90 protein-coding genes and 1 other annotated feature (1 of these 91 running past the window's edge) are annotated in these 100,960 nt (G+C 63.3%); of the genes, 21 read left to right on the top strand and 69 right to left on the bottom strand.

Features of this window, described 5'->3' with window-relative positions:
* The 3 genes from ACMLHZ_RS06985 to ACMLHZ_RS06975 all read left to right on the top strand — a co-directional run.
* Window positions 1-1,215: NADH-ubiquinone oxidoreductase-F iron-sulfur binding region domain-containing protein (locus ACMLHZ_RS06985; protein ID WP_418667047.1), on the top strand; the 1,215-nt coding region annotated here is incomplete at its 5' end.
* A gap of 17 nt (window positions 1,216-1,232) precedes the next feature.
* Window positions 1,233-2,987, top strand: coding sequence for an NADH-dependent [FeFe] hydrogenase, group A6 (locus ACMLHZ_RS06980; RefSeq protein ID WP_418667046.1), 1,755 nt, complete (start codon window positions 1,233-1,235; stop codon window positions 2,985-2,987).
* A gap of 116 nt (window positions 2,988-3,103) precedes the next feature.
* Window positions 3,104-3,685: a sugar O-acetyltransferase gene (locus tag ACMLHZ_RS06975; RefSeq protein WP_418667045.1), complete on the top strand. Its 582-nt coding sequence runs from the start codon at window positions 3,104-3,106 to the stop codon at window positions 3,683-3,685.
* An 85-nt stretch (window positions 3,686-3,770) separates the two neighbouring features.
* Here the strand turns inward: ACMLHZ_RS06975 and ACMLHZ_RS06970 are convergent, their stop codons facing one another.
* From ACMLHZ_RS06970 to ACMLHZ_RS06960, 3 genes are all read right to left on the bottom strand, one after another.
* On the bottom strand, window positions 3,771-5,372 hold the full coding sequence (locus tag ACMLHZ_RS06970) for an amidohydrolase (RefSeq protein WP_418667044.1): 1,602 nt from the start codon (window positions 5,370-5,372) through the stop codon (window positions 3,771-3,773).
* Window positions 5,369-6,511, bottom strand: coding sequence for an aromatic amino acid transport family protein (locus ACMLHZ_RS06965; RefSeq protein WP_177563049.1), 1,143 nt, complete (start codon window positions 6,509-6,511; stop codon window positions 5,369-5,371). The genes ACMLHZ_RS06970 and ACMLHZ_RS06965 overlap by 4 nt, the downstream gene beginning before the upstream one ends.
* Window positions 6,512-6,693: 182 nt before the next feature.
* Window positions 6,694-7,806 (bottom strand): ABC transporter ATP-binding protein, encoded by a 1,113-nt coding sequence (locus ACMLHZ_RS06960; protein WP_418667043.1) that lies wholly within the window; start codon window positions 7,804-7,806, stop codon window positions 6,694-6,696.
* 131 nt (window positions 7,807-7,937) lie between these two features.
* Between ACMLHZ_RS06960 and ACMLHZ_RS06955 the strand changes: the two genes are divergently transcribed.
* The 5 genes from ACMLHZ_RS06955 to ACMLHZ_RS06935 all read left to right on the top strand — a co-directional run bounded on the left by ACMLHZ_RS06955 (window position 7,938) and on the right by ACMLHZ_RS06935 (window position 11,868).
* Window positions 7,938-8,726 carry a helix-turn-helix transcriptional regulator gene (locus ACMLHZ_RS06955; protein ID WP_418667042.1) on the top strand — a complete coding sequence of 263 codons (789 nt, stop codon included), beginning with the start codon at window positions 7,938-7,940 and terminating at the stop codon, window positions 8,724-8,726.
* 162 nt (window positions 8,727-8,888) lie between these two features.
* Window positions 8,889-9,626 carry a glucosamine-6-phosphate deaminase gene (nagB, locus tag ACMLHZ_RS06950; RefSeq protein WP_418667041.1) on the top strand — a complete coding sequence of 246 codons (738 nt, stop codon included), beginning with the start codon at window positions 8,889-8,891 and terminating at the stop codon, window positions 9,624-9,626.
* Between the two features lie 143 nt (window positions 9,627-9,769).
* Window positions 9,770-10,789: a DUF2804 domain-containing protein gene (locus ACMLHZ_RS06945; RefSeq protein ID WP_418667040.1), complete on the top strand. Its 1,020-nt coding sequence runs from the start codon at window positions 9,770-9,772 to the stop codon at window positions 10,787-10,789.
* 178 nt (window positions 10,790-10,967) lie between these two features.
* The gene (locus tag ACMLHZ_RS06940; protein WP_418667039.1) at window positions 10,968-11,408 is read left to right on the top strand and encodes a LytTR family DNA-binding domain-containing protein; all 441 of its coding nucleotides are present in this window, start codon (window positions 10,968-10,970) and stop codon (window positions 11,406-11,408) included.
* A 13-nt stretch (window positions 11,409-11,421) separates the two neighbouring features.
* Window positions 11,422-11,868, top strand: coding sequence for a hypothetical protein (locus ACMLHZ_RS06935; RefSeq protein WP_418667038.1), 447 nt, complete (start codon window positions 11,422-11,424; stop codon window positions 11,866-11,868).
* Window positions 11,869-11,957: 89 nt separating this feature from the next.
* Here the strand turns inward: ACMLHZ_RS06935 and ACMLHZ_RS06930 are convergent, their stop codons facing one another.
* Together ACMLHZ_RS06930 and ACMLHZ_RS06925 are read right to left on the bottom strand one after the other, a co-directional pair.
* Window positions 11,958-12,341, bottom strand: a complete 384-nt coding sequence (locus ACMLHZ_RS06930) for a desulfoferrodoxin family protein (RefSeq protein ID WP_418667037.1) — start codon at window positions 12,339-12,341, stop codon at window positions 11,958-11,960.
* A gap of 170 nt (window positions 12,342-12,511) precedes the next feature.
* On the bottom strand, window positions 12,512-13,414 hold the full coding sequence (locus ACMLHZ_RS06925) for an AraC family transcriptional regulator (RefSeq protein WP_418667036.1): 903 nt from the start codon (window positions 13,412-13,414) through the stop codon (window positions 12,512-12,514).
* Window positions 13,415-13,583: 169 nt separating this feature from the next.
* On the opposite strand from ACMLHZ_RS06925, the gene ACMLHZ_RS06920 reads away from it, so the two are divergent.
* Both ACMLHZ_RS06920 and ACMLHZ_RS06915 read left to right on the top strand, forming a co-directional pair.
* Window positions 13,584-14,984 (top strand): MATE family efflux transporter, encoded by a 1,401-nt coding sequence (locus tag ACMLHZ_RS06920; protein WP_418667035.1) that lies wholly within the window; start codon window positions 13,584-13,586, stop codon window positions 14,982-14,984.
* A gap of 75 nt (window positions 14,985-15,059) precedes the next feature.
* The gene (locus ACMLHZ_RS06915; protein WP_418667034.1) at window positions 15,060-15,932 is read left to right on the top strand and encodes an NAD(P)-dependent oxidoreductase; all 873 of its coding nucleotides are present in this window, start codon (window positions 15,060-15,062) and stop codon (window positions 15,930-15,932) included.
* A gap of 136 nt (window positions 15,933-16,068) precedes the next feature.
* Here the strand turns inward: ACMLHZ_RS06915 and ACMLHZ_RS06910 are convergent, their stop codons facing one another.
* The 7 genes from ACMLHZ_RS06910 to ACMLHZ_RS06880 form a co-directional block, all read right to left on the bottom strand.
* On the bottom strand, window positions 16,069-16,728 hold the full coding sequence (locus tag ACMLHZ_RS06910; RefSeq protein ID WP_418667033.1) for a hypothetical protein: 660 nt from the start codon (window positions 16,726-16,728) through the stop codon (window positions 16,069-16,071).
* A 167-nt stretch (window positions 16,729-16,895) separates the two neighbouring features.
* Window positions 16,896-18,629 (bottom strand): glycoside hydrolase family 2 protein, encoded by a 1,734-nt coding sequence (locus tag ACMLHZ_RS06905; protein ID WP_418667032.1) that lies wholly within the window; start codon window positions 18,627-18,629, stop codon window positions 16,896-16,898.
* A gap of 15 nt (window positions 18,630-18,644) precedes the next feature.
* Window positions 18,645-20,648: an AbfB domain-containing protein gene (locus ACMLHZ_RS06900; RefSeq protein ID WP_418667031.1), complete on the bottom strand. Its 2,004-nt coding sequence runs from the start codon at window positions 20,646-20,648 to the stop codon at window positions 18,645-18,647.
* A 15-nt stretch (window positions 20,649-20,663) separates the two neighbouring features.
* Window positions 20,664-22,847, bottom strand: coding sequence for a family 43 glycosylhydrolase (locus ACMLHZ_RS06895; RefSeq protein ID WP_418667030.1), 2,184 nt, complete (start codon window positions 22,845-22,847; stop codon window positions 20,664-20,666).
* Window positions 22,848-22,859: 12 nt separating this feature from the next.
* Entirely contained in the window at window positions 22,860-23,702 is an 843-nt protein-coding gene (locus ACMLHZ_RS06890; protein ID WP_418667029.1) for a carbohydrate ABC transporter permease, read from the bottom strand.
* Window positions 23,703-23,705: 3 nt separating this feature from the next.
* A complete protein-coding gene (locus tag ACMLHZ_RS06885) occupies window positions 23,706-24,596 on the bottom strand; it encodes a carbohydrate ABC transporter permease (protein WP_418667028.1) in 891 nt (296 codons plus the stop codon).
* A 132-nt stretch (window positions 24,597-24,728) separates the two neighbouring features.
* On the bottom strand, window positions 24,729-26,084 hold the full coding sequence (locus tag ACMLHZ_RS06880; RefSeq protein WP_418667027.1) for an ABC transporter substrate-binding protein: 1,356 nt from the start codon (window positions 26,082-26,084) through the stop codon (window positions 24,729-24,731).
* Window positions 26,085-26,369: 285 nt separating this feature from the next.
* Here ACMLHZ_RS06880 and ACMLHZ_RS06875 point away from each other — a divergent pair, with 285 nt between their 5' ends.
* Window positions 26,370-27,290 carry an ArsR/SmtB family transcription factor gene (locus ACMLHZ_RS06875; protein ID WP_418667026.1) on the top strand — a complete coding sequence of 307 codons (921 nt, stop codon included), beginning with the start codon at window positions 26,370-26,372 and terminating at the stop codon, window positions 27,288-27,290.
* Window positions 27,291-27,402: 112 nt separating this feature from the next.
* Here ACMLHZ_RS06875 and ACMLHZ_RS06870 read toward each other — a convergent pair whose 3' ends face one another.
* Together ACMLHZ_RS06870 and ACMLHZ_RS06865 are read right to left on the bottom strand one after the other, a co-directional pair.
* The gene (locus ACMLHZ_RS06870; protein ID WP_418667025.1) at window positions 27,403-28,806 is read right to left on the bottom strand and encodes an ROK family protein; all 1,404 of its coding nucleotides are present in this window, start codon (window positions 28,804-28,806) and stop codon (window positions 27,403-27,405) included.
* 318 nt (window positions 28,807-29,124) lie between these two features.
* Complete coding sequence (locus ACMLHZ_RS06865) at window positions 29,125-29,691, bottom strand: YdeI/OmpD-associated family protein (RefSeq protein ID WP_418667024.1); 567 nt, start codon at window positions 29,689-29,691, stop codon at window positions 29,125-29,127.
* Window positions 29,692-29,926: 235 nt separating this feature from the next.
* Here ACMLHZ_RS06865 and feoB point away from each other — a divergent pair, with 235 nt between their 5' ends.
* Both feoB and ACMLHZ_RS06855 read left to right on the top strand, forming a co-directional pair.
* A complete protein-coding gene (gene feoB, locus ACMLHZ_RS06860) occupies window positions 29,927-32,299 on the top strand; it encodes a ferrous iron transport protein B (protein WP_418667023.1) in 2,373 nt (790 codons plus the stop codon).
* Window positions 32,300-32,377: 78 nt separating this feature from the next.
* Window positions 32,378-32,557 (top strand): FeoB-associated Cys-rich membrane protein, encoded by a 180-nt coding sequence (locus ACMLHZ_RS06855; RefSeq protein ID WP_418667022.1) that lies wholly within the window; start codon window positions 32,378-32,380, stop codon window positions 32,555-32,557.
* A 271-nt stretch (window positions 32,558-32,828) separates the two neighbouring features.
* Here the strand turns inward: ACMLHZ_RS06855 and ACMLHZ_RS06850 are convergent, their stop codons facing one another.
* The 9 genes from ACMLHZ_RS06850 to ACMLHZ_RS06810 all read right to left on the bottom strand — a co-directional run bounded on the left by ACMLHZ_RS06850 (window position 32,829) and on the right by ACMLHZ_RS06810 (window position 43,632).
* Window positions 32,829-33,992: a phosphoglycerate dehydrogenase gene (locus ACMLHZ_RS06850; protein WP_418667021.1), complete on the bottom strand. Its 1,164-nt coding sequence runs from the start codon at window positions 33,990-33,992 to the stop codon at window positions 32,829-32,831.
* Between the two features lie 24 nt (window positions 33,993-34,016).
* Window positions 34,017-35,099: a 3-phosphoserine/phosphohydroxythreonine transaminase gene (serC, locus tag ACMLHZ_RS06845; protein WP_418667020.1), complete on the bottom strand. Its 1,083-nt coding sequence runs from the start codon at window positions 35,097-35,099 to the stop codon at window positions 34,017-34,019.
* Between the two features lie 244 nt (window positions 35,100-35,343).
* Window positions 35,344-36,402: an SIS domain-containing protein gene (locus ACMLHZ_RS06840; protein ID WP_418667019.1), complete on the bottom strand. Its 1,059-nt coding sequence runs from the start codon at window positions 36,400-36,402 to the stop codon at window positions 35,344-35,346.
* Between the two features lie 134 nt (window positions 36,403-36,536).
* A complete protein-coding gene (locus ACMLHZ_RS06835) occupies window positions 36,537-37,883 on the bottom strand; it encodes an L-fucose/L-arabinose isomerase family protein (RefSeq protein WP_418667018.1) in 1,347 nt (448 codons plus the stop codon).
* 76 nt (window positions 37,884-37,959) lie between these two features.
* The gene (locus tag ACMLHZ_RS06830) at window positions 37,960-38,811 is read right to left on the bottom strand and encodes a class II fructose-bisphosphate aldolase (RefSeq protein WP_418667017.1); all 852 of its coding nucleotides are present in this window, start codon (window positions 38,809-38,811) and stop codon (window positions 37,960-37,962) included.
* A gap of 15 nt (window positions 38,812-38,826) precedes the next feature.
* Window positions 38,827-40,278 (bottom strand): arylsulfatase, encoded by a 1,452-nt coding sequence (locus tag ACMLHZ_RS06825; protein WP_418667016.1) that lies wholly within the window; start codon window positions 40,276-40,278, stop codon window positions 38,827-38,829.
* 4 nt (window positions 40,279-40,282) lie between these two features.
* Entirely contained in the window at window positions 40,283-41,122 is an 840-nt protein-coding gene (locus tag ACMLHZ_RS06820; protein ID WP_177563152.1) for a carbohydrate ABC transporter permease, read from the bottom strand.
* Between the two features lie 19 nt (window positions 41,123-41,141).
* Entirely contained in the window at window positions 41,142-42,095 is a 954-nt protein-coding gene (locus tag ACMLHZ_RS06815; RefSeq protein WP_177563151.1) for a carbohydrate ABC transporter permease, read from the bottom strand.
* A 205-nt stretch (window positions 42,096-42,300) separates the two neighbouring features.
* Window positions 42,301-43,632: an ABC transporter substrate-binding protein gene (locus ACMLHZ_RS06810; RefSeq protein WP_418667015.1), complete on the bottom strand. Its 1,332-nt coding sequence runs from the start codon at window positions 43,630-43,632 to the stop codon at window positions 42,301-42,303.
* Window positions 43,633-44,097: 465 nt separating this feature from the next.
* Between ACMLHZ_RS06810 and ACMLHZ_RS06805 the strand changes: the two genes are divergently transcribed.
* Window positions 44,098-44,520, top strand: a complete 423-nt coding sequence (locus ACMLHZ_RS06805) for a hypothetical protein (RefSeq protein WP_418667014.1) — start codon at window positions 44,098-44,100, stop codon at window positions 44,518-44,520.
* A gap of 17 nt (window positions 44,521-44,537) precedes the next feature.
* On the opposite strand, the gene ACMLHZ_RS06800 is transcribed toward ACMLHZ_RS06805, so the two are convergent.
* Together ACMLHZ_RS06800 and ACMLHZ_RS06795 are read right to left on the bottom strand one after the other, a co-directional pair.
* Window positions 44,538-45,713, bottom strand: coding sequence for a diphosphate--fructose-6-phosphate 1-phosphotransferase (locus ACMLHZ_RS06800; RefSeq protein WP_418667013.1), 1,176 nt, complete (start codon window positions 45,711-45,713; stop codon window positions 44,538-44,540).
* A 47-nt stretch (window positions 45,714-45,760) separates the two neighbouring features.
* A complete protein-coding gene (locus ACMLHZ_RS06795) occupies window positions 45,761-46,783 on the bottom strand; it encodes a LacI family DNA-binding transcriptional regulator (protein ID WP_418667012.1) in 1,023 nt (340 codons plus the stop codon).
* Between the two features lie 263 nt (window positions 46,784-47,046).
* Here ACMLHZ_RS06795 and ACMLHZ_RS06790 point away from each other — a divergent pair, with 263 nt between their 5' ends.
* Together ACMLHZ_RS06790 and ACMLHZ_RS06785 are read left to right on the top strand one after the other, a co-directional pair.
* Complete coding sequence (locus ACMLHZ_RS06790; protein ID WP_418456135.1) at window positions 47,047-47,571, top strand: QueT transporter family protein; 525 nt, start codon at window positions 47,047-47,049, stop codon at window positions 47,569-47,571.
* Between the two features lie 25 nt (window positions 47,572-47,596).
* Complete coding sequence (locus ACMLHZ_RS06785; protein ID WP_418667011.1) at window positions 47,597-48,244, top strand: HAD family hydrolase; 648 nt, start codon at window positions 47,597-47,599, stop codon at window positions 48,242-48,244.
* A 93-nt stretch (window positions 48,245-48,337) separates the two neighbouring features.
* On the opposite strand, the gene ACMLHZ_RS06780 is transcribed toward ACMLHZ_RS06785, so the two are convergent.
* The 5 genes from ACMLHZ_RS06780 to ACMLHZ_RS06760 form a co-directional block, all read right to left on the bottom strand.
* Window positions 48,338-49,366 (bottom strand): hypothetical protein, encoded by a 1,029-nt coding sequence (locus tag ACMLHZ_RS06780; RefSeq protein ID WP_418667010.1) that lies wholly within the window; start codon window positions 49,364-49,366, stop codon window positions 48,338-48,340.
* Window positions 49,363-49,950 carry an RNA polymerase sigma factor gene (locus ACMLHZ_RS06775; RefSeq protein ID WP_418667009.1) on the bottom strand — a complete coding sequence of 196 codons (588 nt, stop codon included), beginning with the start codon at window positions 49,948-49,950 and terminating at the stop codon, window positions 49,363-49,365. The genes ACMLHZ_RS06780 and ACMLHZ_RS06775 overlap by 4 nt, the downstream gene beginning before the upstream one ends.
* A 136-nt stretch (window positions 49,951-50,086) precedes the next feature.
* Window positions 50,087-51,022: a hypothetical protein gene (locus ACMLHZ_RS06770; protein ID WP_418667008.1), complete on the bottom strand. Its 936-nt coding sequence runs from the start codon at window positions 51,020-51,022 to the stop codon at window positions 50,087-50,089.
* 219 nt (window positions 51,023-51,241) lie between these two features.
* Window positions 51,242-51,817, bottom strand: a complete 576-nt coding sequence (locus tag ACMLHZ_RS06765) for a dipicolinate synthase subunit B (protein ID WP_418667007.1) — start codon at window positions 51,815-51,817, stop codon at window positions 51,242-51,244.
* Complete coding sequence (locus ACMLHZ_RS06760) at window positions 51,817-52,617, bottom strand: NAD(P)-dependent oxidoreductase (protein WP_418667006.1); 801 nt, start codon at window positions 52,615-52,617, stop codon at window positions 51,817-51,819. Before ACMLHZ_RS06760 ends, ACMLHZ_RS06765 begins: the two co-directional genes overlap by 1 nt.
* 334 nt (window positions 52,618-52,951) lie before the next feature.
* Between ACMLHZ_RS06760 and murC the strand changes: the two genes are divergently transcribed.
* Window positions 52,952-54,325, top strand: a complete 1,374-nt coding sequence (gene murC / locus ACMLHZ_RS06755; RefSeq protein ID WP_418667050.1) for a UDP-N-acetylmuramate--L-alanine ligase — start codon at window positions 52,952-52,954, stop codon at window positions 54,323-54,325.
* A 133-nt stretch (window positions 54,326-54,458) separates the two neighbouring features.
* Here murC and ACMLHZ_RS06750 read toward each other — a convergent pair whose 3' ends face one another.
* From ACMLHZ_RS06750 to ACMLHZ_RS06735, 4 genes are all read right to left on the bottom strand, one after another.
* Window positions 54,459-56,339, bottom strand: coding sequence for a hypothetical protein (locus tag ACMLHZ_RS06750; protein ID WP_418667005.1), 1,881 nt, complete (start codon window positions 56,337-56,339; stop codon window positions 54,459-54,461).
* 97 nt (window positions 56,340-56,436) lie between these two features.
* Window positions 56,437-57,102: a hypothetical protein gene (locus ACMLHZ_RS06745; protein WP_418667004.1), complete on the bottom strand. Its 666-nt coding sequence runs from the start codon at window positions 57,100-57,102 to the stop codon at window positions 56,437-56,439.
* Between the two features lie 297 nt (window positions 57,103-57,399).
* Window positions 57,400-57,750, bottom strand: a complete 351-nt coding sequence (locus ACMLHZ_RS06740; RefSeq protein ID WP_418667003.1) for a type II toxin-antitoxin system PemK/MazF family toxin — start codon at window positions 57,748-57,750, stop codon at window positions 57,400-57,402.
* A 201-nt stretch (window positions 57,751-57,951) separates the two neighbouring features.
* Window positions 57,952-58,338 carry a 4'-phosphopantetheinyl transferase superfamily protein gene (locus tag ACMLHZ_RS06735; protein ID WP_418667049.1) on the bottom strand — a complete coding sequence of 129 codons (387 nt, stop codon included), beginning with the start codon at window positions 58,336-58,338 and terminating at the stop codon, window positions 57,952-57,954.
* Between the two features lie 98 nt (window positions 58,339-58,436).
* Window positions 58,437-58,665: a binding site (T-box leader), on the top strand.
* Between the two features lie 56 nt (window positions 58,666-58,721).
* Here ACMLHZ_RS06735 and pheS point away from each other — a divergent pair.
* Together pheS and pheT are read left to right on the top strand one after the other, a co-directional pair.
* Window positions 58,722-59,744 carry a phenylalanine--tRNA ligase subunit alpha gene (gene pheS / locus ACMLHZ_RS06730; protein ID WP_418667002.1) on the top strand — a complete coding sequence of 341 codons (1,023 nt, stop codon included), beginning with the start codon at window positions 58,722-58,724 and terminating at the stop codon, window positions 59,742-59,744.
* A gap of 19 nt (window positions 59,745-59,763) precedes the next feature.
* Window positions 59,764-62,220: a phenylalanine--tRNA ligase subunit beta gene (pheT, locus tag ACMLHZ_RS06725; protein ID WP_418667001.1), complete on the top strand. Its 2,457-nt coding sequence runs from the start codon at window positions 59,764-59,766 to the stop codon at window positions 62,218-62,220.
* Between the two features lie 90 nt (window positions 62,221-62,310).
* On the opposite strand, the gene ACMLHZ_RS06720 is transcribed toward pheT, so the two are convergent.
* The 28 genes from ACMLHZ_RS06720 to ACMLHZ_RS06585 all read right to left on the bottom strand — a co-directional run bounded on the left by ACMLHZ_RS06720 (window position 62,311) and on the right by ACMLHZ_RS06585 (window position 90,369).
* Window positions 62,311-63,507 (bottom strand): BTAD domain-containing putative transcriptional regulator, encoded by a 1,197-nt coding sequence (locus ACMLHZ_RS06720; protein WP_418667000.1) that lies wholly within the window; start codon window positions 63,505-63,507, stop codon window positions 62,311-62,313.
* A gap of 45 nt (window positions 63,508-63,552) precedes the next feature.
* A complete protein-coding gene (locus ACMLHZ_RS06715; RefSeq protein WP_418666999.1) occupies window positions 63,553-64,617 on the bottom strand; it encodes a type IV pilus twitching motility protein PilT in 1,065 nt (354 codons plus the stop codon).
* A gap of 13 nt (window positions 64,618-64,630) precedes the next feature.
* Entirely contained in the window at window positions 64,631-65,053 is a 423-nt protein-coding gene (locus ACMLHZ_RS06710; protein ID WP_418666998.1) for a hypothetical protein, read from the bottom strand.
* Between the two features lie 20 nt (window positions 65,054-65,073).
* Window positions 65,074-65,517, bottom strand: coding sequence for a hypothetical protein (locus ACMLHZ_RS06705; protein WP_418666997.1), 444 nt, complete (start codon window positions 65,515-65,517; stop codon window positions 65,074-65,076).
* Window positions 65,514-65,990, bottom strand: coding sequence for a DUF4860 domain-containing protein (locus ACMLHZ_RS06700; RefSeq protein WP_418666996.1), 477 nt, complete (start codon window positions 65,988-65,990; stop codon window positions 65,514-65,516). The genes ACMLHZ_RS06705 and ACMLHZ_RS06700 overlap by 4 nt, the downstream gene beginning before the upstream one ends.
* A 25-nt stretch (window positions 65,991-66,015) precedes the next feature.
* On the bottom strand, window positions 66,016-66,348 hold the full coding sequence (locus ACMLHZ_RS06695; protein WP_418666995.1) for a hypothetical protein: 333 nt from the start codon (window positions 66,346-66,348) through the stop codon (window positions 66,016-66,018).
* Window positions 66,349-66,363: 15 nt separating this feature from the next.
* Window positions 66,364-67,407, bottom strand: coding sequence for a type II secretion system F family protein (locus ACMLHZ_RS06690; protein ID WP_418666994.1), 1,044 nt, complete (start codon window positions 67,405-67,407; stop codon window positions 66,364-66,366).
* A 25-nt stretch (window positions 67,408-67,432) separates the two neighbouring features.
* A complete protein-coding gene (locus ACMLHZ_RS06685; RefSeq protein ID WP_418666993.1) occupies window positions 67,433-68,362 on the bottom strand; it encodes a transglutaminase-like domain-containing protein in 930 nt (309 codons plus the stop codon).
* 193 nt (window positions 68,363-68,555) lie between these two features.
* Complete coding sequence (locus ACMLHZ_RS06680; protein ID WP_418666992.1) at window positions 68,556-71,699, bottom strand: MBG domain-containing protein; 3,144 nt, start codon at window positions 71,697-71,699, stop codon at window positions 68,556-68,558.
* Between the two features lie 186 nt (window positions 71,700-71,885).
* A complete protein-coding gene (locus ACMLHZ_RS06675; RefSeq protein WP_418666991.1) occupies window positions 71,886-73,226 on the bottom strand; it encodes a tRNA nucleotidyltransferase in 1,341 nt (446 codons plus the stop codon).
* A 168-nt stretch (window positions 73,227-73,394) separates the two neighbouring features.
* Window positions 73,395-74,237 (bottom strand): SDR family oxidoreductase, encoded by an 843-nt coding sequence (locus ACMLHZ_RS06670; protein ID WP_418666990.1) that lies wholly within the window; start codon window positions 74,235-74,237, stop codon window positions 73,395-73,397.
* A gap of 25 nt (window positions 74,238-74,262) precedes the next feature.
* Window positions 74,263-74,892 carry an NAD(P)H-hydrate epimerase gene (locus tag ACMLHZ_RS06665; RefSeq protein WP_418666989.1) on the bottom strand — a complete coding sequence of 210 codons (630 nt, stop codon included), beginning with the start codon at window positions 74,890-74,892 and terminating at the stop codon, window positions 74,263-74,265.
* A 198-nt stretch (window positions 74,893-75,090) separates the two neighbouring features.
* Entirely contained in the window at window positions 75,091-75,462 is a 372-nt protein-coding gene (locus tag ACMLHZ_RS06660; RefSeq protein ID WP_418666988.1) for a hypothetical protein, read from the bottom strand.
* 96 nt (window positions 75,463-75,558) lie between these two features.
* Complete coding sequence (locus tag ACMLHZ_RS06655) at window positions 75,559-76,515, bottom strand: ABC transporter permease (protein ID WP_418666987.1); 957 nt, start codon at window positions 76,513-76,515, stop codon at window positions 75,559-75,561.
* The gene (locus tag ACMLHZ_RS06650; protein WP_418666986.1) at window positions 76,516-77,619 is read right to left on the bottom strand and encodes an ABC transporter permease; all 1,104 of its coding nucleotides are present in this window, start codon (window positions 77,617-77,619) and stop codon (window positions 76,516-76,518) included.
* Complete coding sequence (locus ACMLHZ_RS06645) at window positions 77,616-79,154, bottom strand: ABC transporter ATP-binding protein (protein ID WP_418666985.1); 1,539 nt, start codon at window positions 79,152-79,154, stop codon at window positions 77,616-77,618. The genes ACMLHZ_RS06650 and ACMLHZ_RS06645 overlap by 4 nt, the downstream gene beginning before the upstream one ends.
* A 168-nt stretch (window positions 79,155-79,322) precedes the next feature.
* Window positions 79,323-80,498 carry a BMP family ABC transporter substrate-binding protein gene (locus ACMLHZ_RS06640; protein ID WP_418666984.1) on the bottom strand — a complete coding sequence of 392 codons (1,176 nt, stop codon included), beginning with the start codon at window positions 80,496-80,498 and terminating at the stop codon, window positions 79,323-79,325.
* A gap of 375 nt (window positions 80,499-80,873) precedes the next feature.
* The gene (locus ACMLHZ_RS06635) at window positions 80,874-81,707 is read right to left on the bottom strand and encodes a YhfC family glutamic-type intramembrane protease (protein ID WP_418666983.1); all 834 of its coding nucleotides are present in this window, start codon (window positions 81,705-81,707) and stop codon (window positions 80,874-80,876) included.
* Between the two features lie 44 nt (window positions 81,708-81,751).
* A complete protein-coding gene (locus ACMLHZ_RS06630; protein WP_418666982.1) occupies window positions 81,752-82,066 on the bottom strand; it encodes a heavy metal-binding domain-containing protein in 315 nt (104 codons plus the stop codon).
* Entirely contained in the window at window positions 82,047-82,688 is a 642-nt protein-coding gene (locus ACMLHZ_RS06625; protein WP_418666981.1) for a MerR family transcriptional regulator, read from the bottom strand. Before ACMLHZ_RS06625 ends, ACMLHZ_RS06630 begins: the two co-directional genes overlap by 20 nt.
* Window positions 82,689-82,789: 101 nt before the next feature.
* On the bottom strand, window positions 82,790-83,971 hold the full coding sequence (locus ACMLHZ_RS06620; RefSeq protein WP_418666980.1) for a DEAD/DEAH box helicase: 1,182 nt from the start codon (window positions 83,969-83,971) through the stop codon (window positions 82,790-82,792).
* A 194-nt stretch (window positions 83,972-84,165) separates the two neighbouring features.
* Window positions 84,166-84,858 (bottom strand): DUF2461 domain-containing protein, encoded by a 693-nt coding sequence (locus ACMLHZ_RS06615; protein ID WP_418666979.1) that lies wholly within the window; start codon window positions 84,856-84,858, stop codon window positions 84,166-84,168.
* Window positions 84,855-85,718 (bottom strand): RNA polymerase sigma factor, encoded by an 864-nt coding sequence (locus ACMLHZ_RS06610; RefSeq protein WP_418666978.1) that lies wholly within the window; start codon window positions 85,716-85,718, stop codon window positions 84,855-84,857. Before ACMLHZ_RS06610 ends, ACMLHZ_RS06615 begins: the two co-directional genes overlap by 4 nt.
* 227 nt (window positions 85,719-85,945) lie before the next feature.
* Window positions 85,946-86,539 carry an orotate phosphoribosyltransferase gene (pyrE, locus tag ACMLHZ_RS06605; RefSeq protein ID WP_418666977.1) on the bottom strand — a complete coding sequence of 198 codons (594 nt, stop codon included), beginning with the start codon at window positions 86,537-86,539 and terminating at the stop codon, window positions 85,946-85,948.
* Window positions 86,540-86,582: 43 nt separating this feature from the next.
* Window positions 86,583-87,494, bottom strand: a complete 912-nt coding sequence (locus ACMLHZ_RS06600; RefSeq protein WP_418666976.1) for a dihydroorotate dehydrogenase — start codon at window positions 87,492-87,494, stop codon at window positions 86,583-86,585.
* A complete protein-coding gene (locus ACMLHZ_RS06595) occupies window positions 87,491-88,255 on the bottom strand; it encodes a dihydroorotate dehydrogenase electron transfer subunit (protein ID WP_418666975.1) in 765 nt (254 codons plus the stop codon). The genes ACMLHZ_RS06600 and ACMLHZ_RS06595 overlap by 4 nt, the downstream gene beginning before the upstream one ends.
* Window positions 88,236-89,105, bottom strand: a complete 870-nt coding sequence (pyrF, locus tag ACMLHZ_RS06590; RefSeq protein WP_418666974.1) for an orotidine-5'-phosphate decarboxylase — start codon at window positions 89,103-89,105, stop codon at window positions 88,236-88,238. The genes ACMLHZ_RS06595 and pyrF overlap by 20 nt, the downstream gene beginning before the upstream one ends.
* Before the next feature lie 88 nt (window positions 89,106-89,193).
* The gene (locus ACMLHZ_RS06585; protein ID WP_418666973.1) at window positions 89,194-90,369 is read right to left on the bottom strand and encodes a dihydroorotase; all 1,176 of its coding nucleotides are present in this window, start codon (window positions 90,367-90,369) and stop codon (window positions 89,194-89,196) included.
* A 328-nt stretch (window positions 90,370-90,697) separates the two neighbouring features.
* On the opposite strand from ACMLHZ_RS06585, the gene ACMLHZ_RS06580 reads away from it, so the two are divergent.
* Both ACMLHZ_RS06580 and ACMLHZ_RS06575 read left to right on the top strand, forming a co-directional pair.
* Window positions 90,698-91,609, top strand: coding sequence for a L,D-transpeptidase (locus ACMLHZ_RS06580; protein WP_418666972.1), 912 nt, complete (start codon window positions 90,698-90,700; stop codon window positions 91,607-91,609).
* Window positions 91,610-91,762: 153 nt separating this feature from the next.
* Window positions 91,763-93,064 (top strand): RNA-binding domain-containing protein, encoded by a 1,302-nt coding sequence (locus ACMLHZ_RS06575; RefSeq protein WP_418666971.1) that lies wholly within the window; start codon window positions 91,763-91,765, stop codon window positions 93,062-93,064.
* A 316-nt stretch (window positions 93,065-93,380) separates the two neighbouring features.
* Here ACMLHZ_RS06575 and ACMLHZ_RS06570 read toward each other — a convergent pair whose 3' ends face one another.
* The 7 genes from ACMLHZ_RS06570 to ACMLHZ_RS06540 all read right to left on the bottom strand — a co-directional run.
* Window positions 93,381-93,647: a DUF6514 family protein gene (locus ACMLHZ_RS06570; RefSeq protein ID WP_418667048.1), complete on the bottom strand. Its 267-nt coding sequence runs from the start codon at window positions 93,645-93,647 to the stop codon at window positions 93,381-93,383.
* Window positions 93,648-93,649: 2 nt separating this feature from the next.
* The gene (locus ACMLHZ_RS06565; protein WP_418666970.1) at window positions 93,650-94,060 is read right to left on the bottom strand and encodes a hypothetical protein; all 411 of its coding nucleotides are present in this window, start codon (window positions 94,058-94,060) and stop codon (window positions 93,650-93,652) included.
* A gap of 68 nt (window positions 94,061-94,128) precedes the next feature.
* Window positions 94,129-94,827, bottom strand: a complete 699-nt coding sequence (locus ACMLHZ_RS06560) for a DUF4367 domain-containing protein (protein ID WP_418666969.1) — start codon at window positions 94,825-94,827, stop codon at window positions 94,129-94,131.
* On the bottom strand, window positions 94,817-95,377 hold the full coding sequence (locus tag ACMLHZ_RS06555) for an RNA polymerase sigma factor (protein WP_418666968.1): 561 nt from the start codon (window positions 95,375-95,377) through the stop codon (window positions 94,817-94,819). The genes ACMLHZ_RS06560 and ACMLHZ_RS06555 overlap by 11 nt, the downstream gene beginning before the upstream one ends.
* A 278-nt stretch (window positions 95,378-95,655) precedes the next feature.
* Entirely contained in the window at window positions 95,656-97,146 is a 1,491-nt protein-coding gene (locus ACMLHZ_RS06550) for a glycoside hydrolase family 31 protein (RefSeq protein WP_418666967.1), read from the bottom strand.
* An 84-nt stretch (window positions 97,147-97,230) separates the two neighbouring features.
* Complete coding sequence (locus tag ACMLHZ_RS06545) at window positions 97,231-100,491, bottom strand: family 16 glycosylhydrolase (RefSeq protein ID WP_418666966.1); 3,261 nt, start codon at window positions 100,489-100,491, stop codon at window positions 97,231-97,233.
* A gap of 133 nt (window positions 100,492-100,624) precedes the next feature.
* Window positions 100,625-100,960 carry the end of a carbohydrate ABC transporter permease gene (locus tag ACMLHZ_RS06540; RefSeq protein WP_418666965.1) on the bottom strand. Its footprint extends 504 nt past the window's final position, so only the last 336 of its 840 coding nucleotides appear in the window; the start codon falls outside the window, past its right edge; its stop codon occupies window positions 100,625-100,627.

The raw sequence follows: 100,960 nt of genomic DNA, 5'->3' as shown, positions 1-100,960 counted from the left end.
AACGCCGACGAGGGCGACCCGGGCGCTTTCATGGACCGCAGCGTGCTCGAGGGCGATCCCCACTGCGTGATCGAGGCCATGGCCATCGCGGGCTACGCCATCGGGGCCGACAAGGGCTACATCTACGTGCGGGCCGAGTACCCCATCGCGGTCAAGCGGCTCCAGATCGCCATCCACCAGGCCCGCAAATACGGCCTTCTGGGCAAGGATATCTTCGGCACCGGCTTTGATTTCGACATCGAGATCAAGCTGGGCGCGGGCGCCTTCGTCTGCGGCGAGGAGACCGCCCTCATGACCAGCATCGAGGGCTGCCGCGGTGAGCCCCGGCCCCGCCCGCCTTTCCCGGCCAAAAAGGGCCTGTTCGGCCGGCCCACCATCCTGAACAACGTCGAGACCTACGCCAACATCCCCCAGATCATCCTCAAGGGCGCCGACTGGTTCCGCGGCATGGGCACCCCGAACAGCCCCGGCACCAAGGTGTTCGCGCTGGGCGGCAAAATCAAGAACACGGGCCTCGTCGAGGTGCCCATGGGCACCACCCTGCGCGAGATCGTCGAAGAGATCGGCGGCGGCATCCCCGGGGGCAAAAAATTCAAGGCCGCCCAGACCGGCGGCCCCTCGGGCGGCTGCATCCCCGCCGAGCTTATCGACACCCCCATCGACTACGACAACCTTCTGCGCATCGGCAGCATGATGGGCTCCGGCGGCCTCATCGTCATGGACGAGGACACCTGCATGGTCGACATCGCCAAGTTTTTCCTGGAGTTCACGGTGGATGAATCCTGCGGCAAGTGCACCCCCTGCCGGGTGGGCACCAAGCGCCTTCTCGAGCTGCTGGAAAAGATCACCGAGGGAAAGGGCACCATGCGGGATCTGGAGCGCATCGAGGAACTGGCCCAGTTCATCAAGGACAACAGCCTCTGCGGTCTCGGGCAGACCGCCCCGAACCCGGTGCTGTCCACCCTGCACTACTTCCGCGATGAATACCTGGCCCACATCCAGGATAAATACTGCCCGGCCGGCGTGTGTAAGGCCCTGCTCATCTACAAGATCGACGAGACCAAGTGCCGCGGCTGTACCCTCTGCGCCCGCAACTGCCCGGCCGGCGCGATCAACGGCAGCGTGCGCACCCCGCACAACATCGATCCCCTCAAGTGCGTAAAGTGCGGCGCCTGCATCGACTCCTGCCGCTTCGGCGCCATCAGCAAGGGTTAAAGGAGGACGCAAGATAAATGGAAATGGTAAACTTAAAGATCAACAACGTGCCCTGTCAGGCGCCGGCGGGCTCCACCGTGCTGGAGGCCGCCCACCAGATCGGCATCACCATCCCCACCCTTTGCTATCTCAAGGAGATCCAGCGCGTGAACGGCGCATGCCGTGTGTGCGTGGTCGAGGTGAAGGGCGCCAAAAGCCTGCTGCCCGCCTGTGTGTACCCGGTCAGCGAGGGCATGGAGGTATTCACCAACACCCCCAAGGTGCAGGCCGCCCGCAAAACCAATCTCGAGCTCATCCTCTCCACCCACAACCAGGATTGCATGAGCTGCGTTCGCAGCGGCGACTGCGAGCTTCTGCGCCTGTGCAAGCAGTATGGGGTCGATAAATCCAACTGTTTCGAGGGCGTGCTGCCCGAGCGGCAGGACGACTACAGCGCCGCCCATCTCATCAAAGACAACTCCAAGTGCATCATCTGCCGCCGCTGCATCTCCACCTGCGCCGAGAACCAGGGCGTGGGGGTCATCAATGTGGTGGAGCGCGGCTTCAATACCCACATCGCCTGCGCGTTCGAGGGCAAATTGGCCGATTCCACCTGCATCGGCTGCGGCCAGTGCATCAACGTATGCCCCACCGGCGCTCTGGTCGAGCGCGACGACACCGGCAAGGTGTGGGAGGCTTTGGGCGACCCCACCCGCCACGTGATCGTGCAGACCGCCCCCAGCGTGCGCGCCGCCCTGGGCGAAGAGTTTGGCCTGCCCATCGGCACAAACGTGCAGGGCAAGATGGTGGCCGCCCTGCGCCGCCTGGGTTTTGCCGGCGTGTTCGACACCGACTTTGCCGCCGATATGACCATCATGGAAGAAGCCACCGAATTTTTGAGCCGCGTGAAAGAGGGCGGCGCGCTGCCCCTCATCACCAGCTGCAGCCCGGGCTGGGTGCGCTATTGCGAGACCTTCCACCCGGATTTTCTCCCCAACCTCTCCAGCTGCAAATCCCCCCAGCAGATGTTCGGCGCGCTCAGCAAGACCTATTATGCCGAAAAAATGGGCATCGACCCGCGGGATATCTTCTGTGTCAGCGTGATGCCCTGCACCGCCAAAAAGCTCGAGATTGCCCGGGCCGATCAGTGCGCCGCGGGCGAGGGCATCCCGGACGTGGACGTTTCCATCACCACCCGCGAGCTGGCCCGCATGATCCACCGCTCCGGCCTGCGCTTCGAGGACCTGCCGGACGAGGAGTTCGACCCCGCCATGGGCGAGGCCTCGGGCGCCGGGCACATCTTCGGCGCCACCGGCGGCGTGATGGAGGCTGCCCTGCGCACCGCCGTGGAAACCCTCACCGGCCAGCCCGTGGAGCCTGTGGAATTCACCGAGGTGCGCGGCACCAAGGGTGTCAAGGAGGCCTCCTACGAGGTCGCGGGTATGACCCTGCGCATCTGTGTGGTCAGCGGCACCGCCAACGCCGGCAGGGTGCTGGATATGGTCCGCAAGGGCGAAGCGCAGTACGATTTCATCGAGATCATGGCCTGCCCGGGCGGCTGCGTCAATGGGGGCGGCCAGCCCATCCAGCCCGCGCCCGTGCGCAACTTCACCGACATCAAGGCCCTGCGCGCCAAGGCCCTGTACGACCAGGATGCCGCCTGCGGCCTGCGCCGCAGCCATGAAAACCCGCTGGTCAAAAAAGTGTACGCCGAATACCTGGGCGAGCCGGGGGGCGAAAAGGCCCACCACCTCCTGCACACCAGCTACCAAAAGCGCGAAAAGCTGTATTGAGCTTTTTCCGTCACAAAAAAGGGGCACGGCTCGCGCCGTGCCCCTTTTCTTGCCTTTCTGTCCGCGCTCTGTTATAGTGGTCTTATCCGATCTTTCCAATAAAAAGGAGGACCCTCATGACCGAGCGCGAAAAAATGCTGGCCGGCCTGCAATACGACTGCGGCGACCCCGAGCTGCTGGACCGCTGGCATCTTGCAAAAGCCCTCACCCTGCGCTACAACCAGACCGACTCCCGCGACGCTGCCGCCCAGCGCGCCCTGCTGGCGCAGCTGCTGGGCGGCATGGGCGAGAACCTGTGGATCACCGTCCCCTTTTACGTGGACTACGGCAACAACATCTACTTCGCCGAAAACTGCGAGGTAAACATGAACTGCACCTTCCAGGACTGCAATCGCATCACCCTCGGCAAAAACGCCCTGATCGGCCCCAACGTGCAGATCTACACCGCCTTCCATCCCACCAACGCCGCCGACCGCCTGGGCACGCCCAGCGGCAGCCAGTTCGCCTTTGCGGTGGGCTACACCGCCCCGGTCACCGTGGGCGACAATGTGTGGATCGGCGGCGGGGCCATCCTGCTGCCGGGCATCACGGTGGGCGACAATGTGGTCATCGGTGCGGGCAGCGTGGTCACCCGCGATCTCCCCTCCAACACCGTGGCCGCGGGCAATCCCTGCCGCGTGCTGCGGCAGAACGGGTAAGGCTTCCGCCCAGCGCACAAAAAGCCAAAATCGCCGAAGGGGCGCGGGCCGTCGCGGCCCGCGCCCTTTTTTATTTTCAAGCCCTTCAAAGCTTTTTCGGCCTTTTCAGGCACAGCCCCGCCAGCTCCGCCGCCGTGCCCCTTTTGGGGGTCAGGCGGCGGCCGTCTTTCACCGTGTACTCCGCGCAGAACACCCCCGCTTGTGAGCCCTCCGCGGCCAAAAAGTCTTTTTTCAGCACCATGAAATCGGCCCGTTTGTCCTCCTCCAGGGTGCCCCACTCCGTCTCTTCCCCCAACATTTGGGCCGGGTTCACGGTATAGGTGCGCAGCGCCTGGTAGGGGGTCAGCGCCTGGTCGGGCAGGTAAAATTCCGTCATGCCCAGCATCTGGGCAAAGGGGTCGATGGTCTGTACCGGCGAATCGCTGGAGCCGCACAGGCACACCCCCGCCTCATACAGCTCCCGCAGAGGCACCTGCTGGGCGATCTTTTCCGGCGGCAGGTATTGCTCGTAGCTTTTCAGGTAGCGCTTGTCCAGCCAGGAAAACCCGGGCTGCACGGTGATGGCCAGGGGCAGGCGCTTTACCTGTTCCACCGCCTCCCGCCGCGGGAATTCAAAGTGGTCCACCCGCATCATGGGCGCGCCTTGCCGGCGCGCCCCCTCGGGCAGAACCGCCGCCCAGGCCTCCACGATCTGGCGGATGGCGTCCTCGCCAATGGCGTGGCAGGTCAGCTGAACGCCCTGCTGCGCCGCCTCGCGCACCTTTGCGCGCACCGCTTCGTCGCTGTAATAGCAGTGGCCCAGCGCGCCGTTATCCGCGTACGGGGCGCCAAACGCCGCCGTGTGCGCGCCCACCGCCCCGTCCAGCTCCCACTCGCCGCAGCCGCCCATGCGGGGGGCTGCCTGTTTTTTAAAATAGGGTCGAGCGCGCTCAAGGTCCATATATTGGGGGAACAGCCGCACGTCCACGTCCATGCGGGCGGCCAAAAAAGCCAGCAGGCGGGTGGTCACGTCCCGCTCCACGTCCCCGTTCCCATCCAGCGCGCACACCCGAACAATGCCGCAGCGGGCGCACTCATTCGTAAAATTGGCGATCCCCTTTGCCAGCATGGCGGGCGTGACCGAGCGCGCGATCAGCCCGGTCACCCTGCCCTGCATGAACTCGTGCTCCTCACCCCGAAACTGGCCGCTGTGCCCCTCTGCCGCAAGGCCCAGCGCCCGGAGCATGGCGGTGGACATGGCGCTGCTGTGCCCGTCGATGCTGTAGACCACGCAGCTTTTCCCGCCCGTCCACTCGTCCAGCTCCCGGCGGGTGGGCAGCCGCTTTTCCGCAATGGCGCTGGGGATATATCCGTTCGCCACCACAATTTTTTGCCGCGGGTTTTGGCTGCAATAAAGCCGCATCCGCCGCTCCGCCCCGGCCAGATCCCCCGGCTCCACGCCGCCTGGCCCCACCTGGCAGATCATAAAACTGTTCGCCGCAAGCACCAGGGTGTACAGCAGGTGCAGGTGGGAATCGGTCAGGGCGGGGTACACGTGCATGCCCGCAAGGTCCACCCGCTCCTCCCACCGGCCCGCCGCCGTGTGCCCCAGCCACACTACGCGGCCGTTCTCCACCCCCATGGCTTCAAAGCGTTCTTCGGGGGTGCGCAGGGTGTGGATCGCGCCCCCGTAATACAGCGTGCTCATCCCACCGTCACCAGGTTGCCCAGCGCCATCAGCACATAGGCCGCTATCATGGCGGCCTGCATGCCCGTGCCGCCCCACCGGCCCAGCATCAGGCTGCCCCCGTCCCGGCGGGAGCGGCGGTAGGCGGGCACCCCCATCACCGCCACCAAAATGGCGATCAGCCCCCCGGCCAGCCGCATAAATTCCATGAACCCGGCCAGCCCCGCAAAGGTCATCAGCAGCGAGGGCAGGGTCGCGATCAGCCAGCAGACCCGCCGCTCCAGCCGGAGCTGCTCCTCCACAATGTCTGCCAGTGCCAGCGAGATGGACCAGTAGGTGGTGAGCATGGCCAGGATCGTGAATACCGAGCCCACCAGCTGCGCCCAGCTGCCGATGCCCTTGCTCCACCCGATCATGGCCACCTGGGTCACCTCGCCGGACGAGAGCAGCGCGCACACCGTGATCACCAGGATCAGCACAAAGTTATTGAACATGCCCAAAAAGATTGCCTTGCGCACTTTTTTCGCGTCGCCGCCCAGCCCCTGCACCGCCTGCGGCACCGAGAAAAAGGCCAAAAACGCAAACATTGCCATGCCAAAATAGGCCAGCCCCTCAGCCGGCGTGCCCGGCCGCCAGGGCAGCGCATTCTCAATGTGGAACAGCGAGCACACCGCCAGAATGCCCACGATCGCAAAGATCACGGCCACCGCCAGCTTTTCGCTCACCCCCACGGCCTTCAGGCCGAACAGCACCACGCTGGCCGCCGCCGCGTAAAACAGCAGCTCGGCCCACACCAGGCCGATCCCCAGCAGTTCGCTCAGGATCTCGGCCGCGCCGGAAATATAGGCCGCCAGGTTGGTGAACAGCACCAGCGCCATCACAATAAAAAAGGCCAGGGTCAGGCCCTTTTTCCATTTCCCGGTGAATAGGTATTTGGAAAAGGCGCCGGTGATCTGTGCGCCCTCGCCGCTTTTCAGTGTCATCTCGGCGATCATGCTGTGCAGCACAAAGCTGGCCAGCAGCGCCGCCAGCAGGATCAGCAGGCTCACCGCCAGGCCGTTGCGGGCGGTCAGGTAGGGCATGGCCATCACTCCGCCGCCCACGCCATAGCCGGTAATGATGCAGGCAGCCTCCCACACGGTCAACTGTTTGCTTTTCAACGTGTTTCCCCCTCATTCTGCGCGGCCCAAAGCCGCAAATTCTTTTTCAGTATAGCTTTTTGCTCTGCAAAAGGCAAGCGCCCTTCCACTTCCCCCTGCATCAGGCAGCGCACTGTGCGCCGGCGCTTTCTCCAAACAAAAAGCGCCGGGCAGCAGCCCGGCGCTTTTATGCTTCTTAACTCTCAGTTCAGGATGGTCAGTTCGGTCTCGGGGTCGAACAGGTGCACCTTGTGGGGGTCGAACGCCATGATCACCTGGCTGCCGTTCTTCGCCTTGGAGGTGGGCGCCACGCGGGCGGTCATCTTGTTGCCCTTGTACTCCAGGTACAGGTAGATCTCGCTGCCCATCAGCTCGCTCACTTCCACGGTGGTGGTCAGCTTGCAGTCGGCGTGCTTCTCCACAAACTCGGCGTCGTCCTTGATGTCCTCGGGGCGAACACCGGCCTTGACCGGCTTGCCCACGTAGGCGTCCAGGGAGCCGTCGGCGGTCTTTTCCTTGGGCAGAACAACCTTGTCGCCGCTCAGGTCCAGGTAATAGGCGTCGCCGTCCTTATGCAGGGTGGCGTCCAGCAGGTTCATCTGGGGGCTGCCGATAAAGCCGGCAACGAACATGTTGCAGGGGAAATCGTACAGGTTCTGCGGGGTGTCGACCTGCTGCACAATGCCGTCCTTCATGACCACAATGCGGTCGCCCATGGTCATGGCCTCGGTCTGGTCGTGGGTCACGTAGATAAAGGTGGTGGCCAGCTTCTGGTGCAGCTTGATGATCTCGGTGCGCATGCTGGTGCGCAGCTTGGCGTCCAGGTTGGAGAGGGGCTCGTCCAGCAGGAACACGGCCGGGTTGCGCACCATGGCGCGGCCCAGGGCAACGCGCTGGCGCTGGCCGCCGGACAACGCCTTGGGCTTGCGGTCCAGCAGGTGGTCGATGTCCAGAACCTTGGCGGCCTCACGCACGCGCTTGTCGATCTCGTCCTTCGGGGTCTTGCGCAGCTCCAGGCCAAACGCCATGTTCTTGTAAACGGTCATGTGGGGATACAGCGCGTAGTTCTGGAACACCATGGCGATGTCGCGATCCTTCGGGGGAACGTCGTTCACCATGCGGTCGCCGATGTACAGCTCGCCCTTGCTGATCTCTTCCAGGCCGGCGATCATGCGCAGGGTGGTGGATTTGCCGCAGCCGGAGGGGCCGACCAGAATGATGAATTCCTTATCGGCGATCTCCAGGTTGAAGTCCTTTACGGCGGTCACGTCGCCCGGGTAGATCTTGTAAATGTGCTGTAAGCTGATGCTTGCCATCGTTCAAGTTCTCCTTTTTCATAGTTTATTCATTTTATTGACGCGCTTGACCGCGTCCCGGTCATCTAATATAATAATAACAGACATTTTCTCCTTTTAAATAGCATTTTATTGATTTGAGGTGGCGGATATTGATTTTTGATTACACCCGCGTGGCCAGGCTCACGGAACTGGCCGACCAACAGTTTTCCGCTCCCTTTGTGCTGGCGGGCGGCGGGCTGTGGGTGGGGGTGCTCTCCAGCGGGCGCTGCGCTCTTTCGGGCGAGGCGCAAAGGCTCGCGGCGGCGGGCAGCCTTTTGCTGGGGGCCGGCCCTCTGCGCCTGGTGCCCGCCGAGCCCTGCCATCTGGTGGCCGCGTGCATCGGGGGCAGCGCCGCGGCACAGTTTCTGCAGGGTCTCGCCGGGCCCATGTTTGCCAGCGGGGCCTCCGCGCCCGGCGCGGCCCAGCTGCTTGCCCAGCTGGCGGCGGGGCAGCCCCCGGCCCAGGCCGGCAGCCTGTGCTTTCAGCTGCTCTGCGAGGCGGCCGAGGCCGACGCCGCGGCGCCCGCCCTGCCGCCGCTTGTGGCCGCGGCCATCGCCGCCATGCGCGAGCACTACGCGGGCCTGTATGGGGTCGAGGAACTCAGCGCCAGCCTGGGGGTCAGCAAAAGCCATCTGGTGCGGGTGTTCAAAGCGGCGGTGGGCACCCCGCCGGGGCAGTACCTCACCGGGGTGCGCGTCGAGGCGGCAAAGCAGCTGCTGTGCCGCCGGGAATACCCCCTCGGGGTGGTGGCCAGCCTGTGCGGTTTTTCCGGCGCAAATTATCTGTGCCGGGTGTTCAAAAAGGCCACCGGGCAGACCCCCGCCGCCTGGCGGGAGGCGGCCGCGCCCGCCGCGCTGCCCGCAGCGCCCCTGCCCCTGGAACAGGAGCTGTATGTATAAGCCCCCCGTCCGCGCGGGCCAAACCCACAAGTTGTGCAAAAAAAAGGCATGTTTGGGGGTTTTCAATTCGCGCTCCAGCCTGTATGATTAAAGGCAGGAAGAACGCCGGGCCGCAAAAGCCGGGCCAAATCAAGTTTTGATACAAGAACGGAGTGTATGGCAATGAAAGTTGTTGTGACCAAAAGCTACGACGAGAGCTGTGCCTATGTGGCCGATATGATCTGCAAACTGGTGAACGAAAAGCCCGCCTGCAAGCTGGGCCTGGCCACCGGCGGCACCCCCGTGCCCATGTATAAAAAGCTCATCGAGGCCAACAAGGCCGGCAAGGTGGATTTTTCTGCAGTGCGCACCGTCAATCTGGACGAATACTGCGGCATCCCCGGCACCCACGACCAGAGCTACCGCTATTTTATGGACTCGAACCTCTTCGACCACATCAATATCGACAAAGCCAACACCTATGTGGCCAAGGGCATGGGCGACCCCGCGGCCAACGCCGCCGAACTGGAAGCCAAGGTGCGCGAGGGCGGCGCGGCCGACCTGCAGCTGCTGGGCATCGGCAATAACGGCCACATCGCCTTCAACGAGGCGGCGGACGCGCTGCACGCCACCGCCCACATCGAGACCCTCACCGAGAGCACCATCAACGCCAACGCCCGCTTCTTTGAAAAGAAAGAAGACGTTCCCACCACCGCCATCACCATGGGCATGGGCGACATCCTGGCCGCCAAATGCGTGGTGCTCATCGCCACCGGCCTTGCCAAGACCAGCGCCATCAAGGGCCTCGTCATGGACGACGTCATCACCACCCAGAACCCCAGCAGCATGCTGAAAATGCACGAGAACGTGGTGGTGGTCATCGACGAGGAATTGGCCGCCGCCGTGGGCTACAAGGCCTGAACTCCCTCAACGCAGCTTTCACCCCCGCCGAAAAATCGGCGGGGGTTTGTGTTATTTTGTGCTATAATGAAATCAGGAACCGCTGCCGGCGCGGCGGGCAAAAAGCAGAACACATTTTCTGTCAACCAAAAGGAGGGTTTGCCATGTCTGCCGAGATCCGCTACACTTCCCCCTGGCCCGTGTTGGACGCCCGGGGCCGCCCGAACCCCGGCTGGGCCGACGAAGGCCTGTTCCGCTATGACCGCAGGGCCATCAAAACCGCGCCCTGGCGCATCAAGGAATGGGATTTTTACCAGGTCAGCGACGCTGAGTTCTGCCTCCAGTTCACCTTCGGCCATGCAGCCTATGCGGGCAATGTGGGCTGCATGCTGTTCGATTTCAAAAACGGCGTGCGCTGGGCCGTGCCGGACAAACTGCTCGCGCTGCCCTTCGGCAGCCTGCACCTGCCCGCCTCCGCAAACGATGACAGCCGCCTTGCCTACCGGGCCAAGGGCATCGAGATGACGCTGGAAACAAAGGGCGGCGTGCGGGAGCTGTTCGCCGCCGGGCCGGGGTTCGAGGCCCGTGTCACCCTGCTTCCCACCACCGGCAAATGCCTTTCCATTGTGGTGCCCTTTTCCGAAAAGCCCACCGCCTTTTACGCCAACCAAAAAAACAACTGTATGGCGGCCGAGGGCTATGTGGCCTGGCAGGCCGGCGGCAAAGCCCTGCGCCACGAATTCAGGCAGAATGCCTGGGGCATTCTGGATTGGGGGCGGGGCGTGTGGCCTTTCTCCAACGAGTGGTACTGGTCAAACGGGGCGGGCCTTATAAATGGGCATCCTTTCGGCTTCAATCTGGGCTGCGGCTTCGGCGACACCTCCCGCGCCACCGAGAACGTGCTGTTCTACGGCGGGGCACGCCACAAGCTGGGCCCGGTGCAGTTTGTGCTGGACAAATCCAATTACATGGCCCCCTGGCGCCTGCGGGACACCGAGGGCCGCCTGGACCTGACCCTCACCCCCTGGTACGACCGCACCACCCGCACAAAGCTTTTGTGGGTGGACAACGAGTGCCACCAGATGTTCGGCCGTTTCACCGGCACCGCAGTGCTGGACGACGGCACCGCGCTCGCCGTCACCGACCTCATCAGCTTCGCCGAGCACGCCCGAAACAATTGGTAGCTCCCCTTCTGCTTTCCGCCCGGCCCCCAAAGGGGCCGGGCTTTTTTCACCCCGTCTTCCATGCAGCTTGGGGCGCTCAAAACGCAGCTGGCGCCAAAAAGCTTTTCTTCCCGCCGCCGCGCCGCTATACTGTAGTTGTAAGGAGCCTTACCAACAAGCAAATGTGAGGAGGCGCGCCATGCGCATCGAAATCATCGAGGACCCCGCCCTGGCCGAGGTCACCGTTACCCTGCGGTGCCCCGCGCTGGACGGCCCCACCGCCCGGCTGGTGGCAAGCCTGCGGGCGTTCGAGCAAAAGCTCACCGGCCTGCGCGGGGGCCGCACCTTTCTTCTGGACGCGGCCGACATCCTGTATGCCGACACAGCCGACAAAAAGGTGTTCCTCTACACCGAGGGCGGGGTGTACGAAACGCCCCTGCGCCTGTACGAACTGGAAGAACGCCTGTGCGGCGGCAGCTTTCTGCGCGCAGGCAAATCGGCCCTTGTCAATTTCGACCAGGTGCAGTCGCTCCGGCCGGAGTTCGGCGGCCGGCTGGAGCTCACCCTCAAAAACGGCGAGCGCCTTTTGGTGAATCGCCAGTATGTGCCCGGCTTCAAGCAAAAGCTGGGTCTTTTATAAGGAGGCTTTATCCATGAAACGCTTTTTGAAATTCGTCCTTCGGGTTAAGACCGATGCCTGCCTGCTTTTTACCGGTACCATCCTGCTGTACGTGGTCATCTCCTGGCTCACCGGCTGGGCCGACAGCATGCGCTTTTCCACCATTCTGCAATTTTTGGCCATCTCGGTTTTGGGGGTATTCCTGCAATGCCTCGCCTTTACCGACTTTGTGTTTCATCACATGCGCTACAGCCGCCGCGCGCTGCTGTTCGTCTGCCTGTTCCTGCCCCTTCTGGCGGGCTTCGCCGTGGGCTTCCGCTGGTTCCCCGCCGGGAATATGCTCAGCTGGCTCATCTTCCTGGGCATCTTCCTTGCAATCTTCGTGGTCATGACCCTCGGCTTCGAGATTTACTTTCAAATCCAGGGCAAAAAGTACGATGGCCTTCTGGGCCAGTATCGCAAACAGCAGGGCCAGCGCTGACCGTGCGCCCCCTTGATACGGGAAAAGGCCGGGAACTCAAAAAGAGTTCCCGGCCTTTTCCTGCCACGCTCCTGCGCCGCGTTTTCCCCTCACAGCTCGGTCTTCCAGAACCCGTGCAGGTTGCAGTAGGCATACGCCGCCAGGGGCTCGTCGTCCTCCACCAGCAAAAAAGTGGCCCGGGGTGCGTCGGTGGAGTGCAGGTCCGCCCGCTGGCCGCCCTTTTTGGTGCTCAGATAGATCCACTCGATGCTGTGCTCTGCGCTCATGGGATGCTCCACGCTGCCCACCTGCACCGTCACCCTGCTGCCCTCCCGGGTCACGGCGGGCAGATGCTTTTCCGCGGCGCCGTCGCTGGTGCCGGGCTCCAGCTTTTGCAGCTGCGCGTTTTCCAGCTTGGCGCCCTCGCCCCGCAGCACCTCCACTACCAGGCCGCAGCCGCCGCAGGCGTAAAATTCCGGTTCTTTTTCTCTCATATCGCTCCCGCTCCTTTTCAAATCCTTCTGCGCCGGGCGTTTTGCCCGGGCCCTGTTAGCGTTCCCCACGCCTCCTGCGCCCATTCCCGGCGGCAAAAAAAAGCCGCGGCGGCCAAACGGCCCCCTGCGGCTTTTCAACACGTTTTATTCTTCACGTTCCGGCCGGGCGCTCATTCCTCACCCCGGCCCCGGCGGGCCAGCACCTTCACGCTGCTGGCGTATTCCGAGGGGGTCATCCCCGTCACCTTTTTAAAATGGCGGGAAAAATAGTGGATCGAGTTGTACCCCAGCAGGGCCGCGATCTCGGTGAAGTTGTGGCTGCCCTCGCGGATCATCTCCTTGGCCTTCTGGATCTTCAGGTTGCCGAAATACTCCATGGCGCCGCCGCCGGTCTTTTCCCGGAACACCTTTTGCAGGTAGCTGCGGCCCACCAGGTTGTCGCGGCAGATATCGCTCAGGGTCAGCCGGCGCTGGATGTTTGCCTCAAGATAACCCTGCACCCGGGCCAAAAACTCGTTCTGGCTGCGCTCGCGGATCAGGCTGGTGGGGCGGGCGGGGGCGCCGTTTTCGCCCCGGCGGATCAACTCCAGCAGCATGTATTCCAGCGAGATGCCAATGATCTCCTCCGCGCCGAAGGGCGCGTTTTCTTTGCGTTCCAAATGCTGCGCCCAGGGATCGTCCAGCGGGGTGGAAAACGCGGCGCCCGCCATCTCCACAATGCGGGCCATCAGCACCCGCTCGTTGTCGCTGGCGCTCACAATGCGGCCCTCAAAAAAGCGCATCGCATCGCCCCTGCACTCGAACGAAACGATCACGATGTTGGGCGCGTCCTTGCCGGTGGCCCGCACGTTGTGAAACTCGCCGGGCTTGTGAAAGATCATCTGCCCCTTTTTGAGCAGCTTCTCCTCCTCGCCCGCCGTCACGTAGATCTCGCCCTTGTCAGCGTACACCAATTCCCAAAAATCGTGGCTCTCGCCCACGAAGGTATAATCCGGCCCGTACTCAAAATAGTGCACCGAATAAATGCGGTCCACCCGGATGGGGCGGGCCAGTTCCAGGGGAACGTACCCCATGGCGTTCAGCTCCTCTTCCCTGTTTTCTCTCTCGCCCTTAGTATACAGGAAAAGGGCCGATTGTGCAAACATTTTCTTTTCCGCGGCAAATTTTCCGCGCACACTGGTCAAAATCTGCCGCCCGTGATATACTGGATACATTCGATTCTGCAAAAGGGGGGTGCTGCCGGTGCAGCGGCTGAAAGAGCATTTTTATACCGATTGGTCCTTTTACAAGGGCGTTCTGGCCATCACCCTGCCCATCGCCCTGCAAAACATCATCAGCCTGGGCGTCAATATGATGGACATCATCATGCTGGGGCAGCTGGGCGACGTGGCCATCGCGGCCGCGAACCTGGGCGGTCAGCCCTTCATGATCCTCAATGTGATCGGCTTCGGGCTCGCCAGCGGCGCGGCCGTGCTCATCGCCCAGTACTGGGGCAAACGCGATATGCCGCGCATCCGCCAGATCATCGCCCTCAGCCTGCGCTTCGCGCTGGGCGCGTCGGTCCTGTTCACCCTGCTGGGGCGCCTTTTGCCAGTGCAGGTGCTGCGCATCTTCTCCACCGACGCCGCGGTGATCGAGGCGGGCGCGGCGTATCTTGAATGGCTGGCCGTGAGCTTTGTGTTCTACAGCTTCTCCAACTGCTACATCATGTGCCTGCGGGCGGTCGAGCAGGTGCGGGTGAGCATGGTCATCTACTCCTGCAGCTTTTTTGTGAACGTGTTCTTCAATTACTGTTTCATTTTCGGCAAGCTGGGCGCGCCGGCCCTGGGGGTACGGGGCGCGGCGCTGGGCACGATCCTGGCCCGTCTGTTCGAGTGCGCGGCCGCCCTTGTGTACATGTGCTTCATCGAAAAGCGGGTGCGCTTCACTCCCCGCTGGCTCTTCAAACTGCGCAGCGGCCTGTTCCGCGACTACATCCGCAACAGCGTGCCGGTGGTCAGCAACGAGCTGTTGTGGGCGCTGGGCCTGGCGGTGATCAACCTCACCATCGGCCGCATGGGCGCCAGCTTTACCAGCGCTGTGAGCATCGTCAACGTGGTCAACAACCTGGTGAGCGTGTTCATCTTCGGCATGGCCAACGCCACCGCCGTGGTGGTGGGCAAGACCATCGGCGAGGGCCGCCTGCGCGACGCCCACCGGGCCGCCAACAGCACGGTGGTGGTCAGCCTCGCTTTGAGCTTTGTGTGCACCGCCCTGCTGCTGGCCGGGCGCACGCCCATCATGAGCCTGTACCGGGTCAGTGCCGAGGCCTATTCCATCTCGGTCAGCCTGCTCACGATCCTGGCCTTCATCCAGCCCTTTCAGGCCGTGGGCGTGGTCATGGTGGTGGGGGTGCTGCGGGGCGGGGGCGATGTGCGCACCAACCTCCTGCTCGACAGCGGCCTCATGTGGGCCCTGGCCATCCCCCTGGGCCTTTTGGGCGGCTTCGTATTCCATTGGTCCGCGCCGGTGGTATTCTTCTGCATGCGGTGCGACAACATTGTAAAAAGCATCGTGGGCCTTTTTCGCCTGCGCAGCGGCAAGTGGATCCGGGTGGTCACAAGGCCGGATTCCCAGCCCGGCTCCCCCGGGGGCTTTTCTTAACATATGCCCGCCTCCCAGCGGTCCGGGGCGCGGAATTCCAACCAATTAAACAAACGATCAAAGGAGTGTTGCAGCATGGAACAGGTAGCATGGATCGGCACCGGCGTCATGGGTGCCCAGCAGGCGGGCCATCTGGTCAGGGCCGGGTACCCGGTAAAGGCCTATGGCCATCACTACGAAAAGGTCGAGGCCCAGGCCCCGCAGTTTGGTTTCACCGCCTGCCGCACCATCGCCGAGGCGGTGGCCGGCGCCGATTTCATTTTTGTGATGGTGGGCTATCCCAAAGACGTCGAGGAGGTCTTTTGCGCTCCCGGCGGCATTCTGGAAAGCGCAAAGCCCGGCGCAGTGGCGGTGGACATGACCACCTCCAGCCCCACCCTGGCTCAAACGCTGTACGCGCTGGGCGCCGAAAAGGGCATTGCGGTGCTGGACGCCCCGGTCTCCGGCGGCGACAAGGGCGCGCGGGAGGCCACCCTCTCCATCATGGCGGGCGGCGACGGGCCGGCCTTCGAAAAAGTTCTGCCCCTCCTGCAAAAAATGGGCAAAAACATCCTGCTCATGGGCCCGGCGGGCTGCGGCCAGCACACCAAGGCGGCCAACCAGATCGCGGTGGCCGGGGCCACCGCTGCCTACACCGAGGCCATCCTTTACGCCGAAAAGGCGGGCCTGGACCCGCAAAAAATGCTGGATGCCATCGGCGGCGGGGCCGCCGGCAGCTGGCAGATCGCCAACATGGCTCCCCGGGCCCTCGCGGGCGATTTCGCCCCCGGCTTTTTTGTAAAGCACTTCATCAAGGACATGAAGATCATCCACGACGAGACCGCCAGCCGGGGCGTGCAGCTGGAAATGCTGGAAAGCGTCCTGGCCCTGTACGAGCGGTTCGCCGCCGCGGGCGGCGAGAACGACGGCACCCAGGCCCTTATCAGGTTCTACCGCGAGCAATCCTAAAGCCAAAAATTACGCTTTGTTTTTGGAATTTGCGCCGCCCCGCCCGGGGGCGGCGCTTTTTTGTATCCCAAAGGGCCAAAAACGCCGGGCCGGAGCAGCAAAGGCAAAACGCCCCGCAAGCCCGGCCCGGCTTTTGTCACTTTTTTGTATCCCAGCAAAAATGCGCCTGTTCCAGCGCGGCGCGCAGCCCCGCGTACTCCTCCTCAAAGGTCACGTATCGCCCGGCCGCAAGGGCATCCTCCTGCTTTTCGCAGGCCAGGGCCAGCTTTGTCAGGGTGTCCTGCGCGTTTTCCGGGCAGCCCTCGGCCTCGCAGGCCGTCAGGTACTGCATGGCGCTGGGCAGGTACTGCACCGCAAAGTCCGCGGTCTGCCGCGCCTTGCCCGCCTCCGCCGCCGCCAGCACCCGGTTCAGGGCCAGCCGCATCCGCTGGAACTGCCAGCCCAGCATGGGCGGCGCCTCAAACACGGGCGCCAAAGCCCCCAGCGCGTGCACGGCGCCCCGCAGGCTGCCCAGGCACTGCTCCTCCAGCGGCAGGGCGCGGGGCATCGCCGGGGGCGGGGGCGTCTGCCCCGGCGCGCGCGGCCGGTGCGGCGGGGGACGCAGCTCCTCAAAGGCCAGCGTCTGCCGCCCAAAAGCCAGCGCTCGCACCGCCAAGCCCATGGCGCACAGCGCCGCAGCCAGCGCGGCCAGCGCCAGGGCTCCCCTCTTCGCCTGTCCCCAGGCGGGCCAGGCCGCCAGCACCGCCGCCAGAACAAAACACACGCCCGCCCCGGTCCAAAACTGCCAGCGTTTCATGCCCTTTTCCCCTCCCCTTGCCCTGCGCCACAGGCGCCGCTTTTTCATCCCTTTATTGTTTTTATTATAGCACAAAACGCCCGTCCTCAAAAGAGGCGAGCGCTTTGTGCAAACACTTTTCTTTCAGGGCGTCATTGGATGCGCCGTTTCACTCCCTTTTCCACGGCCTATCTTCCTCCGCTCTCCCCGCAGGTGATCCGGCGGATCTTTTCGGGGTCGGCCTTCGGCTGCCGGTCGTAGGTCAGCAGGCCGTTGATCTCCTGCTCCACGTCCGTGAGCTGGGTGTAGCAAAAGCCCTGCACACAGGGGGATTTCAGCATTGGGCAAATCACGGCCTCATACCGCCGCAAAAAGTCCTCTTCGTCCCGTGCGCTGGAATATCCCCAGCCCGTCTCTCCGCACATGGCAAACGAAATACCCCCGAACTCGCTCACAAGGATCGGCTCGCCCCCATACCCGCTGCCTTCCACATAAAGCCCGCGCCCCGCCGGCCGGCTGGCAAGCGCCGCCTGTGCCGAGGCATAGCGCGCCGCAAGCACATCTTCCCGCGCCTCGTAGTCGTGAATGGTCGCCAGATCGCCGCCCACATGCTCCCAGCCGTCGTTGTCGCTCACCGGGCGGGTGGCGTCCAGGGCCTTCGTCATGGCGGTCATGGCCCGGCAAAATTCCTGCTGGCGCGGCGCGTGGGCGATCTCCTGCACCCCCCAGGATTCATTCAGCGGCGTCCACACCACAATGCAGGGGTGATTGTAGTCCCGCTGCACGGCCTGCACCCACTCCTCCATCAACCGGCCGGCAAGCCGGTTCGAGTAGGTGTAGCCGGACCCGATCTCGCCCCACACCAGCAGGCCCATCCGGTCCGCGTGGTATAAAAAGCGCGGGTCCTCCACCTTCTGGTGCTTTCGCACGCCGTTGAAGCCCATGGCCTTTGCCAGCCGGATGTCGGTCACAAAGGCCTCGTCGCTGGGCGCGGTCAGCCCGCCGCCCGGCCAATAGCCCTGATCCAGCAAAAGGCGCTGGTAATAGGGGCGGTTATTCAGCAAAAAACGCCCGTTCTCCACCGATACCTTGCGCATTCCAAAGTACGAGCGGGCCTCGTCCAGCACCTCGCCGCCGCGCTCCAGCCGGAACACAACGTCAAAAAGGCGCGGCGTTTCCGGCGTCCACACAAGCTCTTCGCCCGCATTCCAAACGCCCAGCGCCGTCTCCTCCAGCGAGACGGAAAACGCGCCCTGCGGGCTCTGCGCGCGCACCGCCGCGCCCGCGGCGCGGCGGCCCTCAAACGAGATCTCCGCCCACAGCTCGGCGCCCTGGGCGTCGCCGGCCAGCCGGTACTCAAAGCGCACCGCTTTTTCGTCGTACAGCGGCGTGATGCGCACCTCGCCGATATGCGTGCCGCTCACGGGCTCCAGCCACACGCTCTGCCAGATCCCCGTGGTGGCCGTGTAAAAAATGCTCTCGGATGTTTCTTTCCAGAACTGCTTGCCGCGGGGGATGTCCAGCGCGCTGTGGTCGTCCCTTGCGCAAACGCGCAGGGTGTTCTTTCCCGGGCGCAGCTGCCCGGTGATATCCGCCGAAAAGCCCAGCTGCCCCCCCACGTGATGCGCCGCATGGCCGCCGTTCACCCAAACGTCGCACTCGTAATCCACCGCGCCCAGGTGCAGCAGCACCCGTTTTCCTTCCCAGTCCGCCGGCACCTCAAAGGTCCTGCGGTACCACACCGTGTCATGGAACTCCCTCTCCCCGATCCCGGAAAGCGGCGTTTCATAAGCGAACGGGACCAGGATCTTCCGGTCGTAGCGCTCCTCCTCAAAGGAAAACTCCCACTCGCCGTTCAGGGGCATCCAGTCCGCACGCACGAATTGCGGGCGCGGATACTCCCCTCTTATCACTTCATCCATAAAGGCCTCCCCGATTTACTGTTTGATCTGCCGGAACGTGGCGTCCGCCCGGTCCAGCTCCGAGGCGATCGGGGTGATGTACAGTACCCCGTCCCGGTGCCGGATATAGTTGCCGGAAATGTTGTACGACTCAAGGGATACACAGCCGGCGTCCGCAAGGCCCGGCACGCGTTTCCAGGTCGCGTCGCCATGCATCAAATCGGTGCCGTCGTCCTGCGAGAGCGTCAGCCTGCCGTCCCGGTGGCGCAGGTAGTACCCGGGCCGGTTGACCGATTCAAAACTCACGCACCCGCTGTCGGCAAGGCCGGGAACGGCCCGCCATTCCGAGTCCTTCAGCGGCTGCGCGGTGAACTCGCTGTCAATGCGCACCGTTCCGTCCGCCGCGTGCCGCACAAAGGTCCCCGAAATATTATACGAGCCCAGCCGCACGATCTCATAAATGCGCTCCAGCCGCCATTTCTGTGTGGCGCTGTCGCTTTTGGGCAGCTGCACCAGCGGCGCGTGCAACGGCTCCTGCCCGCTCTCCACGTCGATGTACAGCCCTCCGTGCAGATTTTTGATCCGGAACGCGCCGCCCTCGCAGGCTTCCAGCGCCCAGCGCTGGGCCGGCGCGCCGTTGTCCTCCCACTGGCGCACCACCGCGCCCGGCTGATCAGAGCCCTCCTTGTTGTCCAGCGCAAGGCCGCTGTAATTGCAGCGCAGCTTGTAGGCCCCCGCGTCCTCCTCCAAATGCCAGCTTTGGGTCTTCAGGGAATTGTCGGTCCACAGGATCATCTGGGTGCCCTGCTCCATCGAGCCGGCAGGGTCGTCCATGCAAAGGCCGGACGCGGTGTTCACCAGCTTGTAGTCCGCGCCCGAAACGATCAGCTGGTCGCCGTACAGCCTTCCAGTGCCGAAGCGGATCTCGTTGTACTGGCCGTTATAATAGTTGTTCAGCTCCATCAGCTTGGTTCCGGAGGCGATAAACGTGCCGCTCCAGCTGCTGCCCCGGCTCTCGTTGCGCACCGCGGTGAGCGGGGCGTCGATCAGGCTCCAGGTATATCCGTTGTCCGTGCTGGTAAAGCAAAGGCTGGGCGAGCAGCTGTCATTCATGCCGCGCAAAAACAGCCGGCCATAGGGGCTTCCGTCGTCCACCAGGGCCAGGGTGGGGCACTGGAACGCGGTCTCCGCCCCGGTGCTCACCAGGCTGCCCAGCTCCAGCGCATCGCCCCAGCTAAGCCCGTCCGCAGACCGGCGCAGGGTCACGGCCCCGTTGGGGCTGGCGTTGATGTTTTCGTGCGCCATCAGGTAGCTGCCGTCCCGGAGCTTTTGCACCCGCGGCATGCCCGGCCGCCAGTTGCCCTCGCTCACACCCGGCACCCAGCCCTCCTCGTATTCGCCCGCAACGATCGTGTAGCCGCCCCAGCTCACGCCGCCGTCCGCGCTCACCTCGTAGGCGATGCACTGGTCATACCCGGTCTGCCGCTCATCGGAATAATAGCACACCAGCCGCCCGTCCGCGCTCACGGCAAACTCCGGCTCCCAGGTCGAGCGGCCAGCGCGCGGGGCAAGCTGGCTGTGCAGCTGCCAGGTGGCGCCCTTGTCCGTGCTGCGCCAGATGTGAATGGTGTACTCGTTTTCGGTGTCCCAGTCCGACACGGCGTAAAGGATCGTTCCCGCCGGGTATTCTCCCAGCTGCTGCGGCAGCACAAACAGCCCCGGCATGCCCAGCTTATCCCGCGAGATGCCGTCGTTTTCCGGCGTGATCTCACTGCGCAGGCTCCAGGTCCTGCCCTCGTCCGTGCTGGCAAAAAACTGCGGCGCCTGCATCCCGGCCCAGCCGGAATTCACCGGGAACTCCCGCAGCCAGGTGGCAAGCAGGGTGCCGTCCGGCAGCTGTACCATGCGCTCGTAAAAGCAGTGCGGGGTCCCCGCGTCCCCATAGATCGTGGTCCCCTCTGCGTCGTCCGCAAATGCGGCGCAAAAGGGGACGCACAGCGCAAAAAAGGCCGTCGCGATCAGGGCGAATGTACGTTTCATGCCTTGCTCTCCTTTTCATTCAAATTCTGTAACGCAGATGTTCCGCGCGGCGGCCCGCGCGTTTTCGGCCCAAAGGCCGTATTGCCCGTGCGTGAGCGGGCAGGCGTCCTGTGCGGTGAGCAGCGGCGCGGCGCCGCCCTCTGCAAACACGGCGATGGTGCCGCCCCGCACCTCGGCCCGCAGCGCAAACCAGCGGTCCTCCGCCAGCCCGTACGGGCAGGCCGCAAGGATTCTGCGGTCGTATTGATGGCGCGCGATCAGGCACTCCGTGCCGGTAAACTGCACCGAATATCCCACAAAAAAGTCGATGCCCAGCACCGGGTCGGCCCCCTCGCCGCCCTCCGCGGGCTGTGTGGCGCGCAGCAAAAGCCCCGCCCGCCCGTCCGCAGCCTCCCTTTTAATCTTCAGTTCGGCGCACACCGCGTAATCGCCGGCGGCCTCCTCTCCCCACAGGCTCTTGCCGCAGGGCCCCGCCTTTAGGGCGGGCTGTGCACAGGGCGGCAAAAACCCCTTTGCCATCGGCCGCGTTTCCAGCCGCGCAAGGCGCATCCCGCCCCGCGCGCCGGTCAGCTCCAGCCGGTGCTCGCCCCGCTCCAAAAACACCTTCAAGCGCAAAAGCGTGTCCCGGAACACGGCTGGCTCCAGGGCTTTTCCGTCCAGGGCCGCTTCCAGGCCGCCTGGCGGCTCCTCCCCGCCGCCCGTCACACACAGCTCATATTCGCCCGCCTGGGCGGCCCACAGGGTATAGCCCGCCGTCTCGCCCTCCCGCAGCAGCACGCTGCCGTCCGGCCCGGGCAAGCCGCCCTCGCAGCCGAACACCGGCGCAAAGGCGCATCCCGCCGGGATCCTTGCCGTCCGGCGCGCGGTCTCGCGGGTGGACGCGGTCACGGCGGTGTACCCGCACCCCAGCGCCCCCCCTCGGGAAAAGTATCCCACCCGGAACGCCGCCCCGCTTTCTTCAAGCTCCGCCGCAAGCTGGCGCCGGTCGTCCACCCACAGGGTCAGCCCCTTCGGGGCCAGCTCCACCCGCAGGCAGTGCGGCGCCTCAAAGCAATGATCCGCCGGCAGCGCGGCCTCTTTCAAGACCTCTGTGCCCCCGGCGCCCGTTTTTTGCAGCCGCACACAGTGCTCCCGCCGCAAAAAAGCAAGCTCATACCGGCGGGCTCCTCCCTCTGCTTCCAGGGCAATGCCCCGGCCGCCTTTTTCCGGCCCGGGCAGGGCCAGGTGAAATTCCGCGGTCAGGCAGGGGCCAAAAGCCTCTGTGCTCCTGGCCTCAAACGCGCCGGCGCTGTAAAACAGTTCGTCCTCCCGCCGCCAGGGCTCACCCGAGTATCCCCATTCCAGCGCGGGCACATCTTCCATCGGGGGGAACGCGGCGTCCGGCAGGCCCGGCGCGGGCTGCGGCGTCACGGTGGGCCCCAGCACCTGGGTGGCGCGCCCATACCACAGCTGGCGGTCAAGATCCAATTCGCGGGATGCGTCCGGGTTCAGGTTGTGGTACAGCATGTAATGCGACACCAGGTCCGGCCCCAGCACGGTGCTGCTGTGCCCCAGGCCGGTCACGCCCCCGCCCGTGCACACCACCGCCGGGTTGCAGGCGTCGTCCGTGTAGCCCCGCAGGGGGTCCCGGCTCCAGGCGGTCTGGATCCGGTAACCGCTGCTCAGGTAGTGGTTTCCGGTGTAGGTCATGTAATAAATGTCCCCTTGCCGGCGCACCAGCGGCCCTTCCGTCCAGCCGTGCAAAAACGCTCCCGTGAGCACCGGCTCCCCAAACTCGGTGGGGCTTTTCATCTCGCAGCCCCAGATGCCCTCGTCGCCGGCCCAGTAAAAATACCACCTGCCGTCGTCGTCAATAAACACCGAGCCGTCAATGGCGTGCCCCAGGTTTTCACTGATCCTTCGAAAGGGGCCGGTGGGCTTTTCGCTCTCCAGCACATAGTGCCCAAGCCCCGAGGGCGAGGTGTACAGGTAGAACTTTCCGTTCGAATACACCACCTCCGGTGCAAAGGGCACCAGCCCGGGAAATGTGTCCGGCCCGATCACAGGTCCCTCCGGCCGCCAGTTCACAAGGTCGGCCGAGCTCCAGCACCGCAGGTCCGGGTTTGTGCAGTAAAGGTAATACCGGCCGTTCCAGCGCAGTGCGAACGGGTCGGCAAAGTCGCCCTTTTTGGCAATGGGGTTTTGGTAGGCAGCCAGCATGATTTTCTCTCCTCAGCCCTTGATGCCCGAAAGCGCCATGGACTCCACAAAATATTTTTGGCACACGATAAACAGGATCAGCACCGGCAGCAGCGCGATCAGGGCGGCCGCCATGATCACCGGGATGTCGGTCTGGGTCTCGTGGTAGGAATTCAGCATCGCAATGGCCACCTGCACCGTCTGCTTTTTGGCGTCGTTCACAAAGATCACCGGCCCCAGGTAATCGTTCCAGGTGGCCATAAAGATCATGATGATGTTGCTCACCGCCGCGGGCTTTGCGAGGGGCATAAAGATGCGCCAATAAATTTTAAAGTAGCCGCACCCGTCGATCCGCGCCGCCTCGATCAGCCCTGTGGGCAGCCCCTGCATGTACTGCCGCAAAAAAAAGATCATGGACGCGTTGCCCAGCGCCCCGGGCACGATCAGCGGCAGCAGCGTGTTGATCCAGTGAACGCGGGTGTACAGAATGTACTGCGGCACCAGCAACACCACAAAGGGGATCATCATGGTGGACAGCAGCGCCATGAAGCAGAGCTTTTTGCCCGGGAAATTCAGCTTGGCGAACGAGAACGCCGCCATGGTGGAGGAGATCGTCCCGAAAAACAGCACCCCCGCCGACACGATCACGCTGTTCTTGATGCCCGTGACCAGGTTCGACTTGGTCCACACCTCCACATAGTTGTGCCAGTCCACCGGGTCGGGGATCCAGCGCGGCGGGATCTCGTACACCAGCTTTGCCTCCTTCAGCGAGGTCGCCAGCATCCACACAAACGGGATGACCATGGTGAACGCCCCGAAAACCAGCAGCAGGAACACGATCACACGCCCCGGCGATGTTTCACGCTTTGTTTTCATTGCTCATTCCCCCTCATACACCCATTTGTTCGAGATCCTGAACTGCAGCAGCGTCAGCACCAGGATCATCAGCCCAAACACCACCGCGGCCGCGCAGGCGTAGCCCATCTGGCTGTAATTGAAGGCCTTCTGCCAAATGTAATACACCACCGTCGCCACGCCGTAGCCCCGGCCGCCGTCGCTGGTGAACAGGTTCACCTCAATAAAGGTCTGCAGCGAGCCGATCACGTTCACGGTCAGCAGGTAAAAAATGATCGGGGTCAGCAGCGGCAGGGTGATCCGCTTGAACTGCTGAAAGCCGGTGGCGCCGTCGATCATGGCCGCCTCGTAATACTCGGCCGGCAGGTTCTTGAGCGACGCCAAAAAGTAAATGGCCGTGATGCCGATCATCTTCCAGGCAATCATGATCACAATCATGCGGCGGGTCCACACCGGGTCGCTCATCCAGTTGGGACCCTCGATGCCAAACAGCCCCAAAAACTGGTTCACCAGGCCGAATTCCGAGTTGAAAAGCCACTTCCAGATCAGCACCAGCGCCACCACCGAGGAGATATAGGGCACGTAATAGATCACCCGGAACACCTTTTCGCCCCGGATCTTTTTGTTGCAGGCCATGGCGAACAAAAGGCCCAGGGTCATGTAAATGGGAATGGGGATCATCATATAAAAGGTGTTGCGCAGCGCGATCCAAAATTTCGGGTCCCTGAACAGCTCCGCAAAATTGGCAAGGCCCAAAAACGTTTTGTCGCGCACCAGCACGTTCCAGTCGGTAAACGAGGCGTAGACGCACAGGCCCAGCGGCAGCAAAAAGAAAAACAGGAACTGGAGCATGCACGGCACGACGAACAAAAAACCGGATACCTTTTCCTCGCGCCTCAGGCTTTTTTTAAACATAAAAAACAGTCGTCTCCTTTCGCCGGGCCCCTGGCGGCGGGTCCTTCCCGGTTCGGCTCTCTGCGCGGTCCTTTCCCGCCCGGCACGCCGGGCGCACCGGCAGGGTGTACCCCGCCGGTGCGCCCGCCCCGCTTATTTGCTCAGCGCTTTCTGCTGCTCGATGCTCTTGTCCAGCAGCTGCTGCACCGGCTGTGCCATGGAATCGCAGTATTCCTGGGCGGTCATCTCGCCGTCGTACACCGCGTCAATGCCGGAATTGAATTCGCTCCACCACTCCTGGTTGAAAGTGCGGGACTGGGTCGCCAGCCGGCCATAGTCCGCCAGCACGTTCAAAAAGCCGTTTTTGTTGGCGGGACCCTTGTCCATCGCGCTGTACTCGCCGTAGGCCATGTCCTTCAGGGTGGGCACCGACATACCGGTGGTGTAGCTGGTGCGCTGCGCGTCCTCGTTGAAGGCAAGGAACGCGGCCAGGTCACAGGCGGCCCCGGCGTTCTTGCTGGTGGGCGACACCGCAAGCCCCGCGCTGCCGAACCACACAGCCTTGTCGCCGGTGCTGGGGCTCACGGGCCAGTCCATCACATCCCAGTCAAACTCGCAGTTCCACAGGTCCGCGGTGGACCAGGAGCCCACGCCCAGCATGCCCAGTTTGCCCTGCATAAAGCGGTCGTAGCTGCTCAGCGAGGCCTCCTCGGCCGAGGTGGGGGCCGCGTGGTCCTTGCAGCGCAGGTCGGCCACGTACTGCAGCGCCTCGGTAAATTTGGGGTCGGTAAAGGCCACCTTGGAAAGATCCGCATCCAGCCAGTCGGCGCCGTTCGACCAAACGGCCGATTCCAGCGAGTACATGCCGGTGCCGTACACATCGCCGTTTGTCAGCTTAACGGCCGCGTCGCGGTAATCGTTCCAGTCCCAGGGCTCGCTCTCGGTGGGCGGGGTAATGCCGGCCGCCTTGAACAGGTCCTTGTTGTACACCACGGCAAAAGCGCTCACGTCCTTGGGCAGGGCGTAGATCGGGCCGCTGCCCAGGGCGGTGCCATCGTAGCGGTAAATGTCGATAGCGTTCGCCCAGATGTTGTCCACGTCAAAGATCTCGTTGTCGTTTACATACGAGGTCATATCCAGCAGGTTGCCGGTGGCCGCGTACTTCATGACCCAGTCCACACTGCAATAGAACACATCCGGCTGGTCTCCCGCGGCGATCATGTTCTGCAGCTTGGTGTCAAAGTCGCCGCTGGGAACAACGATGTATTCCACCTCCACATCGGGATATTTCTCCTCGAATTGGTCGATCATCGCCTGGAAGGTCGCCACCTCGGCGTCATTGCCCCAGCCCATGAACTTCAGGTGTGTTTTTTCACCGGCCGCCGGTGCGGACGCACCGGATGCGCCGGGCGCCGCAGAGGCGGGTGCGGAAGCGGGGGTTTGGCCGCAGCCGGTCAGCACGGCCGCCCCCAGGGCCGCAGCAAGAAGGATCGACAGGATCTTTTTCATAGCTATCTCCTCTTTTCGGTTTTTGATGGTTTTTTGCGGTTCGTGCCCAAAGTGCGGCGGCTTCCCCCCTTTTTGCAATTTAAAAACAACATTTATGTTTCTTTCTGCCTCTACCTTACCACCGCGGCTTCGTTTATGTCAATATATTTGTTCTTTTTAAATTCATTTTTGTATTAACCGCCATATTAAGGCCAACTTTATTGTTATAAATGCCATAAAAATTGGTTAGACAGATTTTTAAAATTATGCTATGATTAATTCAAGCAAAAATCGTGGAGGAATCACATGTCTAAAATTCTGGAACTGAATGCCGACCGCGAAGAGCAGCTCTGCGAAGTGGCCAAAGCGCTGTCCATTCCCGCCCGCATCCAAATTTTAAAGCTTTTATACTACAACAGTTATAATATAGGGGAAATCGCGGAGCAGCTGCACATCCCGGCCTCCACCGCCGCGCTCCACATCCGCACGCTGGAGAGCGCGGGCCTCATCAACACCGAGCAGCAGCCCGGCAGCCGCGGTTCCATGAAGCTGTGCAGCCGCAAAAACGATTTTGTCAGCATCCGCCTGGTGGGCACCCCCACCAATGTGAACCAGGTCTCCACCGTCTCCATGCCCGTGGGCGCCTATACCGATTGCGAGATCCTTCCCACCTGCGGCCTGGCGGGCGAGTCCGGTGTCATCGGCTATGAGGACCGCCCCGCCGATTTCTTCCTCCCCGAGCGCATGCACGCGCAGCTGCTCTGGTCCTCCGGCGGCTATGTGGAGTACAAATTCCCCTACTCGCTGGGGGCCGATGCTTCCCCCAAGCAGCTGCTTCTCACCTTCGAGGCCTGCTCCGAGGTGGCAAACTACCGCGAGACCTGGAAGTCCGACCTCACCGTTTGGATCAACGGCAAAGAGTGCGGCACCTGGCGCTCCCCCGGCGATTTCGGCGCCCGCCGCGGCCGGCTCACCCCCACCTGGTGGGAGAGCGGGGCCACCCAGTACGGCCTGCTTGTCACCGTGGCGGTCTCGGCCGACGGATGTCTCATCAACAACCAGCCCGCCTCCGGGCTGCGGCTCGGGGATCTGGGCCTGGGCGAAAGCTGCTCGGTCACGGTCCGCATCGGCAATAAAAAAGGTGCCGAATATGTGGGCGGCTTCAACCTCTTCGGCGAAAAGTTCGGCGATTTCGAGCAGGATATCAAGCTCTCCTTTGTATATTGACCCTCCCGCTTTGCACCGCTTTTGCGGGCCAGCGCAAAAAACGCCCCGGCTCCCTTCACAGGGGCCGGGGCGTTTTGCAGGCTTTGGGTCCGCGGGCAGCGCCCGGCGGGCTTTATTTTACCTCGGGCAGGCTGGCCGCCGCCGAGCTCTGGCCCACACGGCGGGTCATCTCGTCCGGGGCTTCGGGGCGGAACGCCACCTCGGGGTACTCCTCGTCCATCACGCGGGCCGCGGTTTCCAGAATGATGTCGCCGCCCTTGCCGCTCATCACCCGGCCCATCATCTGCACATGACGGATGTCGTAGAACTTGGCATACAGCCCCATGGTGTGGCCCAGATACACGCCGATGCTCTCGTACACCTTCACCGCGCGCTCGTCGCCCTCGGCCATCAGGCCCTGCACCACCTTCAGCTTCTGGGCGGGGGCGTCGGCCTCGTTCAGCTCAATGCCCGCGCGGGGCGCCAGCTTGATCACGCCGTCCTGGCTGAAATACTTCACGCCGCAGCCAATATCGCCGCTCCACTCGTCCTCCATGGCGTCGGGCTGGCCGTCCACCGGGGCGAAGGCCAGCTCGTTCAGCCAGCCGCAGATGTTGCCCTCGGCGTCCACATAGCCCACGGCCTCGCTGGTGCCCATGGCAATGCCCATGATGCCGTTTTCACCCAGGCCCATGGCCCCGGCCAGCGCGCTCACATCCCCGTCGTTGGCCACCACCACCGGGATCTCGTAGCCCAAAATGCGGCTCAGATCCTCGGCCGCGCGGGTGTAGATGTTCTTGACCTTTTTCGCAAAGTCCTCTTTGCTCACCTTCAAAAACAGGCTGGCCACCATGCACTTGTTGTCAATGTAAACGCCGGCGCTCGAAACGCCGATGCCGTCCACCTTGCGGCCCTTTTCCAGGATCTTGGCCGCCGCCGTCTCCATGGCCGCCAGAATGCCCAGGTAGTGGTAGTCCGGGTTCGCGTTGACCTTGGGGTACCACACCACCTCTTCGCTGTAGATGGTCTCACCGTCGATCACCGCGCTCACCTTGCGGTCCGAGCCGCCGGCGTCAAACCCGATGCGGGCGCCGGTCACATGCCGGCCCACGCTCTCGGCCTTCTGGAACGCCTGGGGCTTTTGGTCGTAGGGCAGGGCCTCCACCTCAAAGGCGCGCTCATACACGCCCTCCATGAACTCCTTGTCAAACGCGCGGCTGCCGGTTTCGGTGTAGGCGTTTTTAACGCCCTCGGCCAGCTTGTCGTCGCCGCAGATATACACCTTAAAGCCGCCCCAGCTCCACAAGAGGAACTTTACCAGCCGGTCCACATAGTAGGCGTCGGCCTCGGCCATATCGGGGGTGCCGTGCACCTTGCACTCCCAGGTGCCGATCTGGCCGCCGCTGCGCTCCACCGCAATGCACAGGGGCTTTGCAGCGCCCTTTTCATAGTGCTTGAAGAACAGGCCCAGGGGCACAAAGCCCGGGTCCAGCTCGGGCAGGTTCTTTACCGGGATCTCCACATTCAGGAATTTCATGATGCGTTCCTTCCTTTCAAAGCATGGCATAAACTTGGCCCGCTCGCCTGGGGCCGCTCTTTATGCACATTGTAGCACAATCCGCCCGGGCGTGTCTTGTCCGGCTTGGCTTTTGTGTTTGCACTTTTGTGCTGTTTGCCCCTTTGCACGATAGGCCCCTGCCCTGTTGCGCCCTCCGGCGGCGCTTTTTCCGGGGGCAGCTTCTGCCTTGTGCAAGGCGCGTGACTCCGTTAAGCCAGCTGGACTTTACTTCGCCAAATCAGGCAAATTAAGGCAGCCGCCTCAACCTTGGCGGCTGCCCGATCACCTTCGCTTGCTCTACATCGGCTTTAGATTTTTTTCCAAACGTCCCATCATCCATGCCAGCCGTTTCAGGCGGCCATCTTCTGTTTTTGCATCAAGATAAGCCCTTGTATATGTCTTTTTCACGGATGCCGGCATATTCTGAAAATTAGCATAGGCCGGTTCGTTTTTCTTTAATAATAGGGCGACCATCTCTATTTGCTCCTGTGCTATCTCGGAAGGGGCCGCCGCATGCTCCCATTGACCATTGCGTTTCGCCTCTTCAATTTTCTTTCGCCCATACTCGGTCATCAGCCCTTTTGTTTCCAGTTCTGCCACCAACGCTTTGTTTTTAACAGACCACTTACTGTTTTTCTTTCTCATGGAGAAATATTTTATATACGAGTTATCATCAATCTTTTTCATCACACCATCTATCCAGCCAAAGCAAAGGGCTTCCTCCAATGCTTCGCCGGCTTTTAATGTTTTCACTGCGTCTGTTTTCCCAAATTGCAGCCAAACGCCTTCGCCGGACAGGCAGTTGCTCCACAGCCACTCCCGGAATTCCTCACGGGTTCCAAAGCGCCGCACATCTTTCTGCATGCATTCTCTCCTCCCTCACATTGTAGCTTATTGGTTTTATCGTATCACATTTCTGCTCAGGCAAACAACAATTATGCCCATAATATCTGGCTATTCCCGCCATCCGCATTTACCTTCAAACGGGGCGCAGGCACCCCCTTCTTGACAAGTTCCGCCTCCGGTGCTATAGTGGGACTGCAACGTTAGCCCAGGCTAACCTTGCAGGAAAGACGAACATGGGAAAAGAGGCTGTTTTATGACCCTGGATCAACTGCCCGTCGGCAAAACCGCCATGATCCGGTCGGTGGGCGGCGCGGGTGCGCTGCGCCGCCATTTTCTGGACATGGGGCTGACCCCCCGCACCCGGGTCACCCTGCGCAAGGTGGCCCCCATGGGCGACCCCGTCGAGGTGGAGCTTCGGGGGTACGAGCTCACCCTGCGCCTGGCCGACGCCAAAAGCATCGAGATCGACGGCGTGCACGCCCCCACCGCCGAAGAGCAGGAGTCCGAGCACCGCCGCTTCGAGGCCCAGGACCTTCCGCCCATCCCCCACCCCGGCCACGGCGAGGACCGGCCCGAGGGGGGCCGCAAAAGCCCGGCCTTGGCGCCCGGAAGCCCGCTGGTGTTCGCGCTGGCGGGCAACCAGAACTGCGGCAAAACCACCCTCTTCAACCAGCTCACCGGTGCCAACCAGCATGTGGGCAACTTCCCCGGCGTCACGGTGGACCGCAAGGACGGCCAGATCCGCAAGCATCCGGAAGCCACGGTGGTGGACCTGCCGGGCATTTATTCCCTCTCGCCCTATTCCAGCGAGGAGATCGTCACCCGCGACTTTTTGGTAAACGAAAAGCCGCAGGGCATCATCAACATTGTCGACGCCACCAACATCGAGCGCAACCTCTATCTCACCATGCAGCTCATCGAGCTGGGCATTCCCATGGTGCTGGCCCTCAACATGATGGACGAGATGCGTGCCAACGGCAACACCATCCATGTGAACCATCTGGAGGCGGCGCTGGGCATCCCGGTGGTGCCCATCTCGGCCTCCCGCAACGAGGGCATCAACGAACTGATCGAGCATGCCATGCGGGTAGCGGTGAACGTCGAACGCCCCCGGCGGCTGGATTTCTGTTCCGGCCCCATGCATCGCTGCATCCACGCCATCGCCCACATGGTCGAGGATCACGCCGCCCAGGCAGGGGTTCCCATGCGCTTTGCGGCCACCAAGCTGGTGGAGGGCGATCCCCTCATGCTGGACCGGCTGGCTCTCAACGAAAACGAGCGGGAGCTGATGGAGCACGCCATCACCGAGATGGAATTCGATCTCGGCACCGACCGCGAGGCCGCCCTTGCCGATATGCGCTACGATTTCATCGGCCGGGTGTGCAGCCGCACGGTGGTAAAAAAGGGCGAAAGCCGCGAGCACGCCCGCAGCGTCAGGATCGACAACCTGCTCACCCACAAATATCTTGCGATCCCCATCTTTCTGGGCATTATGGGCTTGGTGTTCTGGCTCACCTTCGGCCTGATCGGCCAGGGCCTCAGCGACCTTTTAAGCCTGGGGCTCGACCGGCTCACCGCTCTGTGCGACGCCGCGCTCACCGCCTACGGCATCAACCCGGTGGTGCACAGCCTGGTGATCGACGGCATTTTTGCCGGGGTGGGCAGCGTTCTGAGCTTCCTGCCCATCATCGTCACCCTGTTCTTCTTCCTCTCCATCCTCGAGGACTCGGGCTACATGGCCCGGGTGGCCTTTGTGATGGACAAGCTCCTGCGCAAGATCGGCCTGTCGGGCCGCAGCTTTGTGCCCATGCTCATCGGCTTCGGGTGCAGCGTGCCGGCCATCATGGCCACCCGCACCCTCTCCAGCGAGCGGGACCGCAAAATGACCATCCTTTTAACCCCTTTCATGAGCTGCTCGGCAAAGCTGCCCATCTACGCCATGTTCACCGCTGCCTTTTTTGCCCGATACCAGGCGCTGGTCATGATCGGGCTGTATCTGTTCGGCATGGCGGTGGGGGTGCTGTTCGGGCTGGCGCTCAAGGGCACAGCCTTTAAAGGCGAGCCGGTGCCCTTTGTGATGGAGCTGCCCAACTACCGGCTGCCCAGCCCCAAAAGCGTCGGCCGCCTCATGTGGGACAAGGCAAAGGACTTTTTGACCCGCGCCTTCACGGTCATCTTTGTGGCCACCATTCTCATCTGGTTTTTGCAGACCTTCGACTCCCGCCTCAATGTGGTGGCCGATTCCTCGCAAAGCCTTCTGGCTGCCCTGGGCGGGTTGCTCTCCCCCCTGTTCGCGCCCCTCGGCTTCGGCGACTGGCGGGTGTCCACCGCGCTCATCACCGGCTTCACCGCCAAGGAGGCGGTGGTCAGCACCCTGGCCGTGCTCACCGGCTCCAGCCTCTCCACCCTGCCCCAGGCGCTGGCGGGGCTGTTCAGCCCCTTCACTGCCTTCGTGTTCCTCATTTTCACCCTGCTGTACACCCCCTGCGTGGCGGCCATTGCGGCGGTCAAGCGCGAGATGGGCGGCGCCAAGGCCGCGGCGGGCGTGGCCCTCACCCAGTGCCTGATCGCCTGGCTGGTGGCCTTTGCCGTGCGCTGCATCGGCCTTGTGTTCGGCTTGGTCTAGTCCGTTTTTCCCGTGGCGGCTCAGCCCGCCGCCCTTGCCCGCCCCTTCGCGGGCGCCTGCTGAAAGGAGCGTTTTCCCATGGGCTTCGGCGATATTTTGATTTTAGGATTGGTGCTGGCGGGCATTGCCGGCGCGGTGGTCTTTATATGCAAAAACGGCGGCTTTTCCGGCAGCTGCGGCGGCGACTGCGCCCACTGCGCCTCCCGCTGCGGCAAAGAGCAGCAGTCCGGCCCCGACCAAACGCCGAAGCAGCGCTGACATTTTTGCGGCAAGCTCCCATCCAGCGTCTGGCCTGCGGGCTCCTGCAAACGGGCGGGCATATGCCCACATGGCCTGCCGCAGCAGCATGCCGGGACCCAAACCGCCTGATAGCCGCACCGTGCCGGAACCAAAACCCGATCTGCCTCCAAAAAGCAGGTTCTTTCCCAACACCCCACAAAAAACCGGCGCCGCGGCTTTTCAAAGCCGGGGCGCCGGTTTTGTATGTTTTGTGTGCTCTCTGCCACTTACTGTCGGGCTTTTGCGCGCCTCACAGCACCCGCACCCGCACCACCGAGGGAATGGCCGCCAGCCTCTCGGCCAGCTGCCCGCCCACCGGGCCGGTCACATCCAGCAGGGTGTAGGCCATATCCTTTTTGCTCTTGTTCATCATGTTCTCGATGTTCAGCGCTGCCTCGGTGGTCACCGCCGTGATGGCGCTGATCAGGCCCGGCTCGTTTTTGTGCAGCACGCACACCCGCTTGCCCGCGGCGCGGGGCAGCACCACCTCGGGCAGGTTCACGCTGTTTTTGATGTTGCCGTTCAACAGGTAGTCGGCCAGCTGTTCGGCGGCCATCACAGCGCAGTTGTCCTCGCTTTCGGGGGTGGAAGCGCCCAGGTGCGGGATGCACACCACACCCGGCACCCCCAGCAGCTCTTCCTTGGGGAAGTCGGTCACATAGGCCGCCGCCTGGCCGCAGGCAAGTGCCGCCAGCAGGGCGGCGTTGTCCACCAGTTCGCCCCGGGCAAAGTTCAAAAGGCGCAGCCCGGGCTTGCAGCCCCGGAACACCCCCTCGTTCATAAAGCCCCGGGTCTGGTCGTTCACCGGCAGGTGCAGGGTGATGTAGTCGCACTGGGCCAGCAGCTCGGTCAGGCTCACGCTGTGGGTCACGCTGCGCGAGAGCATCCAGGCCGCGTCCACCGAGATATAGGGGTCGTAGCCATACACATCCATGCCCAGGTGCGCGGCCGCGTTCGCCACCTTCACGCCGATGGCCCCCAGGCCCACCACGCCCAGCTTTTTGCCCGCAAGCTCGGGCCCCACAAACTGGCTTTTGCCCTTTTCCACCAGCTTTGCCACCGCGTCGCCCTGGCCCGCAAGGCCCTGCACCCACTGCATGGCGGGCCACAGGTTGCGGCTTGCCAGCACCAGCGCGCCAATGGTCAGCTCGGCCACGCCGCCCGCGTTGGCGCCGGGGGTGTTGAACACCACAATGCCCGCCTCGCTGCATTTCTCCACCGGGATGTTGTTCACGCCCGCCCCCGCCCGGCCAATGGCCAAAAGGCTCTCGGGCAGCTCCATCTCGTGCATCTGGGCGCTGCGCACCAGAATGCCCTGGGGCTCGGCGCCCTCCTCGTCGATGCGGAACTGGCTGGGCCCCAGCTTTGCCAGGCCCGCGGGCGAAATATTGTTCAGCGTTTTTATAGTAAACATATCACATGCTCCTTTTTCAAACGGTCAGCCGTTCTTTTTGGCAAAGTCCTCCATGAACTGCACCAGCCTTGCCACCCCCTCGGCGGGCATGGCGTTGTAGATCGAGGCCCGCATGCCGCCCACCAGCCGGTGGCCCTTCAGGTTCACAAAGCCCGCGGCGGCTGCCTCGGCGCAGAACTTTTTGTCGGTGTCCGCGTCCGGGCTGGTAAAGGTCACGTTCATGATGCTGCGGAATTCCTTCTGCACCGGGTTTTTAAAAAAGGTCTGGCCGTCCAGGTAGTCGTACAGCAGCGCGGCCTTGGCGTTGTTTCGCTTTTCCATCTCGGCAAGGCCCCCGATCTCCTGCTCGATGTATCGAAGGGTCAGGCCCATCATGTAAATGCACCAGCAGGGGGGCGTGTTGTACATGCTGTCCGCCTCCAGAATGGTCTGGTAGTTCAGCATGCTGGGCACCGTTTCGGCCGCTTTGCCCACCAGGTCCTCCCGCACCACGGCCACCGCCATGCCCGCCGGCGCCACATTCTTCTGCACGCCAAAGTACAAAAGGCCATACTTTGCAACGTCGGTGGGGCGCGACAAAATGCAGCTGCTCATGTCCGCCACCAGGGGCACGCCGGGCACCTGGGGCAGCTTGGTGTAGCGGGTGCCGAAAATGGTGTTGTTCTCACAGATGTGCACATAGCTTGCGCCGGGGGTGTATGCGATCTTGTCCACGTCCGGGATATAAGTAAAGTTTTGATCCTTCGAGCTCGCCACCAGGTTCACCTTGCCGAACTTGGCCGCCTCCTTGGCCGCCCGGCCCGAAAAGTTGCCGGTTACAATGTAATCGGCCTGGCCGGTGGTCATCAGGTTCAGGGGCACCATGTCGAACTGGGTCGAGGCGCCCCCCTGAAAAAAGCCCACCTTATAATTTCCCGGGATGCCCAGCACCCGCCGCAGCGCGGCCTCGGTCTCGCGGATGATGCCCTCAAAGCTACTGCTGCGGTGACTCATCTCCATCACGGACTGGCCGGATGAACCGTAGTCCATCAGTTCCGATTGGGCGGTGCGCAGCACCTGCTCAAACAGCATGGACGGGCCCGCGCTGAAATTGTACACTCTTGCCATAGCTTTATCCCTCCGAAATCGTTTTGCCGCGCAAACGGTGCGGTAACTTTAGTATAGTATAAAGCAAAAGCAAAAGCCAGAACCAACTTGCCCAAAAAAACGGCCGTTTTTCCACCACAGACGCACAAACGCCACAAATGTCCTCATATAACGTACAATTCATTCCCTGCTCACGGCGCAGAAAGGCCCCGCCTGGTTTAAACCAAGGCAGGGCCTTTCCGCTATGAAGAAAAAGAAGGGGGCTTTACTTGTCGTCCAGCACGATGGCCTGGGTCAGGTGGCGGGGGCTGTCGGCGTCGATGTCCTTTTTCTCAGCCAGGTAGTACCCCAAAAACTGGCCGATAAAGCCGATCAGCGCCGCGTTCTGCTGGGCGTTGTACCCGCAGCCCAGCTCCAGGGTGTAGTCCGCGTCCGGCATGGCCGCGGCCACCCCGTCGCCGATCGCCGCGGTCACCGCGCCGTAGCTCTTCATCTGGCGCAAAAGCTTTGCGTCGTCCTCCAGCGCCGCCGGGTGGGCCAGGGTCAGCACCAGGGTGTTTTCGTCCACCAGGCTCATGGGCCCATGGCGGTATTCCAGGCTGTAATAGGCCTCGGAGTTGGCAATGCCCATCTCCTTCATCTTGTTCATGCACTCGTTCGCCACGCCGTAATAAAGGCCCTGGCCCAGGGTGATGAACAGGTTCAGCCCGTGGTGGCGGCCAATAATGTCCTTTGCCAGGCTGTCCATCTGCACCAGCAGCCGGCGGGCGTTGGCCGGGTAATCGGCCATGGCGTCGATCTCGCCCCGCCTGCCGCCTGCGTACATGCCCATGATCACCGCCAGGTACACCATGCTGGTGAAGCTGCGGGTCATAATCACGCTCTCCTCCGCCGTCTCGGGCGACAGGATGTACGCGTCGTTGTATTTTTCCGAGTCCTTGTCGCAGGTAATGGCAAGGCTCTTCACCCCGGGGTAGGTGTGCGCCTTGTCAATGGCCATGCGCACCTCGGTGGTGTAGCTCTTGCGGGTGATGGGCAGCACCAGCACCTTTTTGCCCTTTAAATACACTTCCGGAAAGAAATATAACTCCGAGCAGCACACCGCCTTGGCGGGGGTCTCGTTGTAGGCGCACCAGGCGTGGGCGGCGGTCTGTGCCAGGTACAGGCTGGTGCCGCAGCCGGTAAAGATCAGCTCGTCGTAACGCTCGGCAAACACCTTGTCCAGGGTGGCAAAGATCTCCGGCAGGGTGGCGTTGATGGCCGCGAACGAGTCCGCCTGGCCGTAGATCTCACGGTAGGTGAGGGAACTGTTTTTCTTTTCCATGATAAAACTCCTTTGTCGGTACAAAATGTGGTCGTTCGGTCCCTCTGCGCGTCATTGGGCCGAGGAGTCAAAAATCCTTCGCTTCATGGCGGTTCCTTTCACATGCTCGTTTTATCTCTCCGGGGCGCGGCCGCTCACAGCTCGACCACCGGAATGCCCAGCAGCTTTGCCAGCTGCGCCAGCTCGTCGGCCACATCCTGCCACACCACGCTGTAGTGGTGGCTCATGCCGTTCTCGGCGATCTTTTGTACCAGCTCCAGCACCGGGGTGTCCACCTTCACGTTCACCATGGCGCCGCGGGTGTTGCGGGCGGTGGGCAGGGCGGTGCCCCGCAGAAGGAACAATTTGTACTGTCCGTCAATGTTGGAAAACCGCGCCGCGGTTACCGGCCCTTCCTTCAGCGAACACCAGAACGCGGTGCCCTGGCCCGCCAGCGGGTGGTTGCACATGCTCACCCCGTCGGCAACATTGTGCACGCTGGGTGCCGCGTTGCCGCAGTGCCAGAAGGTCACGGTGTTTTCCTCTTCGTCCAGGTTGATCAGGTCGGTGATAAAGGGGGGCAGGCCGGTCAGCACCTTCTGTGCCAGGCCCGCAAGGCCCGCGTCCATATCCCCCTCGCAGCTGATGAACAGCCCGTCGTCGTTCAGGCGCCCCAGCACCGCGCAGGGGGTCATGTGCAGGTTGCCCAGCTCCGGCCAGCACTTGATGGCCGCGCAGTCGTACCCCTGGCGGGGCATCAGCTTTTTCAGGGTCAAATACAGCCTGGCATGGTTTTCCAGGTGGCCGTCCGGCAGCGCCGAGGTATCCCAGGCGTCCGCGGTGCGCTTCATCTCGGCCTCCACCTCGCTGAAGGGCAGCGCGGCCATCTCGTCGCACACCACCTTCAGGTCGGTCTCCTCCACATTCACGCCAAAGGTTTTGCGAATGGCCACCTCGTCGAAGGCGCAGTTGTAAAAGGCCGTGGGCCGGTAGCCAAACAGCCCGAAGGTAAGCCCCTGCAAATTTTTGCGGGCGGCGTAGGCGCTCACCAGGTCGTGCAGCTCCTTCTCCACCCTCTGCTCTTCCTTGTTGCCGTACACGATGTGCCAGGGCGCGCCGATGCGCCGCAGCGAAGCGCCGTTCATGGTGGCGCTGCACAAAGCGTTCGCATACAGCCGGTCCTGGCGCACCCACTGCTCCTCGCGGGGGGCCCACAGCACCAGCGGCACCCGCAGCGCGTCGGCCAGCCCGCAGGCGATGTCGTCGCCGGTAAACGCGCCGTACACCAGCAGGATCAGGTCGATCTCGCAGCGCTTAAAGTCCTGGATGCAGGCCTGCATATCCTCCCGGGTGCACACCAGCCTTTCAAAGCGGTGTACCCTGCTGTGGGGCAGGTGCTCTTCGGCCCACTCGCCGTACTCCTTAAAGCGCTTTTCGGGCAGCTCCCGGGGCCACCGGCCCGAAACCGTTACAATAAACCCCACGTTCAGTTGTTTTTTCATGTTGCGCTCTCTCGCTTTCTTTCAAACCTGCCGGCGCCCGCGGCAAAAACCTGCGGCGGGCAGCCGGGATGGGCTTTTACACCGTGCCCGCAGAGCCGGACAGGCGGATGATGCCTTTGATGTCCTCGGCCAGCGCATCGCTGGCCGCCTGGCTCAGCTTCCAGGAATGGCCCTGGTGGTCCATCTGCTCCAGCGCCTCCTGGTAATGCTGCACGTATTTGTAACGGATCTCGGTGCCGAAGTTGATCTTGGCCACCCCCAGCTGAATGGCGTCGCGCACCACGCTCTCCTCCATGCCGGTGCAGCCGTGCAGCACCAGCGGGATGTCGGTGAACCGGCGCACCGCCTCCAGCACGTCCAGGTGGATCTCCGGCTTGCCCCGGTAATAGCCGTGGGCATTGCCGATGCCGATGGCCAGGGTGTCCGGCCGGCACAGCTCCAAAAAGTGCCGCACCTCGTCCGGGTCCACAATGTTCTTGTTTTCCATGGGCACGCCGTTGTCCAGCCGCAGCAGCTCGCCGATCTCGGCCTCTACCGGCACCCCAAAGCACTTCGCCACCCGCAGCACCTCGTTGGTCATGGCGGCATTCTCCTCAATGGGGTGGGTGGAGCCGTCGATCATCAGGCTGGTAAAGCCCAGCTTCAGCATCTCCATGCAGGTCTCAAAGCTGTCGCCGTGATCCAGATGGATCGACACGGGCACATCCACCTTCTCCGCGCACCACCTGGCCACCTGCACAAACCAGTCGTGGCCGGAATAAGCGCCGGTGGCCACATAGTGGGCCAGGATAATCGGGCTGCGCATCTCCTGGGCGGCCTTGCAGCAGGCCCGGATAATGTCGTAGTTGCCGCCCTGGGTGTTGATGGCGGGAATGGCAAAGCCCTCCCGCGAGGCGCGCTGCATCAGTTCCAGATTGTTGGTCAGCATAAAGCATCCTCCATTTTACAGTTTGGGGTGCCGCAGCACCGTCACAGGCGGCCGCCCGGCAATCAGCCGGGTCCCGTCCGAATAACCCTCTTCTCTGCCCTCCAGCTCCCGTGCCAGCAGCCCGCGCAGCCGGGCCAGCGTCTGCGCGCAGGCGGCTTCGCCCGCCAGATCGCGCAGCTCCCTGGGGTCCTGCGCAAGGTCGAACAGCTGCTCACGCCCGGTGTGGGAATACCAGATATACTTGTATTCCCCCTCCAGCAGGTAATGGGCGGAATGGGGCGGTCCGCTCTGGGCGGTGTGTTCGCCGTGCAGGCTCTGCCGCACCGGCACGCCCGCGCGGGCCGCGTCCAGCAGGGGCTTTCCGTCCACGCAGCCCGGAATGGGCGCGCCCGCAATGGCAAGCAGGGTGGGCATCACGTCCCGCAGCTCCGCCAGCGCGGTGCACCGCCCGCCCCGGGGCAGGCCCAGGTGGCCGCCCGGGTCCCACAAAAGCAGGGGCACATGGGCGCTGCCCTCGTAGGGCTGGCTCTTGCGCAGCATGCAATGGTCGCCCAGCATCTCGCCGTGGTCGCTGGTAAACAGTATCACCGTGTCGTTTAAAACGCCCTCGTCCTTCAGCTCGCGCACCAGCCGCCCAACCTGGTGGTCCAGGTGGGTGATCAGCCCGTAGTACCCCGCCTGCATGGCGTGCACCTGCGGCCCGCTCAGCGCGGCGGTAAAACCGTCGGCGGTGTTGGCCGCCGGGTCCGGCCGCAGGGCCCAGTCCCCCATGGCCGGGGGCGCCAGCGCGCGCCGGTCATACAGCTCAAAATAGGGTGCCGGCGGGTCCAGGGGCGGGTGGGGCGCCACAAAGCTGGTCCAAAGGAAAAACGGCTTTGTGGGGTCGCGCCGGCGCAGAAAATCGGCCGACCGCGTCACCGTCCAGTTGGTGGGGTGGGCCCGCTCCGGCCCGGCCCAGGGCCGCGCCGCCCAGGAATTGCAGCCCAGGCCCAGGTCGTTGATGGTGGCGTCCGCCCCCACCGCGCCCTGCAGATAGGGCAGGTAATCGTCGATGCGGCCCATCCACTGCCGCGCCGCCGTGCCGGTATTGCGGTAGGGCAGAAAGCCGTCGTGCAGGTCCACGCTGTGAAAGCCCAAAAGGCTCCGGGGCGGCCACACGTGCATCTTGCCCGCGCAGTGGGTGTGGTAACCCGCCCGGGCCAGCTCCCCCGGCAGGGTCACGGGGTACTCCCAGTCGACCCCGTCCTGGTAGCCCACCCGGCCGTGCCGCTCCTGGCTCTGGCCGGTGAACAGCGCCGCCCGCGCCGGGATGCAGGTGGGGGTGGCGCTGTAGCAGCGGGTAAAGGCCACGCCCTCGTTTGCCAGGGTATCCAGATGGGGGGTCTCCAGGTCCGGGTGGCCCAGCGCGCCAATGCAGTCGAACCGCATTTGGTCGGCGGTGATGAGCACCAGGTTCAGGCGTTTCATCTCATCATCCCTTCACGGCACCGGCCACCAGGCCCTTGATCATGTATTTCTGGAAGAAGAAGAACAGCAGCAGCATGGGCACGGTGCCCACGATGGAGATGGTGTTGATGAGCGACCAGTCGTACGAAAGCTCGCCCAGGTACCGCAGGGCCACGCCCGCGCTCATGGTGCGCAGGCTGTCGGTCTGGATCAGGGTGATGGCGTGCAGGTAGTCGTCCCAGGTCATCAAAAAGGCATAAATGCCCACCGCCAGCATGCCGGGCTTCACCAGCGGCACCACGATCCTCCACAGCACCTTCAGGCGGCCCGCGCCATCCACATAGGCGGCCTCCTCCAGCGCCTTGGGCACCCCGTCAAAAAAGCTTGCCATCAGCATCACCGTAAAGGGCAGCATGGCGGCCGTCAGGGCGAACACCAGGCCGGTGAGGGTGTTGATCAGGTGCATCTTGTTCATCAGGCCGTACAGGCTGATCATCCGGCTCACCACCGGGAACATCTGGCTGGAAAGCAGCGCCGCCATCACCCAGCCGTTCCAGCGGAAGTGGAACCGGCTCAATGCATAGCCCGAAAGGATCGCCAGGCAGGTGGTGATCAGGGCCGTGGCGCCGGACACGATAAAGTTGTTTTTGTAATAGGTAAAGAAGTCGTTGTTCTTGGTGAACAGGTTCACATAGCTCTGGAAGGTGGGGCTTGCCGGGAAAAAGGTCGGCGTTGCCATATACGCTTCCATGTTGGTCTTAAAGCTGGTTACCAGCACCCAGTACAGCGGGAACAGCAAAAAGAACAAAATCAGGATCAGGATGGCGTACTTGAGAACATTTACCGGCAGATCGCGTTTTTTCATGTCGCTCTTTCCCCCTTCCTCAGTCCATCTCTTCCTTGCGGAAGAGGCGGTTGTACACAAAGATCACCACGATCATCAGCAGCATCCACACGGTGGTCACCGCCGCGCCGCTGCCCAGGTTGTTCGACACGAACGCCTCCCGGTAGCTCAGGATCGCCAGAGTGGTGGTGGCCCCGTTCGGCCCGCCGCCGGTCATGGTCCAGAACAGCGGGAACTGCTTGAAGTTCTCAATGATGGCCATGCTCACCACAATGCTGATCACGCTCTTCATATAGGGCACCACAATGGCAAAGAACTTTTTAACCCGGCCCGCCCCGTCAATGGTGGCGGCCTCCAGAATATCGTCCGGCACGTTCTGCAGCCCCGAGAGCAGCAGCAGGGTGGTCAGCGGGATCTGCTTCCACAGCGCCGCAATGGCCACGCCCAGCATGGCGGTGGAGGGGTTGTTCAAAATGGCAAAGTCGGTCACCGCGCCGCCGGTGAACATGCCCACCACGTATTTTAACAGGCCGTACTGCGGCTGGAAAATCCACATCCAGATCAGCGCCGAAATGATGGTGGGCACCACCCAGGGCATCATCATGGCGCTGCGGATGAACCGCGCAAATTTCACGTTGGAGTTCAGGATCAGCGCCAGCGCCATGCCCAGAATAAACTGGGCCAGCACCACGCCGATCACAAACGCGAAGGTGTTCAGCACAGCGGGCAGCATTTTGCCGCCGGTGAACAGCTTGAGGTAGTTGGCAAAATTATTCCACACGCCGGGCTTGCCCGAAATGATATTTTTAATCTTGTAATCCATGAAGCTCTTGATCACCGAGTCCACCACCGGCACCAGGATGAACATGATGGTCACGATCAGGGTGGGCGCGATCAGCGCGGCGGAGAACAGCTGGTCCCCCAGGCGCTTGCGGTTCAGGCGCAGCTGGGCGCGGCCGCCCGCCGTGACCGCTTTATTCTTTGTTCCGGTCATTCTTGACTCCCACTTTCTTTTCTTCATAAAAAGGTGGCGAACGCATGCCCGCGGCGCGGCGCCGCCGGGCAAAAAAGGCTCAACGCGCGGGGCCCGCAGGCCCTTAAAAATCCCGATAAAATGGGCGGGATAGACTTCACTCTCTATCCCGCCCGGGGGCTATTGATCCCTGTGCGGCCCAAAGTAAGCCGCGCAGTACATTTTATCAGCCGATGATGTTGCTGGCTGCGGTGCGGAAGCTCTCAATGGCCTTATCCACGTCGGTGCCGCCCACGGTCACGTCCTGCGCCAGGGTGCACAGCTCCAGGTTCAGATCGCCCAGGGTGGGGATGAACGGGGTGGTGGTCAGGTTCTCAATCGCGCCGGCGGCGCCCTCCAGCACCGGGTTCAGCGCCATGGATTCCATGCTCTTGGTGGCGGGATAGGCCGGGGTGATGTTGGTCATGTAATCCTGCAGCTGGTCGGCGGTCACCAGGTACTCGGTGAACAGCCGGGCCGCGGTCTTCTGGTTCTCGCCGTTGTCCATGTAGGCCAGGATGTGGGCCTGCAGCATCGAGGCGCCGTTGCCGCTGCCGCCCTTCAGGGGCTTGGCGGTGGCGGCGAAATTCTTCGCCTCGGGGTTGATGCTCTGCACGCCGTTGAAGCCCCAGCTCTGGTCATAATACATGGCCAGCTGGCCGGTGGCGAACAGCTGCCGCAGATCCTTCAGCTTCGCGTTCTGGGGGTTGTAGCCTTTCTTGTCCAGCTCCTGCAGCATGGTGATGGCGTCCTTGAAGCCCTGGTTGTCGATGCTCAGGGTGCCGTCCGGCGCCAGCACAGTGCCGCCGAAGTTGTAAACCATCGCGTTGATGGCCGAACCAGACACCGCCACCGAAGCGGTGGTCTGGCCAAAGGGATACACCTTGTTGCCGTCGGCGGTCTTCAGCTTCGCCAGCTTGCCGGCCATCTCCAGCATCTCGTCGTAAGTGGTGGGGGGAGCGTTCGGGTCCAGGCCCGCCTGGGTGAACAGGTCCTTGTTGTAGTACAGCACGTAGGGCGAGGTGTACATGGGCAGGCCGTAAATTTCGCCGCCGATCTTGCAGCCGTCCAGCACGCTGTCATAAAAGTCCGCCAGGTAGTCGGCGGTCAGCACGTCGGTCACAGGCACGGTCAGGCCCGCGTCCTCCAGAGTGGGGATCCAGCCGATCTCGCCAAAGATCATGTCCACCTTGTCGCCGCCGCCGGCCATGTTGATCACCTGGTTCACGATCTCGCCGTAGGGCGCGGTGACCCACTCGATGGTGATGTTGGGGTACTTGGCCTCAAAGCCGGTCTTCACACCCTCCCAGAAGTCGGTGTAGCCTTCTTCCAGCAGGGCGTAGTTTGCGATCTTCAGGGTCACGGTCTCGGTGAACGCCTCGCTGTCCGCCGGGGTCGAGGCGGGTTCGCCGCCGGTCGAGGCCGGGGTGGAAGCGGGGGTGCTGCTGGGCGTGCCGCCGCAGCCTGCCAGGCTGAGTGCCATGCACAGCGCCAGCGCGAGCGCTAACAGTTTTTTCATGTTCGTTTCCTCCTAAATTTATGGATTGCGTTCTATCATCAGCGCCTCGCGGCGCCAGGGGTACCCAATCATGCGGCCAAGCCTGTAAACACGTATGTACACTCTGGAAAAAGAAATACAGACTTCCCGCCTGTGTGCCGCAGCAATGTTGTACACGGTTTTGTAAACTCGTATGTACATCTTCTGGATTTTATTATAAACACGAATGGATATACTGTCAATGCGCCCAGGGCAATTTCAGCGTTTGGCCAGTTTTTAAAGTTTTTCTCTGTGCAAGCTGCCCATTCATTTTTGCACGATCGCCGCGTTTTTTAACCGTTTTGTTGCTTTTTTTGCGGTTCTTCTCCCTTGGGGCCGCCTTTTTTGCCGCCTGCAGGCCCCGCCCGGGCTCCCGCGCCTGCCTTGCGCAGCGGCGCGCCCTGTGGTATCGTATGGAAAACAGATCATAGAAAGAAGGCTTTGCCTGTGCCGCTCCTCATCCTTCTCGCCGTTCCCGCGGTCCTTGTGCTGCAGCGCCGTCTCTCCAGGCGGCCGCAGCGCTGGCCGGGCCTTGTGCTGCCGCTGCTGTGCTTTGTGTTCTCGCTGGGGTTCTGCGCCTGGCTGGGCTTTTTCTCCCACCCGTCCGGCGGATATGTCCTGCGCACGGCTGATGGGCTGTATCACCACTTCGACACCCTCCAGGACGCAAACCGCTTTGCAGAAAAGCAGACCGACGGGCTGCTCCAGTTCTCCCACCCCACCAGCGCCGTGCCCGCGGGCGCTCTTGCGCTCCGCCTTGGCGTGGCCTTTGCGGCGGTAAACGCGGTCACGGCGGTGCTGCTGTTCCTTTATTGGCGCGCCCGGCGCGGCCCCCGGCTCCATGTCGCAAAAAAGAAGCGCCCCGGCTGAACCGGGGCGCTTGTATTTTATACCGTGGGCTTAAAGGTCACGAACTCGCGCAGCGGCCCGCCGATCAGCGGCCGGCACCAGTCCAAAAACTCCGGCGTCACATCGCGGCCGCCGGCGCTGATGTATTCGTCCGGCATCTTGCGCTCGTGCAGCATTACCTGCTCCACCGGGATCAGGAAGGTTTCGGCCCTGTACTCCGGGCCCGGCGCCCGCCGGAAGCCCACCATCACGCCGTTCTCGCCCGCCAGGGCCGCGCGGGCCGCCTCGGCGCCCGCCGCCGCCGCCTCGTCCCGGTCCACCTCGGACTGAAAGGCGATCGAGGACCGATTGCAGATCCCCGGCTTCTCGCTGCGGGCCTTGATGCCCAGCTTTTGGATCACCAGGTTCGCCAGGTGGGCGCTGATGTCGCCGTAATACACCGAGCGGCCCACCTGGAAGATGGGCGGTACAATCGACGAGCCGTCCGGGTTGCACAGCCCCTCGCTGGCAACGATTACCACCCCGCCCTTTTTGCGGTGCAGGTCCCCCACCTTTTCCAGGAACTCCTCCTCGTCAAAGGGGCGCTCGGGCAGGTAGATCAGGTCCGGCCCGTCGCCGTTTCCGCTGCGGGCCAGGGCGCTGGCCGCCGTGACCCAGCCGGCGTTGCGGCCCATGGCCTCGATCACACACACATGGATGGGCAGCGAGCGCACATCCTGGCTGATCTCGCTGGTCACCGCCGCAATGTACCGGGCAGCCGAGCCAAAGCCGGGCGCGTGGTCGGTCACGGCAATGTCGTTGTCCACCGTTTTGGGAATGCCCACCACCCGCACGTCCGCACCGGCGGCCACGCAGGCCTTATACAGCTTGCCGCAGGCGTCCATGCTGCCGTTGCCGCCATTGAACAGCACCCAGCGGATGTCGCGCTTTTTGCAGATGGCCGCCATGTTGGCGTAGTCCTCGGGGTTTAAGGGGTCGCGGCTGGTGCCGATGGCCGAGGCAGGGGTCTGCAGCAGCAGGCGCAGGGTCTGTTCCGGCACGCTTTGCAGCTCACAGAAATCCTCCCGCAGCACCCCGCCCGAACCGCCAATGGCGCCCAGCACCTTGTCCACCTCCGGGTGCTTTTTTGCCTCGGTCACCGCCCCGTACAGCGAGGCGTTGATCACGGCGGTGGGTGCGCCGCCATGCACGATCAGCAGGTTGCCTTTGCTCATAATCTCTCTTCTCCTTTATGCAGCCCGGCTTCCGGGCAAAAATCCAGTCAGTCCGCGGGGGTGCTCTCCCGCTCGATCAGCCGGGTGGAAAAGCCCACCGGCGCGGGCACCCTGCCCTCTCCGATCATCTGCTGCAGCATTTCCACGGCTGCTTTGGCAATCTCCTCCCGGCGGATCTCCATGCTGGTGATTCGCGGGGTCACATACTGCCCCAGGGTGGAATTGTCGAACCCCACCACCGCAATTTCCTGCGGCACCTGGTATCCCAAATCCTTGGCGGCCTGCATCGCAATGCAGGCCAGCTTGTCGTTTCGGCCAAAAATCGCGTCCGCCTTGCCCCCTGCCTGCAGGTATGCCTTCACCTTCTGGGCAACCTCCCGGTCGCTGGCGCAGCCGGTGATCACCCGGCTCTCCGGCTGGGCCGAAAGTCCGCTTTGGCGCATCTGCTCCACAAACCCCCGGTAGCGCAGGTCGTTCAGGTCGCTGAAGTGCCCCCGCGCGCTGAACCGGTCGATATACAAAATGTTTTTTCGCCCCTTGCCCTGCAAAAAACGCACGCACTCCTTCGCGCCCTCGTAAAGCCCGTTGTCGATCACACCCGCGCCGTGCACGGCCGAATAATCGCGGTTTTGCAGCAGCACCACCGGCAGCGCCGCGTCGATGAGCTGCTGAATGAACTCCAGCGGGAAGCTGATGGAACTGATGATCACCCCGTCGTACCTGCGGCTGATGATCTCGCCCACAAACTGCTCGGTGTTGCGGTTTGCGCACAGCGAGATCATGTATCCCAGATCATAGGCGCGCTTGTCCAGTTCGCTCACCAACAGGCTGAAATGTTCGGTGATGATCTGATCCGCAATGAACACGATGTGATTGGAGTTTTTCCCCTTCAGTGCCCGGGCAATCGTATTGGGGCGGTAGTGCAGCTGGCGCACCGCCTCCTCCACCCTGCGGCGTTTTTCCTTGTCCACATAGCGGTTGTTGTTGATCACATACGAAACCACGGTCTCGCTCACGCCCGCCAGCTCCGCCACATCCTTGCGGGTGACCTGTTTAAACCCCTGTCCCATTCTGCACCTGCCCATCAACACGAGTGTATCTTCCGTTTCCTATTATAATGGAACACCCCCCGGAAGTCAAACGCGAAACAGGAGAAGTTTTCCGCCTTTTTTGTTGCAGTTTGCCCACCCGGTTTGGTATAATACCAGCTATGCGGGCAAGCCCCGCACAGAGCAACTTAGGATTTTAGGCTCGCCGCGCTCCCTGCGCGGACCCACCCTTCCGGACCTGGCAGTACCGGCAGGGTAAAATCTCACTGCCGGAGAATTTTGCCATGCAAACAAATAAACCGTTCCTCAGCGCCAGGCAACTGGCGCGCTGCGCCATGATCGCCGCCGTGTACACGGTGCTGTGCCTCTCCTTCGCGCCCCTGGCGTTTGGGCCGGTGCAGCTGCGCTTTGCCGAAGCGCTGGTGTTGCTGCCGGTGTTCGGCCCGGAGTATATCCTGGCCGGCACGCTGGGATGCTTTTTGTCCAATCTTTTGGGCTCCACCCTGCCGGATGTGGTCTTCGGCACCCTGGCCACCCTGCTGGCGTGCCTTGGCACCTACGCTCTGCGCGGCAGGCGGGTGCGGGGCTTGGCCCTGCCCGCGGCCCTGCCCCCCATCCTGGCAAACGCCCTGATCGTGGGGCCGGAGCTGGCCTTTTTCTTTTCCGACAGCCCGGCCACCCTGCCCCTGATCCTGTGGAACGGCCTCACGGTGGCCCTGGGCGAGGCGGTGGCCTGCGGGGTGCTGGGGGTGGCGCTCATCAAGCTCATCGAAACAAGCGCCGGCCTGCGGCGCGTCTTCACCGAGTGATCCCTTTCTGATAAGGAGGAAGCCCATGCGCACCGAATGCCTGATCTGGGACTGGAACGGCACCCTGCTGGACGATGTGGCCCTGTGCAACGACTGCCTGAACCAGCTGCTGGAGGCGCACAGCTACCCCCAGCGCTACGACCGGGCCGGCTACCGGGCGGTGTTCGGCTTTCCCATTATCGACTACTACCGCCGCGCCGGGTTCGATTTCTCCCGCCACCCCTTCCAGGATCTGGCCGCCGAATACATCGCGCTCTACGACCCCGCCAGCCTTGCCTGCCCCCTTGCCCCCGGCGCCCGCGAGGCGCTTGCGGCGGCGGGGGCCTCCGGCCTGCGGCAGGTGATCCTTTCGGCCAGCGAGCAGGGCGCGCTGGAACGGCAGGTGCGGCATTTCGGCCTTTCTGGCTTTTTCGACGAGTTGCTCGGCCAGGGAGACTTTTATGCCCACGGCAAGCTGGAAGCAGGCCGCGCCTGGCTGGCGCGGCGGCGGCTCGACCCCGCCACCGCGGTGCTGGTGGGCGACAGCCTGCACGACGCCGAGGTGGCCGCCGCCCTGGGCGTGCGGTGCGTGCTCTGCTCCGCCGGGCATCAGCCCCCCGAAGCTCTGCGCACGGCGCAGGTTCCGGTGATCGGTACCCTGTGGGAACTTCCGGCCCTGCTGGGCTTTGCCTGAACCGTTTTCAAAGCCGATGCCCTCCGCGATCTTTAAGGTCGCGGAGGGCATCGGCTTTTTTGAAAATTGAAAGGCTGTTCCGGGCGTTCCGGCTCAGTCGTCCTCCTCAGGCTCATCGGGCTCCTGCGGCTCGTCCTGCTCGTCCTGCGGCTCGTCCTGCTCCTCTTCCTCCCGGGGGTCGGGCCGCTCCTCTGGCTCCCCCCCGGCGCTGTGCGAAGGTTCCTCTTCCTTTTCCGGCTCCCGGTCGTCTTCTTCCGGCCGCTCGCCGGGCTCCGGCCCGTCCGGCTCGTCTGCCTGTTCAGGCTCCTCGGTTTCCTCCGGCTCGTCGGGTCCTTCCATTTCCCCGGGGTCGTCCGGCTCTTCTTTTTCGCCGGGCTCTTCGGCCTCTTCCCGGGCCAGGGCTACCAGCTGCTCCAGCTTCATGCCGGCCAGCTGCTCCAGGGTATAGTCGTCGGTCCCGGCAAGGATCTGCCGGGCATACCACAGCTTGCCCGGCGAGATGCCGTAGCCCGCCGCCTGCTCCTCGGCCTGCCGGTCCGGCGCCAGCTGCTGGCGCAGGATCGCGGGGTGGATGCCCTGCGGCGCAAGGTGGCTCTCAATGGCCGCCGCCAGTTCCTCTTCCAGCCGCATCGCCCGCTGTCCGTCGCTGTTTTGCACGCTCAGCAGCACCGCCCCGTTTTCCGCGGTGAGATAGCCGTCTTCTGCCAGGCGTTCAGCCAGCCGGCCCACCGTTTGTTCCAGCGGCTGGCCCTTGTATTCTTTTGCCGTGCCGCCCAAAAGCGCCTGCGCGTCCTCATTCAGCGGCGTTACCCGCAGTACCCGCTGCTGCCGGTCCGCGGCGATCTGCAGGCTGGGGTTCACATCCAGGTAAATCAGGCTGTCCACCCGGTGCAGGGCCGCGAACCACCCAAGCCCCGCGGCCACAAGCAGCGCGCACACCGCCCCCGCGGCCCTGAGCACCCAGCCGCCGGCCTTCCCCCGCCCGCCGGGCAAGACCTGGCGGGTGATGTAATCCGGCTCTTCCATGCGCTGCACGGGGGCGTCGGCAATGGCCTCGAACCCCGGCAGGGGCAGCTGCGCGCCCGCGCGCCGAAGCCTTTGTTCGATCTGTTTTTTCCTCATTGCGCTCCCTCCTGCCCTTCCAGATAGGTCCGCAGCTTTTTCAGCGCCCGGTTATAGCGCGAGAGCACGGTGGAAAGCGGCTGCCCCAGGTCCCGGGCCAGCTCCCGGTGTTTCATGCCGGCCACGCAGTGCAGCAGCAGCACCCGCCGCTCTTCCTCGCTCAAAAGCTCCAGCGCAGCCTGCAGCACCAGCCGGTCCTCCGGGTCGCTCACATACGCCAGCGAGGGGTCTTCCTCCCAGCCGGCGCCGTCCGTGGGCAGGGTGGCGGCCGCCTTAACCTGGCGGGTCCGGGCCAGGTTTCGGGCGATCGTGAACAGCCAGGCCATGGGCTTTCCCATGGCCTGGTACAAATGCGCTGCCGCGCGCACCTTTAAAAAAGTATCCTGCATCAAATCCTGCGCTTCCTCGGGGTCGCGCAGCTGGGCCAGCGCGAACGCGTAGATCGCGCGCGCCGTTTTTTCATACAGCTCCCGCAGCGCTTCCCGGTCGCCCCGGCCGATCCGCTCGATCAGCTCCTCGCTGAAGTGCGGCGTGCCGGCCGCAGGGGCGGTGGGCACGCCCTGCACGGCGCAAAACAAGATCATCCGCTTTTCCCCTTTCCGGCACGCCGGGGCCCTGCACGCCGGGGCGGCAGCCTTCCGCCCCGGCGCTTTTATGCCCCTTTTTTCTTATTGTACCGGATGCCGGCCTCCGGTGCAAGCCGGTTTCCCGCCCCGGCTCTCAATCCTCATCGGGGTCTTCGCCGTCCTCTTGCGCATCGTCCAGATCATCCGCGTCCTCCGGATCGTCCGGGTCCTCGGGATCGTTCACGTCGTCCAGATCGTCTGCATCATCCGGGTCGTTCAGATCGTCCCCATCCTCCGGATCGTCTGCGTCGTCCAGATCATCCATGTCATCAGAATCATCCGTGTCCTCCGGCTCATCCAGATCGTCCTCATCGTCCGCGTCCTCCGGCTCGCTTGCGTCCTCCGCCGCGTCCAGCTCATCCTCCAGTGCTTCCAGGGCCGGGTCGTCGTCGAACACGTCCTCCAGCCGGTCCAGCTTGTCTTCCAAAAGCTCCAGCGGAATGCCCTTTTCCTGGGCATAGGCCAGCAGGTCGCTCACCCGGGTCTCGGCCAGGTCAGCCGGCGTAAGGCTCCCGTCTCCCTGTGCCAGCCGGTCGATCACCGCCATGCGCCCCGCCGATACCCCCAGTTGCCGTGCCGCCGCGTCGTAATCCTTCAGCTCCACCGTTTGGCTGTGCACGGCGGCGTTCAGCTGGCCGCGCTCCAGCGCGCCGGCCACGGCGCGGCTCACCTGGTCCAGCACCTGGGGCGAGGCCGTGCTGTCGTCCACCGTGATCAGCACGTCGTTTGCTTTGTCCCTTCCCAGGTATCCCTGCTCCATCATGCGCTTCACCAGCTCCTCCACCACGTCCTCCAGATCCCGGTCCACGGGGGCATAGCCCTTTAAAAGCGTTTGCGCGTCCGGGTTCATGGCGCGGATGTCCACCACCCTTTCCAGCCGGTTGGTCACCAGCTCAATGCTGGGGTTCACGTCCAGGTCGATGCGCTGGCTTGGGGCCAGCAGCCAGCCGGCACAGCCCGCGCAGGCGGTCAGGGCCGCCCCCACAAGGCAGATTGCCAGGGTTTTGTGCGTTTTTATGTTTTTCAGCATAGTGATCCTTCTCCTTTTTATGTGTGCTTTCCGGGTGCGTTTTGCGGGCCTTTCCTTTGCCCTTTCATCCCTATAACCGGCAGGCAGGGCGTTTTATCGCATCAAAAACAAAAAAATTTCCCGTGCCCAAAAAGATGCGCGGAAAAACCGGGGCCGGCCAGGGGGGTATCCCCCTGGCCGGCCCCGGCCCAACCTGCGGCCCGCCGGCCGTTTTACATCTCACACGTTCAGCAGCGGCTGGATCTGGCGGCCGCGCAGCGCGCATTCCAGCGTATCACCGATCAGCTCAAAATCGCTCTGCAGGCTGCACGGCTTTTTCAGGTAATCGTCCTGCGCAAAGGGCACAAGATAATAGTTTTTGCGGTTCAGCAGAATGGCCAGGTTCTCAAAGCTCGCGGCCAGGCCGTCGTTGGTGCTCACCGCCAGGATCACGGGCTTTCCCGCCCGCAGCATGCTCTTTGCCCCCAGGGTTACCGGCGTGTCGCTGATGCCGTGGGCCAGCTTCGCCAGGGTGGCCCCGGTGCAGGGCGCAACGATCATGGCGCCCGCCATGTTTTGGGGCCCCAGGGGCTCCGCGCCCTGCAGCGTTTCAATGGGCTGGCTGCCCGCAGCGGCGTACAGGCGCATTTTCCAGTCCGCCGCCTTGCCGAAGCGGGTGTCCAGCCCGGCCGCATTGAAGCTCATCAGCGGCAGCACCTTGGTGCCCCCCGCTGCCATGCGGCCCACCAGCGGCAGCACCTTTTCAAAGGTGCAGAAGCTGCCGCACAGCGCCCACACCACCGTTCTCTCTTCCATTAAAACACCTCTCCCCTCTCTTGCAGCATGGCCAGAACAGCCCGCGCCACAAACTCGCCCGCCGTCACCGGCGCGCACCGTGCGGGCAGGCTCAGCGCATGGATGGCGTTGACCCCCAGTTCCCGCGCCGCCTCAAAATCCGTGCCGCCGGGCAGGCTGGCCAGATCCACCACCAGGCTGCCGCCCGGCATGGCCGCCAGCTCCCGTTCTCCCAGCACCGGCGCCGGGATGGTATTCACCACCACGTCGAACCCGGGCAGCACGGCCAGCAGTTCCCCCAGCGGCACGGCCACAAGCCCATGGCTCATGGCCATTGCCTGCTGGCCGTGCTTGCGGGCCGCCACCGTCACCTGGGCGTCCAGCGCCGCCAAGCGCCGCGCCACCGACTGGGCGCACCGGCCGTACCCCAGCACCAGCACCGGGCTGCGCCAGATGGTGCGCCTGCGGTTTTGCAGGATCAGGGCGATACATCCCTCTGCGGTGGGAATGGCGTTCAGCTGGGCCAGCTCCTCCCGCTCCAAATAGTCCTCCAGGCCGATGTGCGCCGCGTCCGCCGCGGCCTTTGCCTGGGCGCTCACTTTGCCGCCAAAGGCCAATGCCCCGGGCTTTGCCGCCCTTAAAAGGCGGGCAAACCCCGCCCTGTCTGCCGACATGGGCATGGGCAGCAGCACATAATCCGCCTTGTAAACGTCCTCGGCGCCCAAGGCCTCAAAGCCCTGCGCGCGCAGATAGTCCGCCGCTGCAAGCTGGCGGGCGTCGTCGCCGATCACGGCGAACACTTTTTTTGTGTTCTCCCCCATTGCGGTCCCCCCTCGTATGCGGTCCCTTGCCATGTGCCTTTTCACCGCTGGGCCGCTGCGCGGTGCTTTGACCCCATGGTATGCGGTCCTTTTATGAAAAGTGAAAGGGGTTTTCCAAAAAAGGGGGGTGCCCGTCCCCTCGGCAAAATGGATAGAAAGGCCCTTGTCTTTTTGCCGGAATGGTACAATTTATAAATCCGGCAGCAATTTTTGCATCATAAGTGTTTATTTCGAGTCAAAAAAAATATATAATGATAACCAGACGAACCGAATAAACGAAGGCTGCCTTTCCAGGCGGAGGGGCGGCCCTGTCGTGATTTTTGAGGTGAAGCGCATGGATTTCTTCGGCGGGTTCAACCCGAAACTGTTAGACGGCGTAAAGCGCCTGCATTTTATCGGCATTGGCGGCAGCGGCATGTATCCCCTGGTGCAGATTCTGCACTCAAAAGGCTACCAGATCACCGGCAGCGATGTAAACGAGGGCACCATCATCGATGCGGAGCGCGCCCTTGGCATCGCCGTGCACATGAGCCACCAGGCTGAAAACGTGCTGGGGGCCGACATGGTCATCTACTCGGCTGCCATTCACAGCGACAACCCTGAGCTGCAGGAGGCCGACGCCCGCGGCATCCCCACACTGGAGCGCAGCGTACTTTTGGGCTACGTCAGCCGGCTGTATCCCCGCAGCGTCTGCGTGGCGGGCACCCACGGCAAAACCACCACCACTTCCATGATTACCAGCATGCTGGAGCTGGCCGGCCGCGATCCCGCGGCGGTGATCGGCGGCAAGCTGCCCCTCATCGGCGGCTACGGCAAGGCGGGCAAGGGGGGCTGCATCGTCATCGAGGCCTGCGAATACGCCGAGACCTTTCTAAAGCTCACGCCGGACATTGCCGTGCTTCTGAACATCGACAACGACCACCTGGACTATTACGGCACCATGGGCCAGCTGAAATTCGCCTTTAAAAAGTTTGCGCTCATGGCCACCCACACCATCGTGGCCAACGCCGACGACGAGGGCGTCATCCAGATCATCAACAGCATCGACCGAAACGTGCGCACCTTCGGCATCCAAAAGGGCGCCGACTACCAGGCGGTGAACATCCGGGAATACAAGCCCGGCTTTTACGAGTTCGACGTGACCGAATGGGAAATGCCCTATGCCCACCTGCGCCTGGGCGCGCCGGGCTACCACAACATTTACAACGCCCTGGCCATGGTCAGCTGTTCCCGCCTTCTGGGCCTCACCCCCGGCGACGCCGAGGCCGCCGCCCAGGATTTCAAGGGCGCAGGCCGCCGGTTCGAGATCCTGGGCGAAACCAGCGGCGTTACCATTGCCGACGATTACGCCCACCACCCCACCGAGGTAGCCGCCACCCTGAGCACCGCCAAAAAGCTCGGCTTCAAGCGGGTCTGGGCGGTGCATCAGCCCTTCACCTACAGCCGCACCAAGGCCCTTTTGGATGAATTTGCCCTGGTCCTGCGCGCGGCCGACAAGGTTGTCCTCACCCCCATCATGGGCAGCCGCGAGGTGGATGACGGCAGCGTAAAGACCGCGGATCTGGCCGCCAAGGTGCCGGGCAGCGTTGAGGTGGCGGGCCTCAGGGAGGCGGCGGAATATATCAAGTCCCACGCCGAACCCGGCGACTTCGTCATCACCCTCGGCTGCGGCGACGTTTACAAGGCCGCCCGCATGATGCTGGAATGACCTTTTCTTCACTTGAACAAAAGCAGCGCCCTTTCACAGTATTTGAAGCTGTGAAAGGGCGCTGCTTTTTCAGGTCGATCGCCTTTAAAAATATCTCTTCACCGTTTCCCGGTCCCGTTCATTTTTCTGCGCTTTATTCCATTTTTTCCGGCCAGACCCTCGTCAGGGCCACGGTGTCGGCCTCCGGTGCCACCCTGTACAGGCAGCGGGGGGTGATGTCGGCGGGGTCCGCGAACAGCGAACCGTATTTTGCGGCGAAGCTGTCGCTCAGCTGGAACAGGTACACGTAGGTGTAATTCTGGGCCAGCTCCGCGCCCCACTCCGCCGCGCTCACCTCGCTGGACCACAGGGCGTAATCCGGGTCTGCGGTGTTGAAATTGTATCCCAGGCTGCACCCCATTTCCTGGGGGTAAAAGCTGTAATTCGAACATATCTGCTCGTACACCGCGGTATCCTCGGCCACAAAATACACCGCGTCCCCCTCGTTCCATGCAAAGGGAAAGGTGGCGGGCGTAAAGTACGCGCTTCGGTAAGCCTGCTCGGCAGCGGCGCCGGCGGCCGGGTAAACCAGCCGGTTCAGCTCCGCGGCCGTGTTCGGCATGGTGAGCAGCGCAAGCCCCAGCACCAGCCCTGGCGCGCACCAGCCGGCCGCGCCCGCCCGCTGCTTTTCCGCCCCAAAGGTTAGCAGCAGGCCCGCCGCCAGCAATACCGCCGCCAGCAGCCAGCTGCCCAGATACCGCTCCAGCGAGGCGCTGTGAGTGGCTTCGTACTCCGAAAACTGAAAGAAATAAAGGTACAGCATTCCCATGCAATAAACCAAAAAGCCCCAGCCCAGCACAGTGCGGGCACGGCGCAGGCTTCCCGCGGCCGCGGGGGCCAGCCGGGCGGCCAGCGCAAGGCCCAGCAGCGCCAGCACCAGCCAGGCCAGCAGGGGCGCGCTCACCGCCCCCTGCGTTTCGCCGGGCAGCAGCAGATGCCTTAAAAAGCCCGCCAGGGTAAGGCTCCTCGCCTCGGGCCAGGGCTGCAGCAGGCTTCTAAGGCGCGCAAACAGGTTTCCGCTGCCGCCTGCCGCCAGGCCCTGCATGGCCACCACGGCCGACCAGCTCACCTTTGCCAGCGCAAAGGCGCCCACCGGCGCTGCCAGCCGCAGCAGGGCGGCCTTTACTCCCCCGGGCGTCTTCCTTGCCTCGGCCAATACGTCCCAGCACACAGCCGCCAGCACCGCCAGCGCCAGCACCGCGCCGCTCTCTTTGGTGAGCGCCAGCACCGCCGTGCCAAGCCCCAGGCGCAGCAGCATAAAGCCATCCAGCCTGCGCTCCGAAAACCAGGCATACAGCAAATACGCCATCAGCAGCGCCAGCGCGCCGTCCACCTTCAGGTCGCTGTAAAACTGGGGGTAAAAGGCCAGCGGCAGCAAAAGCAGGCCCGCCAGGCTCACCGCGGCCGCGCCCGCCCTTTTCCAGGAAAAACGGGCCGTCACCGGCAGCACCAGCGCCGCCGAAAACAGCGCCAGCGCCCGGTACAGGTAACTCTCGGTAAAGGCCGGGGTCAGCCTCACGAACAAATATTCAAACAGCGCCAGCGCGGGCGGATACTCCGCAAAGCCCACCTCCCCGGTGTGCCAGATGCCCAATTGGTCGTACCGGCACATCACCTTCACACACCAGGCCCAATGGCTGAACTCGTCGTTTTCAATGCACATGCGCCCCGCCTGCATCCAGCCTATATAAAGCACCAGCACCACAAGGGCGATCAGCCCCGGCGTGAGCCAGTTGCGCACAAGCAGGCTCTTTTTTTGCACCATGCGCACCGCGGCGTACCCGGCGCCCGCGGCGCCCAGCGCCGCCACCAGCCACAGCCCCGCCTTCAGCGGCCCAAAAAGGCCCGGCAGATACAGCGCCGCCACCGCCAAAAACACCGCCGGGGCAAAGGTCTCCTCGATCTTGCGGTCAAACCCCACCGCCAGCCCCAGCGCCATGGCGCCGAGCACCGCCACCCAAAACAGATAGATCATACCTGTCCCCCCTGCCGTCCTTTTTGCACCAGTGTACCACAATTCTGCAAAAGGCACAAGAAAGCAGTCCCCATCGCAGGCCCGGTTCTTTCAGCATCTATTCAAACAGTTCGGGGTAGTCCCTTACAAGGGCTTCAAACCGCTTTCTGGCTGTTCTGTATTTCCAGTAATAGTCCATAAAATCGTCCCGTTCGTCTTTCCCTCTATTGTATGTGCTTCGGATCTTGTCGCGGGCCGCCAGCCACTTTTTGTGGTAGAAGCGTTCGTATATGTTTCTTGCCTTTTCCCTGGTCATTTTCATTTCGCGGCCGATCTCGGCAAACGTCTCCTCCTCCTTCTCGCGCAGGCGTTTCACCTGCTGCTCCATCAGGCTGGTCACTTCTTGGGTGGGGGGCGGCAGCTCCGCCAAAAATCCAGCGGAATGCCCCGGCTCCCCGCTGCGGTACTCCTTCAGCAGTTCCGTGTATTCCTTCTCCCAATAAGCCGAGACGTATTTGTAGTCCCCATAACCGTCATACAGCTTCTCGTATTGAAAAGCCGAGGGGTCCTGGCCATCATGCGCGATCGCCAGGTGCCGGGCATAAAGCCGCAATTGCTTGCGTTTTACATGATGATAGATCTGGATGGCCCTTGCGGTGGATATTTCAAGCTCCCGGGCGATCTCCGTATAGGGCCTGTCCCACTGATCCCGCAGCAGCAGCACCTTGTAATCGCGCGGGTTTTGCTTCAGTTCGCTGTACGGGATATCGACGAGTTGTTCCATCGTTTAACCTCCAAACATTATTTCTCGTAGGCCCCTTGTGTTGCATAATTCCGCAAAAACATAAAAAGACGCTTTACAATAAAAAAAGCATATCATATAACACAGGTTCCAAAAAGTGCTCATTTTGCTCACCCTTATCAGCTCAAAGAATGGCCGGCCGGTTAATTCATACAAGCACCTGTGTAAAGCATCATTCCCTAGGCTTTAGTCAAGTCCTTCAAAAGCAAAACAGGCGGGATCCGGTCAATTCCCCAGATCCCGCCTGTTCTGTCTTTCTTTATTCTTCCGCTTGCCGCCTCACATGCTGGTCAGCCCGATGCTGATCTCCAGCGCCTGGTCCACCCGGTGCTGGTCCTCGCGTGAAAGCTGCCCTGCCTTTTCCCGCAGGCGGCGCTTGTCCAGCGTGCGGATCTGCTCCAGCAGCACAATGCTGTCCCGCGTCAGCCCGCAGGTCTGGGCCGGCAGCCCGATGTGGGTGGGCAGGTGGGTCTTGTCCTGCTTCGAGGTAATGGCCGCCGCGATCACCGTGGGGCTGTGCCGGTTACCCACGTCGTTCTGCAAAATCAGCACCGGCCGCACCCCGCCCTGCTCCGAGCCCACCACCGGGCTCAAATCCGCGTAAAACACTTCGCCTCTATGAACTTCCATGTAACTCTACCCTCCAGAGCTTGCGCCTCACAAAGGCGCAGGTTTTTGCTTGCAAGGGTAGTATGTGCGAAGTTCAGCCCGCTTAAACGCGGGCGCGGGGATGTGCCGTGTTTCGATGCTTTTTGCTCCCGCTCACAGCCGGCGTCCTTAGGGTGCCGCAAAAAAAGCGCCGGCCCCACCAACCGGCGCGCACAGCGCAGGTTATGTTTGGCTGCCTGCCGAAGTCTCGGCCACCGCAAAGGCCAGGGCAAGGCCCCCCTCGTGGGCAAGCGAAAGCCGCACCTCGGCGCCGCGCTCCGCCGCCCAGGCCGCGGCGCCTCCCGAAAGCAGGTAGTAGGGCGCGCCCCCCTCCCCGCGCAGGACCTGGATCTCGGCCAGGGCAAAGCCCCCCAGGCCCTTGCCCGCCGCCTTTAAAAGGGCCTCCTTCGCGGCAAAATTCGCCGCTGCGCTGGCGGCGCGCCGCGCCTTGGGCCGGGCCTCCAAAAAAGCCCGTTCGGCGGGGCCGAACACCCGCCGCCAAAACGCCGGGCTTTCCAGGCTTTTTTCCATCCGCCTGATCTCCACCAGGTCCGTCCCCACGCCGATCATCAATCCCGCCGCCCCCTTTTAAAATCACGTCTCCTATATGTTACAACATTTTTTCACCGCTTGCAAACCGCAAAAAAGTGTGCTATCATGGCCTTATTCAAAACGCTTTGACGAAGGAAAGTAACCGCGCATCCTCCGGCGCAGAGAGGGGCCCCCCGGCTGCAAGGGCCCCGCGGCAGGCGCGCGTGCGAAGTTCCCTTCCGAGCGGCCCCGCTGAACGCTCCAGTAGGCGGGGACGGCTTTCCCCCGTTAGCGGGAGCTTGAGTGTTTGCTCAAAGAGCAAAAATCCGGGTGGTACCGCGGGGCTTTAACAGCTTCGTCCCTGTGAATGCACGGGGGCGGGGCTTTTTTGTTTGCCCCCGAATAAAAAAGGAGAGGACAACATGAAAGAGGCATTGGAACAGATCCGCCGCACGGCGGACGGGCTCATCGCCGCTGCGGCCGACGAAAAGGCCGTGGACGAATTGCGGGTGCGCTTTCTTGGCAAAAAAGGCGAGCTCACCGGCATTTTAAAGCAGATGGGCAGGCTTTCCGCCGAGGAGCGGCCGGTCATCGGCGCTCTGGCGAACGAGGTGCGCGAGGGCATCGACGCCCACATCCGCGCCCGCATGAAAGATCTGGCCGAGGCCGCCCTCACCGCGCGCCTTGCCGCCGAGACCATCGACGTTACCCTGCCCGGCACCCAGCCGGTGCAGGGCGGCCTGCACCCGTTCCATCTGGTGCTGAGCGAACTCAAGGATATCTTTCTGGGCATGGGCTTCGATGTGGTCGAAGGCCCCGAGGTCGAGCTGGACCACTACAACTTCGAGATGCTCAACATGCCCAAAAGCCACCCCGCCCGCGACACGCAGGATACCTTCTACATCACCGAAAACATCCTGCTTCGCACCCAGACCAGCCCCATGCAGATCCGCACCATGGAGCAGAAAAAGGCCCCCATCCGCATCATCGCGCCCGGCCGGGTCTACCGCTCCGACGCTGTGGACGCCACCCATTCCCCCCTGTTCCACCAGATCGAGGGCCTGGTGGTGGACGAGGGCATCACCTTCACCGATTTGAAAGGCACCCTGGAGGTGTTCATCCAGAAGCTGTACGGGCCCGAAACCCGGGTGCGCTTCCGGCCCCATCACTTCCCCTATACCGAGCCCAGCGCCGAGATGGACATGAGCTGCTTCAAGTGCGGCGGCAAGGGCTGCCCGCTGTGCAAGGGCGAGGGCTGGATCGAGATCCTGGGCTGCGGCATGGTGCACCCCAAGGTGCTGGAAAACTGCGGCATCGACCCCGAGAGATACAGCGGCTACGCCTTCGGCGTGGGGCTCGAGCGCATCACCATGATGCGCTACGGCATCGACGATATGCGCCTTCTGTACGAAAACGATCTGCGCTTTTTGAAGCAGTTCAACTGAACAAGGGAGGGACAAAACAATGAAAATGCCATTGGGGTGGGCGAAGGAATTCGCCGATATTACCTGTACCCCCCAGGAATACGCCGACCGCATGACCATGAGCGGCAGCAAGGTGGAATGCTTTGAAAGCGAGGCCGACGCCATCAGCAACGTGGTGGTGGGCCGGATCCTGGAGATCGTTCCTCACCCGGATTCCGACCACATGGTGGTCTGCCAGGTGGAGGTGGGCGCCGAACGCCCGGTGCAGATCGTCACCGGCGCAGGCAACCTCAAGGTGGGCGACCTTGTGCCCGCCGCCCTGCACAAATCCTGCCTGCCCGGCGGGGTCAAAATCACCAAAGGCAAGCTGCGCGGGGTCGAGAGCTGCGGCATGCTGTGCAGCCTGTCCGAGCTGGGCCTCACCACCCACGATTTCCCCCACGCTGTGGAAGACGGCATCCTGGTGCTGGACGAGGAGTGGGCTCCCGGTACCCCGGCTGTCCACGCCCTGGGCCTCGACGACGTGACCGTCGAGTTCGAGATCACCCCCAACCGCCCGGACTGCCTGGCCGTGCGCGGCCTGGGCCGCGAAACAGCCGCCACCTTCGGCGTGCCGTTCAAGGATCACACCCCCGCGGTGAAGCCCGGTCACGGCGATGTGAACGATCTCTTGAAGGTAGACATCGAAAACACCGGCCTGTGCTACCGCTACTGCGGCGCCGTGGTGGAAAATGTGCGGGTGGGGCCCAGCCCCCGGTGGATGCGCCAGCGCCTGCGCAACTGCGGCGTGCGCCCCATCAACAACCTGGTCGACATCACCAACTACGTCATGCTGGAATACGGCCAGCCCATGCACTGTTTCGACTATAAGTATGTAAACGGCGGCCATGTGCGGGTGCGAAACGCCCTTCCGGGCGAACACATCGTCACCCTCGACGGTGCCGACCGCGCCCTCAGCCCCGAAATGCTCATCATCGCCGACGACGCGGGCCCCATCGGCGTGGCCGGCGTCATGGGCGGCGAGTACAGCGGCACCTACGAACACACCACCTCGGTGGTGTTCGAGAGCGCCATGTTCAACGGCCCCAGCGTGCGCACCACCGCCAAAAAGCTGGGCCTGCGCACCGAGGCCAGCTCCCGCTATGAAAAGGGCCTCGACCCCAACACCTGCAGCAAGGCCCTGGCCCGCGCGCTTGAGCTGGTGCAGCTGCTGGACGCGGGCGACGTGGTGAACGGCATTGTGGACGTGTATCCCTCCCCCCGCGAAAAGCGCCGCATCCCCCTGCGCCCCGAGGCCGTCAACCGCTTGCTGGGCATCCGGCTCAGCCGCAGCGAGATGGTCGGCATCCTGCTGCCTCTGGGCTTTGAACTGGAGGGCGACATGCTCGTCTGCCCCACCGACCGCTGGGACATGGAGCGCGACTGCGACATTGCCGAGGAGATCGCCCGCTATGTGGGTTACAACAAGATCCCCAGCACCGTCATGCGGGGCGTGGCCCAGGCCCGCCCCACCCCCCGGCAGGACTTTGACGAAAAGCTCACCGCCGCCCTGGCGGGCTACGGCCTGTGGGAGTGCGAGACCTTCAGCTTCTGCAGCCCCAAATGCTTCGACGCGATCCATCTGCCGGAAAACGATCCCCTGCGCAGCGCCGTGGTGCTCTCCAACCCCCTGGGCGAGGATACCTCCATCATGCGCACCACTGCCCTGCCCAGCCTTCTGGAAGTGGTAAGCCGCAACTGGGGCGCCCGCGCGGCCGAGTGCGCGGTGTTCGAGCAGGCTGCCGAATACACTCCCAGCCCCCTCGGCCACGAGGTGGCCGACAACGACTTCAACAATTACCCGGCCCTGTGTGAAAAGCTCGCCGCCGAGGGCAAAACCCCCTCGGACCTGCTGCCCACGGAAACACAAAAGCTCATCCTGGCCGCCTACGGCGCCAAGTGGGATTATCTGGCCATCAAGGGCGTTGTGGAAAAGCTGCTTGCCACCGCCGGCGTAACCGGGTATACCGTGCGCCGCAACGCGCAGGGCGCCGCCTATCATCCCGGCCGCGCCGCCGATCTGTACCTGGGCGAAACAAAGCTCGCCACCCTGGGCGAGGTGCACCCGGCGGTGTGCGCCAATTACGGCGTAAAGGCGCGCATCGTGGCCGCCGACGTGAACCTGGACGCGGTGTTTGCCGCCCGCACGGCAGGTGTGCAGTACCAGCCGCTGCCCAAGCACCCCTCCACCAGCCGCGATCTGGCCCTGGTTGCCGAAGACGTCCTTCCCGCGGCCGAGCTGGCCGCCTGCATCCGCAAGGGCGCGGGCAAAATTCTCGAAAGCCTCTCCCTGTTCGATGTGTACACCGGCGACAAGATCGGCCCCGGCAAAAAGAGCCTGGCCTACAACCTGGTGTTCCGCGCGCCGGACCGCACCCTCACCGACGAGGAAGTCGACGCCGCCGTGCAGAAGGTGCTCAAAAACCTGGCTGAGCTGGGCGTGCAGCTTCGCAGCTGAGCCTCCAGCGCCTTTCATCCGCGCAAACAGGCCCCCGTTCCCGGCTTTGGGAACGGGGGCCTGTTCTCTTTTCGGCAAAACCTGCATTTTTTACACAATCGACTCCGGCCGCGCCGCGGTCACATCCATGCGAAGGGTGCGGGGCGGGCGCGCCTTGCGGTACGCCTCCCGCAGCCGGTTCTGCACAACGCCGCTGTCCTCAATGCTGCGCACGGAAAGCATCAGCACATACTGGTTGCGGCTGTAGCGGCTGAACACGTCGCCCTTGCGCAGCACCTTCTGGATCTCCTCTTTCATGGCCAGCATCAGCCGGGTCAGTTCCTCCTTGGGCACGGTCTGGCCGCGCACCGGCAGAAAGGTCATCAGGAACAGGGCCACGCACCCGCCGCTGCGGGCGGCGCTGCGCACCACCATGTGATACATATGCTTAAAAACCTCGTACTGGCAGAAGTACGCGCCCCGGATGGGCCGGGAATCCCGGGTCGCCTCATCCAGGTCCTTCTGAATGTGAAGAATATCGTCCACCGCGGGGTTCGAGCTCTCCGAGGCCCACTGGTAGATTGTGCGCAGGGGTGCCGGCAGCGGTTCGCCCAGCTCGTCAAAAAACAGGTTCGCCACCACCGGGTAGTACTTCAGCACGGCGTTCTTCATTCCCAGCTGCTGCATGGCCGTGAACTGCCTGAGATACAGGCCCTCGTCCAGCGGTTCGGTCAGCACGGCCCGGTTGCACAGCGCCAGCGCTTCCTCCGCCGCCGCTTTGGTGTGCCGCGCCAGCAGCAGGCCGGCGGCGGTGATGGTCAGGTCCAGGTACTGCTGGCGCAGTGCGCTCGCCCGGGGGATCACCCAGTGCCGGTCGGTAAGGCCGGGCAAAAAGTCCCCGGTATAAAGCGCCAGGGCCGTGCGGCACAATTCCAGCCGCTCGTCCTCCTGCCCGTCCTTGGCGGCCTGGTAGTAAAGCTTGGCAAAGCGCTCCACATCCAGCTCCATGGGCGCCTCGGTATTCCAGCAATACTGCCGCTCCCGGGTCACCACGAGGGTGGCTCCGGGGCAGAGCCTCTGCAGGCTTTTGCGCAGCGAATAGGCCGCATTTTTCAGCGCTCCGGCGGGGTTTTCCAGCTCGTCCGGCTCCCACAGCGCTTCCATCAGCTGCTCGTTGCTGATCTTATTGCCCCGGTTCAGCACCAAAAGCACCAATAACTCCAGCGGCTTGCTGATCCGCTGATCTCCCTCGGTCAGGGCTCTTTCCCCACAGCTCACCCGCAGCCCGCCGAACATATCAATTCTCAAAGTATCGTGCTCTATTTCAAACGCCTCCTTTTACCGGGAAACCATTCAGCAAAGGCCCAGTGCCGCCAAACGTTTTTCCAGCGTTTCATAATGGGCCGAATAGGTAAGCGCCGTGTCGGCAGTGATGCGCCCGGCCCGGCACAGCGCCAGCAGGCTGGAATCCATGGTGCACATGCCCTCCGCCGCGCCCGCCTGAATGGCCGAGTCGATCTGGTGGGTCTTGGCCTCCCGGATCAGGTTGCGGATGGCCGGGTTTGCGGTCATCACCTCAAACGCGGCGGCCTGTCCCCCGTCCACCGCGGGCACCAGCTGCTGGCTGATGACCGCCCGCAGCACCATGGAAAGCTGGATTCTCACCTGCTGCTGCTGTGCGGCGGGGAACACGTCCACAATGCGGTCCACCGTGTTCGCCGCTCCCACGGTGTGCAGGGTGCTGAACAAAAGCTGCCCGGTCTCGGCTGCGGTCATGGCCACCTCAATGGTCTCAGCGTCCCGCATCTCCCCCAAAAGGATCACGTCCGGGCTCTCCCGCAGCGCGCTGCGCAGGGCGGCCACATAGCTCCCGCAGTCGGTGCCGATCTCCCGCTGGGTCACGATGCTTTTGTCGTGGCTGTGGATGAATTCGATGGGGTCCTCCATGGTGATGATATGGCCCTCGCGGCTGTGGTTGATGGCGTCGATCAGGCAGGCCAGGGTGGTGGATTTCCCGTTGCCTGCCGCCCCGGTCACCAGCACCAGCCCCTTCAGCAGCCGGGCGGTGGCCAGCACCGGGTCGGGGATCTCCAGCTCCCGCGGGTCCGGCAGCCCAAAACGGATCACCCGCAGCACCGCCGCCAGGGTGCCCCGCTGGTGCAGCACGCTTGCCCGGAACCGCCCAAACCCCGGCATCGCAAAGGAAAAGTCGTCGTCGCCGGCCTCCACACTGTGGGCCCTGCGGCCGCACAGCGCATACAGCGCCGCCACGGCTCCCTGGGTGTCGTCCGGTTTCAGGGCTTCGCCCTCCCGGCGCTGCCGCCCATTCACCTTATATGTCACAGGCAGCCCCGCAATGATAAAAATATCCGAGGCCCCCAGCTCCAGCGCGCGCTTTAAGATCACAGTGATATCCACGTTTTCTTCCTCCTCATTCCCCGGGGCCTTCCCACACATCCAGCCGTTTTTCCGGCTGCCAGGGGCGTTCCAGCTGCCAGCGGGTCACCCGCCAGCCTCCATCCTCCAGCGCCACCGCCGCGTGCAGCACACCCGCCTCACCGCAGTCAAGGTCGGCGCGGACCGTGCTCCCCTCGCGCCGGGCGTCGCCGGGCAGCCCCTGCTCCCGGGCCGGGTCGGCCAGCAGGGCGGCGTCCAGGGCCGCCAGCCACTGTTGGCCCGCATTGTCCGCCGCGGCGGTCCGGGTCAGCTGCGCTGCGCCCCGGCGCGCCAGCACCAGGTCGGCCCGGGCCGTGACCAGCGCAAGCACGGCCAGCACCGCCAGGCACAATGCGGTCACGGTAAGCAGCAGCGTCAGCGCGCCGGTGCGCAGCGGCGCGCGTTCTGTGCGCTCCATCGCCGGCCCCCTTTCATTTTTCATCCCGCCTGGGCGGCGGGCAGATATTTCTGCACGGTCAGTGTGTAAACAGGCTCTTTTCCCTCCTGTGTGCACACCTCGATGGTCAGTTCGGCAAGCCGCCCCGCCTCGGCGGGCGTTTCGCCCCGCCGCAGCGCCAGGGTATAGGCTCCGCCCTGCCGCGCGCCTCCGTTTTCGTCCACCGGCAGCACAGCCTGGTTCTCCTGCCAGCAAAGGCCGTCCCCGCCCGCGATCAGCGCGCCAAATTCCTGCCAGCCCCCGCTGGCCGCAAAGGCTTCCGACACATTGCGGGCGATCTGCGTGGCCTCGGTCAGCCGCTGCGCCGCCAGGCTCTGGCGCCGCGCCCCCGCAAACAGCTGGGCCAACACGGCCAGCACCCCCAGCAAAAACAGCACCAGCAAAAGGGTTTCCAGGTAAAACGCCCGGCTCTTGCTCCGCCTCATGCCGCGCGCCTCCCTTCCCCGCTGCGCAGCGCGATCAGGGCAGCGCCCTGCCCGGTCTCAATGCGCAGCAGCCCCGGGGCCGCAAATTCCGGCTCAAAACGGCTGCTCTGCGCCACCAGCTGCGCCTGCTCCGGTGCAAAAGCACTGCCTGCCGGGGCGTAATCCTCCACAAGCCACCCCTCGTAAAGATAGATGCGCAGCTCGTAGCCCCCCTCTTCCGGGGCCTCTGCCAGCACCAGAACCGGGCCCTGCGGCCCCTCCTCCAGGCGCACGGCGCCCTCCCGGTCGGCCGCCCGCACCCGGGTAGTCAGGTATCCGGTGGCCGTGCGGGCCGCCCCGTTTTCCTGCTGGCTGCGGGCAAGCCTCTCATACAGCCCGCCCCCCAGCACCACCAGCGCCAAAATGCAGCCCAGCAGCAGCGCAAAAAGCGCCAGGGCAAACCCGGCCCCCGGCCCTTCTTTCTGTTTTTTCAAGCGCTTTCCCCCCTGCCGCACAAATTCAGCCGCCCTTTTGCAGTACCGTCACGTCCGGCAAAAGGTTCGGCGCGAACGCCTCGTAGGTAACAATGTAGCGGCTGCGGTCCACCTGCAGCCCATAATTCTCTTCCAGGTAGGCAAGGCTGGGCGGATACGCCCCCTCCAGCGCATAGCACTGCACCGCCCGCTCCAGCACGGTCGCCCGCAGCGCCCCGGCCCCCTTGGCCACCAGGTCCTTTTCCAGCCGCCCGGCCCCCCAGGCGCCCGCCGCGGCCAGCGCCGCCGCCAACAGCAGGCCGGCCGCGGCCAGGGCGAGTTTGCGCCTCAGCGTCCGGGGTGTTTTCCCGTGATACATCTGAAAAGCCGCCCCCTATCCAATGCCTCCCAAAATCCCGATGAGCGGCAGCATGGCCGCCAGCAGGGTCACTCCCACCGCCACGGTCAAAAAGCCGGCCAGCGCCGGTTCAACGCAGTCGATCAGCCGGTCCACCTGTTCGTCCGCATCCCGGGTGAACAGCTCCGCCAGCCGGCCCAGCGTTTTTTCCAGGCTGCCGGCGCGGGCGCCGCCCAGCAGCATGCGGGCGTACAGGGGCTCAAACAGCTTTTCCGCGCCCACTGCGCCCGCCAGGCCCTCGCCCTGCTCCATGCGGGCCGCACAGGCCCGTATTCCGTCCGAGAGGCCCTTGTGGCCGGTCATGCCCGCTGCCCCGGCCAGGGCTGTGTCCGCGTCCAGGCCGCTGGCGGTAAAAATGTACAGGCCGGTGGTAAAGCGCGCCACCGCAAGCTGCCGCGCCGCCCGCGCGGTCAGGGGGCAGCGCTCAAAGGCCGCCGCCAAAATCACCCGCCCGCGCCCGCCGCGCGCCGCAAGGGCCGTCAGCGCCACCAGCACCGCCAGCAAAAGGGTCAGGGCCAGGGCCGCCCAGCCCACCCCATAGGCCAGCCGCAGGTAGGCGTAGGCCGAGGCGCTCACCTCGCCTGCAAAGCTCTGGTAAACCCCGTTGAACACGGGCAGCACCTTTGCCACCAGCACTGCCAGAATCGCCGCCGTCAGCCCCAGCAGGATCACCGGGTACACCACGGCGCTGCGCAGCTTTTGCCGCAGGCGGTACTGGTTGTCATAGTGGCGGGCAAGGCCCTCCAGCACCTGCTCGGTGCGTCCTGCCGCCTCGCCTGCCGCCACCATGCGCGCCGCGTAGGCGGGGAAGGCCCCGCTGGCCTGCACGGCCCCGGCCAGGCCTTCGCCTGCCAAAAGCCGCTGCTGCACTGCCTGGGCCGCAGCCTGCACCGGGCCCGCGGTCTCGCCTTCGCCCAGCAGCCCCACCGCCTCGTCGGCCGGGGTGCCCGCAGCCAGCAGCATGGCAAGGCTCTCGCAGAATGCGCTCACTTCCAGGCTGCCCAGCTCTTTTTTTGCCATCAGGTCATCCCCTCTCGTCTGCAATTCAATAGGTGTACCGGTCGGTGTAGGCGATCCCATCGCCCACCAGCCCGCTGTCTGCGCCGCCCGCTGCAAAGGTGATGTCGATGCGGTCCCACTGGCCGGCCGCCAGCTCAATGGCAACGGTCACCCAGCCGGTGTTCTGCAAATACACCATGTTCCAGGCGTGATACGCGTCCGTGGGCGAAACATAGCCCGTGATCTCCTTTGTAGGGATTCCCTGGCTGCGCAGCATGGCGGCGGCCAGGGCCGCATAGTCAAAACAGATGCCCTTCCCCTCCGCCAGGGTTTCGTCCGGATCGGGCAGGTAGCCGCTCTCCACCGCCGCCGCCTTTTCCTTGTCGTAACGAATGGCGTCCTTCAGGTAGTTGTAAACGCGGCTCACTACCTCCACATCGCTGGCCGCGCCCCCGGCCAGCTCCGCCGCTTTTTTCACACAGGCCGAATCCGGGCCGTAGTTTACCAGCTGGCTGGGGCGCACAAAGGGCTCGAACTCGCTGGCCAGCGCCACGGTTTCGGTGCGGCCGTACAGCCGGGCATATTTGCCGTTGGGGTTCTGCCGCCACACTTCAAAGGTGTATTCCCCGTCGCCCAGCTGCAGCGGGTAGACCGCCGGGGTTCCGTCGGCCGGCAGGTCGTAGTTGTATTTGCTCTCCCCCAGGCTCACCCGGAATTTGAGCCTTGCGTCGCTTGTGGCCGCCGCCGCCACATACCCCTCGGCCGTGTGCGAGGTATCCAGCAGCACGTCGCTCTCGCCAAAGGCCGCCGCCTCGTCAAATTCCGCCAGCGCCAGGGGCGGCGCCTGGTAACTCTCCCCCGCTGTGGGCGCCGCACTGGGCGCCTCTTTGCCGGGGCTGGGCCCAGGGGTTCCGCAGCCCGTCAGCAAAAGCGCCAGCGCCAGCAGCGCGGCGCGGCCGCGCCTTTTGCCCTTCATACCTCCACCCCCCTGCGCATCCCGCCGCGCCGGGCGGCCATCCTTGCAATTCGTGCTCTAATTATACGCGCTCGGGGGCGGATTGTACAGTCCCGCCCCTTCTGCGGAACCCAAAAAAGGCAGAGCCCGCTCCGGTGTATGGCCGGGAAGCGGGCTCGCCTTGCTTATAAGGTCACTGGAAAATAAAGCTCAGTCAGGCGTTCGCCGGGGCCGCGCCCTGGCCGTTATCGTCGCCCTGATCCTCCCGGTTTTTGCGGGCCAGGAACATCACGGCCAGCTGCGCCGCGGCAAGAATCGCCATCAGAATGGTCCACTTGTCGGCAAAAGCCATGGGCAGCCGCATGTTCTCGGTCAGCAGAAACGCGGCCACGGAGGCCACGGCGGGCACCAGGCTCACCAGTCGCATCAGGCCGTGCCTTCTGCGCTGCTGCTGGGTTTCGCTCTCCAGCTCACGGCGCTTTTTGCCTGTTGCCCAGGTCATCAGCAGCAGTGCGCTGCCCAGCACGGTGAGCACGGCCAGAAGCAGGTTCAGCAGGGCCCATGCCCCGCCGGCGCCGGCGGCCAGGGGTACCTCGTCGTCCAAAATTTCTTCCTCAGCGGGCGCGGCGCTGGGCTCCGGCTCAGCTTCCGGCGTTTGGGCCAGCGGCACTTCCTCCTCCGGGATCTCCTCCTCCGGCGGCGCCACGGCTGCCGGGCCTGCGGGAGGTGCCAGGGGCGCCGGGATCACCGCCGCAGGGGGTGCCGGGGTCGCGCCCGGCTCGGTCGGCGTGCCGGGGACCGGGGGCGTGGTGGGCGCGGGGTTGATGGTCAAAACGCCCGGCCTCACCTCAAAGCGATAGTTTCCGGTGCGGTCCATCCCATCCACCGACACCTTGAAGCTCTTCGCAAGCTCCTCAGCATTGCTGGGGTAAATGTCATACCCTCCCACAGCTTCGCCCGCATCGCGGGTCAGGCCGTTCTGCAGCACCTCCAGCGTTTCACCCGGCACCAGGTCGTCCGAGCGGGCGGTAAAGGCCGGATCCGCCTCGCCCACCGTCTTGGACGCATCGCCCACAACGATCAGCGCCGGGCGCGGGTCGATGGTAAAAGCGCCGTTTTTCACAGTGATGCTGTAATTGGAGGTAACGTCCTCATTGTTCTTGTCCAGCACCCGGAACTGGCCCGGGGTGCCGCTGATGGCATAACCGCCGGTCCTTACATCCTCGCCGCTCTCGCGGGTCAGCGCTTCGCCCGGGGCAAGTGTCACGGTATGGCCGGGCACCAGCTTGTCGCGGTCATAGAACTGGCCGTTGTACACGGTCGCAACCTCGGCCGTATAAGCAAATTCTGCCGGGTCGCTTTCTCCATATCTTTTTTGCGCGTCGCTCAGCACGATCTCCAGCTCCCGGGCAACGATCTCCAGCGTGATGGAAACATTTTGATTTTTCGCCATCAGGCTGTAGTCCTGGCTCACCTGGCCGGTGGTCCGGTCGTACACCCGGAAGTCGCTGAGCTTATACTTGTATTCGGTCATCGGGCGCACACTCGTGGACTCCGGCAGTTCCTTGCCGTTCACCAGCGCCAGGCGGTCCTTTTCGGTGATCAGGCCGCGCTCGCTGTTGTTGTTGTTCAGGGTCGAGCTGATGATATAGCGCAGGTCGTCCTCTGTATCCCTGTCCAGGATGCGGGGCATCCCGTCGTAAATGTAATCCCGCACATGGGTGCCCATCAGCTGGATGGGCCGGGCTGTTACGGTCAGGGTGATATCGCCGCTTTGGGCCACCTTTTCGCCGCCCACCATGGCGGTGACCCGGATGGTGCAGCTGTCGCCCACATGGGTCACCTCGGGCTTGCCGGTCAGGGGCTCGTAGTTTCCCTTCACCTTTTTCTCGTACTTCCATTCCACCGCGCCCACCGGCTTGTCGCCGTAGCTCAGTGTGGGGTTAAAGGCGATGGGGTACCCGTTGTATACCTGTTTCAGCTTGCCGTTCCCGGGCAGGCCCTCAATATTGTACTCCGGCTTGCTCTCGCTCCACAGGGCGGTGAGCGTGTAGGTAACGGCGGTATCCCCGGTGCTCACCCACATCTCATCCACACTGGCGCTGGCGCCGGTGAATACCTGGCCGTTGCTGCTGCACTGCCAGCCCATAAAATTAAAGCCGTCCTTTTTGGGCGCCTCGGGGAAGGTGACCACGCTGTCGCCCTGGCCCAGGTTGCTGTGGTGGTGCAGGGTCGTCTGCTTTTCAACCCCGTTCACCATGAATTTCACGGTGATGTCCACCGGCTCGGCGGTGATCTCGAACTCACGGAAACGCCAGTCCGCGCCGTACTCGAACCAGTTGTATTCAAACATCATGCTGGCGCCCTGGGCAGCGGCGGCGGCGCCGGCGGCGCTGCCCGGATCCAGCACGTCATAAACGCCTGGGCCGTATTCGCCCAGCTCTCCCGCATTGGCTCCTCTGCGGTGCTCAAAGCTGCTGGTGCCGGTATAGCCCGCGGGCACGCTCACATAAAAGTGCGCGCCGTTTTTCTTGTAAGCGCGGTCATACGCATGCAGGGCTTCGCCCGGTGTGAGGGCCTGCAGCGCGCTGCTGCCGGTGCCGTTGGCGGCGTAATACACCGTCACATTGGAACTGGAATCCGCGCTCAGGCGGAAATCATAGCTGCTCTCGGTAACGGTGATGGGGTAATAGGTCACATACGTTTTTCCCCTGTTCACACCAAACCCCTCGCCGGTGTGGGTGATCACGGCGCTGCCCGGGTTCACTGCCACAAACGTGGCATACAGGCCGGTCTTCGCGCCGAAGCTCACCACCGTTTCGTCCGAGCTGGACCATTTGCCGGTCCAGTCGGCCACCACAAACCCGTCAAACCGGCCGCGGCCCACCGAATCCTCATAGTGTGTGAGGCCCAGTTCGTCCACCCAGATGTTCAGTTCCGTAAGGTTGGCGGTTTCTTCAATCACAGTCTTCTTCTGTGTCAGCATCTGCGGCTGCGCCAAAAGCAGTTCGTTTTCCGGCGCGGCCTCAGGGGCCGGCGTGCCCTCCGGCTCGGGGCTGGGCTCGGCGGTGGCCTCCGGCTCTTCGGTCGCCTGGGGCGCGGGGGTGCCCTCCGGCTCCTCCGTCGCCTTTGGTTCCTCGGTTGCTTTCGGTTCCTCCGTGGCCTTCGGCTCTTCAAAGCCTTCCGGCATGGCGGTGGCCTCCGGCGCAGCCGTGGTCTCGGGCGCGGCCGCGGCAGCCGGCGGAGTAAGGCCCGGGCCGTCCGTTGCGAAGGCCGCGGCGGGCAGGGTGCCCAGAAGCAGGGCGCAGGCCAGCGCGGCGCTCAGCGCACATTTCCAGGTGCGGTTCCGTTTCTTCATGATACTTTCTCCTTTGGCTTGTCGCTGTAGTCTTCGGCTTCCGTTTTACGTTCCATTGCCTACAGTATAAAAGCCTCCGGTCACAGCCCGGTCACAAACGCCCCAAAAGGAGAAAACTTTTTCACGGCCCCGGTTTGAATCCACAAAGCCGAAAGGCGAGCGGCTCCGCTCACCTTCCGGCTTCGGTCATTTTTTGTGTTCGGCCGCCCAGGCCAGCAGCGCGTTTTTCTCGTTGGGCAGCGCGCCCTCCAGCACCTGCTCCAGCAGCTCCTTTAAAGCGCGCCCCATTTCCGGCCCCGGGCGGTAAAGCCCCGCTTCCAGCAGCTCCTTTCCCTTCACCGCCAAATCGGCCGGCCCCAGGCACGCGCCCGCGGCAAGCTGCTCCTTCACCAGCTCTTCAAACCGCTCCAGCCCCTGCTGCCGGCAGCGTGCCCCCGCTCCCCCCGCAAGCGCCGCAAGCCGGGCCCGCTCTGCTTCCATCCGCCAAAGGGCGGTCGCAAGGCCCCAATGGGCCAAAAAGCGGCGCACGCCTGTTTCGTCTGTGGGCAGCGGCATGCAGCAGCACCGCACCAGCGCCGCCACCTGTGTGCCGAAGCTCCGCTTTACCTTCAGCCGGCGCAGCGCCTGTTCCGCCCCCGCCCCGGCGCGCTCCGCCCTGCTTTCGCCTTCCGGCGCCGGGCCCTGTTCTCCGGCGGCTTCCTCCTTCTTTCTGCCCAGGCCTCCCAGCAGCAGCGCCCAGCGCACCTGGGGCGCCGGGGCTGCCGCCCCTATCGTTTCGGCCACAAACTCCCAGGGGGTTCGGCCGGCAAGCGCGGGGCAGGGCGGGGCGCACAGCACACCTGCGATCTCGGGCAGGGCCACGGCCAGAATATCGCCGCCCCCGGCCAGCACCCGCCCCGCACCCGGCCCGGTGAGCAGCCGGTCCAGCTCGGCGGCCGCCCGTTCAGCGGCCACGAACCGCAGCGCGCCCTTTTGTGCCCGCGCCGCGGCCAGTGTGTCCGGTTCCATGGCAAAATCCAGCTCGGCGGCAAACCGCAGCGCCCGCAAAATGCGCAGCGCGTCTTCGGCAAAGCGGTCCTCGGGGTTTCCCACACAGCGCACCAGCTCCGCGCTCAGATCCCGCCTGCCGCCGAAAAGGTCGATTACCTCCCCTTCCGGGCCCAGGGCCATGGCATTGATGGTAAAGTCCCGCCGGGCAAGATCCTCGGCCAGGCTGGCCCCCAGCCTCACCGAGGCCGGGCGCCGGTGGTCCGTGTAGGGCCCGTCGGCCCGGAAGGTGGTCACCTCCACCGGCAGCCCCTCCGCGGCCAGGGTAAGCGTGCCGTGGGCGGCGCCGGTGTGCGCCGCTGCAAACCGTCCCAAAAACAGCCGCTCCACCTCCCCCGGCAGGGCCGAGGTGCACAGGTCCCAGTCGTGGGGGGCGGCGTTGCGCAGCATATCCCGCACACAGCCGCCCACGGCGTACGCCTGGTACCCGGCAGCCCGCAGGCTCCCCAATATCTCCCCGATCTGCCAGGGCAGCTCCACGCCGCACCCCCCTCTCCGTTTTCCGTTTTTACAGCGGCGCGGTTGTACCCGGCAGAGCACAGACGCCCGGCAAAACCGCCGGGCGTCTGCCCCCTGCTTCCCGCACCCGGCGGTTTCTTGCTCCCCATCCCATTTTTACAGCATGCGCCCGGCGCAGCCGCCGCTTTCTCACAGCCCGTATTCCCGCAGGCAGCGCGCAAAACCGTCCAGCGTATTCCCCAGCTCTATGTCAAAAGCGCGCAGCTTTGCCGTATCCATTGCCAGGTTTCGCGGTCGGGGATCCCGCACCGCGCAGACCGTGTTTTCCGGCAGGCCCAGCCGGGCGGCCATGGCCCGACCCGTTTCCAGGCTGTTCAGGGCATTTTCAGCCCCGGCGTTATACACCCCGCCGGGCAGCTGCAAAACTGCCTCAAACCGCTCTGTCAGGCCGCCCACCCAGCTCACACCCCGCCATTCCAGCGGGTTCAGCGCCAGCGGCCGGCCGCCCAGCGCCGCGCCATACAGCCTGCCCGGCAGCCCGGTGCTGTTTTTCAGCCCCTGCACGGGCAGGTCATACATCCAGCTGGCCCGCAGGCACACCGCCCCGGGGCAGGCGGCCAGCACCCGGCGTTCCGCCTCCAGCTTGTGGCGGCCGTACACGTTCACCGGCGCAAGGGGCGCGGTCTCGGGCAGCGGGCCCGCCAGCTCCGTGCCGTTATACACCTGGTCCGAGCTGAATACCACCAGCTTTGCGCCCACCCCAGCGCAGGCCACGGCCAGCGCCTCAGGCGCGCGCAGGTTCACCGCCTCGCTTTCCTGCGGGTGCGCCTCGCAGTAGCCCGTGTCCGCCAGGGCAGCCGCGTGCACCACAAAGGCGGGCCGCCCCGCCCGGAGATACCGCGCAATTCCCCCTGCGTCAAGCAGATCCAGCTCCGCCCTGCCGGGGGTCAGCAGTTCATACCTCCCGGCCAGCGCGCGGGCCAGCCGCCCGCCCACAAACCCTGTGGCACCGGTGATCAGCAGTTTTTCCATCCTTTTCCTCCCCGCGGCGCCGCGCTCACTCCCCGATCCCGATGTCCGCCACCAGCACCCGGCCGCATTGACCCGGCGCAAGCCGGTGGCAGGGCTTCGGCGCGTGGAACGCCACGGTCAGGTCGGCCTTCACCGCGCCCGCTGCCACGGCGCCGGTATCAGCCTCCACGCCGCTGGGCACATCCAGCGCCAGCTTGAACCCCCGGGCCGCGTTCATCAGCGCCGCCGCCCGCGCGCCCGCCGGGCGCAGCGCACCGTCAAAACCCGTCCCGTACAGCGCGTCCATCACCACATCCGCCGTGCGGATGAACTCCAGCTGTTCCGGGCCAAGCTCCTCCAGCCGCCACACTTCCACTCCCGCGCCCGCGCTCACCTTTTTGTTGGCGGCCGCGTCCGGGGTGGCGGGTTCGCCCTCGGCCAGCACCGCCTTTACCTCCACGCCCGCGTCCACCAGGTACCGGGCGGCCACAAACCCGTCGCCCCCGTTGTTCCCTTTTCCGCAAAACACCACCGCCCGCGCCACCGGGCCGGGCGCCTCGCCCAGCAGCCGCACGGCGGCCGCCGCGCCCGCGTTCTCCATCATTTCCAGGGTCGTCAGGCCGTTTTCCGCCGCCCGCTCCTCTATTTTGCGCATCTGCGCCGCCGTCACTTCCACGCGGTGCGCCTCCTTTTAATTTTATGGCTCCATTGTACCATAGTTCCGCTTTTTTTTACACCTCTCCCCGCCGGCAAACGTCCTCCTTTTTCGGGCCGTTCCCACCTGCGGCGGCAGGGCTTGGGGCTCCCGCCCGCAAAAAAGGCCGGGGCCCCGGCGCTTCGCCGCAGGCCCCGGCCGGGAATGGGCTGCCCCGCCTTATCTTCCAAACCAGCCGCCGAATTTCTCGCCGATGGCGTTAAAGCTCTGGGCCGCCTGCGCCATCTGTTCGGCCGCGCCCCCCACCTGCTGCATGGCCTCGTTCAGGCCCGTCACGTCCAGCTTTTCCACCTGTTCCTTCAGCTCCTGGATTCCCCGGTTCAGCTCCTCCACGTCCAGCTGCGCCGCCACCTGCGCAAACTGTTCGATCCCGCTTTCCAGCCCCCGCACCTGCCCGGCCAGGTAGCCGAACACCGCCACCAGCGCCAGCAGCACCAGGGTGCACACCCGCAGCGCCAGCAGCTGTTTTTTGCGCAGCCGGTTGCCCTGCTCGGTCTTTTCCAGCAGTTCCCTGAGCATCTCTTCCTGCATGAAAACGCCCTCCTTTTGTAAGCTTTTTAATCATTATAGCACAAAGCGCCCCGGCCCTGCACGGTGCAGGGCCGGGGCGCTTTGGTCAAGCCGCTTTTACCGCTCCTCGCGGAAATAGTTCACGCCCAGGTTCGCCGGGATGTGCGCGCCCTTGCTGCCCCGCATGCTGGTCACGATCAGCACCAGTGCGGTGATCAGGAAGGGCAGCATGTCATAAAAGGCGATGGGCAGGCTGATCACGTCCGAGGGCACGTAATATTTCAGCACCCGCAGCGCACCGAACACAAAGCTGCCCAGGATCGCCGCGTGGGGCTTCCATGCCGCAAAGATCACCAGCGCCACCGCGATCCAGCCCAGGCCGTTCACGCTGTTGGAGATCCACACCCCGCTGTTGATGATCATGGCGCAGTAGGCCCCGCCGATGCCGCAGATTCCACCCCCCAAAAGGATGTTGAAATACTTCCACCGGGTCACCGGAATGCTGGCCGCGTCGGCCGCGCCGGGGTTCTCGCCGATGGCCTGCACATTCAGCCCGGTCTTGGTGCGGTACAGGTAAAAACCCGCCAGCGCCGCCGCCAGGATCCCAATGTAAACAAAGGGGTTATAGCTGAACAGCAATTCGCCCACCACCGGCAGGTCGCTCAGCACCGGGATGTGAACGCTGCGCATGTTCGCGGTCACGTTCTCGGGCAGCTTCAGGGTGCCCGTTTCCGACCGGCCGATCATATACACGCCGATCAGGTTTGAAAGGCCGGTGCCGAAAATGGTCAGGGTCAGGCCCGCCACGTTCTGGTTGGCCAAAAAGGTAATGGTCAGCACCGCGTAGATCAGCGCCGCCAGCAGCCCGGCCAAAAACGCCGCCGCCAGGGCCGCGGCAAAGCTGTCGGTCACATAGCCCGCCATAAAGCCCGCGCAGGCGCCAATGGCCATCATGCCCTCCACGCCCAGGTTCAAATGCCCCACCTTTTCGGTCAGGATCTCGCCCACCGTGCCGAACAAAAGCGGCGTGCCCGCGCCTACCGCGGCCACCAGGAACTTGATGAACATATCCATTTACTTCGCGCCCCCCTTCGCCGTTTTGCCCCGGGCCACAAAGCCGTAGCGCACAAAGAACTCGCTGGCCAGGATGAAGAACAGGATGATCCCCTGCAATACGTCCGCGCTGTCGGCCGAAAGGCCGAATTCGCTCTGCACCACGCCCGAGCCCTTTTCCAGCACGCTGAACAAAAACGATACCACCAGGATCATGCCCGGGTTCAGCTGGCACAGCCAGGCCACAATGATGGCCGTAAAGCCCACGCCGCCCGCCACGCCCATGGAAAGGGTCATGTCGCTGCCGGCCACCTGGCATACGCCCGCCAGGCCCGCCACCGCGCCGGAAAGGAACATGGTGCGCAGCACCACCCGCTTCACGTGGATGCCCGCGTAGCGCGCGGTGTCCTGGCTCTCGCCCACCACGCTGATCTCGTAGCCCTGCTTGGTGCGTTTCAGGTAGACCCACACCAGCGCCACCAGCACCAGCATCAGGATCCACCCAAAGTGCACCCCGAACACCTTGTCCAGCGAGGCGTTTTTGTCGAACCGGGCGATCTTGTTAAAGCCGTTTGCCGCCTCGTCCCGCCAGGGCCCCGCCTGCAGATACGACACCAGATACAGCGCGATATAGTTCAGCATCAGGGTGAACAGGGTTTCGTTTGTGTTCCAGCGGCTTTTGAACACCGCCGGCAAAAGCCCCCACAGCCCGCCGCCCACGGCGCCCGCCAGGAACATGGCCGCCAGCAGCGCCCAGTGGTTCCAGCCGGTGCAGAACAGGGCAAAAAAGCTGGCGAACACGCCGCCCATAATCAGCTGCCCCTCGCCGCCGATGTTCCAAAACCGCATCTTGAAGGCCAGGGTCACGCCCAGCGCGCAGATGCACAGCGGCACGGTGTATTTTACGGTGGCCTGAATGGCCATTTTGCTGCGGAACGCGCCCTTTAAAATGGTGGCGTACACCGCCAGCGGGTTCTGCCCCAGCGCCAGAATGAACAGCCCGCCGGCCACCAGGCTCAGCAGCACGGCCACCAGCCGGAAGCCGGCCATCTGCCGGCCGCTGCGCTCGGCGTGCTTCACCGTGCGCAGCAGGGGTTCCCTGTGGGTCTTTGCTTGCTCGCTCACCGGTCCGCCGCCTCCTTTTTCTTTTCCTCTTCGCTCATTTCGCCGGTCATCATCAGGCCCAGCTGCTCCTTGGTCACGGTGCGCGCGTCCACAAGGCCGGTCACCCGGCCGTGGCACAGCACCAGAATGCGGTCGCACAGCTCCAGCAGCACGTCCAGGTCCTCGCCGATGAACATCACCGCCACGCCCTTTTGCTTTTGCCGGTTCAGCAGCTCGTAGATCACGTAGCTGGAATTGATGTCCAGCCCGCGCACCGGGTAGGCGGTGATCAAAAGGTTCGGCTCCGATTCGATCTCCCGCCCCAGCAGCACCTTCTGCACATTGCCGCCGCTCATCATGCGCACCGGCATCTCAATGCTGGGCGTCACGATCGACAGCTTGTCCACCAGCTTTTTGGCCAGCTCCCTGGCGGGGGCCCGGTCCACAAAGGGTCCCTTGCCGTGCCGGTAGCTTTTCAGCAGCATGTTGTCGGTCATGCCCATGCTGGCCACAAGGCCCATGCCCAGCCGGTCCTCGGGCACAAAGCTCATGGAAATCCCCAGGTCGATGATCTCCTCCGGGCTCTTGCCCAGAATGTTTTCTTTTTGATACAGCACCGCGCCCTTTTCGGCGCTCAGCAGGCCCGCAATGGTTTCACACAGCTCTTTTTGGCCGCTGCCGGCCACCCCTGCCACGCCCAGGATCTCGCCCGCGTGGATGTGAAAGCTCACGTCGTCCAGCCCCTTGGAGCCGTCGGGCTTGGCCACGGTCAGATCCACCACCTTCAGGATGGTGTGCACGTTTTCCGGCTCCGGCCGCCCGATTTCCAGGTTCACCGCGTGGCCCACCATCAGCTCGGTCAGCTTGGCCGCGTCCACCCCCCGGGTGGCCACGGTGCCCACGCTTTTGCCTTTGCGCAGGATCGTCACCCGGTCGCTGATGGCCAGCACCTCGTTCAGCTTGTGGGTGATGATAATAATCGCGCAGCCCTTGGCGCGCATGCGGTTCAAAATATTGAACAGCTTGTTGGTCTCCTGCGGGGTGAGCACGGCGGTGGGCTCGTCCAGAATCAGGATTTTTGCGCCCCGGTACAGCACCTTCAATATCTCCACCGTCTGCTTTTCCGAAACGCTCATCCCGTACACCGGCTTTTCCGGATCGATCTCCAGGCCGTAGCTGCCGCACAGCTCCTCCACCTGTTTTTTCAGCGCCCTGCGCGCGGGCATTTTGCCGGGCGTGCCCAGCACGATGTTTTCCATGGCGGTGAACATTTCCACCAGCTTGAAGTGCTGGTGGATCATGCCGATGCCAAGGCTGCCCGCGTCCATGGGGGAATTGATGGACGCCGGCTCCCCGTTCACAAGGATCTCGCCCGCGTCGGGGTGGTAAATGCCGGACAGCATGTTCATCAGCGTGGTCTTGCCGCTGCCGTTCTCGCCCAGCAGTGCCAATACCTCGCCGTACTGTACTTCCAGCTCGATGGCGTCGTTGGCCACCACGCTGCCAAAGCGCTTTGTAATGCCGCTGCAGCGGATGGCGCACTTGCTTTCGGCCATTGGGGTTCCTCCTATTCTGGGGTGGGCGGGGGGCCCCGCCGTTTTCTGCTTGCTTCTATTCTGGCACACCCGCCCATGCCCACGCTGCGGGGCCGGGGCCGGAATGCCCAAAAAAGGGCGGCCGGACCGGCCGCCCTTTCGGGTCATCGCATTTTGAAAGGGCAGTGCTTACAGCACGGAAACGGTCTTGTAGTACCAGTCGCAGCTGCCGTAGTCGGCGCCCTCCAGGGTGTGCATCTCGCCCTTGTTGTCCTCGATCTCGGTCTTGCCGTCGAACACGTCCCACTCGCCGGCAACGATCTTGGCCTTCACCTCGTCAATGGCGGCCACAGTGCCCTCGGCGCACAGCCCCTCGTTGATGGTGCCCAGGGTAATCAGGCCGTCGGCCATGTCGCCAAAGTAGTCCTCCACCTTTTCGCCGGCCTTCCAGGTGCCGTCGATCACGTTCTGCACAGCCTTGGTGTAGTAAACGCTCCAGTCCCACATCACGCTGGTCAGGGTGGCGCCCGGGGCGTCCTTGGTCATGTCGCTGTTGTAGCCCACGCCCCACACGCCGTGCTCCTCGGCGGCGGTCTGGGGGTTCGGGGTGTCGCAGTGCTGGCCGATCACGTCGCAGCCGTTCGCGATCAGGGCCTCGGCGGCCTGCTTTTCGCCCTCCGGGTCAAACCAGCTGTTGGTCACGCTCACGAACACCTTCGCGTCGGGGTTCACGCTGGCAACACCCATGGCGAACGCGTTCACGCCGCTGGTCACCTCGCCGTTCTCCTGGCCCATGGCGGCCACAAAGCCGATCTTGTTCGACTCGGTCTTCATGCCGGCGGCAATGCCCGCCAGGTAACGGGCCTGGTAGATGCGGCCGAAGTAATGGTTCATGTTGGTGCCGTTGGACTTGTAGCCCGTGCCGTGGCTGAAGATCACCTCGGGGTACTCGGCGGCCAGGGCCTCGCAGGTGTCCATGTAGCCCCAGGAGGTGGCAAAGATGATGTTGCAGCCTTCCTCGATGCACTCGGTGATGGCGGTCTCAATGGCGGCCGCGTCGGTGTCGTCCACCTTCACCTTTCGCACGATCTGGCTGTCGGCAAGGCCCAGGTTCGCCTGCATGCCCACAATGCCCTGATCGTGGGTGTAGGTGTAGCCGCTGCCCTCGGCGGGGTCGCTCAGGTGGATCACGCCCACCTTAATCTGGTCGGCCGGAATGCCGCCGGCGGCGGGCTGGCTGTCACCCGCCGGGGTGCTGGCAGGCGTGCTGCCGGTGGAGGCCGGCGTGCTGGAACCCGTGCCGCCGCAGGCCGCAAAGCTCACGGCCATGGCAAAGACCAGCAGGATGCTCAAAAGCTTTTTCATGTTTTAAAATCCCCCTGTGTGTTGTTTCGTCCTGTAAAAAAGAATAGAGGGTAAGCCTTTGAATGCACTTACCCTTTTTCCGAACAACTCTATTGTAGCCCCGCATATTCATAAATTCAACACATTTTGGCAAGTTCGGCACTTGTGCCAAGCGGCCGCGATTTGGCACAAAAGTTTTTGGCGTTCGGCACAAAACAGCGCTGCCCGCAAACCCAGTGAGCGCGCGGGTTTGCGGGCTGTTTCGCGGGTGCAAAAGTCATACTTTTGCACCCCGCTCTGCAACATTTATGCAAACGATCACAGGCGGGCAGCCAAAAGGGAGGGCGCCTTCGCGGCGCCCTCCCTTTTGCTCGTTGGTTCCAATTCCTGCGGGCCTTATCCCGCCTCGCCCGGTGTGGCCGGCGCCTCGGGCAGCGCCTGTGGCGCGTCGAACCAGCGCCGCGCGCCCCTCACATACAGCCCAAAGCACACGCCCGCCGCCAGCAGCACCGCCTCCATGATCCACATGCCCAGCCAGAGGTTCAGCATCACCGCCAGGAAGTTGAACAGGGTGTGCGCCAAAAGCGCCGCAAAGTAGTACAGCGGCTTGCCCCGCTTGACCGCGTGGAACACAAGGCAGGTGGCGAACAGGTGGTACAAAACGGCGCTCACCCGCTCCACAACGGCCAGCCCCACCATCGCCGGCGTTGTGGCCGCAAGCTGCGCGGCCACCGCCTGCAAAACGGCGGGGTCCGCCCCCGAAAGGAACGCCGTTGCCGCCGCGCCCTGCGGGTCGGCCAGGGCGGCGCACAGGATCAGGTTGTTCACCTGCGACATGCCGGCGATCAGGATCACCTCGCACAGGCCGTGCCCCAGCCCGAAGCTCAGCATGGTCTTATAGGTCAGTTTCTTTTTCAAAATGGCCGCGCCCGCCAGGCGCGCCGTCTCCTCAAACAGGCCGGCGGTAAAGCCGCCGATCACCAGCGCGTATACCGCCGTGTGGGTGGCAAAGCTCTGGAACCAGCCCTGGCCGCCCAGCGCCTGCAAAAGCGGCACGCGCAGCACGATCTGGCTCACAAAAAAGCTTGCAAAGCCCAAAAACAGCGGCCCCGCGCTGATCTTTTTCATCACGCCCAGCGCGATCAGCAGGATCACCGGCAGCGCCAGGGTGCAAAAGGCCGCAGCCCAAAAGGCCGCCGTCAGCCCGCCTGAAATTACAATCGGGTCCATATTCGTTCCTCCCTGCCGCCCTCACGGCGGCGCCCGCCGCGGCGTTACCCCACAAATTTTACCGCGGTACCGTAAGCGATGCACTCGGCCGCGCCCTGCATCACGCTGGAAGATGCAAAGCGCAGGCACACGATCGCGTCCGCCCCCAAGGCCTCGGCCTCCTTCACCATGCGCCCCACGGCGATCTGCCGCGCTTCGCTCAGCATTTCGGTGTAAGCCACCACCTCGCCGCCTACCAGGGTCTTCATGGCGCTCATAAAGTCCTTGCCGAAGTTTTTGCTCTGCACCACGTTGCCCTTCACCATGCCCAGCGCCTCGTAAGGGCGGCCGGGCAGGCTTTCAGTAGTTACGATAAGCATCGATCTCTCCCCCTCGGATCTCCTTGATTCTCTGCCACAGCGCCAGCAGCGCGCCGCCCACAAAGACCAGCGGCGCCGCAAGCATGATAATGCTGATGCCCAGCGGCGGCGGCTCGGTGAGCACCGCCCAGCCCAGAATTCCTTCCAGCAGCAGCATCAGGGCCACAAAGGCCGTCGCCGCCAGCCACGCGCCGTGGTATTTCTTTTTCTTGTCCTGGTTTTTGATGTCCGTAAAGCGCACCCCCTTTTCTTCCAGGGCCTGCATTTTTTCCAGCCGCTCGGCGGCGTCCAGGGTTCCCAGCAGGCCCGGCTGTTCGGTGAGCTCCTCGCACAGGGTGCGGGCGGTATCCAGGTTTTTGCGCCGGTGCTCCAGCGTCACCAGGTGCCGCCGCATGCCGTCGGCCAGCGTCAGCTTGCCCTCCAGCATGGTGCGGATCTCGTCCATCGGCACGTCCAGCTTGCGCAGCAGCTTGATGCGCTGCAGCCGCTCCACATCCTCGTCGGAATAGTTGCGGTAGCCGTTGCCCGCCTCCCGCCGGGGGGCCAGCAGGCCCTCCTTTTCATAAAAGCGGATGTTCTTCTGGGTCATGCCCACCAGGGTCTCCACCTGCTTGATCTGCACGGGGTCTCACCTCTTTATGCACTCAATGTAAACCCTCCACCAGGGGGAAGGTCAAGGCCTTTTTGCGCGCTTTTGCAAATTTTCTTTTTGCCCTGCTCTTTTCAGAAATAGCTGCGGATCTGGAACTTATCCACTTCTTCCACCTTTTCCTCGATCAGGTTCTTGTGGGCAAAGTCCCAGTGCACCGGGATGGCCTTGTTGCGGGTCAGCCGCAGCAGCTCCTCCACCCGCTTTTTCTCCTCCGCGCCGTACAAAAGGTAGGCTACGCCCTCCTTTTTGGCCCGGCCGGTGCGGCCGATGCGGTGGGTGTAGTACTCGTTCGAGCCGGGCACCTCGTAGTTTACCACCACGTCCACGTCCTCCACGTCAATGCCGCGGGCCGCCACGTCGGTGGCCACCAGCACCGCGATCTTGCCCTCGCGGAAGCGGCCCATGATCTTGTTGCGCTCCACCTGCGAAAGGTCGCCGTGCAAACAGTCCGCCACAAAGTTCAGCCGCACCAGCTGGTTTGTGAGCGTGGCGGTGGTGAATTTTGTATTGCAGAACACAATGGCCCGCTTGTAGCCCCCGGTGATGAGCAGCTGCGCCAGGTCGGCCAGCTTGTTGCGGCCGGTGGTGCACAGCATGTACTGGGTGATCCGGGGCTGGCTGTCCAGCACCGGCTGCACCGAGATCTCGGCCGCGTTTTTCTGATACAGCCAGCCGATATCCATCACCTCGCGGCTGATGGTGGCGCTGAACATCGAAAGGCTCTTGCGGGCCTTCATCGCGTCAATGATCTTGCGCACGTCCTTGTAAAAGCCCATGTCCAGCATTTCGTCCGCCTCGTCCAGCACGATGTTCTCCACCGCCCGCACGTCGATGGTGCGGTGCTGCATGTGGTCCATCAGGCGGCCCGGGGTGGCCACCACGATCTGGCAGCCCCGCTTGAGCTGGTCGATCTGCTTTTGCATGTTGGCGCCGCCGTACACGCAGGCAATGCGCACCTCGGGCAAAAAGTGGCACAGGTCCTCCAGGTCCTCGGCGATCTGCTGCGCCAATTCCCGGGTGGGTGCCAGGATCACCGCCTGGGGCGTCTTGCGGCTGCGGTCCATCCGCTCAATGATGGGGATGCCGAAGGCGCAGGTCTTGCCGGTGCCGGTGGGTGCCTTGGCAATCACGTCCTGCCCCGCCAGCATCACCGGAATGGCCTTTTCCTGCACCTCGGTCATGTCGGTAAAGCCCATGCGCTCCACCGCCTGCAAAATTTCCGGGCTCACGCCCCTCAGGTCCTGATACAGCATATTTTTTCTCCATTCCCCGCCCGCCCCAGCCTGCCGCCGGGCCGCGGGCACGTTTTTATTCCATAAGTTTTTTTATTATACCACATAGCGGCGGGAAAAGGAACGGTCCACCCCTGTAAATCCATCCAAAAAAGGCGGGGCGTGGGAACAAACTCCCCGCGCTCCGCCTTTTTTCACTTTGTCGCGCTTTGGCTTTACCCTTTCCCCGGCCGCTCGGGCAGCTTGTAGCCCTCCAGCGCCCGGTTCAGGTAATCGTTGAAGGGGCGCATGCGCAAAAACGCGTCCGCCGCCTGCCGCAAAAACGCGTCCCGGTCGGCCACGGCCTCGTCCGGCAGGTGGTATTCCAGCGCCCAGCTCTTGTACTTTAAGTATTCGCTCTGGGGCAGCGCCGGGTCAAACCCCTGGGGCACCTTTTTCAGCTTTTCACCCACCAGCTCAAAGTTCTTTTTAAAAAACGGCTCCTGCACGATCTGCAAAAACTCCGCCCCGTTTTCCGCCAGCTCCTCCCGGATGCGGGCCGTGGCCCCCGGGAACATCGCGGCGTAAAGCCCGCCGCCCAAAAACACGTTTCCCGGTTCCAGGTGCAAGTAATACCCCACCGGGATCGGCATGCGCCCCGCCGGGCCGATGTGCGCCCGGAACGCGGCCTTGTAGGGCGATTTGTCGCTGCTGAAGCGGGTGTCCCGGTTCAGCCGGAAGATCAGGTCCCTGGCCTTCAGGCCCGCCACGCCCGCGTCGTGCAGCGCCAGCTCGCCCGCCAGCGCCTGCACCAGCGCCTCAAACCCGGCCGCCGCGGCCTGCTGCTCCTTTTTGTGTTCGTGCATCCAGTCAAGGCTGTTGTTGGCCTGCAGCTGTGCCAGAAAGCCCATCATCGTATCCTGTTTCATTCCGCTTCCTCCCGTTTCATCGCTGCCACCCGGGCGTAGGGGTCCGAGCGCAGAAACTCCTGCAAAAACGCCCGCGCCGCCGGGGTGGCCCGGTAGGGGGGCAGCGCCGCAAACACCTGCGACGCCTGGTCGATCTCCTCCATGGCGCTCACGCACTCGCGCAGCACCCCGCCGCTCTTTTCCAGCCCCGAAAAGCAAAGCCGCCGCGGGTCCACCCGGTGGGTGGCCACCGCGTAGTCCACCCGGCGCGCGCAGGCGCACCGCCCCCCCGCAAGGCCGCAGTATTCCCCAAGAAATGCCGCCATGCGCTTTCGCAGCCGCGAAAGGCGCTGCCGGTATGCCTCGGGGGTCATCTCCAGCATCTCGGCCGCCACCCGGCTGTCCACCTTGAACATGGTGCCTAAAATAAAAATGCACCGGTCCTGCGGCTCAAAGCATTGCAGCATCACGTTCGAGCACGAGAGCTTCAGCTCCTCTTCCAGCAGCGCCCGGTCCACCCCGCCCGAAAGGTCGGGCATGTCCTGTTCGCGGCCGCTGGCAATGTCCTCGCCGTATTCCTCAAAGCTCAGGGGGTGCTGGGCAAACAGGTGCTTGCGGTAGCCCTGCAGGTGGTTCGCCGCCACCCGGAACACCCAGGTGGTAAAGGCGCTCTGCCCCTTAAAGGTGGCAAGGCGGGTCATCACCTTCACCAGGATCTCCTGGGTGGCGTCCTCCGCGTCGGGCACGGTGCCCAGCATGCGCAGCGCCAGGTTGAACACCAGGTCCTGCACGCTGCCCAGCAGCTCCTCCAGCGCGGCCTTGTCGCCTTTTACGGCCCGCTCCACCAGCGCGGGAACGAGTTCAGTTTTTTCTTGTTCCATTGTGCTTTCACCTCCATAAAATTAGACCGCGCGCCGCGGCGTTTGTGACACGCTTTTTCGCAAAGGGCCGTAAAAATTTTTGGCCGCGCTTTCCGCCCCGCAGGGTGCCCGCTTTGCGGCGCTGGCCGGCCGAAAAGCCAAAAAGGCAGCGGCAAGCGCCCCGCGCTCCCCCGCTGCCTTTTTATACCCCAAACAAAGCCCGGCCCGCAGCGCCCTTCGCCCGGGTTTTATTTGTTCTCGGCCTTTTCCTTCATCTTGCGGCTGCCCAGGTGCACCAGCGGCAGCCTGCCCTCTTTGCAGATCGGGCACTCCTCGGGCAGGTAGTTGGGCAGGTCCAGCCTTGCGGCGCTGGCCACGATCTCAATGGGGCTCGGCGCCTCGGGCTTGGTGCGGTCCACCACGCAGGCAATGCCCACGCACACGCCGCCGTTTTCCTCAATGATCTTTTTGGTCTCCAGGCTGGAAACGCCGGTGGTCACCACGTCCTCCGCAATCACGCACCGCTCGCCCGGCTTGATCTCAAAGCCGCGGCGCAGGGCCATCTCGTTGTCCACCCGCTCGGTAAAAATGGCCCGCTTGCCCAGCTGGCGGCCCAGCTCATAGGCGTACACAATGCCGCCCATGGCCGGGCCCACCACCACGTCCACGCCGAGCCCGCGCAGCTTGTCCGCCACCGGGGCCATCACCAGGGCCGCCTTGTCCGGGTACTGCTGCAATTTCGCCATCTGGCAGTAAGCGCCCGAGTGCCGCCCGCTGGAAAGCAGAAAGTGTCCCTCCAAAAAGGCCCCGCACTCCTTCAAGATCTCGATCGCGTCGCTCATCATTTTTCTCCTTTTTGTAATATATAGTGTAATTTATACTTCATTAGCCCCTGGCGCAGCCCCGGATCTCCTCCAGGCTCTGCACCCCGTGGGCCTCCATCCATCCGGCGATCTCGCGGCTCACCCGCTCGCAGCTGCGGGGGTCCATAAAGTTTGCCGTGCCCACCTGCACCGCCGCCGCGCCCGCCATAATGAATTCCAGCGCGTCCGCGCCGGTGGCAATGCCCCCCAGCCCAATCACCGGCACGTCCACCGCGCCGCAGGCCTGCCACACCATGCGCAGGGCAATGGGCTTTACCGCCGGGCCCGAAAGCCCCGCGAACACATTGTTGAACACCGGCCTGCGCCGCTCCAGGTCAATGGCACAGGCCTGGAAGGTGTTCACCAGGCTCAGCGCGTCCGCGCCCGCCTCCACGCACGCCGCCGCCATTTGGCCAATATCCTCGGCCTGGGGGCTCAGCTTTACCACCAGGGGCTTTTTGCACGCCGCCCGCACCCGGCCCACCACCTCTTTGGCGCTGGCGGCCCTGATGCCGTAGGCGATCCCCCCCTCCTTCACGTTGGGGCAGCTGATGTTCAGCTCGATAAAATCCACCGCTGTGGCGTCCAGCAGGGCCGCGCCCTGCTCGTAGTCCTCCACGCTGCCGCCGCCCAGGTTTGCAAACACCGCGGTGCCCAGGGTCAGCATGCGGGGCAGTTCCTGAGCGATAAAATGCGCAACGCCGGGGTTTTGCAGCCCGATGCTGTTCATCAGGCCCGCGGGCGTTTCCAGCAGCCGCTCGCCCTCGTTGCCGTATTTCGGGGCCAGGGTCAGCCCCTTGCTGCACACCCCGCCCAGCGTTTTCAGGTCCAGGATGTCAGCATATTCCTCGCCGTAGCCGAACGTGCCCGAGGCCGCAATCACCGGCCCCGCCAGCTCCCGGCCCAAAAAGTTCACCTTCAACGAAACGCTCATTCGCAGAACACCTCCTCGGCGTTGAACACCGGCCCGTCCTTGCACACGCTCCTGCCGCCCCCTGTGGTGTGGCAGGTGCAGCCAAGGCAGGCCCCCACGCCGCAGGCCATCTTCTTTTCCAGGCTCACAAGGCAGGCCGTGCCCTTTTCCCGGCACAGGGCCGCCGTGGCCCGCATCATGGGCTCGGGCCCGCAGCACAGCGTCATGTCGTACTCCTCGGGCCGCAGCAGCTCGGTCACCAGGCCGTGAAAGCCCGCGCGCCCGCTGTCGGTGGCCACGAACACCCGGCCGCACAGCGGCAAAAAGCGCTCCATGCCGTAGGGCTCGTCCCGGAAGCCGCAGTAAAGGTCGGCCTTTACGCCCCGGGCGGCCAGCGCCTTGGCCAGCTCGTACAGGGGCGCCGTGCCGATGCCCCCGCCCACCAGGGCCACCCGCCCCCGGATGTGCTCCACCGGGAAGCCGTTGCCCGAGGGGCCGGTCAAACTCAGGCTGTCGCCCGGCCGCAGCGCCGCCAGCATCCGGGTGCCCGGGCCCTTTATCTCATACAGGAATTGCACCGTGCCGGTCAGCGGGTCGTAGCTGTGCAGGCTGATGGGCCGGCTCAAAAGCGGCGCCGCGTCGATGGGCCAGCACCGCAGCATAAAAAACTGTCCCGCCCGGGGGGCCTTGTCCCGCCGGGGCCAGCTGGTGGTCATCAGGCGGATGTGTTCCGCCAGGGCCTCGTGGGCCAGCACCTTTACCTCACAGGCTGTTGCAGGCATTGCGGATGGCCTCCTTCATGTTCACGCACTCGTTGTACGCCGCCTCGGCAAACGGGGTGCCGGGCTGCTTTTTCCAGGCCAGCAGCACGCTGCGGCTGGAGTTCACCACCCCGCCGTTGCCCCCCTTGTCCAGGTAGCGGGCAATGTCGGCCGCGGTGCCGCCCTGCGCGCCGTATCCCGGGATCAAAAAGAAGCTGTCGGCGTAGCGGGCGCGGATCTCGGCCGCCTCCTCAATGTGGGTGCCGCCGATCACCAGCCCCAGGCTGGAATAGCCCCGCTCGCCCGGGCACTCAAGGCCCAGCTCGTGCAGCTTGTCGCCCACCAGGTCGTACACGTGGCGGCCGTCGGCCAGCGCTTCATATTCAAAGTCCTTTGCGCCGGGGTTCGAGGTGCGCACCAAAACGAACAGCCCCTTGCCCTGCTGCTGCACATAGGGCAGGTACGGCCGGATGGAATCCAGCCCCATGTAGGGGGCCAGGGTGATGTAGTCCACCTCAAAATCGCCCGCAAAATGCGCCTTGGCATACATCTCGGCGGTCTTGGCAATGTCGCCCCGCTTCACATCCGCGATCACCGGCATGCCCGCCGCCTTCACATAGTCCAGCGTCTGCTTGTAGGCGCGCAGGCCGTCCAGCCCCAGGCTCTCGTAATAGGCGATCTGCACCTTAAAGCAGCCCGCCGCGGCCTTGGTGGCGTCCACGATGGCCCTGTTGAACCGCACAATGTTTTCGCCCGCGGTCAGCGCCGTGTCCGCAAAGCCCTCCGGCAGGTAGGAAAGGTCGGTGTCCAGGCCCACGCACACCGGGCCGCGGGCCGCCACCGCGTCGTACAGCTTGTCCATGTTGGTCATCTTTCGTTTCTCCTTTTCGTAGCTTATATTCAAAATATTACTTTTTGTATTTAACGGGCTGCCGGGAGTCGCCGCTCTGCGCGGCTTCTCACTTCCGCCGGTAGCTCAGCCTGCCGCCCTTAATCGTGGCGTCCACCCGGCCGTACAGGGTCAGCCCGTGGTACGGGCAGTTGCGGCTTTTCGAGTGCAGGGCCTCCCGGTCCACCGTGAAGGGGGTGTCCAGCTCCACCAGGGTCAGATCCGCGTCCGCGCCCACCTCCACCCGGCCCTTGCCCGCAAGGCCCAGAATGGCCGCGGGGAAGCGGCTCATCAGCGCCGCCAGGTAATAAAGCTCCAGCCCCTCCTGCCGGCACAGCTTTGTGTAGCACACCGCAAAGGCGGTTTCCAGCCCCACCATGCCCGCCGCGCCCTTTGCCTTGTCCTCGTCCGAGTGGGGGGCGTGGTCGGTGGCAATCGCGTCCACCGTGCCGGCGCGGATGGCCTCCACCAAAGCGGCCACGTCCGCCGCCTGCCGGATGGGCGGGTTCACCCGGTACTCCGTGCCCGCAAACCACAAATGGTGGGGCGTCACCTCGCAGGTCACCGGCACGCCCCGCCGCTTTGCCCGGCCGATGGCCTCCACGGCCTCCCTGGTGCTCACATGGCACAGGTGCAGCCGTGCGCCGTAGTATTCGCACAAATGCAGGTTGCGCACCGTTTCCAGGTTCTCGGCCAGCCGGTAGTCCCAGGGCGAGATGTCCATGTCCTCGGCGTGGCTCATAATGGTCAGGCCCCGCTCGGCCGCAATGGCGAAGGCCCTGGCCATCACCGCGCCGCTCTGCACGCCCTTGCCGTCCTCGGTGATGAATTTCAGGTCCTCCGGCAGGGTCTTCAGGTGATCCAGGGTGTGCCCGTCGAACTGTTCGGTAATGGAAACGGTCTGGTTCGCCTCCACAAGGCCCACCCGCGCCGCCTCGGCCATCACCGCGTGGGCCTGCTCTGCGCCCGAGCACACGGGCTTTGTGTTGGGCATCAGGTTCACAAAGGTGTAGCCCCCCGCCGCCGCCGCCGCCGACCCTGTGGCAATGTCCTCCTTATACTCAAAGCCCGGCGTGCGCCAGTGGCAGTGCAGATCAATGAACCCTGGCAGCAGCGTGCGGCCCCCGGCCTCCAGCACCTCCTCGCCCTCTGCGGGCAGTTCCAGCCCAATAGCGGCAATTTTTCCCTGCCGCAAAAGCAGGTCCGCCGTCTGGCCGTTTTCCAGCTTCGCGCCGCGGATCAGCATAACGCGCTCCCCCTTTTTGATGGAATTTTGGGTAAAAAAAAACTTTTCCCGCAAAAGGAAAAGTCAAATGGGAATACTGAAATTGGGAACGCCCGGCAATGCGGCCAGGCCACGGGGCCAAAAACAGCGGTGCGTCATGCCTGCATTCCCCTTTCCCTTACAAATCGTCTGATTTTATCACACTTGCCGCCGCCCTGTCAAGGGTCCGCCCCTTGCGCGTCGGGCCCGGCGCGGGGTATACTGGCCATACCCGGCAAAACGAAATATTTCCCCCTCCTCGGAACGTCTGTAGTTTCAGAATCTGTTTATTTAAAAGGAGTAGCTGCCCATGAAACGCGTTTTCCTGCTTGCCCTCACCCTTTGCCTGCTGCTGGCAGGCTGCGGCGCGGCCCCGGCCCCGTCCTCCGCGCCCGCCCCGGCCCCCGAACCGGCCTCCCAGCCCGCCGAGCCCGCCTGGGCAAAGCCCGAACCCACCCCCGCACCCACCCCCGACCAGGAAGAGGCCTGGGCCCAGGCAGGCGTGGAATTTATGGATTGGCTGGCCGCCCAGCCCGGCTTCGAGGGCTTTAACGCCCAGGTGCAGGAGGGCTTTCCCTACCTTGTGTGCGTCAACCGCGCCTCCAGCTGCACCACCGTCTACACGGCCGACGGGGCGGGCCGCTACACCCGGCCCTACGCCGCCTTTGTGTGCAGCGGCGGGCCCGACACCCCCACCGGCGTGTTCAACACCCCGGTCAGCTATTCCTGGCGGCTGCTCTCCGGCCCCTGCTACGGCCAGTACGCCACCCGCATCAACGGGCCCTACCTGTTCCACTCGGTGCCCTACTACACCCAGCACAAAGACGATTTGGAATACGACGAGTTCAACAAGCTGGGCACCCCGGCCTCGCTGGGCTGCATCCGCCTTGCCATTGCCGACGTTCGCTGGATCTACGAAAACTGCCCCATCGGCACGCCGGTGGTCATTTACGACGACGCGCAGAACCCCGGCCCCCTGGGCCTGCCCGACACCCTGCAGATCGACCCCAAAAACGAAACCCTGCGCGGCTGGGACCCCACCGACCCGGACCCCGCAAACCCCTGGGGCACCGAATACCTGGACGGCACGGCCATCCGCACCGCCGCCGCCAAAGCAGATTGGGAGGCCTTCCGCGCCAGCGACGCCTTTACCCAAAACCTCACCCCCACCGACCTGCGGGGCTCCAGCCACGACAGCGCCATCGAGGGCACCCGCGGCTGATCCTTTCAATATCCAGGCGGCGGCTCTGCTTCTGATTTGATTGTTGACTTAAAGCGCTGTATGTGTTAAAGTTTGGTTAGATGCTGGTTAGATGGTTAGATATTGGTTAGATAGTGGTTAGATGCGTCGGCAAATTGTACGGGGGCGTGGTCAATGTTATTTCAGGAAAGTGAAACGTTGGAACTGAAGCGGCAGGTCGTTGACGAAATTAAAAAGGAAATCCTTGCCTTCGCAAATACAAACGGCGGTGCAATTTATGTGGGCATTGCGGATGACGGTACGGTGCTTGGCTTGGAAAACGTCGATTTTTCAATGCAGCAGATCATGAACATGGTCCGCGATTCCATCAAGCCGGACGTTACAATGTTCCTTCACTGCCAGGCTGAACAGGCGCAGGGGAAAAGCATTTTGCGGGTGGACGTTCAGCGGGGGACCGATCGGCCTTATTATTTGGCCCGCAAAGGAATTCGCCCGGAAGGCATTTTTGTAAGGCAGGGCACTTCTTCCGTTCCCGCCTCAGACGCTGCAATCCGCCGCATGATCAAAGAAACCGATGGCGACAGCTACGAGCAGATGCGTTCTCTGGAACAGGGCCTTTCCTTCAAAACGGCAGCGGCTGTGTTCCAGCAAAACGGCTTGGGTTTTGCCCCGCAGCAAATGCGCACTTTGGGGATCCTGAACAGCGACGGTATTTATTCAAACCTTGGCCTTCTTCTCTCTGACCAGTGCCCCCACACCATCAAACTTGCCACTTTTCAGGGGGTTGGCCAAAGCACCTTTAAAGATCGGCGCGAGGTTGGCGGCTCTTTGCTGAAACAATTGAGCGATGCCTACGATTATATCGACCTGCACAACCAGACCCATGCGCGGTTTGAAAAACTGCTTCGCATTGATGCCCGGGATTATCCGCTTGAAGCGATCCGCGAATGCCTTTTAAATTGCATCGTTCATCGGGATTATTCGTTTGCCGCCAGCACGCTGATCAGCTTATACGACGATCGGCTGGAATTTGTTTCCGTCGGCGGCTTACCCCGGGGGATTACCCTTGCCGACATCGAATTGGGTATTTCCGTGTGCAGGAACTCCAATCTGGCAAATATATTTTATCGCTTGCGGCTCATCGAGGCCTACGGAACCGGCATCAAAAAAACAATGGCCGCCTATGAACATTCGCCGCAAAAGCCTTCCATTCACGTTTCCAACAATGCATTCAAGATCGTGCTTCCAAATCTGAATGACACACCGGAGCTTGAGCCGCTCTCTGGCTTGACTCAAACGGAGGAAAAGATTTTGCGGGCGGCAAAAAGGCCCGATGGTGTAAGCCGTAAAGAACTGCAAGAACTTTTGGGCTTATCCCAAAGCGCGGTGGGAAGATTCCTGCGGGAACTGACTGGAGGCGGGCTGTTGATTCCGCGCGGAAAAGCCGCCAAAACACGATATTTTCTTCCAGAATAAAAAATAGCCACAGCGCAGCGAAGGCTATTTTTTTGCACATGCGCGCCGGTTGCCCCGCAGGGGCGAGGCGCGGGTGCTTTAAGATAAGCTTTTTATTGCGAAGCAATAAAAAATAGCCGCAGCGCAAGCGAAGGCTGTTTTTTTGGCCAGGTGTTTCGGTTGCCCCGCAGGGGCGAGAAATGCGGCCGATTGAAATAAGCTTTTTATTGCGAAGCAATAAAAAATCTTTTATGCTCTTTTGGGTGGCAGGACCTCCGGTTTTGAACAAAAAGCGCCCCCGGCTGTGGAAAACCCACCGCCGGGGGCGCGCCTTGCTTTATTCTCCGCCAAAGAAGTTGTCGATCACCTCGTACAGGTGGCAGGGTTCCAAATTGCCCTCGTTGCACATGTTCGCCATGCGCACCATCATAACCATGTCCATGGTCACGTCGTTCAGCCGGAACAGCTCAAAGCCGTCCGCGATCACCTGCAGGCCGTAGGTGGGGTAGAACTTTTTGCTGCCCCGCGCCCGGGTCACCTGTGCCAGCGGCAGATACTGGAACGTGTGCTTCGCCTTTGGCGCTTCATTCACCGCCGCCGTCATGGTCACACCAAATACTCGCCGCTATATACCGTGTCGCCTTCTAAATAGGCTCCACCTTTTGTGGTATAAACTCTAAATACTATTTTAGCTCTATAACTACCAGCGGAAAGATTAACGGATGTGGATGCACTGGCAAGTTTATAACCTTCATCACTAGTCACTACTGATGTATCTTTCCATCCACTATTGTACTTTTGTAAAGTCACATTAATGGTAACATAGTGGTTCGAGTTATAAAGTACTACTCCCCCACTAAGCTCTTTGGAATCTACACCACCTGTTACTACACTTACGTTGCTCCATCTCGTTTTTGGATATAAAATTTCGCCAAAGTCAGCGTAAGCGCTGAGACCGAGGCCGAGTGCCAGCACCATACAGAGTACCAGAGCAATCAATTTTTTCGCGTGTTTCATGATAGGGGATTCCTCCTTAAAAAGTGTTGATACTCATAAATGGCACTTTTTCGACTAAATATAACATATTAATTTATATTTTTTACGTTTTCTGTTATTTTTACTAGTTCTTCTGTTGTAATTTGTCCATCTATAACAAAACCATCATTCTCATTTTGAATTACGATAAACTTTCTTCTATTATCTTCACTTGTATAAATTATTTTTTCTTCTCCTAAAACCTTTACCTCAACTTTTTCTAGCCCTTCCGTATTCGGAAAACTATACTTTCCTTTTTCAAATGCAGTAAAGCTTACTATTTGATGAGTCGAAACATTTAATAGTGTTATAGTGTGCAACCCATTTTTATCAAATACTTCTTCAATATGAAATCCCTGGGGCGCCCACGTGGGATAATACTCGCTCTCCCAGCCCTCGGGCTTTTCCAGCACCACGCCGTCGTCCACACGCACCTGGCTGTATCGGTCGTAGTCCTGGCTGAACAGGTTCGCCAGCGCCTTGGGGTTGGCGATGGCGGTACCCACCCCGGCGCACAGCAGCACAACAATCGCCGCGGCCATGACCACAAGCTTTCTCCAGTGCACCAGCCTGCGTTTGGGCGGCCGGCGCAGCTCGCCCGTCACCTTTTTCATCCAGGCCTCGTCCGGCGGAACATACTCGTCCGAGCGCAGAAAGGCCTCGTACTCCTTGTCCTCCTGCTCCTGGCCGGCAAGCGCCGCAAATTTCAGCAGCCGTTCCTCCCGTTCCCGCTCCAATTCATCGTTCATGGGCCATTTCCTCCTCCCGGATCAGTCTGCGCAAAAACTCCACCGTCCGCTTTTGTATCATGGGCAGCGAAGTAACCTTTACTCCCAGCGCCTCGGCCAATTCTTCCTTGCCGAAGCCGTGGATGTACTTCAACATCAAAAATTCGTAATAGCGCTCGGGCAGCTGGGGCACCGCCCACTCCAGCAGGTCCAGCCGCTCATGCTCCCGCAGCGCGTCGTCCGGGTCGTACCCGCGCCACCCGTCCAGATCCCGCTTTAGCTTTTCCAGCTTCTCCGCCTCGCGCTTGCCCTTCTTGCAGTTGTTGTAGTGCAGCTTGCGCAGGATGCCCACCACGTAATACCGCAGGTGCTCGTCGTCCAGCCCGCAGACCGTGGGGTTCCCCTTGTCCAGCGATTTTATCAATTCCAGCATGGCGTTCTGAACCAGATCCTCGGCGGCGGGCTTATCAAGGGTCATCTTCATCGCCCTGTTGTAAAACATTTTACCATGGGCGGCAAACAGATCCGCAACTTTTTCGTTATGCCGCCTGGAAAGTACGAATAATGCCATCCACTCTTCCCCTTCATTTCAGGGCCTGTACTATTAAAGTCACAGGTCATATGCGAAATTTGTTAGTCCCTGTCGATTTTAACCCATATCCCATATTTTTCATATACTATTTATAAAAAAATACACAAACAATCAATCACAATTCCTTTTATTTAAGCATATTTGTAAAATAATGTAATAATTTGGCGCATTTTCATTTTTCCCCCGGTCACAAACCCCTTTTTCGGGCAATCAAAAGGGCGGCCCGCCCACCGGCGCGCCGCCCTTTTTCCTTCGCTCTAATCCTTGCGCCAGGCCAAAAACAGCCCGCCGCAGGCACATTCCCCTTCGGTCACAACATGCTCCCCGCCCGGGCTTTGCAGGGTGGCACCGCCCACCTGCCAAACGCCCTGGGGCAAAAACACCCGCCGCGGCCCGCCCCCCTTTTTGGTCAGCGGCGCCGCCAGCAGCCGGTCCCCCAGCATGAACTGGTCGTTTATCGCCCCGCACCCCTGGCCGGGGAACACGTATTCCAGCGGCCGCAGCATGGGCTCGCCCGTGGCCGCGCAGGTGTCCAGCGTTTCCAGCAAATAGTCCCGCCAGGCCGCCCGCACCGCCGCAGCCGCCTTTACCCCGGCCAGTGCCTTTGGCCCCAGCACCCGCCAGGGCGCGGCCGAAAACTGCATCACCGGCATCAGGCAGGCCGCCTCGGCCCAGCGCACAAACAATTCCTCGTCCACCGCGCCCTGCTGCAAAAAGCTCTGGTATTCGCCCCCGCCAATCATGTCCGGGCATACGTAGGGGTGCCCGGTCAGCGAGGCGGTCAGCGCGCAGGGCGTCAGCGCCGCAAGGCCCCGCCCGTCCCAGGTGGGGTGCTTGTCGCACAGGCGCTGCATCAGGGGCAGCCCCCCGGCCCGCCAGGCGGCGCGGAACTCGTTCAGCGGCCAGGCCGCGCCAAAGCGGGCCCACGCGGCGCATTGTGCGTCGCCGTTCTCGGGGTAGTACACCGGGTCGCCCGCGTCCAGCTTAAAGCCGTCCACCCCCAAGGCTTCCAGTTGCCGGAACTGGGCCCGCAGCCAATCCGCCGCCCCGGGGTTTTGCAGGTCCAAGGCGGCCGACCAGCCGTTCCACCAGTGGGCAATGTGCGCCTCGTCCCCGCTGTTTTTTACCAAAAACCCTCTTTGCTCCAGCTCCCGGTACTCCTGCGTGTCCGGCGTGATAAAGGGGCAGGCCCACACCATCACCGCAAAGCCCAGCGCGTGCAGCTCGGCCAGCATGGCCGCCGGGTCCGCAAACTTTTCCCGGTCAAACCGCCAGCGGCCGTAATAGGGCGACCAGCCGTCGTCGATCATCAGCACCCCGGGCGTAAAGCCGTTTTCCAGAATGCCCCTTGCATAGGCCAGCACCCCGGCCTGGGTCTGGTTAAAGGTCAGTTCAATCCAGGTGTTGTACACCGGGGCGGTAAAAAACCGCCGGTCCGGCGCGCCCTGCGGCGGGAAATGCCGCCCCATGGCCGCCAGGTATGCCCCCCGCAGGGTGGGCTCTGCCGCTTCGCCCCGCTCCACCCCCTCCGGGCACAGGATGCGCCCGCCCTCAAAGCGGGCGGTAAAGCCCCCGTCCGCCCAAAGCCACCGCCCCCTGTCCGAAAGCAGCAGCGGCATGCACTGGTTGGGGGTGGGGTTTTGTTCCAGCTGGGCGGTGCACCGGCTGGCGGCGGTGTAGGGTTGGTCCACCCCGCCGCACACCGCGCCGCCCCACCAGGCTTCGCCGGGCAAAAATTCAATCTGCATCGCGTTCACCTCTCCAAAAAAGCCGGGCGGGCCAAAGCCCGCCCGGCAAATCGTTTGCTGCGCCGCCTTGCGGCGCCGTCCGTTTTATACCACCTTGAGCACCAGGCTGTTCATCCGGTCGGCGTTCGCGTCGCCCGCCGCCCGCGCGGTCACGGTGATGTAGGTCCCCGCGGGCACTGTTTCGCTCACGGTCAGCACCCCGTCCGCGCCCAGGGTTGCGCCCTCCACGCGCACGGCCTCCCGGCCGGTGTGGTCGGCCGAAAGCTGGTAGCTCACCGCCGCCTGCATGGGCATGTGGTACTGGTCGTACACCTGGGCGCTCAGGTCCAGCTGCGCGCCGCGCTGCACGGTGTCCGGCCGGCTGTTGAACAGCACCCGTTCCGCCGCCGGGGCCGCGGTGGAAAGCTTGATGTGCTTTACCTCCCGCACCTTGTCGTTCACATAGGCGGTCACAAACAGGTCCTGGTTCACCGCCGCGCCCGCCTGCACGGCGATCACGCCGGTGGCCGGGTCAATGCTCACGCCGCTGGGCTTCACCGCCGCCGCGGTGGTGGGGTTATAGCCCTGCACGTCCTTGGAAAAGCGCCAGGTCACGCCCGCCTCGAAGGGCTGGTCAAACTGATCCAGCACCTGGGCGGTCATGGGGTAGCTGGCCGCGCCGCTCTCGGGAACCCTCAGGTAGCTGGGGCTGTCGTAGCCGTTCAGCACCACCGAGGTGGCCCTGGGCGCTTCGTCCTTTTTGTACACGCGGAAGTAGTCGATCACGGCGTCCTTGGGGTAGATGCCCCGGTCCACGCCCATGCCCGCCGAGCCGTCCAGCTTGCCCGGATACAGGCTGAAAATGGTCATCATGCGGTAATTGGGCGAGCGGTTGGTGCTCTGCACCAGCCTGCCGTCCAGGTAGAACTTGGTGCCGTTTTCGTCCCACTCAAAGCCGTAGGTGTGGAACTCGTTGATGGCATTGTTCTGGATGTTGGTGCCCGGCACCCACAAATACGCCAGATCCTGGCTGCCGTTGGGGTGGATCACCGGCCGCCACAGGTTCGTTTTGTATCCGCCGTAGGGGTGGTAGGCGTCGGTGGTCTGCTCAATAATATCGAACTCGGCGGTCTCGTTGCTGTATTTGCCGTCCGGGTACTGCCCGCCGCCGGAAAGGGCGGCGGTGGGGTGCTGGTCGTCCTGCGTGCCGATCATCCACCAGGCAAAATGGCTGCCGTCCTTGGTGTCGGGCAGGCGCATGCGCACCTCAAAATAGCCGTACTTGGTGGCGAACCCGTCAAAGGTGGGCAGCTCGCGGCTGCCGGTCACAGTGCCGAACCGGTGCAGGTGCTGGCGCTCAAAAGTCTGGATGCCGCTCACCCGCTGGTTCGCGTCCTGGCTGCACCACTGCGCAAGGTCCGGCGGCGCGGTCAGGATCAGGTTTCCGTCGTCCACAAAATAGTGCCCCTGCGCCAGCTCGTCCGTGGTCCAGCTGCGCAGGTAATAGCCGCTCCATTTGCGCGGGTCGGGGCCCTCGCCCTCAAATTCCTCGTTGTAAAACAGCACCCAGCCGTCCTTTTCCAGGGGCGGGGCGGGGGTGTCCCGCAGGGCGTTGTTCTTCACCACCTCCACCTGGGTCTCGGCAAAGGTGTCCGGGTTCGCGGCGCTGGTGGCCACCACGGTCACGGTGCCGCTGGCCGCCAGCTCGCTGGTCACGTACAAAACGCCCTGCCCGTCCACCGAAACGCCCGCCACCGGCGCTTTCAGCGAATAGAGCACCCCGCCCTCCTGCTTTTCGCCCTGCTCGTTGAACAGCGCGGCGGTCACGTTGCGGCGGGTCTTTCCGCTGGCGGGGGCGGTCACCGCCTCCTGCCCGGTCAGCGATACCGTGGTAAAGGCGATGTAGGGCTCGCTCACGACCGGCTCCTCGCTGGTGATCGAGGCGCCGTAAAAGCCCAGGTTCGCCCAGCTCGGGTCGGTGCTGTTGTCGCTCAGGGTAAAGCGCACCACCAGCGGCTCCTCGGCCTCGGTGCCGGTGTATTGGAAGATATACCGGTAAAGCTGGGTGGTCTTTTGGCCGTTGCGCAGGGGGGCCACCTCCACCGCCGCGTCGCCCATGGCGGCCGTCACGTCAATGTTCGCGCCCGCGTAGCTGCCCGCAAAAATGGTCAGGGTGCGCTGCACCCCCGCCTTGGAGGGGGCGGTGAACACGCCGGTGCTGCCCAGGCCCGTGTAGGCGGTCAGCTTGCTGCTGCCGCTGGCGGCGGCCGTCACCGCGCCGTTTGTGTACGAGAGCTTCACGTTCGACCAGTCGGTAATGGCGCTGGCGCCGCTGTTGGGGCCGGTGCCCGCCGCGCCCTCAAAGCGCAGCCGCGCGCCGCCCATGCGGGCCTTGCTGTTGTAGCGGGGCACACTGTCCAGGTGCACCCAGTCCACCACGTCGGCGGCCGAAAAGTCCGCCGTCATGGTGGTGGCCGAGCCCTTGGCAAAGCTGTCGGCGCTTTTCAGCACAATGCCCGGCGCCGCGGGCTCGTCGCTGGGCTGCAGAATGCGCGCGCCCACAAACCCCAGCGAGGCCCACTTGGTGTCGTAGCCGTCGTCGGTCAGTTCAAAGCGCACCACCAGTGGTTCCTCGCCGGTGTAGGTAAAGGTGTATTTTGCCAGCCGTCCCGCCTTGCCGCCCGCCGTAAAGGGGGCGGCGGCCACCGCCGCTCCGCTGCGGGCCGCAGTGACCTGCACCTCCTTGGCGGCCCAGCTGCCCATGTAGATCTCCAGCGTGCGGGTCACGCCTGCCGCGCCCGGCGCGGTAAAGGTGCCGGTGCTGCCCTTGCCGGTGTAAAACCGGAAGGACGCATCGCCCGAGGCGGTGATCGGGTTTGTGCCGTCGGTATAGCTGAAGGCAAAATTCGTCCAGTCGGCAGAGGTCGAGGCGCTGCCGGTGCCCTCAAAGCGCAGCCGGTCGCCCGCCACGTTCGCCTTGCTGTTGTACGAACCGGCGGCGTTGATGTGCACCCAGTCCGCCACCTCCCGGGCCGAGGCGTTCACCGGGTTTGCCTCGCCGCCCGCGGTGGCGTAGTACACCGGCCCCTCCGCACTCACGTCCGGCGCGGGCTCTGCCGCCGGGGCGGGTTCCTCCGTGGGGGCGGGCGTGGGGTCTGCCGTTCCTTCTTCGGCGGGCACGCTTTGGGGCAGCGCCTGCCCGCTCCCGCCGGGTTCGGCGGGCGGCGGTGGGTCGGCCGGTTTCAGGGCTTCTGCGGCCTGCGGGGCCGGGGCGGCGGTGGGTTCGGCCCCCGCCGCAAAGGCCAGGGGCAGGCTGCCCAGTGCCAGGGCCAGCGCCAGGGCCAGCCCGGTGATGCGTTTCAACATACGTTTGACCTCCTTTGTATTGATCGTGGGAAGATCCGTCCAAAAACGCCCGGGCCGCGCCTTTTCAGGGCCGCCGGCCCGGGCGTGCACAAAAACCGTTGTTTATTTTGGCAAAAGCTGCGCCGGCAAGCGCTCACCCCTTCACGCTGCCCACGGCCAGGCCCTTGATGATGTGCTTTTGCATCAGCAGGAAAAAGATCACCAGCGGCATCACGCCCAGCACCATCATGGGGAACATGTCCGTCCAGTTGGTGGAAAAGCGCCCCACATTGCTGTTCACCGCCAGCAAAATGGTGTGGCTGTTCTTGGATTGCAGGAACATCAGGGGGGTCAAAAAGTCGTTCCAGATCGCAATCGAGTTCATCACCGCCAGCGTGGCGATCACCGGCCGCAGCAGCGGCACGGTCACCCGGAAAAACGCGCCCCACACGCTGCACCCGTCAATGTAGGCGGCCTCCTCGATCTCCAC

This window comes from Allofournierella sp. (assembly GCF_048388525.1).
Lineage (GTDB): Bacteria > Bacillota > Clostridia > Oscillospirales > Ruminococcaceae > BQOK01.
This window is presented reverse-complemented; position numbering and strand designations above follow the sequence as displayed.

What these genes read in the sequence shown, in the direction of transcription:
- ACMLHZ_RS06850 (WP_418667021.1), bottom strand. Translation starts at nt 33,992, where the DNA reads ATGTTTACTATAAAAACGCTGAACAATATTTCGCCCGCGGGCCTGGCA.
- ACMLHZ_RS06890 (WP_418667029.1), bottom strand. Translation starts at nt 23,702, where the DNA reads ATGAAAACAAAGCGTGAAACATCGCCGGGGCGTGTGATCGTGTTCCTG.
- pyrF (WP_418666974.1), bottom strand. Translation starts at nt 89,105, where the DNA reads ATGACCAACATGGACAAGCTGTACGACGCGGTGGCGGCCCGCGGCCCG.
- ACMLHZ_RS06830 (WP_418667017.1), bottom strand. Translation starts at nt 38,811, where the DNA reads ATGCTGACCAACAATCTGGAACTGATGCAGCGCGCCTCGCGGGAGGGC.
- ACMLHZ_RS06840 (WP_418667019.1), bottom strand. Translation starts at nt 36,402, where the DNA reads ATGGAAAAGAAAAACAGTTCCCTCACCTACCGTGAGATCTACGGCCAG.
- ACMLHZ_RS06560 (WP_418666969.1), bottom strand. Translation starts at nt 94,827, where the DNA reads ATGAACGATGAATTGGAGCGGGAACGGGAGGAACGGCTGCTGAAATTT.
- ACMLHZ_RS06785 (WP_418667011.1), top strand. Translation starts at nt 47,597, where the DNA reads ATGCGCACCGAATGCCTGATCTGGGACTGGAACGGCACCCTGCTGGAC.
- nagB (WP_418667041.1), top strand. Translation starts at nt 8,889, where the DNA reads ATGAAAGTTGTTGTGACCAAAAGCTACGACGAGAGCTGTGCCTATGTG.
- ACMLHZ_RS06870 (WP_418667025.1), bottom strand. Translation starts at nt 28,806, where the DNA reads ATGAAATTCCTGAATGTGGAGATCCCGGTAAAGAACCTGCCCGAGCTG.
- ACMLHZ_RS06570 (WP_418667048.1), bottom strand. Translation starts at nt 93,647, where the DNA reads ATGACGGCGGCGGTGAATGAAGCGCCAAAGGCGAAGCACACGTTCCAG.
- ACMLHZ_RS06555 (WP_418666968.1), bottom strand. Translation starts at nt 95,377, where the DNA reads ATGGCATTATTCGTACTTTCCAGGCGGCATAACGAAAAAGTTGCGGAT.
- ACMLHZ_RS06640 (WP_418666984.1), bottom strand. Translation starts at nt 80,498, where the DNA reads ATGAAAAAGCTTTTGAGCATCCTGCTGGTCTTTGCCATGGCCGTGAGC.
- ACMLHZ_RS06905 (WP_418667032.1), bottom strand. Translation starts at nt 18,629, where the DNA reads ATGGATGAAGTGATAAGAGGGGAGTATCCGCGCCCGCAATTCGTGCGT.
- ACMLHZ_RS06630 (WP_418666982.1), bottom strand. Translation starts at nt 82,066, where the DNA reads ATGCTTATCGTAACTACTGAAAGCCTGCCCGGCCGCCCTTACGAGGCG.
- ACMLHZ_RS06690 (WP_418666994.1), bottom strand. Translation starts at nt 67,407, where the DNA reads ATGGCAAAAAAAGAGCTGGGCAGCCTGGAAGTGAGCGCATTCTGCGAG.
- ACMLHZ_RS06735 (WP_418667049.1), bottom strand. Translation starts at nt 58,338, where the DNA reads ATGATCGGCGTGGGGACGGACCTGGTGGAGATCAGGCGGATGGAAAAA.
- ACMLHZ_RS06545 (WP_418666966.1), bottom strand. Translation starts at nt 100,491, where the DNA reads ATGTTGAAACGCATCACCGGGCTGGCCCTGGCGCTGGCCCTGGCACTG.
- ACMLHZ_RS06750 (WP_418667005.1), bottom strand. Translation starts at nt 56,339, where the DNA reads ATGATCTATCTGTTTTGGGTGGCGGTGCTCGGCGCCATGGCGCTGGGG.
- ACMLHZ_RS06585 (WP_418666973.1), bottom strand. Translation starts at nt 90,369, where the DNA reads ATGCTGATCCGCGGCGCGAAGCTGGAAAACGGCCAGACGGCGGACCTG.
- ACMLHZ_RS06825 (WP_418667016.1), bottom strand. Translation starts at nt 40,278, where the DNA reads ATGAAACGCCTGAACCTGGTGCTCATCACCGCCGACCAAATGCGGTTC.
- ACMLHZ_RS06900 (WP_418667031.1), bottom strand. Translation starts at nt 20,648, where the DNA reads ATGAAACGTACATTCGCCCTGATCGCGACGGCCTTTTTTGCGCTGTGC.
- ACMLHZ_RS06800 (WP_418667013.1), bottom strand. Translation starts at nt 45,713, where the DNA reads ATGAGCAAAGGCAACCTGCTGATCGTGCATGGCGGCGCACCCACCGCC.
- ACMLHZ_RS06820 (WP_177563152.1), bottom strand. Translation starts at nt 41,122, where the DNA reads ATGAAAAAACGCGATCTGCCGGTAAATGTTCTCAAGTACGCCATCCTG.
- ACMLHZ_RS06935 (WP_418667038.1), top strand. Translation starts at nt 11,422, where the DNA reads ATGAAACGCTTTTTGAAATTCGTCCTTCGGGTTAAGACCGATGCCTGC.
- ACMLHZ_RS06780 (WP_418667010.1), bottom strand. Translation starts at nt 49,366, where the DNA reads ATGAGGAAAAAACAGATCGAACAAAGGCTTCGGCGCGCGGGCGCGCAG.
- ACMLHZ_RS06740 (WP_418667003.1), bottom strand. Translation starts at nt 57,750, where the DNA reads ATGGAAGTTCATAGAGGCGAAGTGTTTTACGCGGATTTGAGCCCGGTG.
- ACMLHZ_RS06895 (WP_418667030.1), bottom strand. Translation starts at nt 22,847, where the DNA reads ATGCTGGCTGCCTACCAAAACCCCATTGCCAAAAAGGGCGACTTTGCC.
- ACMLHZ_RS06635 (WP_418666983.1), bottom strand. Translation starts at nt 81,707, where the DNA reads ATGGACCCGATTGTAATTTCAGGCGGGCTGACGGCGGCCTTTTGGGCT.
- ACMLHZ_RS06790 (WP_418456135.1), top strand. Translation starts at nt 47,047, where the DNA reads ATGCAAACAAATAAACCGTTCCTCAGCGCCAGGCAACTGGCGCGCTGC.
- ACMLHZ_RS06685 (WP_418666993.1), bottom strand. Translation starts at nt 68,362, where the DNA reads ATGAAGGGCAAAAGGCGCGGCCGCGCCGCGCTGCTGGCGCTGGCGCTT.
- ACMLHZ_RS06645 (WP_418666985.1), bottom strand. Translation starts at nt 79,154, where the DNA reads ATGGCCGAAAGCAAGTGCGCCATCCGCTGCAGCGGCATTACAAAGCGC.
- ACMLHZ_RS06835 (WP_418667018.1), bottom strand. Translation starts at nt 37,883, where the DNA reads ATGAAAAAACAACTGAACGTGGGGTTTATTGTAACGGTTTCGGGCCGG.
- ACMLHZ_RS06655 (WP_418666987.1), bottom strand. Translation starts at nt 76,515, where the DNA reads ATGGATATGTTCATCAAGTTCCTGGTGGCCGCGGTAGGCGCGGGCACG.
- ACMLHZ_RS06945 (WP_418667040.1), top strand. Translation starts at nt 9,770, where the DNA reads ATGTCTGCCGAGATCCGCTACACTTCCCCCTGGCCCGTGTTGGACGCC.
- ACMLHZ_RS06595 (WP_418666975.1), bottom strand. Translation starts at nt 88,255, where the DNA reads ATGCCTGCAACAGCCTGTGAGGTAAAGGTGCTGGCCCACGAGGCCCTG.
- ACMLHZ_RS06710 (WP_418666998.1), bottom strand. Translation starts at nt 65,053, where the DNA reads ATGGAGCGCACAGAACGCGCGCCGCTGCGCACCGGCGCGCTGACGCTG.
- ACMLHZ_RS06775 (WP_418667009.1), bottom strand. Translation starts at nt 49,950, where the DNA reads ATGATCTTGTTTTGCGCCGTGCAGGGCGTGCCCACCGCCCCTGCGGCC.
- ACMLHZ_RS06930 (WP_418667037.1), bottom strand. Translation starts at nt 12,341, where the DNA reads ATGAGAGAAAAAGAACCGGAATTTTACGCCTGCGGCGGCTGCGGCCTG.
- ACMLHZ_RS06815 (WP_177563151.1), bottom strand. Translation starts at nt 42,095, where the DNA reads ATGACCGGAACAAAGAATAAAGCGGTCACGGCGGGCGGCCGCGCCCAG.
- ACMLHZ_RS06770 (WP_418667008.1), bottom strand. Translation starts at nt 51,022, where the DNA reads ATGCTGAAAAACATAAAAACGCACAAAACCCTGGCAATCTGCCTTGTG.
- pheT (WP_418667001.1), top strand. Translation starts at nt 59,764, where the DNA reads ATGAAAATGCCATTGGGGTGGGCGAAGGAATTCGCCGATATTACCTGT.
- ACMLHZ_RS06620 (WP_418666980.1), bottom strand. Translation starts at nt 83,971, where the DNA reads ATGCTGTATCAGGACCTGAGGGGCGTGAGCCCGGAAATTTTGCAGGCG.
- serC (WP_418667020.1), bottom strand. Translation starts at nt 35,099, where the DNA reads ATGGCAAGAGTGTACAATTTCAGCGCGGGCCCGTCCATGCTGTTTGAG.
- ACMLHZ_RS06865 (WP_418667024.1), bottom strand. Translation starts at nt 29,691, where the DNA reads ATGCAGAAAGATGTGCGGCGCTTTGGAACCCGTGAGGAATTCCGGGAG.
- ACMLHZ_RS06910 (WP_418667033.1), bottom strand. Translation starts at nt 16,728, where the DNA reads ATGAAACGCTGGCAGTTTTGGACCGGGGCGGGCGTGTGTTTTGTTCTG.
- ACMLHZ_RS06760 (WP_418667006.1), bottom strand. Translation starts at nt 52,617, where the DNA reads ATGGGGGAGAACACAAAAAAAGTGTTCGCCGTGATCGGCGACGACGCC.
- ACMLHZ_RS06855 (WP_418667022.1), top strand. Translation starts at nt 32,378, where the DNA reads ATGGGCTTCGGCGATATTTTGATTTTAGGATTGGTGCTGGCGGGCATT.
- ACMLHZ_RS06550 (WP_418666967.1), bottom strand. Translation starts at nt 97,146, where the DNA reads ATGCAGATTGAATTTTTGCCCGGCGAAGCCTGGTGGGGCGGCGCGGTG.
- ACMLHZ_RS06795 (WP_418667012.1), bottom strand. Translation starts at nt 46,783, where the DNA reads ATGGGACAGGGGTTTAAACAGGTCACCCGCAAGGATGTGGCGGAGCTG.
- ACMLHZ_RS06600 (WP_418666976.1), bottom strand. Translation starts at nt 87,494, where the DNA reads ATGAGCGTTTCGTTGAAGGTGAACTTTTTGGGCCGGGAGCTGGCGGGG.
- ACMLHZ_RS06705 (WP_418666997.1), bottom strand. Translation starts at nt 65,517, where the DNA reads ATGAGGCGGAGCAAGAGCCGGGCGTTTTACCTGGAAACCCTTTTGCTG.
- ACMLHZ_RS06575 (WP_418666971.1), top strand. Translation starts at nt 91,763, where the DNA reads ATGTTATTTCAGGAAAGTGAAACGTTGGAACTGAAGCGGCAGGTCGTT.
- ACMLHZ_RS06980 (WP_418667046.1), top strand. Translation starts at nt 1,233, where the DNA reads ATGGAAATGGTAAACTTAAAGATCAACAACGTGCCCTGTCAGGCGCCG.
- ACMLHZ_RS06745 (WP_418667004.1), bottom strand. Translation starts at nt 57,102, where the DNA reads ATGGAACAACTCGTCGATATCCCGTACAGCGAACTGAAGCAAAACCCG.
- ACMLHZ_RS06885 (WP_418667028.1), bottom strand. Translation starts at nt 24,596, where the DNA reads ATGTTTAAAAAAAGCCTGAGGCGCGAGGAAAAGGTATCCGGTTTTTTG.
- ACMLHZ_RS06960 (WP_418667043.1), bottom strand. Translation starts at nt 7,806, where the DNA reads ATGGCAAGCATCAGCTTACAGCACATTTACAAGATCTACCCGGGCGAC.
- ACMLHZ_RS06680 (WP_418666992.1), bottom strand. Translation starts at nt 71,699, where the DNA reads ATGAAGAAACGGAACCGCACCTGGAAATGTGCGCTGAGCGCCGCGCTG.
- murC (WP_418667050.1), top strand. Translation starts at nt 52,952, where the DNA reads ATGGATTTCTTCGGCGGGTTCAACCCGAAACTGTTAGACGGCGTAAAG.
- ACMLHZ_RS06875 (WP_418667026.1), top strand. Translation starts at nt 26,370, where the DNA reads ATGTCTAAAATTCTGGAACTGAATGCCGACCGCGAAGAGCAGCTCTGC.
- ACMLHZ_RS06580 (WP_418666972.1), top strand. Translation starts at nt 90,698, where the DNA reads ATGAAACGCGTTTTCCTGCTTGCCCTCACCCTTTGCCTGCTGCTGGCA.
- ACMLHZ_RS06670 (WP_418666990.1), bottom strand. Translation starts at nt 74,237, where the DNA reads ATGGAAAAACTGCTGATCACCGGTGCCACAGGGTTTGTGGGCGGGCGG.
- feoB (WP_418667023.1), top strand. Translation starts at nt 29,927, where the DNA reads ATGACCCTGGATCAACTGCCCGTCGGCAAAACCGCCATGATCCGGTCG.
- ACMLHZ_RS06565 (WP_418666970.1), bottom strand. Translation starts at nt 94,060, where the DNA reads ATGAAACACGCGAAAAAATTGATTGCTCTGGTACTCTGTATGGTGCTG.
- ACMLHZ_RS06940 (WP_418667039.1), top strand. Translation starts at nt 10,968, where the DNA reads ATGCGCATCGAAATCATCGAGGACCCCGCCCTGGCCGAGGTCACCGTT.
- ACMLHZ_RS06925 (WP_418667036.1), bottom strand. Translation starts at nt 13,414, where the DNA reads ATGGGGTACGTTCCCCTGGAACTGGCCCGCCCCATCCGGGTGGACCGC.
- ACMLHZ_RS06615 (WP_418666979.1), bottom strand. Translation starts at nt 84,858, where the DNA reads ATGAAACAGGATACGATGATGGGCTTTCTGGCACAGCTGCAGGCCAAC.
- ACMLHZ_RS06975 (WP_418667045.1), top strand. Translation starts at nt 3,104, where the DNA reads ATGACCGAGCGCGAAAAAATGCTGGCCGGCCTGCAATACGACTGCGGC.
- ACMLHZ_RS06695 (WP_418666995.1), bottom strand. Translation starts at nt 66,348, where the DNA reads ATGTATCACGGGAAAACACCCCGGACGCTGAGGCGCAAACTCGCCCTG.
- ACMLHZ_RS06660 (WP_418666988.1), bottom strand. Translation starts at nt 75,462, where the DNA reads ATGCAGGAAGAGATGCTCAGGGAACTGCTGGAAAAGACCGAGCAGGGC.
- ACMLHZ_RS06810 (WP_418667015.1), bottom strand. Translation starts at nt 43,632, where the DNA reads ATGAAAAAACTGTTAGCGCTCGCGCTGGCGCTGTGCATGGCACTCAGC.
- pyrE (WP_418666977.1), bottom strand. Translation starts at nt 86,539, where the DNA reads ATGAGCGACGCGATCGAGATCTTGAAGGAGTGCGGGGCCTTTTTGGAG.
- pheS (WP_418667002.1), top strand. Translation starts at nt 58,722, where the DNA reads ATGAAAGAGGCATTGGAACAGATCCGCCGCACGGCGGACGGGCTCATC.
- ACMLHZ_RS06880 (WP_418667027.1), bottom strand. Translation starts at nt 26,084, where the DNA reads ATGAAAAAGATCCTGTCGATCCTTCTTGCTGCGGCCCTGGGGGCGGCC.
- ACMLHZ_RS06970 (WP_418667044.1), bottom strand. Translation starts at nt 5,372, where the DNA reads ATGAGCACGCTGTATTACGGGGGCGCGATCCACACCCTGCGCACCCCC.
- ACMLHZ_RS06765 (WP_418667007.1), bottom strand. Translation starts at nt 51,817, where the DNA reads ATGGAAGAGAGAACGGTGGTGTGGGCGCTGTGCGGCAGCTTCTGCACC.
- ACMLHZ_RS06915 (WP_418667034.1), top strand. Translation starts at nt 15,060, where the DNA reads ATGGAACAGGTAGCATGGATCGGCACCGGCGTCATGGGTGCCCAGCAG.
- ACMLHZ_RS06610 (WP_418666978.1), bottom strand. Translation starts at nt 85,718, where the DNA reads ATGGAACAAGAAAAAACTGAACTCGTTCCCGCGCTGGTGGAGCGGGCC.